The organism is Terriglobales bacterium (genome assembly GCA_035561515.1).
Classification (GTDB): Bacteria; Acidobacteriota; Terriglobia; order Terriglobales; family Acidobacteriaceae; genus DATMXP01.
In genome coordinates, this window is the sequence record DATMXP010000020.1 from 1 (window position 1) to 89,658 (window position 89,658).

The 89,658-nt window shown below is 55.9% G+C and carries 75 protein-coding genes, 1 tRNA gene and 1 riboswitch; of the genes, 36 read left to right on the forward strand and 40 right to left on the reverse strand.

Annotated elements, in window-relative coordinates; genetic code table 11:
- A partial coding sequence (locus VN577_08770) for a hypothetical protein (GenBank protein HWR14908.1) occupies positions 1–544 on the forward strand: 544 nt, incomplete at its 5' end.
- A gap of 24 nt (positions 545–568) precedes the next feature.
- On the opposite strand, the gene VN577_08775 is transcribed toward VN577_08770, so the two are convergent.
- Positions 569–1,540 (reverse strand): ATP-dependent 6-phosphofructokinase, encoded by a 972-nt coding sequence (locus VN577_08775; GenBank protein ID HWR14909.1) that lies wholly within the window; start codon positions 1,538–1,540, stop codon positions 569–571.
- Between the two features lie 253 nt (positions 1,541–1,793).
- Between VN577_08775 and VN577_08780 the strand changes: the two genes are divergently transcribed.
- Positions 1,794–2,201: a hypothetical protein gene (locus VN577_08780; GenBank protein ID HWR14910.1), complete on the forward strand. Its 408-nt coding sequence runs from the start codon at positions 1,794–1,796 to the stop codon at positions 2,199–2,201.
- Between the two features lie 64 nt (positions 2,202–2,265).
- Here VN577_08780 and VN577_08785 read toward each other — a convergent pair whose 3' ends face one another.
- A complete protein-coding gene (locus VN577_08785) occupies positions 2,266–3,591 on the reverse strand; it encodes a hypothetical protein (protein ID HWR14911.1) in 1,326 nt (441 codons plus the stop codon).
- Between the two features lie 323 nt (positions 3,592–3,914).
- On the opposite strand from VN577_08785, the gene VN577_08790 reads away from it, so the two are divergent.
- The 4 genes from VN577_08790 (at position 3,915) to rfbB (ending at position 7,040) form a co-directional block, all read left to right on the forward strand.
- Entirely contained in the window at positions 3,915–4,640 is a 726-nt protein-coding gene (locus tag VN577_08790; GenBank protein HWR14912.1) for an SDR family oxidoreductase, read from the forward strand.
- Positions 4,641–4,697: 57 nt separating this feature from the next.
- On the forward strand, positions 4,698–5,045 hold the full coding sequence (locus tag VN577_08795) for a hypothetical protein (protein ID HWR14913.1): 348 nt from the start codon (positions 4,698–4,700) through the stop codon (positions 5,043–5,045).
- Between the two features lie 113 nt (positions 5,046–5,158).
- Entirely contained in the window at positions 5,159–5,875 is a 717-nt protein-coding gene (locus VN577_08800; protein HWR14914.1) for a DUF4197 domain-containing protein, read from the forward strand.
- Between the two features lie 97 nt (positions 5,876–5,972).
- The gene (gene rfbB / locus VN577_08805; GenBank protein ID HWR14915.1) at positions 5,973–7,040 is read left to right on the forward strand and encodes a dTDP-glucose 4,6-dehydratase; all 1,068 of its coding nucleotides are present in this window, start codon (positions 5,973–5,975) and stop codon (positions 7,038–7,040) included.
- Positions 7,041–7,055: 15 nt separating this feature from the next.
- On the opposite strand, the gene VN577_08810 is transcribed toward rfbB, so the two are convergent.
- Genes VN577_08810 through VN577_08830 form a run of 5 tightly spaced genes read right to left on the reverse strand, consistent with a single transcriptional unit; the run spans position 7,056 to position 13,717 of the window.
- Positions 7,056–7,469, reverse strand: a complete 414-nt coding sequence (locus VN577_08810) for a hypothetical protein (protein HWR14916.1) — start codon at positions 7,467–7,469, stop codon at positions 7,056–7,058.
- Complete coding sequence (locus VN577_08815; GenBank protein ID HWR14917.1) at positions 7,466–8,155, reverse strand: tetratricopeptide repeat protein; 690 nt, start codon at positions 8,153–8,155, stop codon at positions 7,466–7,468. Before VN577_08815 ends, VN577_08810 begins: the two co-directional genes overlap by 4 nt.
- Positions 8,139–11,264 (reverse strand): tetratricopeptide repeat protein, encoded by a 3,126-nt coding sequence (locus tag VN577_08820; protein HWR14918.1) that lies wholly within the window; start codon positions 11,262–11,264, stop codon positions 8,139–8,141. Before VN577_08820 ends, VN577_08815 begins: the two co-directional genes overlap by 17 nt.
- Positions 11,264–13,144: a tetratricopeptide repeat protein gene (locus tag VN577_08825; protein HWR14919.1), complete on the reverse strand. Its 1,881-nt coding sequence runs from the start codon at positions 13,142–13,144 to the stop codon at positions 11,264–11,266. Before VN577_08825 ends, VN577_08820 begins: the two co-directional genes overlap by 1 nt.
- 3 nt (positions 13,145–13,147) lie before the next feature.
- On the reverse strand, positions 13,148–13,717 hold the full coding sequence (locus VN577_08830; protein ID HWR14920.1) for a hypothetical protein: 570 nt from the start codon (positions 13,715–13,717) through the stop codon (positions 13,148–13,150).
- A gap of 316 nt (positions 13,718–14,033) precedes the next feature.
- On the opposite strand from VN577_08830, the gene VN577_08835 reads away from it, so the two are divergent.
- The 7 genes from VN577_08835 to VN577_08865 all read left to right on the forward strand — a co-directional run bounded on the left by VN577_08835 (position 14,034) and on the right by VN577_08865 (position 27,865).
- Entirely contained in the window at positions 14,034–14,873 is an 840-nt protein-coding gene (locus VN577_08835) for an RDD family protein (GenBank protein HWR14921.1), read from the forward strand.
- Between the two features lie 363 nt (positions 14,874–15,236).
- On the forward strand, positions 15,237–15,944 hold the full coding sequence (locus VN577_08840) for a MotA/TolQ/ExbB proton channel family protein (protein HWR14922.1): 708 nt from the start codon (positions 15,237–15,239) through the stop codon (positions 15,942–15,944).
- Entirely contained in the window at positions 15,931–16,350 is a 420-nt protein-coding gene (locus VN577_08845) for a biopolymer transporter ExbD (protein HWR14923.1), read from the forward strand. The genes VN577_08840 and VN577_08845 overlap by 14 nt, the downstream gene beginning before the upstream one ends.
- Position 16,351: 1 nt before the next feature.
- The gene (locus tag VN577_08850) at positions 16,352–16,819 is read left to right on the forward strand and encodes a biopolymer transporter ExbD (GenBank protein ID HWR14924.1); all 468 of its coding nucleotides are present in this window, start codon (positions 16,352–16,354) and stop codon (positions 16,817–16,819) included.
- 75 nt (positions 16,820–16,894) lie between these two features.
- Positions 16,895–17,890: an AgmX/PglI C-terminal domain-containing protein gene (locus tag VN577_08855; GenBank protein ID HWR14925.1), complete on the forward strand. Its 996-nt coding sequence runs from the start codon at positions 16,895–16,897 to the stop codon at positions 17,888–17,890.
- A gap of 66 nt (positions 17,891–17,956) precedes the next feature.
- A riboswitch (cyclic di-GMP riboswitch) is annotated at positions 17,957–18,045 on the forward strand.
- A gap of 74 nt (positions 18,046–18,119) precedes the next feature.
- Positions 18,120–23,267: a hypothetical protein gene (locus VN577_08860; GenBank protein ID HWR14926.1), complete on the forward strand. Its 5,148-nt coding sequence runs from the start codon at positions 18,120–18,122 to the stop codon at positions 23,265–23,267.
- A gap of 5 nt (positions 23,268–23,272) precedes the next feature.
- Positions 23,273–27,865, forward strand: coding sequence for an OmpA family protein (locus tag VN577_08865; GenBank protein HWR14927.1), 4,593 nt, complete (start codon positions 23,273–23,275; stop codon positions 27,863–27,865).
- A gap of 56 nt (positions 27,866–27,921) precedes the next feature.
- Here the strand turns inward: VN577_08865 and VN577_08870 are convergent, their stop codons facing one another.
- From VN577_08870 to VN577_08910, 9 genes are all read right to left on the reverse strand, one after another.
- A complete protein-coding gene (locus VN577_08870; protein ID HWR14928.1) occupies positions 27,922–28,884 on the reverse strand; it encodes a hypothetical protein in 963 nt (320 codons plus the stop codon).
- A gap of 57 nt (positions 28,885–28,941) precedes the next feature.
- Positions 28,942–30,102: an alpha/beta hydrolase-fold protein gene (locus VN577_08875; GenBank protein ID HWR14929.1), complete on the reverse strand. Its 1,161-nt coding sequence runs from the start codon at positions 30,100–30,102 to the stop codon at positions 28,942–28,944.
- A gap of 34 nt (positions 30,103–30,136) precedes the next feature.
- Positions 30,137–31,699 (reverse strand): sialidase family protein, encoded by a 1,563-nt coding sequence (locus tag VN577_08880; protein HWR14930.1) that lies wholly within the window; start codon positions 31,697–31,699, stop codon positions 30,137–30,139.
- A gap of 52 nt (positions 31,700–31,751) precedes the next feature.
- Positions 31,752–33,122 (reverse strand): GDSL-type esterase/lipase family protein, encoded by a 1,371-nt coding sequence (locus VN577_08885; GenBank protein ID HWR14931.1) that lies wholly within the window; start codon positions 33,120–33,122, stop codon positions 31,752–31,754.
- Between the two features lie 49 nt (positions 33,123–33,171).
- Positions 33,172–34,434 (reverse strand): alpha/beta hydrolase-fold protein, encoded by a 1,263-nt coding sequence (locus VN577_08890; GenBank protein HWR14932.1) that lies wholly within the window; start codon positions 34,432–34,434, stop codon positions 33,172–33,174.
- 68 nt (positions 34,435–34,502) lie between these two features.
- The gene (locus tag VN577_08895) at positions 34,503–36,086 is read right to left on the reverse strand and encodes a carboxylesterase family protein (GenBank protein HWR14933.1); all 1,584 of its coding nucleotides are present in this window, start codon (positions 36,084–36,086) and stop codon (positions 34,503–34,505) included.
- Positions 36,087–36,150: 64 nt separating this feature from the next.
- Positions 36,151–37,116: a carbohydrate kinase gene (locus tag VN577_08900; GenBank protein ID HWR14934.1), complete on the reverse strand. Its 966-nt coding sequence runs from the start codon at positions 37,114–37,116 to the stop codon at positions 36,151–36,153.
- 155 nt (positions 37,117–37,271) lie between these two features.
- A complete protein-coding gene (locus VN577_08905; protein HWR14935.1) occupies positions 37,272–38,666 on the reverse strand; it encodes a neutral/alkaline non-lysosomal ceramidase N-terminal domain-containing protein in 1,395 nt (464 codons plus the stop codon).
- A gap of 134 nt (positions 38,667–38,800) precedes the next feature.
- Positions 38,801–42,343 carry a TonB-dependent receptor gene (locus tag VN577_08910; protein ID HWR14936.1) on the reverse strand — a complete coding sequence of 1,181 codons (3,543 nt, stop codon included), beginning with the start codon at positions 42,341–42,343 and terminating at the stop codon, positions 38,801–38,803.
- 535 nt (positions 42,344–42,878) lie between these two features.
- On the opposite strand from VN577_08910, the gene VN577_08915 reads away from it, so the two are divergent.
- Positions 42,879–44,414: a tannase/feruloyl esterase family alpha/beta hydrolase gene (locus VN577_08915; GenBank protein HWR14937.1), complete on the forward strand. Its 1,536-nt coding sequence runs from the start codon at positions 42,879–42,881 to the stop codon at positions 44,412–44,414.
- A 24-nt stretch (positions 44,415–44,438) separates the two neighbouring features.
- On the opposite strand, the gene VN577_08920 is transcribed toward VN577_08915, so the two are convergent.
- Positions 44,439–45,722: an SGNH/GDSL hydrolase family protein gene (locus VN577_08920; protein HWR14938.1), complete on the reverse strand. Its 1,284-nt coding sequence runs from the start codon at positions 45,720–45,722 to the stop codon at positions 44,439–44,441.
- Positions 45,723–45,997: 275 nt separating this feature from the next.
- Positions 45,998–47,101, reverse strand: a complete 1,104-nt coding sequence (locus VN577_08925; GenBank protein HWR14939.1) for a GntR family transcriptional regulator — start codon at positions 47,099–47,101, stop codon at positions 45,998–46,000.
- Between the two features lie 224 nt (positions 47,102–47,325).
- Between VN577_08925 and gtfA the strand changes: the two genes are divergently transcribed.
- From gtfA to VN577_08950, 5 genes are all read left to right on the forward strand, one after another.
- On the forward strand, positions 47,326–48,822 hold the full coding sequence (gtfA, locus tag VN577_08930; protein HWR14940.1) for a sucrose phosphorylase: 1,497 nt from the start codon (positions 47,326–47,328) through the stop codon (positions 48,820–48,822).
- A 24-nt stretch (positions 48,823–48,846) separates the two neighbouring features.
- Positions 48,847–50,097 (forward strand): MFS transporter, encoded by a 1,251-nt coding sequence (locus VN577_08935; GenBank protein ID HWR14941.1) that lies wholly within the window; start codon positions 48,847–48,849, stop codon positions 50,095–50,097.
- Positions 50,098–50,109: 12 nt separating this feature from the next.
- Positions 50,110–51,666 (forward strand): glycoside hydrolase family 32 protein, encoded by a 1,557-nt coding sequence (locus tag VN577_08940; GenBank protein ID HWR14942.1) that lies wholly within the window; start codon positions 50,110–50,112, stop codon positions 51,664–51,666.
- A gap of 81 nt (positions 51,667–51,747) precedes the next feature.
- Complete coding sequence (locus VN577_08945) at positions 51,748–53,316, forward strand: hypothetical protein (GenBank protein HWR14943.1); 1,569 nt, start codon at positions 51,748–51,750, stop codon at positions 53,314–53,316.
- Positions 53,317–53,785: 469 nt separating this feature from the next.
- Positions 53,786–54,208: a hypothetical protein gene (locus VN577_08950; protein ID HWR14944.1), complete on the forward strand. Its 423-nt coding sequence runs from the start codon at positions 53,786–53,788 to the stop codon at positions 54,206–54,208.
- 100 nt (positions 54,209–54,308) lie between these two features.
- Here the strand turns inward: VN577_08950 and VN577_08955 are convergent, their stop codons facing one another.
- The 8 genes from VN577_08955 to VN577_08990 form a co-directional block, all read right to left on the reverse strand.
- Positions 54,309–55,439, reverse strand: a complete 1,131-nt coding sequence (locus tag VN577_08955) for a hypothetical protein (GenBank protein ID HWR14945.1) — start codon at positions 55,437–55,439, stop codon at positions 54,309–54,311.
- Between the two features lie 902 nt (positions 55,440–56,341).
- The gene (locus tag VN577_08960) at positions 56,342–56,797 is read right to left on the reverse strand and encodes a hypothetical protein (protein ID HWR14946.1); all 456 of its coding nucleotides are present in this window, start codon (positions 56,795–56,797) and stop codon (positions 56,342–56,344) included.
- Positions 56,794–57,351 (reverse strand): hypothetical protein, encoded by a 558-nt coding sequence (locus VN577_08965; GenBank protein ID HWR14947.1) that lies wholly within the window; start codon positions 57,349–57,351, stop codon positions 56,794–56,796. The genes VN577_08960 and VN577_08965 overlap by 4 nt, the downstream gene beginning before the upstream one ends.
- A complete protein-coding gene (locus tag VN577_08970; protein HWR14948.1) occupies positions 57,351–58,238 on the reverse strand; it encodes a PepSY domain-containing protein in 888 nt (295 codons plus the stop codon). Before VN577_08970 ends, VN577_08965 begins: the two co-directional genes overlap by 1 nt.
- Positions 58,235–59,782 carry a hypothetical protein gene (locus tag VN577_08975; protein HWR14949.1) on the reverse strand — a complete coding sequence of 516 codons (1,548 nt, stop codon included), beginning with the start codon at positions 59,780–59,782 and terminating at the stop codon, positions 58,235–58,237. The genes VN577_08970 and VN577_08975 overlap by 4 nt, the downstream gene beginning before the upstream one ends.
- On the reverse strand, positions 59,783–61,192 hold the full coding sequence (locus VN577_08980; protein HWR14950.1) for a hypothetical protein: 1,410 nt from the start codon (positions 61,190–61,192) through the stop codon (positions 59,783–59,785).
- Positions 61,192–61,353 (reverse strand): hypothetical protein, encoded by a 162-nt coding sequence (locus VN577_08985; GenBank protein HWR14951.1) that lies wholly within the window; start codon positions 61,351–61,353, stop codon positions 61,192–61,194. The genes VN577_08980 and VN577_08985 overlap by 1 nt, the downstream gene beginning before the upstream one ends.
- 339 nt (positions 61,354–61,692) lie before the next feature.
- Positions 61,693–61,965: a hypothetical protein gene (locus tag VN577_08990; GenBank protein HWR14952.1), complete on the reverse strand. Its 273-nt coding sequence runs from the start codon at positions 61,963–61,965 to the stop codon at positions 61,693–61,695.
- A gap of 115 nt (positions 61,966–62,080) precedes the next feature.
- On the opposite strand from VN577_08990, the gene VN577_08995 reads away from it, so the two are divergent.
- Complete coding sequence (locus VN577_08995) at positions 62,081–62,224, forward strand: hypothetical protein (protein HWR14953.1); 144 nt, start codon at positions 62,081–62,083, stop codon at positions 62,222–62,224.
- 619 nt (positions 62,225–62,843) lie between these two features.
- Here the strand turns inward: VN577_08995 and VN577_09000 are convergent.
- Positions 62,844–63,461 (reverse strand): hypothetical protein, encoded by a 618-nt coding sequence (locus VN577_09000; protein HWR14954.1) that lies wholly within the window; start codon positions 63,459–63,461, stop codon positions 62,844–62,846.
- Positions 63,462–63,586: 125 nt separating this feature from the next.
- Between VN577_09000 and VN577_09005 the strand changes: the two genes are divergently transcribed.
- From VN577_09005 to VN577_09035, 7 genes are all read left to right on the forward strand, one after another.
- Positions 63,587–63,778, forward strand: a complete 192-nt coding sequence (locus VN577_09005) for a helix-turn-helix domain-containing protein (protein ID HWR14955.1) — start codon at positions 63,587–63,589, stop codon at positions 63,776–63,778.
- The gene (locus tag VN577_09010; protein HWR14956.1) at positions 63,778–64,212 is read left to right on the forward strand and encodes a DnaB-like helicase N-terminal domain-containing protein; all 435 of its coding nucleotides are present in this window, start codon (positions 63,778–63,780) and stop codon (positions 64,210–64,212) included. The genes VN577_09005 and VN577_09010 overlap by 1 nt, the downstream gene beginning before the upstream one ends.
- Before the next feature lie 2 nt (positions 64,213–64,214).
- Positions 64,215–65,336, forward strand: coding sequence for a hypothetical protein (locus VN577_09015; GenBank protein HWR14957.1), 1,122 nt, complete (start codon positions 64,215–64,217; stop codon positions 65,334–65,336).
- Positions 65,337–65,344: 8 nt separating this feature from the next.
- A complete protein-coding gene (locus tag VN577_09020; protein HWR14958.1) occupies positions 65,345–65,725 on the forward strand; it encodes a single-stranded DNA-binding protein in 381 nt (126 codons plus the stop codon).
- 20 nt (positions 65,726–65,745) lie between these two features.
- Positions 65,746–65,988, forward strand: coding sequence for a hypothetical protein (locus VN577_09025; GenBank protein ID HWR14959.1), 243 nt, complete (start codon positions 65,746–65,748; stop codon positions 65,986–65,988).
- 160 nt (positions 65,989–66,148) lie between these two features.
- Complete coding sequence (locus VN577_09030) at positions 66,149–66,451, forward strand: hypothetical protein (protein HWR14960.1); 303 nt, start codon at positions 66,149–66,151, stop codon at positions 66,449–66,451.
- 192 nt (positions 66,452–66,643) lie between these two features.
- Positions 66,644–67,864, forward strand: a complete 1,221-nt coding sequence (locus tag VN577_09035) for a site-specific integrase (GenBank protein HWR14961.1) — start codon at positions 66,644–66,646, stop codon at positions 67,862–67,864.
- A gap of 311 nt (positions 67,865–68,175) precedes the next feature.
- Here VN577_09035 and VN577_09040 read toward each other — a convergent pair.
- A tRNA-Asn gene (locus VN577_09040) sits at positions 68,176–68,250 on the reverse strand.
- Between the two features lie 325 nt (positions 68,251–68,575).
- Between VN577_09040 and VN577_09045 the strand changes: the two genes are divergently transcribed.
- Both VN577_09045 and VN577_09050 read left to right on the forward strand, forming a co-directional pair.
- On the forward strand, positions 68,576–69,697 hold the full coding sequence (locus tag VN577_09045; protein ID HWR14962.1) for an ATP-binding protein: 1,122 nt from the start codon (positions 68,576–68,578) through the stop codon (positions 69,695–69,697).
- Between the two features lie 4 nt (positions 69,698–69,701).
- Positions 69,702–71,108: a sigma-54 dependent transcriptional regulator gene (locus VN577_09050; protein HWR14963.1), complete on the forward strand. Its 1,407-nt coding sequence runs from the start codon at positions 69,702–69,704 to the stop codon at positions 71,106–71,108.
- On the opposite strand, the gene VN577_09055 is transcribed toward VN577_09050, so the two are convergent.
- Positions 71,089–71,937 carry an SDR family oxidoreductase gene (locus tag VN577_09055; GenBank protein HWR14964.1) on the reverse strand — a complete coding sequence of 283 codons (849 nt, stop codon included), beginning with the start codon at positions 71,935–71,937 and terminating at the stop codon, positions 71,089–71,091. The two genes, VN577_09050 and VN577_09055, sit on opposite strands and share 20 nt — an antisense overlap.
- A 256-nt stretch (positions 71,938–72,193) precedes the next feature.
- Between VN577_09055 and VN577_09060 the strand changes: the two genes are divergently transcribed.
- On the forward strand, positions 72,194–72,604 hold the full coding sequence (locus tag VN577_09060; protein HWR14965.1) for a response regulator: 411 nt from the start codon (positions 72,194–72,196) through the stop codon (positions 72,602–72,604).
- Positions 72,605–72,606: 2 nt separating this feature from the next.
- On the opposite strand, the gene pgl is transcribed toward VN577_09060, so the two are convergent.
- From pgl to VN577_09080, 4 genes are all read right to left on the reverse strand, one after another.
- Positions 72,607–73,353, reverse strand: coding sequence for a 6-phosphogluconolactonase (pgl, locus tag VN577_09065; GenBank protein ID HWR14966.1), 747 nt, complete (start codon positions 73,351–73,353; stop codon positions 72,607–72,609).
- An 18-nt stretch (positions 73,354–73,371) separates the two neighbouring features.
- The gene (zwf, locus tag VN577_09070) at positions 73,372–74,916 is read right to left on the reverse strand and encodes a glucose-6-phosphate dehydrogenase (GenBank protein ID HWR14967.1); all 1,545 of its coding nucleotides are present in this window, start codon (positions 74,914–74,916) and stop codon (positions 73,372–73,374) included.
- Positions 74,917–75,020: 104 nt separating this feature from the next.
- Positions 75,021–75,350 (reverse strand): redoxin domain-containing protein, encoded by a 330-nt coding sequence (locus VN577_09075; protein ID HWR14968.1) that lies wholly within the window; start codon positions 75,348–75,350, stop codon positions 75,021–75,023.
- Positions 75,351–75,359: 9 nt separating this feature from the next.
- Complete coding sequence (locus VN577_09080; protein ID HWR14969.1) at positions 75,360–75,593, reverse strand: redoxin domain-containing protein; 234 nt, start codon at positions 75,591–75,593, stop codon at positions 75,360–75,362.
- Positions 75,594–75,806: 213 nt separating this feature from the next.
- Here VN577_09080 and VN577_09085 point away from each other — a divergent pair, with 213 nt between their 5' ends.
- The 3 genes from VN577_09085 (at position 75,807) to VN577_09095 (ending at position 79,472) form a co-directional block, all read left to right on the forward strand.
- A complete protein-coding gene (locus VN577_09085; protein ID HWR14970.1) occupies positions 75,807–77,582 on the forward strand; it encodes a long-chain fatty acid--CoA ligase in 1,776 nt (591 codons plus the stop codon).
- Between the two features lie 139 nt (positions 77,583–77,721).
- Positions 77,722–78,591 (forward strand): hypothetical protein, encoded by an 870-nt coding sequence (locus VN577_09090; protein HWR14971.1) that lies wholly within the window; start codon positions 77,722–77,724, stop codon positions 78,589–78,591.
- Between the two features lie 107 nt (positions 78,592–78,698).
- The gene (locus VN577_09095) at positions 78,699–79,472 is read left to right on the forward strand and encodes a thiazole synthase (GenBank protein HWR14972.1); all 774 of its coding nucleotides are present in this window, start codon (positions 78,699–78,701) and stop codon (positions 79,470–79,472) included.
- Positions 79,473–79,531: 59 nt separating this feature from the next.
- Here VN577_09095 and VN577_09100 read toward each other — a convergent pair whose 3' ends face one another.
- Both VN577_09100 and VN577_09105 read right to left on the reverse strand, forming a co-directional pair.
- A complete protein-coding gene (locus VN577_09100) occupies positions 79,532–79,945 on the reverse strand; it encodes a septum formation initiator family protein (protein HWR14973.1) in 414 nt (137 codons plus the stop codon).
- The gene (locus VN577_09105) at positions 79,930–81,345 is read right to left on the reverse strand and encodes a phosphoglucomutase/phosphomannomutase family protein (protein ID HWR14974.1); all 1,416 of its coding nucleotides are present in this window, start codon (positions 81,343–81,345) and stop codon (positions 79,930–79,932) included. Before VN577_09105 ends, VN577_09100 begins: the two co-directional genes overlap by 16 nt.
- Positions 81,346–81,399: 54 nt before the next feature.
- Here VN577_09105 and cutA point away from each other — a divergent pair, with 54 nt between their 5' ends.
- Positions 81,400–81,723, forward strand: coding sequence for a divalent-cation tolerance protein CutA (gene cutA / locus VN577_09110; protein ID HWR14975.1), 324 nt, complete (start codon positions 81,400–81,402; stop codon positions 81,721–81,723).
- On the opposite strand, the gene VN577_09115 is transcribed toward cutA, so the two are convergent.
- From VN577_09115 to VN577_09135, 5 genes are all read right to left on the reverse strand, one after another.
- A complete protein-coding gene (locus VN577_09115) occupies positions 81,698–82,513 on the reverse strand; it encodes a methyltransferase domain-containing protein (GenBank protein ID HWR14976.1) in 816 nt (271 codons plus the stop codon). The two genes, cutA and VN577_09115, sit on opposite strands and share 26 nt — an antisense overlap.
- 6 nt (positions 82,514–82,519) lie before the next feature.
- Positions 82,520–83,692, reverse strand: coding sequence for a PLP-dependent aspartate aminotransferase family protein (locus VN577_09120; protein HWR14977.1), 1,173 nt, complete (start codon positions 83,690–83,692; stop codon positions 82,520–82,522).
- A gap of 105 nt (positions 83,693–83,797) precedes the next feature.
- Complete coding sequence (gene cysK / locus VN577_09125) at positions 83,798–84,742, reverse strand: cysteine synthase A (GenBank protein HWR14978.1); 945 nt, start codon at positions 84,740–84,742, stop codon at positions 83,798–83,800.
- Positions 84,743–84,865: 123 nt separating this feature from the next.
- A complete protein-coding gene (locus VN577_09130) occupies positions 84,866–85,948 on the reverse strand; it encodes a VWA domain-containing protein (GenBank protein HWR14979.1) in 1,083 nt (360 codons plus the stop codon).
- Between the two features lie 28 nt (positions 85,949–85,976).
- Entirely contained in the window at positions 85,977–87,068 is a 1,092-nt protein-coding gene (locus VN577_09135; GenBank protein HWR14980.1) for a VWA domain-containing protein, read from the reverse strand.
- Between the two features lie 278 nt (positions 87,069–87,346).
- On the opposite strand from VN577_09135, the gene VN577_09140 reads away from it, so the two are divergent.
- Together VN577_09140 and VN577_09145 are read left to right on the forward strand one after the other, a co-directional pair.
- Complete coding sequence (locus VN577_09140; GenBank protein ID HWR14981.1) at positions 87,347–88,720, forward strand: DUF1015 domain-containing protein; 1,374 nt, start codon at positions 87,347–87,349, stop codon at positions 88,718–88,720.
- 102 nt (positions 88,721–88,822) lie between these two features.
- The gene (locus tag VN577_09145; protein HWR14982.1) at positions 88,823–89,218 is read left to right on the forward strand and encodes a hypothetical protein; all 396 of its coding nucleotides are present in this window, start codon (positions 88,823–88,825) and stop codon (positions 89,216–89,218) included.
- Positions 89,219–89,658 lie beyond the last annotated feature (440 nt).

Here is an 89,658-nt window from a genome sequence, read left to right on the forward strand (position 1 = left end):
GCGTGTCCTCGGTGTCCGCATCGAATCCACCCCCGACGAACTAGCCGCCAGCACCGTCAACACCACCAATTCAACAGCACCTGCCGAACCGAACAGTTCCGCACGAATGACGAACACGGAGTCGCCTGAGCACACATCCGCATTAGACTCCGCCTCGTCATCCGAGTCGGCCCTCCCGACCGCCGACTCCCAACCCCTCACCGCTGACTTCACGCCATCCCGCTTCGCCCACCTCGCCACCGCCATGGGACTGCGACCGCTCCGCACACCCGCGCCGCCCAAAGGTTCCGACCCTGTCTGGATTCCTATTCAGGAAGATGAGTTCCCCGAGATCACTCGCAACATCCACGGCGACAACGAAGTCGGTACCTACGAACAGCGATACAAGCTCCGCCGCATTAAGTTGGATAGTCACTTCCGTCAGAACCCAAACCCCACCCCGCGCGAGATCGCCCACGCCATCACCGAAATCGAAAATGTGGAGAAAATCCAAGCCGAAGAACACGCGCAGGCCATGCGCCTAATGGAAACGGCGCGGCAGTAGCCGCGCCCTGGGGAAAAGCAAGAACTACCGCTCGAGTGACTTGGCGAGTTCGAACAGTTGCGGATCGATCGACTTTGTCTTGCCGACAATGTCCTTGAGCGGAGTGGTAGTGACCTTGCTCTGGTTGATGCCGACGACCACGCCGCTTTCCCCACGAGCGAGAGCATCCACTGCTCCGGCTCCGAGGCGTGTGGCAAGGAGGCGGTCGAAGGCGGTCGGCTGTCCGCCGCGCTGGACGTGTCCAAGGATGGTGGCGCGCAATTCGAAGCCAATTTCCGCGGAGTGCTTCTTGAAGTACGTGACCAGGGCTTCGGCGTCGTAGGTGGCTCCTTCGGCGACTACGGCCACGGCGTGCTGCTTGCCCCGTTTGTAGGCGTCGCCGAGGACGCGCGCAACGTCAGGAGGAGCGATTTCTATTTCCGGCACCACGACGAGTTCAGCGCCTCCCGCGATACCGGCCATGAGCGCAAGGTACCCGCAGTTGCGACCCATGACTTCGACGAGGAACCCGCGACGGTGTGAGGACGCGGTGACCTTCAGGCGATCGATGGCCTCAAGCGCGATATTGAGCGCAGTGTCGACGCCGATCGTAAGCTCGGATCCGAGTAGGTCGTTGTCGATGGTCGAGGCGACGCCAACAACCGGAAATCCCATCTCGGAGAGAGCGTTGGCCCCGGTCTGCGATCCGTTGCCGCCGATCACCACTAGACCGTCGATGCCCCATTGCGCGAGGTGAGCGAGGGCTTTCTTCCGGGTGTCAATCTCGTGAAAATCGAGACAGCGGGCGCTGCCGAGCACGGTACCGCCGCGCTGAATGATGCCGCCCACGTCGCGGGCCCGCAACTGCGCGTAATCGCCGGCAACCAGTCCACTGTATCCGCCGCGAACGCCGACCACTTCCCAACCCTTGTCGATACCGGTGCGGACCACGGCGCGGATCGCCGCGTTCATCCCTGGCGCATCGCCACCGCTCGTCAATACCGCAATTCGTTTCATTGCGCTCCTTCAACTTCTCTCAGTAGTGCTACGACTGAAATGAGTAACGTCAGTTTGTGAATCGTTTCCTGCTTAATTCCAATCACACTGGTATCCCGGAATTCTGGAATATACGCCCACACAATCAGAAAACGATTCCGGTATGAAGACAGAGTGCAAAAGCAGGATATCAATGCTGCAACAAATCGCGCCAGAGCGGGTTTGTGTAGATAAGAGAGTTTCCGCCAAGGTGGCCGAAACTGGAGGAAAAAATATGAGCCTGATCCATAAGTACTATTGCGAAATCTGCGGCGCCGAAAAGCGCGACGTGAACAATTGGTCAATGGCCGAGGTCACGTCAAACGGCGTACTGCTCTCGCACTGGCGCGAGGACCAGGCCAAGGCACCGAGCGTGCGCCACTTCTGTGGCGAAGCGCACGCGCAGGTTTTCGTGTCGCGCTATCTCTCGGCCCCGCAGTCGTTCGCTTCGCGCCACGTGCTCGACACGACTGACAAGGACCTTACGGCCGTACAGTCGCACCTCGTAAAACGAGTGTTACAGCAGCCTTCGGAAATGAGTTCCGAAGCAGAAGAAATTTTCGATGTGTTGGCCGCCGCCGAAGCCGCACTAAAGGGCCGCATCACGGTGGATCTGATTAACAGCGACCACTTCGACGCGTAACAGAGTTCCAGGCAAACAAAAAAGCAGCCGTCCGAAAACGGCTGCTTTTCTATTTATAACGCAACTACTTCTTGCGAGGTGTGCGTTTGGCTGGAGCTTTCTTCGCCGGAGTTTTCGAAGCACCTGAAGAAGCTGCGCCTTTCTGCACCACGAGCGCTCCGTCTTCCATCGTCACCATGAACGGATTCGGCGTGTAGGAAGTCGGCTTGCCCTGGAAAGCGAGCTGCTGGCCCGGCTTAGGAATGCGCGCGGTTGGAATCTCGCCAGCCATCGTCAAGGTGATGTCGGCTTTCGGTGGATTGGCGTTGATGTCGTCGTACGTGCCGGCAATCATCAACTGGGTCGCGGTGGCACTAACGACGTTGCCAACCATGGCGAGCGGCTTACCTTGGATCTGGCTCCAGACCGTTTCAGCGGCCTGCTGATTGCCGGACGTCAAAACGAACTGGATTTCGTCGAACGACATCTGCGCGACAGGCTTCTGCTGAACCATGATGGCAGCCTGCTCCGCCGGTGTCGGTGCGGGTTTAATCGTCCAGCCCTCGGCCGGAGTCGGGCTGGCAGCGGCTGCGGCGAGAACGTCCGTCCAGCCATCTTCGCCACCGTGGTACTTGATGTACTTGCGGCGGCCAAACTCGCTGATCTGAGCCTTGTACTGCGGCGTGGGAGCAAGATTGGCAGCGCGCGCCGTGTACCAGATTCCCTGGAGCCAAACCGGCTGGGGTGCGTTCAGGTATGAGAGCGCCAGTGGATAGATCAGGCTAAAGTCCGTCGGCGTTGTATTGACAGCGTCCTGAAGCGACTTTTGGGCAACCGGAAATTCATTGCCCTGTAGAGCAGCAATTCCGACCGATCCGTTGAAAATGCCTGCGAGACTGTCCTTCAACTTGGCGAAATCGAGATCAGCCATTCCTTCCGGTTTCGGCATGTTGGGCAGAGCAGCCAGACCTTTCTCGCCGAATTGGCGGGCCTGGGCAAGATTATTCTGCGGGTCCTGACCAGCCTGCGCCTGTAAGCGATGCAGGTAGCTGAGCAGAGCCATGGCGGTGACGTTGTTCGGGTTGGCCTGAAGGACACGGTTGGCCGTCTCCATGGTCTTGGGCACGTTCTGGAGCTGCTGGTAGGTACGCATGAGCAATTCCAGGGCGTCTTCCTTCATCACGCTGTTGGGGTACTTGGCGACGAAGGCGTCCAAAGCCTGAGCCTTGGCATTGGGATCCGTGGCTTGAATAGCACCCATGTAGGCGTTGTATTCAGCAGGGTCCTTGATTTCTTTTTTCTGTGCCGGCGCGCCCTGCTGTCCTCCTTGCGGCGCCGCAGGCTGTTGAGCGGTCTGGGCCGTCGCGGCCACCGCAAACATGAGCACTAGCGTTACGAGCGACTTCTTCATTCCTTTTGGCTCCTTAGCACATTGCGAAGTGACGTCGAATCTATTTTCAGTGCTGCGCCAACCCGACTCCGCGTGCGAACCCACCCACACGCTTCGGCCCGGAACGGCTTGTTCTTCCGCCGCCGTGCCCTACGTCATGACAGAAATGACCGGGAAAGGTGCGGACGCAGATTATAAAAATGTAAGTTCCCTGAATGCAAGCGTTTGGGGACACGAGCACTGATGGCGCAAAATGGTTTCCATATCTGATGCGAAAGAACGGTTTGAGTGTTGCCGAAACCGCCGGACTTGAACGCGTCATCTTAGGATACAGGAGAACGCAAGTGGAGGACTCTAAGCGAGACTGGAAGCAGAAAGTGGCTGTCGTGACCGGCGGAAACAGAGGCATAGGCGCGGCAATCGCACGGAAGCTGGCCGAACTGGAGATCTCGGTGGTGATCTGCGGACGCGACCAGACCCAGCTTGACTCGGTGGCCTCCGAGATCACGGCCAACGGCGGACGGTGCAAGGCTGTGGCGTGCGACCTCTCGAAACTGACGGCAGTGGAGAACTTAGCCGAGTTCGTGAAAACGACTTTTGGCCATGTTGACATTCTGGTTAATAACGCGGGAGTAAGAGGGTTCGGCGGGCCACTTCATTTGCTGCCGCCCGATGACTGGGACAAAGTCATCAACACCAACCTACGCGGTGTGTACTACACCATCCGCGCCTTCGCTCCCTCCATGATCGAGCACAAATCGGGCGACATCATTAATATCTCCTCCATCGCAAGCAAGAACGCACTGCCCAATGGAGCGGTGTACGCCGCATCCAAGTGGGGCCTGAACGGGCTCACTTACTCTGTTGCGGAAGAACTCCGCCAGTACAACATCAGAGTGACTGTTGTCTGTCCCGGGTCGGTGGACACCGATTTGAGCCCACATACCGGGAAAGATAAGAGTCGAATGTTGAAACCCGACGATGTAGCACATGTTGTGGCAATGCTGGTAACCCAGGCGCCTCAGTCATTTGCCAGCGAAGTGGTACTGCGGCCTACACAGAAGCCATGAGGTGCGGATCGGTTGGGAATGCGAATCGCCGGGACTGACACAGCATCCTATACAACTATGCCGATAACTCGTTGGTTCGACCAAATCCGTGCTCTGCGCCTTCCGGAACACCGGGTGGCATGGTCTCTCGCAATCGCGGCCGACGCGCTTCAGATCGGCCTTTTTCCCCTGTTCGCGGCGGGCGGACTTTCGCCCCTGAATGCGGCGCTTGACGCACTGATGGCAGCCCTGTTGACGAGAACACTGGGGTGGCACTGGGCATTCCTTCCGTCGTTCGCCAGCGAGATGCTGCCGGGCTTCGACCTTTTCCCCACCTGGACCGCAGCCGTTTGGTTTGTCACACGCGGCGAGCAGAATTCCAAGGGCCCGGAGATTCTTCCGGCGCAGCCGATCAGAACGCGGTAGTTTGAACAGAGTAGAAGAGGCGTCCCAAACTGGGACGCCTTTTTGCTCTGCGCATCGGTACGTGAACCAACGGTACTGCCTCCGGCGGCCCTACGGGCCTACAATTTCCAATCATGCATACCGCGTTACTGGCTCTCGTTCTGTCATTCTGCTGCACCGCGCAGGCACAACTGCAAGACATCCTCCAGCAAGCCACCGAAGGCATGCAGCGCAACCGAAGCGGCAGCCTGAGCGACCAGAAGATTGCTTCAGGACTGAGCGAGGCGCTGAGGGTCAGCACCGGAAAAGCTGTGGCCGCCACGGGGCGTCCCGACGGCTTCCTAAAGAACGAGGCAATCAAGATCCTGCTGCCGGAAAAACTTCGTCCGGTGGCTAAAGGGTTAAGAATGCTAGGCAGAGGAGCCCAGGTGGACGAACTGGAAATTGGCATGAACCGCGCGGCCGAGCAGGCGACGCCCCTGGCAAAACAGATATTCCTGAACGCCATCAAGCGCATGACCTTCAGCGACGCCCGGCAGATTTTCACGGGTGGCAATACCGCTGCCACTGATTACTTCAAGCGCCAGAGTACGGACGAGCTCACCGAAGCCTTCGCGCCAATCGTGAAAGAACAAATGGAGCGCGTGGGAGTGATCCAGCAGTACAACCGTATGCTGAAGAGCACGCCGGGTGGCACGGCGCTCACGGGAAACTTCGACATCAATAAATATGTTGTCGGAAAGACTCTGGACGGCCTGTTCTATATGCTTGGGGAAGAAGAAAAGAAGATTCGGACCAACCCAGCGGCGAGAACAACGGCCATCCTGCGAGAAGTTTTCGGGCGTAAATAGCGTCGCACCTGGTCCACCTTCGCGGGTAATAGCGGCCATGAGCTAGCTGCAACCTGACGCCTAGCATTCTGCAGTCCGTTCCCTTTATATTCACCGCATGCAGCCGACGATCCTAGTCACGGGCGGAGCTGGGTTTATTGGCTCGAACTTCGTCCTTCAGTGGCTTGATAAGGAAGCGCACAAGGTAGTCAACCTTGATCTGCTCACTTATGCGGGAAACCGGGACAATCTCGCCGGCGCTCTAGAGAGCCAACGTCACGAGTTCGTTCTCGGCGACATCTGCGATTCTGCACTTCTGGATACGCTCTTGAAACGTCATCGGCCGCGAGCGGTAGTACATCTAGCGGCTGAGAGTCATGTCGATCGATCCATTCACGCACCGGAAACTTTCGTCCAAACGAACATCATTGGAACATTTCGACTACTTCAAGCTTGTCTTGAGTATTGGCGTGAACTGCCGCCGGACGAGAGAATGTCGTTTCGTTTCCTTCATGGATCGACAGACGAAGTCTACGGTTCGCTGAACCCTGAAGATCCACCTGTGACGGAGTCAACAGCGTACGCACCGAACAGTCCATATGCGGCTTCAAAAGCATCGTCAGACCACCTGGTGCGGTCCTTCCATCAGACGTACGGTCTTCCGACAGTGATCGTGAACGTTTCCAATAATTACGGGCCTCGACAGTTTCCAGAGAAGCTAATTCCACTCCTTATCGTGAATGCGGTCGCGGGAAAGCCAATGCCGATCTATGGCGACGGACTCCAAACGCGGGAGTGGCTGTACGTGAAAGATTGCTGCGAGGCCCTTCGCGCGGTGTTGGCGGCGGGATCTCCGGGTGAAAGTTACAACGTAAGCGGGGGCACCGAGGTTCCGAACATTCGTATCGCACACGACATCGCAAAGATCCTTCAGGAACGCAGGCCAAGTCAAACCGGATATTACGAGTCTCTGATCACGTATGTGGCAGATCGTCCAGGACACGACCGTAGGTACGCAATCGACTCCTCCAAAATAAAGCTCGAAACTGGATGGCTACCGACGAAGAACATCGATACTGGGCTGCGGGAGACCGTGGAGTGGTACCTGACAAACCCAGAGTGGGTGCAGAATGTCACCACCGGCAAGTACTGTACATGGGTCCCCGAAAGCAAAGCTCACATGTGAGCGATGGCAAAATCATTACGGCTTGCTTTCCGAGCGGATCTCGTAATATCGCAACGACCGCATAAACACTTCTTTGTCTACCGGCTGTCGAGAGTCGTCCAGCATCGGTGATATGCCCGGTGTGTCGCCGAGTTCCGAGGTCTTCCATGGAACGATCACCAGCGATTTTGGTGCGTCCTGGTTACCCAGAATCGACATGCCGAGCGCCTTCCCTCCGGGAACTGAGACCAACTTGCTATCTTCTCCTGATTTCTGCTGCTCGCTGCCTTGTAGCGCAGTCTGTTGGGCTTCCGCGGGGGGCTGTGCCTTCGCGGTCTGGACTGCTTCCGTCGCGTCCTGTGTTTTGCCGGCGGCCTGGACCTTGCTCTTGTCCTGGGCTACAGCCATGCTGCTCGCCAGCAGTAGCAGAACTAACGAGTATCGGATCATCGCTTCTCCCCTTTTTGTGCGCGATTGCGAAGGTCAGCAATCCATTTGGCGACGTCAGTGTCGCCCGGGACCAGCCGGCTGTACGCCTCGTAGTGCTCCATAGCGCAGGAGTAGTCGCCGAGATAGAGATCGCACAGAATCGCCAGGTTCTTGTGCGCATAGTGATAATCGGCAAACTGCGTCAGGGCCGATTCGTAACTCGCGCGCGCCTTAGCAAATTCTCCCTTTCGCCGCTGCACCATACCGAGCTCGTTATAAGCGGCGGGATGTTGTGGATTCGATTCCAGCGCTTTACGCAAGCTGGCTTCCGCCTTATCCAGTTCCCCGGTACGCGCATACGCAATGCCGAGGTTAATCTGGGCAGCCGTTAACTTGGGAGCCTGTTCCGTGACCTTGAGCATGAGAGGGATGCCCTGCTCGTACTGCGCCTGCTCCAGCATGTGCTCTGCCCGGTCGTACTCCGCGCGTAGTTCTTCGGTGACGGGTACGTGTTGCGTGAACATGACACCGCCTGCATCTCGCTGTACATCGAGCGTGGCGGGCGACTCTACCAGTGGCTTTGGCATTGGCGCTACCGCCATCGGTCGTCGCGCAGAAGCAGCGCAGCCCAAGGCGATAGACAGAGCCAGGCACAACAATCCGCAGTAAAGCGCTTTTAAGGCGCGAGAGTTATTGCGGAGTTCCATGGTTCACCATTCCTTTTTCTACGGCCTGCGGCGCCGCGGGGCCTGTCTGGTCCGGCGAACCAGGCGTTGTGTCGGCGGTACCTGCTGCGGGAGCCGAAACCGGCGATAAGGGTGATCGATAAGCATAAGTATCGATGGCAGCCAGGAAACCCGTACTCATCTCGGGCTTTGCGTAGCGTCCCGGCATAAGTTCGGTCAGCCTGCCGAGACTCTTTTGCGTCCACTCATTGAAGACGCCGGCTCGCAGCATCTCCATATTCTTTTCATGCACACCGATGGCTTTTTCCTCGAACGGAAACGCTTCCTCATCAAGGGCTTGCTCGAAGTCTTTCAACTCGTCCGGCTTCAAATCGGTTGGCCGTTCCGATTGCAGGAGCGAGCGGCTGAAATCGGAGTAGGTCTCAGCTATGTAGAAAGTAGCTGCCGCCGTAACATCCGCGATCTCGTATTTGACGAGATGTCCCATCGTGTCGATGGTGGCTTCCATCCGCTGTTGCTTCTCTTTCAGGCTGACCTCAAACGGTTGCCGCAGCTTAACAACCACGAAGTCCTGATAAACCATTTCTGCCAAGACCAACGCCGACCGAGCTGCAAGTGTCCGCGTACGACCGGTTCTGTCCGAACCAGCCTCGGCGTCGATGCGTACGATTTCCTTCAGCTCCTGGTGATAACGAGCATCGTCATTCGCCGATTTGTACATCTCCGCAATTTTTGAGCGCGTTTCGAGAGCCGTGTCGATCGGCCGCGGAAACTCGGTTACGTAACGGGTGTACACATCCAATGCGCGATCACGGACATTGGATTTCTCGTAGAGGTCTCCTGCGAGCAGCAGAGCTTCGCTGCGGACAACGGGATCCGTCGACTTCGAAGCGATGCCGTCGTATTCCGCAGCAGCGTTCGCCAATTGGCCGCTCTCGCGATACGCATTCGCAATTTGCTTGTCGGCCTCCGGACGCAACTTGTGATCAGGAAAGCTATCGCGGAAGGCTTTGAGCACGTCGACTGCCGCAGTCCAGTCTTGAAGTCTGATCAAAGCGGCGCCCGCATCGTATTCGGCTGCCGCTCGAATCGTGGAAGTAGGCGCGGCCGAGCGAATCCTCAGAAAATGACCAGCCGCCGCACGGTAATCCTGTGCCTGGTTGGCAAGCTCACCCTGCTTGTAAATGGATGCTGCAAGGTTATCGACGAATGCGGCACGCGACTTGTCACTTTCTGTCGTGGCTGCCAGCACCTGCGAGTAAGCCCGCTCGGCCTGAGCATATTCGGCGAGTTCAAACGAGCCGTGCGCAACAACAATCCACGCTGAGCGCCGAAGGTCGGCAGCAGCACCCGGATAACGATCGATGAGGCGCTGAGCAGCCTCGATCGCGGGGCGGTAATCCTTCATCTCGTACATGTCATCCGCAGCTGCTCCCAGTACGTCTGCGGCGTGCGCGTGCTCAGGAAACGTATCGGCGAACTTGAGCGAGCTAGCAATGGTGCTGCGCTTCACCGATTCCTGCTGCTCCGCGCCTGCAACCTTCAACTGCTCACGGTAAGCATAAACAGCGGCATACCCGGCATCAGCCGATCGGGGATGCGCCGGATAGCCGTAAGCCGTGCGTTCGTACTGCGTTGCTGCTTCGCCAAAATCATTGTTTTCGAGTAAAAGATCAGCGAACTGATAGTTAATCGCTGGCGAATCGGGATCCTTCGGAAAAGAATCAAGATAGTCGCCGTACCACCGGCGGGCTTCCTGGTAATTTGCCAGTTTCTCGCCCGAATCCTGCGCAGCCTGATACTCGGCGTGATAGTGCATGGCGAGATCCCTCAGGTTCGACTTGAGATATGCCAGAACCTGCGGAGAGTCTTCGGGCTTGAAATGCTGCCAGTATTCGGCTTTCAGGCCGTACTTGGAAGCGAACTCGCGCTTCGACTCCAGCACGAGTTTGGGGAATCCGCCTTTTGTGAAAGTATCGATAACGCGCATGCTGAAGTGCGGTGACGCGCGATGAAACGGATAAAGCGAAACAAAGGCCTGGTATGTCTTTGCCGCATCCTGATAGCGCAATTCGCCGAGGTAATGCTCGCCAAGGTTGCTGTAGACGCGATCTTCGTATGAACGCTTCCCTGCTGCCGAATAGTATTTGCGTACGGCGTCGGGGCCGCCCAGGTTGCTGAAACTCAGACTGATGACGCGGAACGTATCGGCAACGCGGCGCTCGTCTTCTTCCTCGTGTCGTTGGTCGAAGTCGTAACCGACAGATACCTTGTAGTCGAGCAAGGCCATGTATTTGTCGAGTGCTTCGTCGTAGAGGTCCTGCTTGTAAAACGTCCAGCCCAGTTTGTAGACCGCCAGTTCGTAATACGACGACGCAGCTTTCATGCTCACAACTGCCGAATATGCATTCTCTGCGTCGCGATAACGACGGCGCGTGAAGAAGTACTCGCCTCGTCTGAACTGCACTTCGTCGTAGTGCTCGGAACTTGGATTCTCGCGAATCAGACGCTCCATCGTCTCGATGGCTTCTTCAGTCCGGCCGAGTTCATCGTAGGCACGCGCTTTTTGATAAAGAACCTTGTCTCTGTGCTCGTAGTTCGGATATTCGGTCAGCAATCGATCATAGAGAGCAATTGCCTCGAGTGGTCCCTTGGGATCCGTGCCCGCCCGCAGCGCATCTGCCGAGGCGGACTCGGCGTTGTTGCCCGCTGGAATCGTGCCTTCGGCGGTTGTGCGACGCTCGAAGTCCTGAGCGGATTCACGCGGGGCGGTATCGGCTGTGTTCGGATTGGGAGCACTAGCCTGCGTCGCCGGAATCGCCTCGGCGCGTTCCGGGGCAGCCATCTCTTTGGGCTTTGTATCGCCACCGCGTATACCGAACTGTTTCTCGATTTGCAGATCCGCGAGACGACGCATGGCCTCGGGGGTCATCGGGGTCTTCGGTGTCTCGTCTACAAATTGGCGGTAGTGCTGCAAGGCCTGATCCAGGCCGTGCTCCACCTTCACCTCTTGAATGTCCGGACGCACATCGTGCAGCTCTGCCAGCGTGCCGGGCGTCTTCTTCGCGCGTGCGGCACACCCAATCGTGAAGGCCAAAGCCAGCACCATCGGAATTGTGGGCTTATGCATTAGCGCCCTCCCGCATCGGACTGAGCACGCGCTGCGCGGTCGTAGCTGGCAGCCACGCCGTATCGAGCTTCCGTCTGCTGTGCTACAAGGCGCTTCCGTCTCGCTTCGAGCTGGTTAATAGCGACGACCTCGATCATATGTCCCTGCCGCGCCATCAATAAATCGACCCGCTGTAATGAGTCGTTCACGCGGTTCCGAAGCTGTCCAATTTGCGTGTCGTATCCGACATAGCTCTGCGTTGCAGCCTGTCTCGTCCTTACAAAACTTTCGTATTGTCGATCGAGAGCTTTCATTTGTGCATTCAATTCGTCCAGGTGCTCATAAGCTGCAGTTAGCCGGTCGTTGTACTCGGTTTCCAGCCGCCATGTCAGCAAGCCACGGAGACGGGCCGCGCGTTCGCGAAGAACGGTCGCTTCCGGAGTGTCAGAGTCGCCGATCTGCTTCTCGATCAGCGCAATGCTATCGCCGTCGCTGCGCTCATCCGCGGTGGCGAGGTAATCCGGGCGGGGTGATGTCAGAATTGTCTGCAGCCTCTCACTCAAATGCTTACGCTGGGCTCGACGAAGCCGGATCCTGGAGTCCAATTCCTGGAACTTCGCATCGACTTCCGGTAGCAGCGGCTTGTAGTTCTCTCCGCGTAGCCCGATGAGATCGACGAATGCTTCCAGGCTTGTCTGCCAACCCGTGAGCTTCGACCGCAATTCTTCAAGATCGAGATAGTTGTGCAAAGCCGTCTGGAAGTCATGAGAGGCCATGAGTTCCATCAGGTAGTAGGTTTCCGGTGCATCCGGCAGGGTGCGCAGCTTGATCACCCAGTTCTCGTCCTGTCGCGTCTCTTCGCGGATGAGGGCCTTTAGAAATCGTCCTTCTCTTATGCTGCCGATGGACGCATCAACTCTCTTGATCTGGCCGCTATACGATTCGAGCGCACTGCCGTAGGTAAGTGCGGCGCGGCCGTACAAGTTCAGGTCCGCGTACGCGTGCGGAACCGTAAGCATCGCTTCCTGGACCGCAACGTCGGTCGGTTCGCGACTCGCCAGAAGGTTCCACGGAACGAGTGCTCGATCATGATGCTGAGCCGTGGTCTCGGCCCACCCTGCCCGCAAAAGCGCTTGGTTGGAAAATGGCCCGTCGAGTCGGACCCGATCCAGTGACTGTTTTGCACCGTCGAAGTTGCCCGATTCGAACAAGATCGTGCCAAGCACCAAGTTGGCCTTGTCGCGAATGGCGAGAGCGGCCGCGCCAGTAGCTGGCAACTGCCCTGTTCTATCCAGTTGTTCAATCGCTTCTTTTTGCCGGCCATCCTGCAACAGCGCGATACCCAGGTTGTAGCCAACGAAACCGTCAACGCCCTGGCTCGTTTGCAGGCGCTGCAGCACCTTCACTGCTTCGCTCGGCCGCCCCGTTGCCATGTAGATGTTGGCACGCAGAAATTCGATATCGCTCTTGATGTTTTCGGGGATATTGCCGCTGATTCGCTCCAGCGCGTGCTGGGCATCGTCGAGCTGGCCTTTCTGAAAATGAATTCGAGCGAGCCGGAATGCCGCCTCGTTTCGCACCGATTCATCTACTGCGCCCTCTAGAACCGCCTTGATCGCTCGCCCCGCCCGGTGGTGCATGCGGTAGTTGAGTTCAAAGTCGCCAACGTCGAACTCCGCGTCGTTGACGTGGTAATGCAGAGTGTCGAGTTTGGGCTGATCAAGACCGCGATACATGGCCAATTCCGTATCGAGCCGCTGGAGTGCATCGAAGTACTGTCCCTGATAGGCGTGATAAAGCGCCTCCCCGAAATAGAGATCCTTCAGGTCGCCCGCAGTGGCTGGGCAAACCGCAATTCCCAAGGCCAGGCAGAGGCCGATGATCCAGTGTGTCTTTCGCATGGATTACCATTCCCCAAGCGTGATGGGCGAGTTGCCGGAACTCGGTCCTCCCAGCGTCAATCCCACCAGCTTTGGCTTCACTTCTTTGCGGAAGGTAAATGTTTGCGTACGGCTGAAGTCGTCCCCGCCCTGGAGTTTGCCATCCATGAGCACTTCCAGCTTGTGGTCTCCAGTAGCGACGTTGCCCACGTAGATCCTTTGCACTCCGCCCTTCCGCAGCGCCTCGAGTTCCTTCGCGCTATAGATATGGTGCGCGACCAGTTGGCCGTCGACCTGAAGCCTCACGCTATCCAGGCGCATCTGGTCACCTTTGCTTACAGCGACGAAGATCGCGACTTGTGTTCCTGACGGATAGAGCAGCTTCTCCTCAAGCCGGCTTAACTCCTGCGAAATATTGAGGACGTCTGACTTGATCTCTTGTACCTGTTCGTCGAGGCCCCTCATCTGCTGTTGATCGGAAGACGGACCTTTGTCGTCTCCCGGCATGGGGGCCGAATTCAATTCCGTCAGGAACAGAAACGGCAACGCCAGGATCAAAGCTCTCACCACCAATGAACGTGCACTATTTCTCATCTCGTGTTTTCCCCATGCTGCCGTGCAGATTGGAACGCCGGGTAGTTTTAAGCAGACTGGAGTTGGCAACAAGAGTACGCGGGGCCAGAGACCTCGCTACATCCGGGCCTTGATACCTTCGCGAGACGTACGAATTCGCAAACGTACACGGACCTCATGGGCACGACCGAAGGTAAGTAGCTGGCACGAATGATGACAGAAGTACGGTTCCTCTGGACTGGCTGGCCAGTGCGCCTTCTCGGTTGCCCTTTGGTCATGCTGCTATTTTTCCCCTCGGGCAATAACCTAACGCCGATGTCGATAGACCAGGTGATGCATGGATTGTCCTAAGTGCGGAAATCGAATCAGCACATATAGTCGTAAATGCGGTCTTTGCCTCGCGACGATTCCGCCCGCGCAGTACTTACTGGAAGAATCCGGAGTAGTGGAGCGTGCTGCTCCCGTCATTGCCGAAGAACGCCGATTCGACCGCACGGCCCCCCGGACCGCCAGATTGGGCGACCGACTGATCGCCGCTGCGCTCGACACCGTGATTGTGCTCGCCGCCATATCGTTGATCTGCGCTTGGACTTTCAGAAAGTGGGGCTTCACCAACGCGGACGGCCTTCACCTCACAGCCGCGTCACTCCTGGCTGCAGGCGCGCTAGGTATCACCTTTTCATTCGCCTATCTCTGGCTCTTTGAGGCGAGTGCCGGTGCCACTCTGGGCAAGATCATCGTCGGCATCCGTATTGCTCGCACTGCTGCTCATAGCTGCGTGGCCGCGTCTGCAATTCGTAACGCACTACGCCTCGTGGATGGAATTGGGTTCTACCTGGTAGGCGCTGTTTTCGCAGGATGTTCTCGGCTGCGTCAGCGGCTCGGGGACATTCTCGCGGGCACCATCGTTGTTGAAGCGAAATTCACTCCCATCGCCAAAGCGGCTGCCGTGGTGTTGTGGCTAAGTGCGCTTAGCGGCGCAGCCTGGGGATTGCCTCGAATTTGGTCGGCCACAGAACAATCCAGTCAGCCACCGCGTTATCTCGGCAGCACCGTGGTACAGCTCGGCTATACCGCGGATTCTGCCTACGTGAGCTCTTACAGGCTGCGAGTTGATTTCCGTCGCCAGTCTGCCACGCCGACTGATGTCACCGCTGTTGACTCCTCGCTGCGATAACAAAACTCCTCCGCATCTACTGGCTTCCCTGCACGCCACAATCCCACCAGCCACAGAGGATTCTTTTCGTGGCGATGCTTTCATCTATGCACATACGCTCCGTGTCACCAGCGTTGACATCGGCCACTTACCTTCGGTCGTGCCCATCAGGCCCGTGTACGTTTGCGAATTCGTACGTCTCGCGAAGGTATCAAGGACGTGCAGTAGTCGGGTCTCTGCACCCGCGTACTCTTGTTGACAAGGGCAGTCTGCTTAAAACTACGCCGCGTTCCAGATTGCACGGCTGCGTGGGAATTACACGGCACGGAAACACAGGCTGTTTGTCACTACGCGTCGTTCCAAACTACTGCACAGGAGTGAGCCATGACATTGAGGGAGTTACTGGGTAACGTCGGCGTATTCGGAGCCGCGGTGATGTTCTGCCTCGCAGCGCTGTCCATCTTCTCGCTGGGAGTGATCATCGACAAGCACCGGCGTTTCCGTACAGCCTGGCGCCAGTCGCAGACGTTCAAACCCGTGTTCAAGAAATTCGTTCATGAGGGAGATGTCCAGGAACTCATTGACGCGTTGCCGAAACACGAAAAGTCATACGTAGCCCAGGTAGTCTCGGCAGGCATTCTCGAATACGACGGTGTATGCAAAGCGGGCCGCGATCCCGTTGCCTCGCTCGAACTCGTTCAGAGTGCCCTTCGGGATTCCCTGTCGGAAACATTGATCCAGTTGAAATGGGGCCTCGGGTTGCTTGCCACAATCGGCTCTACGGCTCCGTTCATCGGCCTCTTCGGTACGGTCGTCGGAATCATCAATGCGTTCAAAAGCATCGCGGCTGCTGGATCCGGCGGCATGGCGGTGGTCTCGGGCGGTATCGCAGAAGCATTGGTTTCGACTGCTCTCGGTATCTTCGTCGCGATCCCGGCCGTCGTAGCGTTCAACCACTTCACCGGAAAGATCGAGAACTTCCACGTCGAGATGAACCGGGCCTCGTCACAGCTCGTGAACAGCTTGTTCAAAATGCCGGACCTGAAGATATCCGACGAAGAGACAGAGGAGGTGGAGAATGCGGCTCGGTGAAGCCACCAAGATGCAGGCGGCCATCAACATCACGCCGCTCGTCGACGTGGTGCTCGTGCTGCTGATCATCTTCATGGTCATGGCGCCGCAGATGCGCAAGGGACCTGAAGTGGAAGTGCCGAAGACGACGAAGCCAGCTGATCAGGGCGACGAGAGAGGCCGGATCCTGGTCTCCATCGACGACGCGGGCGGAATGTGGATTGACGATCAGCAAGTCACACCGCAGAACTTCGGCGAGGCACTTCGCGCTGCTGTCGGCACGCAGGAGAACCCGAGGGTGGTAGTTCGCGCCGATGCAAGGCTCAGGTTCCGTGAAGTCAGGCAAGCCATGATTGCGATCGAACAATCGGGCTTCCGCGGCGTGGGGCTGATTGCCAAGGGCAAAGAAGGCCGGGGAGGCCAATAGCATGCAGTTCAACAGAGACGATTCCGGCGCGGGTCTTCAGTCCGAGATCAACATTACTCCACTCGTGGACGTGGTGCTCGTGCTGCTGATCATCTTCATGGTTGTTGTGCCCTTGCTTATGCAGGGATATGACGTCCACATCCCGCGAACGTCCGGGGATGCCGTGGCGGCGCAAACTGCAGAATCGCGGCTGATCCTGAGCATTTTGCCCACGGACTGTCGAATTTTGACGCCTCCCGCAGGTGAGGGGCTCCCGGCGGACTGTCGCGTGACCCTTGCAGACAAGAACATCCCTGCGACCGAATTGCCAACTCGCGTTGCGGCATTCCTGGGAGGCCAGCCTCCCGAGAAGCGTGTGCTATTCCTGGCGGCTGATGATCGTCTGAACTACGAGGGAGTTTTACGAATCCTCGATCTGGCGAAATCGGGTGTCGAGGATTTGAAAATCGAATTTGTTACTACCCATTGAGGTGGTTGCTTGGTGACTAGCATGGAAAACGCAAGGAGCATGTCGAGAACATCCGGGGCGCCGTCGAGACGCAGCATGATGACGAGCCTCGCGTTCCATGTCATCGTGCTGGCCTTGCTGATGCTCGTGCCGGCGAAAGAACTGCTTCGCAGCGAGCCCTCGAACAGACAGGTCGACATCGTGTTCTATCGTCCGCCGAGTATTGAGGTCTCAACGCCGGTGGCTAAGATTCCGCTGCCAAAAGGCATGACTGCGGCCGGAGCTCCCGCGGGATCGCCTGCGCCCGCGCTTCACCCGAAACTCAACGCTCCTCCGGGACCCGATGGCCCCGGAAACCCTGAACTTCCGCCAGGTCCAGAGAAGGGCTTTACGGTTGAAGAACAGCGACAGCAGAAAGTGGGCAATGCCGGCATTCTGGCATTCAAGGACAAACTCGCGAGTCTGAGACAAGACAAGGTGGCGCCGCTCCTCGGAGCCGAAGCGCGTTATGGCGCAGCCGATGATGTAGGCAGGTCATCTTCACCTTCTGCGTTAGCGACCAATTCGCCTGGATCCAGCGGTGGTATCAACGTTGCCTCCTTGAATCGTCGTGTAGGAGGCGGTGGTGGTGGCGGTGGTGGTGGCGGCACCGGTCGTGGCGGATCCGGAGGAGGCAATGGTACGGGCCGTGGAGGCTGGGGCGGAGGCGATGGCACCGGAGGTGGTGGCCGGGTCAGCAGCCCAATCGCGTCAATCTCGGGCGGAGATCGTCCCAAGGCACGCAGTGGGCACGGACTTTCTCGCACCGACGAAGAAATCCAGATCGTGTTCGATCGCCACAAGGCGTCGTTCTACCGTCTGTACAACCGCGAACTGCGCAACAACCCCAGCTTGAAGGGCCAGATGATCCTGCGCCTCACCATCGAGCCGGACGGCAGCGTCTCTATGTGCGCTCTGCAATCCACGGATATGGATGCACCCGCGCTTGCAGACAAGGTTGTGGACCGCGTCAAGACAATCAACTTCGGCGCAAAGGAAGGCGTGCAGGCTGTGACGATCTCTTACCCGATCGACTTCCTGCCTGCCGGTTGATGACACGCAAGAGAGGTTATGGAATTGCGAAACTAACGTGATCTGATCAGTTGTTTCTTGTTGCGATTCTGAAAAAGGCAAAGCCATTCGAAAGATGGCCACGCAAAGTCACCGGTCTAACGGGCCAAGTGCCCTACGACGGCGGGACCGCCGGAATCCAGTCCACAACGTGGACTGCCCCGGTCCCTCCGTCAGCGAATTCGCCTGGTATTGGGAACGGAGGGCGTACATGAGTTCTGGCGACACAAACAATGTGAAGGTGGGCTTCGGCCGGATCGCCATCCTGCTGTTCGCCTTCGCAATGTCGCTGCTAAGCGCTACCGTGGCGCGGGCGGATGATTGCGTTAAGGATCGCGGCGGGATCATCGACGGGTTTGTCAATCCTGTTCCTCCGTCCCAGATTCAAATAGACGGCAACTGCACGATCAGAAACTTCCCTGCTTCCAACCCGCTAACCAGCAATATCAGCTTCTATACGCAACCGGGCCAGAATACTGACCGTTGGCTCATCATCTTCGATAACGTCGTCCACACCGGGCAGATGTCGTGCAACGCCGTTCAGGGTCACAAGATCTGGTTCACGAACGGCTCGTCGAGCAGCATCCATGAGAGCTGCCAGAACCTTCTCATTCCTGTCGAGAAAATCGATAAGCTGAACCCCGGACCCACCGCGACCATTGGTGTCCCCTTCACGTATACGCTGAGGATCCCCGTTTTATTCGATCCGGCCACTGGCAACGTCATCAACAACAGCGGGTCGCCCAACGACCTGCACGGCATCACGGTCACGGACGACCTGAACGCGACCGGCGTGGACCTCACTTATGTGAGCCACACGGTTACCTGGGTCGACGACGGGACAGCGGTTCCACACACCTTTACGAATGTCGGCGGTGTGCTCACGTTTGACAACTTCCCAATCGTCCCGGCTGGTCGGCAGTTTGCCATCAAAGTCACTGTCGTCCTCAACGACACGCCAACAAACGTCGTCGGAAAGACGTTTATTAACACCGCCAAGTGGGATTTCGGACGTTTGATCGATGGGGTGTTCTACGAGCCTCTGCCCGGCGAATGGGGTGTCACCCCACCCATGACCATCGCCGCGCCGCAACTCGTGGTCACGAAGTCAGGACCGGCCACGATGAATTTGGGCCAGTGGGGCGACTTCGCCATTGACGTACAAAACACCGGTCTCACCATCGCCTGGAACGCCACTATTCGCGACATCCTGCCGGACGGCACCACCGGTGGCATGTGCGCTGTGGCGCCTGAGATCGTTAGCGCTCGTGTTTTCGCCGCAGACGGCGTAACCGCTGTACCCGGAAAAGGCGCTCTCAACCAGGGCAGCGATTATCAGCTTAGTTTCAGTCCCGCACCCGCATGTCGGTTGGACATCACCACACTTACGGCTGCCGCTTCGATCGGCCCAAACGAGCGACTGATCATTCGGTATCGGACTCGACTCGACAGCGATACCCAGAATAACGTCGCTTTGACCAACGTTGCCGGAGCCATTCAATGGTTCAATGGCGATAACGGCAATCCCGACCGCGTATCCTACGTTCGGACCTTAACCGACGGCACGGTTGGCACTCTGGACTTCCAGGACGCTCACACCGTAAACGTCTCGCTCACCGGATATTTCTTTGAAAAAACGGTCGCGGACGTGACGACCAGCGTCAATCCCGCTGCAACCGCCGCTCCGGGCGACACGCTGCGTTACACCCTTCGTTTCCGAACTACCAATCAGCCGCTGAGTAATTTCAGCATCCACGACGAAATGGACGCGCTCAACTCGCTGCCGACTTTTGTGCCCGGCAGCTTGACGCTCGTCGCCTATCCTGCCGGCGCCAACATCACCGGCACCAGCGGCACGGGGGGAGTAAAAGGCACCGGCGTCCTGGATATCCGCAACTTGAACCTGCCCGCCAACAGCGAGGCAGTCATTCAGCTCGATATCAAACTCGGATCGGCACTCGCCAACAGGACGGTTGTAACCAATCAGGCTGCACTCCACCTGGCTGATAACACGGTATTCGCCTTGAGCGATGATCCTAACGTCAATGGCACGGCAAACCCAGACGTCACGGGCGACGAAGATCCCACGAGAATCACGATCGCGTCTTCGGCTCTGTTTTTGGTGAAGAAGACCTCCACTGACCTGACGAGCGATCCGAACGTGCTGCTTGCCGGTGAAACCCTGCACTACACCATCACCGTGAAGAATATCGGCAACGCGAACGCCACAAACGTGGTGTTGCGAGACCTGGTTCCGGCGAGCACAACCTATGTGGCAGGCAGTACCACGCTGAACGGAGTGGCTGTTTCGGATTCCGGTGGCCTTTCGCCACTCGTGAATGGAATGAAGATCAACTCGCCGGCCGATGCCACTCCGGGGTCCATGCCCGCTGATCCGTCGACCAGCCAGGCTAATGTCGCAACGATCACATTTAACGTCGTCGTGAATGCGAACGTGGTCAACGGCACTGTGATCTCGAACCAGGGCTTTGTCACAGCGGTTGACAACGCAATCGTGGACTTCCCTTCCGACGACCCGGACACTCCCATTGCTAACGACCCGACACGCGACATCGTCGGTAATCTGCCTCTCCTCTACGCAGAAAAGCGCGTGACTCTCGTCATCGATAACGGTTCCCCGGGTATCGTGGATCCGGGCGATGTACTGCGCTACACGATCACCGTCCAAAACTCTGCGGCGATTCCGGCTACAGGCGTTGTCCTTCGCGACGCCGTTCCGGCGAATACTACCTACGTTGCGAATTCAACATTGCTCAATGCACTGCCCGTTCGTCAGCCGGATGGCGGTGTTTCCCCGCTCGCCTCAGGCATCGACATCAGTTCCTCGAATTTAACGCCGCCTCTGCCAGGTCCGAGTGCCGGAACCATCTCGCCCGGACAAAAAGCAGTTCTCCAGTTCGATCTCCGCGTCAACGACGGTACGCCTGCAGGAACGGTAATCAGCAACCAGGCTGTGGTCGATAGCGTTGAAGTGCCCGATCTCTTAACCGATGGCGACGGGAATCCGGCGACGGGTCCCGAGCCAACCGTCGTGGTCGTAGGTGCTGGACAACAGCTTTCCATTACGAAACAGGTTGCCGTGGTTGGCGGCGGTGCTGCGCTTCCGGGTGCACAGCTTGAATACGTCGTACGGGTGACGAACATTGCCGCGGTACCCGCCGTCAACGTAGTGATTACCGACGATCTCAATGCATCGCAGCCCGGCCAGCTTACTTACGTGAACGGGTCGGCGACACTGAATGGAGCTACTGCTGGAGTTTCGTTCTCCGGATCAACCATTACGGCTGACTATGGCTCGGCCACTGGTCCACTCGCTCCCGGGGAAACAGCGGTGCTCAGGTTCCGTGCCACTCTTGCGAGTGGAGCGGTGGAAGGAGCAGTTGTCACGAACACGGGCGTCGTCACCTGGAACACCCCGGCGATGACCGCCAGTGCCAGTGCAACATTTGTCGTCGGTGGGATTCCCGGCTTCGCTGCTCTGAATGGCTCCGCATGGCGCGATTCTAACTTCGACAAGATCCACGATTCCGGTGAGCGCGCGCTTGCTGGTTGGTCAGTAGACCTGTACCGCGACGGCCGACTGCTGCACACGGCAGTAACGGAAGCAGACGGCTCCTATCGAATCGTCGGAATTGAACCAAATGATGGCGCGAGCAGTCGCTACGAGTTGCGCTTCCGCGCCCCTGGCGCCGGATCGAACTCCGCAGCACTGGGCGTACCTACTTCGCCCTTCACGAACGCACCGCAGCGGATCAGCAACATCGTGGTTTCATCCGGCGCCAATTTGCAGGGCTTAAACCTGCCAATTACTCCGAATGGAGTCGTGTACAACTCGATGTCGCGCACGCCAATCGCCGGTGTAATTCTCACCTTGCGGAATGCTGGTAGTGGCGCGTCCTTGCCTGCTGCCTGTTTCGATGATGTCGCTCAGCAGGGGCAGCTTACGCTGGCGGACGGTTTCTACAAGTTCGACGTCAACTTCAGCGATCCGGCCTGCCCCAGCGGTGGAAACTACCTCATCGAGATTACGGCGCCTGCTGGATCCACTTTTGTAAGAGGCTATTCGCAAATCATTCCGCCGAAATCTGACGCAACGACTGCGGCGTTCTCCGTGCCGGCCTGCCTGGGCAGTGCGGATGACACAATTCCTGTCACTTCTCTCTTCTGCGAAGTGCAGCCTTCCGACTCGGCCCCGAGTGCAGCGGTTGCGCCTCGTAGTGCCGGGACGGTCTACCACGTTAACGTGAAGCTGGACGGCAGCCAGATGCCCGGCACAAGCCAGATCTTCAACAACCACATACCGCTTGACCCGCAACTCACTGGGTCACTCGCACTCTCGAAGACCACACCCCTGCTCAACGTGAACCGTGGGCAGATGGTCCCATACACGATTACGTTGAATAACGTTGCCGGAATGACGCTCACGGATGTGAGCATCGTGGACCGTTTGCCCGCGGGTTTTACTTACGTTGAAGGCTCTGCTGTTCTCGATGGCGTACCAACGCAACCTTCGGTCGCGGGCCGCACGCTTAGTTGGAGCGGGGTAACGGTTGCAGCAACCCAGGTCCGAACGGTGAAGCTGTTGCTGGCCGTGGGTGCCGGTGTATCGGAAGGCGAATACGTGAATCGCGCGCAGGCGTTGAACGTCCTGACTGGCAATGCCATGTCGGGCGAAGCGACCGCCACTGTGCGTGTCGTGCCGGATCCTACATTTGATTGCACCGACGTGATCGGCAAGGTTTTCAACGACGTCAATCGCAATGGTGTGCAGGACAACGGAGAAGAAGGCTTGCCCGCTGTTCGTGTCGTTACGGCTCGCGGTCTGCAGGCGACTACCGATCGTTACGGCCGCTACCACATCACCTGTGCACTTACACCAGATGAGTACCGCGGCAGCAACTTTGTGCTCAAGCTGGACGACCGGACACTCCCGAGCGGATTCCGTATGTCGAGTGACCCGGTGCAGATTAAACACGCCACTCGCGGCAAAATCTTGAAGTTCAACTTCGCTGCGTCGCTCCATCGCGTGGTCGGTATCGACCTCTCTGACGCGGTGTTTGAGCCGGGCAAAACCGAAATTCGCGCTCAATGGCGTCCTCGACTGGACCTGCTTCTCGGTGAACTTCGCAAGTCGCCTTCGGTGCTTCGCTTGTCCTACATCGCGGATATCGAAGATGAGGCCCTTGTGGGACAGCGAGTGGAAGCGATCAAGCGCCAGTTGACCGGCGCCTGGGATTCGACGAGCAAGAGCTACGTACTCACGATCGAGCCGGAAGTCTTCTGGCGTCGGGGTGCTCCACCTAGGAAGCCCGAAATGCGTGCGCCGGAGAGCAGGTGAACACAATGACCAAGTCCCATCATCTATCGCTGATCGTCGGATTCCTGATGATGACCGCCTCTTTGGGCGCCGGTCAGGTCACCATGCTGAAGCCGGGCCAGCCGGTCGAGCGGCATCTCTCTCCAGACCAGACGCCCCGGGAGTGGTCTCAGGCCCCAAGTCCAACGGCTGACCTCAAGCGGATCAAGGTGTGTCGCGTGGAAACTGTCTGCAAGATGCAGTTCCGCGAAGGCCAAACACCACGTACGCGAGTCCGGAACCTGGTCGTGCCCCTGCGTTACGAGAACGAGAACATTTCTCTTCCCGACAATTTTACTAAGCAACTCCGCCATGCGCTCGACAACCTGAAGGATAAAAAGGGTGTCACCGCTCGTTTTATCGGCTACACCGACGACAAGCCCCTGACCGGCCGCGACGAGCAGACGTACGGAGACCATCTTTCGTTGTCCAAGGCAAGGGCGTACCGTGTTGCACTCGCTGCTCAGGAGACCCTGGGACTGTCTTCCTCGGCGGTCGAAAGCGAGGGTCGCGGTGCATCACAACCCATCGCTTCCAACGACACCCCGCAGGGACGCGCGCTGAACCGGCGCGTTGAGGTGGAATTCTGGTACGACGATCCTCTTCAGAACTTGCCGGAAGAGCCACAACTCTGTCCGGGCGATGGCACCGAGGAAATGTCGACCAAGATTTACGATCCGCCGTGGGGCAGCCTCCCGACGCTTAAGCTTGAGAACGGCCAGCCGATCATTCCGCCCGGATACGCGGCCGAACTTCATCGCGCCCTGGCTGATGTTGCAGAACGGAAGAATGCCCGGTTGCGGTTCATCGGCTACACGAAAGACGAACGACTGGATCGTCGCACAGCCTCCGTGTACGGCGACGACATAGGTCTTTCCGCGGCACGCGCGCGCCGCACCATGGAAACTGTAATGCAGGATCCCGCGCTATCGGGGGCTCGCGCCGAGCACGAGGGTCGTGGCTACGTTCAATCGGACGACGTCGTGAATATCGGCTTCACGCAGGGCGAAGATTCATTCGTCAGAGTACAGGTCGTCTATGACGAACCGCTTGCGCTGGACGATCATGAGGGCGTCGATGTAAACCGCCTGACTCGTGAGATCAGTCCCAAGAGCCCTTATGAACTCAACGTGATGCACATTACCGTCGATGGCAAACCCATTGACGATCCCGGCCGCAGTTCGTCCGACATTCAGCGTTGTACCGACGTGGCGCTCGACAAAGCCAATATCCAGCTTCGTTACGACAATCTTGAGTCACGGCCGCGACTCGGTGTCGCAGCGCATCCGGTCGCGCTCGCGGTAGCCGACATCGACGGCTCCCCTGCTGCTTCCACGGTTTATTTCCGGATGTACACCAACTACGCAGCGTTCATAAGGCGGGCCGAAATTCGAATCTTCGAGCAAGACCAGTCACTTCAGGCGAAACCGGTCGAGGTCATCGATATCGACGATACCGGCTTTGCAAAGTGGCGCGCGTCGGCAGAAATTCTCGCCGGCCCCGCACGTGAACTGAAGTATCTGTTGCGCGCTTATGATGCAAAGGGAAACTTTGATGAAACCAGCGCACGGCCACTGCTGATTTACCGTGAGTCGTCGCCTGCAAAACTCCTTGCGTCCGACGGACCTCCGCCCGTCGAGTTACTGGCGGCCTACGGCGATAACGATCTCGTCCGCCACCAGATACCTCTCGGCAGCGGCACCGTAGACGTTCAGGGTACTGGGGTACCTGCCGGGCATACCGTGTGGGTAGCTGGCCGCCCCGTCCCGGTCGACGGCAAGGGCAGCTTCATCGCCGAGGAGATCCTTCCTTCAGGAACACATACGGTGGAAGTGGCAGTGCTCGACGATGCGGGTAACGGCTCGCTCTATCTTCGTGACTTGGAGTTCAAGCGCAAAGATCTGTTCTATCTGGGTGTCGCCGACATCACGCTATCCGACAATCGGGGCAACGGCGCAATTGGGCAGTTCCAGGGTGACAATCCTCGCCAACCCTACGACTCTTCTTTCGGCGGCCGCCTGGCGTTCTTCGTAAACGGCAAGGTCACGGAGCATTGGAAGATGACCGCAAGCGCCGACACTCGGGAAGGCCCGATCAAGGATTTGTTCAGCAATTTCCTAGACAAGTCGCCCGAGTCACTGTTTCGACGCATCGATCCCGATTACTACTATCCGACCTTCGGCGACGATGGCGTCGTTAGAGAAATGGCGCCAACGCTTGGCAAGTTCTACATGAAAGCGAGTCATGGTCAGAACTACGGAATGTGGGGCAACTTCAAGGTCGGTTATACGGGCAACGAACTTGCTCACGTAGATCGCGGGCTTTACGGTGCCAACGCACACTTCGGTTCGGAAGTCACAACGAAGTTTGGCGAGCAGCGGATCGGTATCGACGGGTTTGCTGGTGCTCCTGGAACCATGCCAAGTTATGAGGAATTCCGCGGAACCGGAGGGTCGCTCTACTTTCTACGTCACCAGGACATCCTCACGGGGTCGGAGCGGGTGCGAGTTGAAATCCGCGACAAGGCTTCAGGCATTGTTACCGGTGTGGTTAACCTTCGGGAGAACATCGACTACGACTTCGACTACTTGCAGGGTCGCGTGATGCTTTCGCAACCACTGTCATCAACTGCCGATGACAACCTGCTCGTTCGTAGTACGGGTTTGAGTGGCGACGAAGCCTATCTCGTCGTCCGGTATGAATACACACCCGGTTTCGACAGTCTGGATGCGGTTGCTACCGGCGGCCAGGGCCATTTCTGGGTCAATGACCACCTGCGACTCGGTCTTACCGCGAACTCCAATCAGGGCGATGCTGACAGCAGCCTTGGGGCTGCGGATCTGACACTCCGTATGAGCACCGACACCTGGTTCAAGATGCAAACAGGCCGAAGCCAGGGTCTGCTTTCCAGCCAGTTGCGTTCCGACGATGGTGGATTTGGGTTCCGTGGCTACAACGACCTTTCCTTCGCCGACACAAATGCCATGGCCTATCGTGCAGACATTAGCGTCGGCATCGGCGATCTGCTAAAAGGCCGTAGGGGGCGGCTTACCTTCTATATGCAGAATCTTGGTGCCGGATACTCGGCTCCGGGCCAGGCAACTATCAAGGACACTGAGTATTTCGGCGGCACTTTCCGGATGCCCGTAACCAAGCGCCTGACTCTAGCGGCGAAGGGTGATCAGCGGACCGAAGATTTAGGACTCGAAACCCGGGCTATTGAGCTCAACGCTGTTTCTAAGCTGACCGACAGGTGGAGCGTCAGTGGTGGAATGCGTAACGATTTGCGCAGAGACCTCTCTTTGATCATCCCACTTACGCAGGAGCAGGGCGAGCGCACGGATGCGGTCGTACAGGTCGCCTTTGATCACAGCGCCTTGTGGCGTGCCTATGGCTTCGTTCAGAACACGATTGCCTCAACCGGCGCGCGTCAGGACAACGGACGCATCGGCGTGGGTGGCTCATATCGTCCGGCAGAACGTTTCAAGATTGACGCTGAAGTTTCTGACGGCGACCTTGGGTTCGGCGGCAGAATCGGCACGAACTATCTCTACTCCGAGCGCACCAACCTCTACCTTAATTACGCGTTAGAGAATGAGCGTACCGACAACGGCCGGGAAGTCCGTCGCGGTAACTTGGTCTCGGGCGCGAAGCGTAGGCTCTCGGATACGTCCAGCGTCTACATGGAAGAGCGCTACCAAGACCACGGCTCGCTAGCCGGCCTAACCCACGCCACGGGTATCAACCTCGTTGCGGGAGAACGCTGGAATTTCGGAGCGAATACCGAAGTCGGCAGGTTACGCGACTCCATCAGCGGTGCCGAAACCAATCGCAAGGCTACGGGAGTTCGCCTTGGCTTTGGCCAGGACACACTGCAATTCTCAAGCGCGATTGAGTACCGCCGCGACAATGCCGAGCAACTCGACCTCACTCATACCCAAAGAATCGCATGGCTGTTCCGGAATAACTTCAAGTTCGCCGTGACTCCGGACTGGCGCATCCTCGGAAAGCTGAACCACTCTCTCAGCAACAGTTCCCTCGGCGAGTATTACGATGGCGGGTACACCGAGGCGGTGGTAGGGTACGCGTATCGTCCGGTCCGGAATGACCGGTTAAGTGCCCTCGTAAAATACACGTACTTCTACAACATCCCGAGTTCTGATCAACTGACGCTTCAGAACGTGTTAGCCGACTACATCCAGAAGAGTCACGTTGCGGCTCTGGATCTTACCTTCGATGTCACCGCGAACTGGTCCGTAGGGGGCAAGTACGCCTACCGCGTGGGACAGGTGAGCCTTGACCGCAACCAGCGGAACTTCTTCGACAGCGCCGCCCAGCTCTCCGTTTTGCGCGTGGACTGGCGTTTCCGCAAGAACTGGGAAAGCATGGCCGAGGTACGGATGCTCGGTCTGCCTGACGTCAACCAACGCCGCCGCGGTGCGCTGGCCGCCGTGTATCGATATTTTGGCAAGACCATGAAGATCGGCGCCGGTTACAACTTCACCGATTTCTCTGACGACCTCACCGACATGAAATACGACCACAAGGGCGTGTTCCTCAACTTCGTGGGGACGAAGTAGCCGCCCGTATCCGACGATGGGCTCGATGAAAGAGTTTTCTTTGTTTCCTCCTTCTCTCAGTTGAAGTTCTTGCGCCTGAGAGTCCACTCGGAATCGGAACACAGTCCGCACTTCTCGCCCGTGAACACGGCGGCGGCCTTCTTGTCGTGTTTCAGTTGCCAATTGAGCCACGCAACCATCACGTCGGCGAATTTGCCCCCGTGCGGCTGAATGCTGGTTCCACCATGGCCGACGTTGATGTCGGCGCGGAAAAGCGGTATGTGGTTAATATCGGTGTAGTCCAGATCGGCGTTGTTGTAGGCAATGTCGGTAGGGCCGCCAATGATGTAAATCACCGGCGTGTGCAGCTTCTTCAGCGATTCGGTCTTTGCAGCCGGAAGAGTGATGCTGGGCGGAAGCTTGCTCGTGTCGCGAATGATGCCGGTGTTCAGCAGCAGCGCTGTCTTTACGCGCGGGTCGGCTGCGGCCTCGATTGCTTGAAGTCCACCGCAAGAGGTTCCCGATACACCAATCTCGTCTGTGGCGATCTTGTTCTTGTAGGGGCTTCCGGACGTCGAGTTTTGTTTGATGGCCCAATCAATGGCTTCATTGAGTTGACTGGATTTGGTTGGTTTGCGAGTAATCGGATTCATAGGAGGAGGCTCTCCCGCCGGCGGACCGGGTTTCTCGCCCTTCGCTTGTGCTTCCCGCATTTTGGCGAGTAAGGTCGTGAAGTTTGGATCGATCGGGCCTATCGCAACGACGAGATAACCGTGCGAAGCGATCTCCGACAGATATGGCTCGGTGGAATTGCCTGCATTCAAGCAAGCGCCATTTCCCCAAGCGAGAATCGGAAGCTTCTCTTTGACTGCAGAGACGTTTTCAGGATGGTAGACGGTGAAACCAGGAAGAGAATGGTCCTCTTCCATAACCACCTTGTAGGGTCCGGTAGTGTCGTGCGTGGTTTGGGCGTTGACGATGATGGCAGAAGCAGTAATAAGGATGACCGCAGCAGCACAGGCCCTTAGTCCTTTGTACATGACTTTCCTCTCTCCCTTACTGGGCGGCTGAAGATTGTGCGAGCCTCTAGTCGCGAACTATCGAAATAGTCTCGGCGCAAAATCGGCAAGATACTTCCGCCAGACGGTCCAATTGTGGGAGCCCCCGGTTTCTACCCAGACATGCTTGATTCCGGCTTTCTCAAATTCTTCGTGTGTCTGCTTTACAGGTTTGAGGAGGAAGTCCTCGCTCCCAATCCCAATCCAAATCAGTTTGTAGAGTTTGTTCACCTTGGCCGCGTCTGACAGGGCTCCGTCATAATCCGTCTTTGTGTTGGTTACGGCGATTGCCGGACTGAACGCACCAAGATACGCAAACAGCTCGGGATGATTGAATCCGATACGAAACGCTTCGCCGCCACCCATGGACAGTCCCGCAAGCGCCCGGTTGTCCCGGTTCGGGATCGTACGGAAAGTCGCGTCGATGAACGGTATCAGGTCCTTAGAAACGATTCTGTCAAACGCCTCGTACTTCATTTCCATGATTCCGAGTGGCCGAGAAGGAGATGTTGCTCCGGGGGCCGGCTTCGGTGGTGGGCCAATCTGGAGCGGAGCCCCGGTCATCCCGTCTTCGTTGACGATGATCATGGGCTTCGCTTTGTCGGCAGCGATCAGGTTGTCGAGGATGAAGTTCTCACGCCCCTGGAGGCTCCAACCTGCTTCGTCTTCCCCATGCCCATGCTGGAGATATAGGACGGGATAACGCGTTTTAGTTCCATCGTAGCCCGGCGGCGTGTACACAAAAATCCTTCTGTACTCGCCGGTCGAGTTGGATTTGTACCACAGCATTCGTACCTGTCCGTGCGGCACATCTTTAATGGCAACAAAGTCCGATTCCGGCCCGGGAACTTCCAGGATGTTGGTCTCTTTATTCGCGGCAATCGCGGTCTTGCTCCCTGGGTCGATGGACGTGAAACCGTCGACAGAAACGCCGTAATAATAGAGCCCAGGTGTGAGTGGCTTCGTCGTGAGTTCCCAGTAGCCGTTGTCCCCCTTAGTCATGTCAACCGGCTGGAAGCTCAGGAGCAGTTTCACTTTCTCGGCTTGCTCGGCCTTTATGCGGAAGGTGACGCTCATGTCGCTATTGATGCGTGGATATTCCGCTCCCCGAACGTTAGTGGGCGCTGGGCCCGGCTTGAATGCCTGTGCAAAGCAGGTGCTGCAGATGGTCAGTATGAAAAGAACGCGTAGGATCTTCAATCTAATCTCCTCCTGAACATGGGCCGGCGAAACTTCAGTAAGCTGACAGAGGCACTCGACCGTACCACGTACCCTGAAATCCAGAACGGTTGTCGCCCCACACGGCATGCAGATATTGCGTATCGACTTCGACGGTCGAAAGATCGTCGCCGAAGAGGAAGTTCCCTCTTTCTGTGATGTAGTCCGGCGATACTGCATGGCTGACCCGCACCGTTTTGAAAGTGTGGTCGCCATCGCGAGACGCCGCCGACCACAGGTCGAAACTCCTGTCTTCGCGCATGGCTTTCCAAATAAGCCCGAGGTCGCCTTTCGGCGAGTACTTCATTGAACGGTGGCCGAAATGTATACCCTGCGCCACTTCGGCAGCAACGACCGGCGCAAGCCAGGTTTTGCCGCCATCTTCCGTGAGAGTGATCATGATTTTCTTTCCAGCTGTGCGGGCGATCGCATAACGACCTTCTTTTGAAGGATCGGCAGAAATCATTACTCCCGCGAATGCCATGAAGGGAGAATCGTTCCTGGTCAACTCAGCCGGTAGCGGCGGCACAACAGAGTAATGAAATGTTTTTCCATCATCTGTACTCGTGCCGAAGATGGTGCATGGACAGGTTGCATTGGCGATGGCAGGCACTTTGGTCGCGGTATAAGCAACAACCAGTTTTCCGTGCGCTGCACTGAATATTTGGCCGAATCCCGAGCCTGGATACTCGTCGCTGTCGATCGGATACATGGGAATATCCCAGGTCCGGCCTTTGTCGTGCGACGCCCGCAAAAACGTACGGAATCGAACGTTTGACGGGCGGCCATTCGGATCCGTGGAAGCTGGACCCTTAGCCGAAGCGTCGGTCAATACGGCGCCGCTGCCGCTAATGTAGATCGTTCCAGTCGTTGCGTCGGCGACGAAGAATGGGCGATCCCAGGGCGAAGCGCCCTGAAATACAGGATGAACGCTTGGAGGATAGAGCTGTGGCGAGTTCGCCGGATGAACCCACACCGGATCACTCCAGGTCTTGCCCTTATCTGTTGACCAGGCGATGGCCGAACCGCCGTGATATACGTTCGCTTCACCGTTCGGTGAATGCCCCGACTCGTAGTCTGCGGCTCCGAGATTCAAGTACGCCAGACAGCCCATGTAAAGCGTTCCGTCCGGTCCGGCGCCAGAGAAAGAATCGCTACACCGATTCTTTTTGAAGAACTTGCGGAAGTTGTCTTCGCTGAAGCTCCAGGTTTTTCCGCCATCCTGCGTAACCGCGATATCGGTGCGAGAACCATCGGGAACGGAAAGTTCCTTGATGCGCAGTTCAGTGGCGGCTGGATTAATTTTCGGCGGACCGCCTGGATTAAACCGTTGAATTGGCACTTCGCCGGTAGGCAAACGATTCAACGTGGCCATCGCTGCCACGATGATGTTGTTTGGATCCTTCGGATTGACAAAGATGATAGGTTCGCCGGCACCGCGGTTTACATCTCCGAGCAGCAGATACTCGTCCGAAACGGGGGCAGCCGCCTTCGTCTCGCTTTGTGAGTACAGGAGAGTGGTTGAGGTGAAGCACACCGCTGCCAACGTCATTGCCGAAAATAAAGTGCGAATCTGCATAGCTCCCCTTTTTTGCTTTCGTTCCGATGCCTGATTTGGCTTTTGTTGTCTCTCACATCCGGAACCAGTCCAGATTAAACGCGTCCGCCATGGCTTGATTTCCAGCGTCGTTCGGATGAATGTGATCGCCCGGGTTGAACTCCTCTTTTAGCCGAACGGGGCGTTTGGGGTCTTTTGTAATCGCATCAAAATCCACGACCGCATCGAAGTTACCCTTTTCTCGGATCCATTGATTCACGGCTTGGCGAACCTGCTCGCCTCGTTCTGTATAGGTCGGAACTCCTTCTTGCGGCATGATCGTGGCGCCAATCACCTTTATATTGTGCAAGTGGCAGCGGTCGATGATCTGACGGTAACCCCAAATGAGTTGCTCGGCAGTCAGCGCCTCCGGGCCATCGCTTCTACCCCAAAGGTTGATGTCGTTGATTCCCTCAAGAAGGATTACCCATTTCACGCCGGGACGGCTTAACACGTCTCGATCAATCCGGGCGAGAGCACTCAAGCCTGCGCCGTCGCGAAGCACCTGGTTGCCGGATATTCCCTGGTTGACTACGGCGATGTTCCGCGTTCGCTTGTTCGCACTCAATCGCTTCGCGAGCAGAAACGGCCAGGCGCGGTCGGCGTCCCGAGTAGTTCCGTACCCATCGGTAATGGAATCACCCAATGCAACAACGGTGTAGGCGTCCGGTGGTGCGACCACGTCCACGCCCGAAAGCCACACATAAGCGAACATCGTGGAAGCGTTGGGCATGGAGACCGATCCCGTGACATCGCCTTTCGCGATGTAGGCGGTATGCAAGCCGAGCATGTGATTCGTCGGAGCACCTGTGTCATGTGGCAAATACAGCGACACGGCAAACTCACTCAGCGCCGGCAGGTCGAGATCCACGGGATCGCTTACAACGAGTACTCCGGGCGGGATCGTGAATGACTTGCTTCCGCCGAATGTCAGCATTCGATCTGTTCCTTGAACGATCTCGCCGCCGCCTTTGTGGATCGCAATGTGTGCGGCCCCGACTTGGAGCGGTTCAGCATTCAGCATGTTCGATAGCTCAACCCGAACCCGACGACCACCAACGGTGGTACGAGCGAGCATACGCACAGTTTCATCTTCAAACTTTTGCGGCAGATTCGATGCCATTGGGCCGCTTCGCGGCGGTGGTGGAGTGTGAGGACGTTCTGCTTTCGCATCCGGCGATGAAGTTCCGGGAGGAGGAACGGTCGAGGTCTTCTCCGACGTCTGAGGTCGTGGCATATTCGGCGGCATGCGAAAAACCATGGGCGTCAATAACTGCGAGGTAGCCCAGGTCGCGATCCAGTGATCGCCCGAACTATTTTGCTTTGGCTTGTCTGCCGATACAGCAAACAACGAGGTACAAACGATCGCGACCGCTATGATCGAGGTCCACAGTTTTCTACGCACTTTCAGTTCCTCCCACTAGCGCCCTCGCGGTGAAACCGTGCCGATGGAATTACTTTGCTCGAAACAGCATGGGAGCTGTGTAGTTGAGATCATTGCGCCACACGCTGAAGACGTGGGCACCAGGGTAGGTCTTCCAAACCGCATTGACGCCCTTCTCCTTGAAGAGCTTGACCAGACGCTGTCCGGGTTCATGCATCGCGGTCTCTTTTTCTCCAGCACCGAGAAACAACAAATGCAAATTCTTCTTCGTCTGCTGGGGATTGGCCAACAACTCCTTCCAGGGAGACTGTTCTTCAATCGTCCCCGCCGTTTGCGGCCCGATGCCACCGAATCCGCCACTGTAAGCGAGTACATAGTGGAAGAGTTCCGGATGCTTAAGCCCGATTTGTACGCTTTGGAAGGCGCCCATAGACAGGCCGCCAATGGCCCGATGATCCGCGTCGGTGTAAACGCGGAAGTCCCTCTCGATCATCGGGATGACCTGATGCAGAAGTTCGTCGGTGAAGAACGTGAAGTTCAGCATTCCGGTCCACCCTTGATTTTCTCCTGGCTGCACTACCTCTTTGTAAGGACCGACCGAACCGCTCTGTCGCGCGTGGCCGTGAGGCATTACAACAATCATCGGCACGGCTTTGCCCTCAGCGATTAGGTTGTCGAGAATGATGTTCGCGCGTCCGTTCAACACCCATCCCATTTGGGTTTCACCATTGCCGTGCAGCAGGTAGTACACCGGATACTTCTTGTTCGATTTGTCGTAGTCGGGCGGCGTGTAAACCCACATGTAGCGGTTTACACCCATCGCCTGCGATTCGTATAAAACCATCCGCACTTGTCCGTGAGGGACCGGACGCGCATCGTAGAAGGCCGGTGAATCGCCCGGAACTTCGACCAAACTCGATGTATTCGCCAGACCAGCAGCGCGCGGCATGAAGCTGATATTAGACGGATCGGGCAGGTCGACACCTTCGATGCGGAAGTTGTAGATCCAGATCTCGGGCGAAATGGGGCCGATGGTTATGCTCCAGACGCCTTCGTTGTCTTTCGTCATCGGCTGCGGAGGCTGGCCCTGCAATACCTCTCCCGTGAGTTCAACTTGTTTTACGTCCGGAGCGCGCAGGCGAAAAGTGACCGTACGGTCAGGATGAACCTCGGGCGACTTCACGGGTGGAATAAATGGAAACCGAGTGGGCGGTGTCGCCGCAGCTCGAGGCGAACTGGCTGTTGTAGCGGCATTATTCTGTGCACCCAGTGACGAAGACAACAAAATCAAGAAGGCTGCGAAACTAACGAAGATGAGGGTCAACTTTTTCATGTCGTCGCTCCAGGAGCTTGGTCAATGTTCGCCTGCCCGGCTTCCAGTTCATCAGAAGCGAAGCGGGGCTATCGACCCGATGCCGGTGTCTGGGCAGTTCGTCGCGAAGCGAAGTATTCGTCCAGAACCTTCAATCCGTTTTCGTTAACCAATGGACCTGCCTTAGTTTTGGCTGCCTCAATGTGCAAGATCTGTGGTTTTGCGTTCTCGTAGGTGGGCCATGTGGGCAGTCCGGTACCGTTGGGATCGCCTGTCTTCACGAAGTTTGCCCAGTAGGTGCGCATCATCTCCGACAGAGCTTCGTCCTTTGCAGTTGGAGCAGGACGACCGTGTTCGGTAAGCTGCCTGAAAACGTAGGGGAGTTCTGCAGCGTGTCGGGCACCGTGAACAGCTGGATCTGATCCCGCGGGCAGTTCAGCCTTCTCGTTGAAGAAATAGACGAAGACCTTCGATTTGCCGGTCTTCGTTTGTAGGCGAGCCCACGTCCAGGTGTTCCAGCCGAAAGACGAATCACGCATGAGATTTCGCGCCGTCCATTTCTCCGCTGGTGTTTCGCCTCCGGGATAAGCAGCCAGGATCTTGTCTGCGAACTGCTGATAACGATCCCGTACACCTTGGACGTAGGACTTCTGTGTTTTTGGTGAACCAAACGTGGCGCCCTCATCCGAGTTGTAGCCAACGAGAACCGCTACGTCATTGTATTGACCTGATTCGTACAGTTCGTACTGGTCACCCACAATGACCCAGCCGTCCATATTCGGCCGCCACCAGCCCATCTGACGCGGACTCATTCCCAATAACTTCTCAGCTGGAATCTTTCGCAGCTCTGCGATATTGGAGACGCCAACGGAGGAAAGCCATGCTTCCCCTGACTTTTCGGCACTACTCAATGGCACCATTTCGCCGAAGGTTGCATCGGGACGCACTGGTCCGAACGAACCTCCGCTCTGCGATATGGCACCGCGGAACAGACCTTTGGTGAGCGGCGATCCACAAAGCATACTCACCGCGGCGGCACCCGCCGATTCACCCTGGATCGTCACTTTTTTGGGATCTCCACCGAATGCGGAAATGTTCCTTTGAACCCACTGGAGACCCGCGATCATGTCCAGTAGTCCGTAGTTTCCGGAGACGTGCTTGTCGTTCTCGGCACTCAGGTCAGGGTGAGCAAGGAAGCCAAATATGCCGAGCCGATAGCTCACCGACACCACAACCATGCCCTTCTTGGCCAGCCACTCACCGTGATAGAGCTTTTCGGCCGGTGCGCCGGCGACAAAGCCGCCGCCGTGGATCCAAAACAGAACCGGCAACTTCGCATTTGCGCTTTTGGCTGGAGTCCAGACGTTCAGGTATAGGCAGTCTTCACTGGGTGCCGGCAAGTTTGTGATTGCCGGATTGGTTTGCATGCACGCTCTACCAAACTCATTCGCAACTCGCACTCCGTCCCATTTAGCCGCAGGTTGCGGAGGTCGCCAGCGGAAATCACCCATGGGCGGCGCAGCGTAAGGAATGCCCCGGTACACGGTTAGGCCATCTTCCGATGTACCCTGCAGTAGGCCGCCTTCCACTTTGATCGGGTTTACGGGAGCAGCAGTTCCCGGCTTATGATCGCGAGCGCCTGGAAGGGCCTCGCACCGAACGACAACAGTCACTAGGATCAAACACATGATCCTAAAAGCGCGGTTGTTCATAATTTTCCTCAAAACGTTTGGGAGGTTACAAAACACCTTGATCACCGTCGCGCATGCCATTCCGGCTTCTGACGATTTTCACCTCTGTCGGATTCCCGCCGATGATGCTCTGCAGTTCAGGAGAAGAAATGGAAGGTGTCGCGCCCGTCTGCGTTGCAACCCAGGAAGCAAAACGGTTGGCACGCTCACTAATTTCCACGAGCGAGTTTCCTCTTAGGAAATCGTGAACGAGACATGCGGCAAATGCATCGCCCGCTCCAATCGCATCCGCGACTTCGACTTGAAAACCTTGATGCTCCACAGTCTGATCTTCCGACACAAGCAAGCTGCCTCGTGCGCCACGGGTCAGACAGACGAGTTTTAAATCGAATTCGCGCAAGAGCCTGCGGGATACTATCTCTTCCGTTCCACTTCCAAGCTTCAACAGAACGGCAACTTCCAACAACTCCTGCTCATTGATTTTCGCGATGTCTGCATATTGGAATGAGCGACAGAGCAGTTCCTGGCTGTAAAAGGATTGACGCAGATTCGCGTCGAACACTTTCAGCGCATTCTTGCGCAACTTCAGCAGAAACTGCTCGATTGTGGCTGCGGAAATACTGGAACGTTGTGCTAGGGATCCGAAACAAACAACATCGGCACGCGTTGACAAGTCTTCCCAGGAGGAAGTCCACTCCATGAAATCCCATGCAACAGGTTTCTTGATGGTGAAGTTCGGCTGCCCCATGGGATCGATGGAAACGTTGGCACTTCCCGTTTCGTGTATCTCGTCCTGCTGTACGTACGACGTATCAAGGCCGAGCGCCTGCATTGCACTACATGCTTCACGGCCGAGTTCATCGCACCCAACGCGACTAGCGACAATGCCGCGGTCACCCAGAACGTTCGCCATGTAGGCGAAGTTAGCAGGTGCGCCTCCGAGCACGTTGCCGGAAGGCAGCATGTCCCAGAGAACTTCTCCTAACCCAACCACTAACGCTGGTTCAGCCATGGACTTTTCTCAATCGGGTGTGGCGCACCGTTTAACCGTACCCCTAAAAGATTGGTGCGCCACACCATAGAACGTGGGTTCGTGAAGCTTTGCCCAAACGCGTTTTTATGTCAGCTCTCTCCACGTTTGCCGAAAGTCTCATTACCCGACCAGGCTCAGTACGTGATCTTCGGCATCATGCCGATGATTCCTTCGACGATGCCTGTTTCCGCACATCCGGGCTTCAGACGCGACGAAAGGACCTCGAAGGTCTGATGGCCGAACGAAGCATCGTCGGGGATGTAGCCCGAGTTCGCGAATCCGTTCGTCACGGTGATCATCATCGTCTTGGAATAAGGCGATTCCCGCTTCAACCGCTGTGCGATGGCGTTGTAAACCTCGCCATTGACTGCGCCGACAGCGATGTCATTGATCATCAGCAGGTCGACGGTGATGTTAACGTCGGGACCATCGGTGTACGTTCCCTGAATTCCTCCCCGTCCTTGGTTTGTGCGATTGCGTCCAGGACAGGTAACAGTCGATTCCTTGCCGAATATACGGACGTCGCTGACCCCCGGCTTAGCCTCTCGCATAGCACGCAGGACTTCCTCACCGAGCAATTGCCCCATCGAGTTCGACATCTCCTTTTGCTCTTCCATCAACCTCGCGACTTCGGGGTTCTTGCGATCGAGGCCTTGGCCGCCGGGCGGCATTGCATTGCTGATATCTTCGCCACGCTTGGCGTATTCCTTAATGCGAATCTCGCGAAGGTCGTAGGTCTGCTGAAAGTAGATGGGATTCTGATCGCCTGCGGCGCCGCTGGTAAACAACGCCACAGCTTTATCGCCAAGGGCCCGCTCGATGTACCGTGAAGCAGCCCCGGGAAAGTCGCCGCTCACCAGATCAAGATTGCCGGTTATGACGGCGTGCATGGCGTAATTGAAGTAGACGGCGATCGGTTCATCCTTCATCGAGACGAACTTAACGACAGCTACGGTCTTGTCGGACAAGCCGCTGTAGTTCGCGCCCTCCCACCATCCGTGCGTGACCGGATCGATTTGATCGCGCTGGACGTTGAGGTAGGAGACACCCTCTCCAAAGCTCACTTTTGCCGGCTGAAGCGCTTCCTTTGCTTTGCGGATAGACGAGAATATCTTCTCTATGTAAGCGCCTGTTGTATCAGGCGTGGTATCGCGATTCGGTCCGAAAGCGAATCGGCCAATGAATGGTGCGCTATGCGTGTGAGTGCCCGAGATCAACACATTCGCGACGGGAATCCCAAACTCCTTTTGTACGCGAGCGCGGATGTCACTCGCTGTCTGCGTCGGGATGCCGCCTGCGTCAAGACTCACGAGCACCGCACCGGTCTTCCCATTGTCGATGTAAATTGCTCTCGACCACACATGGTCCAGGATTCCCAGGAAATTCTTCGGCAACTCGTTCGGAGCTGGAGTGATATCGACCTTCGCTGCGCCCACGAGCAGGGGACCCGAAGGAACAGTTTGCGAACAAACGCTCGACGTATACGCAAGGAACATCACGATTGCGAGTACTTTGAAGTGCTTCTTCATCTGAACTCCCATGGTGTTTGCTGCACAGCGTAAGAAATGGGGGAGGCGGCCGTTTCAAAAACCGAACTCCGCACTCAGGAAGGATGCTGCGGACTTGATCGGTCCGCAGCATCTTCAGGGCTGGCGAGTTCCGGTTAGAACGCCAACTTCATATTGATTTGCATCTGACGCGCACCCTGAGTCGTAGTGATCTTCCCGAACGTCGGCAAAGCTGACCCGCCTGCGACTCCGAACGTAGTGTTAGGGCTGCCCCAACGCACTATGTTGAACGGGTTCGTGGCATCCGCGCCCAACTCGAATTTCAAGCGCTCAGTCAACTGGAACGTCTTCCGTAACGAAAGACTTTCTTGCTTCAGCCACGGTGACGTTATATTGCTCCAGAAACGCGGGGCGTCTCCGAAGGCAAAGAATGGCGGTGCCGAGAATGCCGCCGGGTTGAGGTAGTTGTTCGGATCCGAGGTGTCGCCGTATGGGTTCTGGCCGTTCCAATTTACATACACACCAGGGAAATAATCTGAGTAGCCGAACGTTGCAGCGAACGGGTTAATCGCGGCAATCTGGAGCGGCGCGCCAGACTGGTACCGCAAGCTGCCGCTGAGTGTCCATCCACCCAGGACAAGATCGACCGCCTTCGGGGCATCCTTCAGGAACGTTTTCCCATGCCCGAACGGCAGATCGTAGGAATAGCTCGCTCCGAAAACAAACTTCGGTGTTCCCGGATCGACGAACGTTGAACGGTCACCCGGATACTGCAAGAAGCCTTCGGCGAAATTGGCATAGGTAGTGTTTCCACCGTTCGCATTCGTAATGCTCTTCATCCAGGTGAAGTAGAAGGTCCCGACAAGACCGCGCGAGTAACGCTGCGTGGCCTTCATTTGCAGCGAGTGGAAGCTGGCCTTGCCCTCAGGCAGTAATGCTACGTTGCTCCGCACGTTCTGGTACTGAGGGTAGGGCTTCAGTGCCTGTGCAAGTGTGTTCGTGCCATTCGGAAAATCAGTGTTGAAGTTCGCATACGGAGCCGTGTAGCCGGCGCCAACCACAGCCGGAGAAGTGATCGGCTGCAGAAGCAGGAAGCCCAACCCGAGATTGCTGGCTGGCAAATAGTTGATTTGCGATGAGCCTGAGCCCAGGGTCAGGTGCGTCGAACGTGAGCCCTGATACGCAACTTCCAGAGAGAGGTTAGGAATCAGCTCGCGCTGAATAGCGAGGTTCCAGTTCACAATCTGAGGTAGCCGGTCGGCAGTCCGCGGAATATAGCTGATCGCCTGTCCGTTTAAGAAACTCGGGTCTATGACCGGCGGCATGTTGAAATTCTGCGGAAACGACTCCGTTCCCATCAGAAATACCGGCGTGTAACCACCGTCCGGCGAATTGAATGTAGGCAGAGCTGTGTAACCATCCGCACCCGTAGTCGTGAACGGTACCTGGTTGCCACTGTTTGCGTAAACGATTCCGGAAGACGCACGGACAACCGTCTTCTCACTGAGTTGATATGCAATGCCCAGCCGAGGACCGAAACCGCGGCGCCAAGGATCCTGGAATGTACGGTTATAACCATCTTTTCCGGCGTAAGCCAAGGCTCCGAGCCGTCCACCTGCTCCCGGGTTCGGCAAATTCGGATCAAAGCTGGTCAGAAAATCGTCCACCTCGTACATTGGCGGCATGTAGTCCCACCGCAACCCATACGAGATTGTCAGACTGTTCGTAACCTTCCATTCGTCTTGTGCGAAGAGTCCGTACTTGTTGAAACGCAAGCGGGTCTCGAGCGGGATGTACGCACTGGCTTGCGTCACCCTGCCTAACAGGAAGGACGCAAATGAGCTGCCCGAATTCGGAACCGAAGGTAATCCCGTTGCATTATTGGAGAACGTAAACGTTCCCGATGCACCGCCGAAACGGCGGTCTTCGTGATTCCGTCCCCATTCTCCGCCGAACTTAAACGTGTGCTTACCGTGAATCCAGGTGATGTTCTCGCTGATGAAGAAGCGCTTTTCCCGCCAATCTTCATCGTAGGAACGGCCAAAGTTTATGGGAGCAGCAACACCGCCCGAGAAGTTAATTGCCGGGAACGAACCGTCATCTGCTGGAATACCCGTGATCCCGAGTTGGTTATCCCATCCCTGGCCCGCGGTCTTATTAGCCCCGCGATTCTTATAACTGTCCACCGAAAACACGACGTGGTTGATCAGCGTTGGGCTGATGATGTAGTCGTGATTGAAACGGAATTTCCAGTTGTTGGCTATCTGATCTGTGACGTGATCCAGTGGGTTGGTTTGATCGGCACCCCAGACAGGATGTGGTCCAAGGCCTTGTTCCCAAATGACGCGGTGTTTGATTCCGTTCTGATAGGTGACGGACACCTTCTGGGTGTTGGAAAGGCTGTGGTCCACTTTTACTACAGTCGTATAGGAGTTAAGCCATGGCCAGTTCGGCGCAACGGCGCTGTGGAAGTTGTTCACAATGCCGGGCATATCGGGCGAAGGAATGAACGGAACGATTTCTGCCGCCGCGGGGCTGATTCGATTGTGGGGGATGATGTTACCGGGGAATGGATTACCGGTAGTGGGATCGTAAATGGGAACACCCAGTTCGGAGAAATCGAAATCCCCTGCGGGATTGCTTCGCCCAAGCATGCGTGCCGTAGGAACGGTGATCAGGTTCCCGCTAGCTCCGACCCGCGAACGGAACAGGTTGAGGCTGCCGAAGAAAAACGTCTTATTTTTGCCGTTGTAGACGCGCGGAATGACGATTGGTCCGCCCAGGGTAAAGCCGCCTTCGTTCTGCTTAAACGGCGTCACACCCGTTGCAAAGTAATTCTTTGCGTTAAGGGCGTCATTGCTGAGGTGGTCCCAAACGGAACCGTGTAGCTGACTGGTCCCCGATTTAATCGTGACGTTGACGACCGAGTTTCCGAAACCGCCATACTCGGCGTTGAAGCCGTTCGACGCCACGCTGAATTCTCCGACTTGCTCGATCGCCGGCGAGACTTCGGAGAAGCCCCCGCGAGCGATTCCCCATTCACTGCCGGGTGCGCCGTCCAGGTAAACTTCAAGGTCTCCTGCCGCGCCACCGTTCAGTTTGGTAACGAAGTCTCCCGAGTTCGTCGATCCGGGCAGGTTGTTGAGCAACTGCGTGACCGAGCGCTGGTAAGCGGGGTTGATCACCGGGAGGTCGTTGACTAACTTCTCTCCTAAACCCGCCGTGTTGCTGGTGGTGGAAACGTCAAGGAGCGGAGCCTCAGAACTGACCGTGACTTCCTGCTGAACGGCACCGGGAGTCAGCGACATATCGACGCGTACTTTTACGTTCGGACGGATCTCGATCCTGTCGCGAACCAGCGCTCCAAACCCTTGTTTCTTGACGACCACCTTATAGGTTCCCAGCGGCAAGTTCGGTGCCGTGTATAACCCCTCGTTGTTCGTTGTGTAATCACGAGCCGTGTTCGTCTGGGTCTGGACAATCTGAACGGATGCGCCCGGAACGACCGCACCGCTCTGGTCGGTCACAAGCCCTTCAATGGTTCCGCGGTCCGTCTGCGCAACGCATGGCGAAGCAACGGCAATCAGTACCAGCAGGGTGACCACAAGTGACAGGTTGCGTCCGCAACACTGACGAGCAGCCCTCGTTGCGCGCGACACTGGATGTAGGTCAAGGAGGTTTGTCATAACGCTCTTCATCTAAGACTCCTTCGGACGTGGAAGGTAAAGGTGTTGGGGGTCCCGACTTCTCTTTCCAGTCAACTTGGACGTAACGCGGAAAGACACATGGCGATTGCTTCGATACTGAACTGTCGACAACCGCCCGTCGCAAGCACTTTTAGCTTTCGCATTTAGAAGTTGTCAACATAATTGCTATACCAATTAGAAAAAGTTCCCTAGACCATACAGATCTCATAAGGACTTTTCGATGGGGCACAGCGCAGCATTCTGGCTATGGCACTGCAGAGAGCGCGTTTTGTGCGGCGTTTCCAACTCCACGATTGCGTGGGGAGTTTTAGTGGAAACGCAAAGGCCCAAACGATACGTGGAATGCGCCGAACACATTTTCGAAGTGGATGAATAGACGTTTTAGACGCCATATATCGATTGCCATATACAACTTGGAGGATAGGAACTTTCTAATGTGCTTGACACACTCCTTAGGACTCCACCAGAGTGTCACTGCCTGGCCCCCTCTGTCGACAAGAAACCAGGATCTAGAATTGAGGCAAGCATGAACACACGACTGTGGTGCTTCGTACCGTTTCTGATCGCTGCAACGTTAACTGGAATAGCGCAAGAGAATAACTGCGCGGATATTCTCTCTCTTAAGATCCCTCAGGTTGAAATCACCAAAGCTGTGCGCGTTGCAGAAGGAAGTTCAGTGCCGGGTCCTTACGGCCAGGGGCCGATATCGAACCTCCCTGCGTATTGTCGTGTGGAGGGTGTGATGAACCGACGCACGGGCGTCGGGGGTGAAGAATTTGGCATCAACTTCGCCCTCGCCATGCCCGACAAGTGGAATGGTGATTTTCTGATGCAAGGCGGAGGCGGTGGAAATGGAATTGTAATGCCCCCGCTTGGCTTAGTTGCCGCCGGGAACACACCTGCGCTAATGCGCGGGTTCGCAGTAGTCAGCAACGACACTGGCCATAAAAGTCACACTGGGCCATTTGACTTCGGGTTTATGAGAGACCAGCAAGCCTCGATCGACTTCGCCTATGCCGCTAACGCTCAGGTCGCAGCACTCGCCAAGCAACTGATCGCGCGCCATTACGGAAAGCCGGCGGCTTACTCCTACTTCGCTGGCTGTTCCACAGGAGGTCGCGAGGGGATGATTTTGTCGCAGCGCTTCCCCACCGTTTTCAACGGAATCATCTCCGGGGATCCGGCTATGCGCACCGGCCTCTCCAACCTGGCGATAGGCAGATGGATACCAATCGCCTTTAATCAGATTGCACCAAAAGACGCAGCCGGCAAGCCGGTCATTGATCGATCCATCACCGATAATGACCGAAAGCTGATTGCGGATGCGCTCCTGAAGCTCTGTGACGCGAAAGACGGCATTGCGGACGGACTCATCTCCGACCCGCTTGCATGCGACTTCGATCCTGGAATGCTGGCGTGCAAGGGAGCGAAGGACGATTCCTGCATTGCTCCCGCTACAGTCGCTGCAATTAAGAAGGCCCTTGCGGGCCCAAAAACATCAGGTGGAACCCAGGTCTATCCTGCGTTTCCATATGACACCGGCATCACCGGCGGAGCGCCGTTGCGCGGACTGCTCTCGCCAGGTCCGGGCATCTTTGGGCCGGCCACGACCGATATGTCGATGGACGTCGCGAGCGAAGCCCTTTCCGCCATCCAGCCCCTAGTGGACTCGATGGCCACGAATCTGACAACGTTCTCGGGCAATGGCGGCAAGCTGATTTTCTACCACGGCGTCAGCGATCCATGGTTCTCTGCTCTCGATACGTTCGGCTATTTCAAAGAAGTGGCCTCAACGAATGGCGGGTCGGAAGCCGTCTCCAAGTGGAGTCAGTTCTACTTCGTTCCGGGCATGAGCCATTGTGGTGGCGGTCAGTCCCTCGATCAATTCGACTTGTTGGGAGCTATGGTGAGTTGGGTGGAGAAAGGCATCACACCCAACTCGGTCATTTCAACAGGCAAGGCTTTTCCGGGACGCAGTCGCCCCCTGTGCCCATATCCAAAGCACGCGCAATACAAAGGAAATGGCGACCCGAACGACGCTGACAATTTCGAGTGCCGTTAATTACGGCACTCGAGCTTCTGTCATTCACTTCTTGGCTGCCGCCGACGACGAGGCGCGGAGCATCGTCAGATCAATCGCATCAGCCATAGCTTTAAACCCGGCGGCACTTGGGTGCAGAGAATCTCCGGAGTGATATCCCTCTCGGAATCGACTCGGCTGTTTTGGATCCCTTACCGCAGCATCGAAATCGATAACCCCATCAAATGTCCCGCTCGAACGGATCCACTGATTCACCGCCTGGCGGATCTCTTCGCCATCCACGGTGTAATAATCGGCACCCTCATAGGGAGTGAGCGTAGCGCCAAAGACTCTGATTCCATGCTGATGAGCACGTTCGACAATCTGCTTCAACCCTCCGATGATCTCGTCAGCGCTCACCATTTCACGCGCGAAAGGTGGCTCTTTCAGTTGCTCGCCACCGGGCATCCGCGGTTTCATGCGAGGCCACCCGATGTCGTTAATGCCTTCCAGTACGATTAGGTTCACCACCCCGGGCTGCGAAAGAACGTCGCGATCGAGCCGCGCGAGCGCATTGACTCCAGCTCCGTCGTGCAATATCCGATTGCCACCAATGCCTTCATTGACTACGGCCATCGGCGGCTGACCTTTCTGGGCCGACAGCCGGTTTGCCAAAAGATCTGGCCAGCCGCTGTAATCGCCCTGTTTTGCCCCGACGCCGTCCGTAATCGAATCTCCCAGAGCCACCGTCGTCTCGGTCTGGTCTGAAGACCAGACTTCAACGCCAGCCAGCCAGTACCACATCGTTGAAGTCTTCGCATCCGCGATATCCACCTTGGAAGTGAAGTCGCCCGGCCCTGAAATGTAGCTTTCATGCTGGCCCCAGAAGTGGACCGAAGAAGCTGGCGTTCGTGCAGGAACAAAAATACTGATCACCAACTCGGCAAACGGAGCGAATTTCAAGTCGACAGGATCGCTCAACAACGGCGCTCCACGTGGAATCTTCACAGAGCTCTTGCCGTAGAAGGTCAGAGTACGATCGGAGTCTGCAACGATCTTTGCCCCACCCGCACTAATCGCAATGTGCGCCGGTCCGACCGTCAGGGCATCCGTACCAAACGCATTCGATAACCTGATACGGACACGGTCGCCTCCGATTGTCGGTCGCACCACCATCCGAATCGTCTGGTTTTCAAACATCGGCGGCGGTGGAGCACCCGGGAAGGAAAGCGGCGCGTGAATAGCAGTACTCCAGGCACTTACCCAGTGTGCCTGCTTAGGCACAGTTCGCGCACTTACCGGAATACTGAGTACCACGATCGCGAGTAAAAGAAGTCTTAATCTGCGCACAACTCCTCCTTAGGAAGTCAGCGACCCTCCATTGCTAGTTATCGAAGGGCTAGTGGTTCAAACAAAGGAGCACCGTGCAGATATACACGGCGCTCCAAAGTGACGCTTTGGGGAGACGAAGCACAGCTATGGAGGACTCGCATTCCCGCCCTCCACAAGTGCACTTCCGACCATTACGGAATGCACTTTTAATCTTCGCAGCGTGAAATTGCAAAAAGAATTGGTATATCGGTGCGAGAAAGTTGCCTATACCTATGCGGACATGGAGGAGCACGTTAGTGTTTCTTACCATCCCATCCGCATGACTTGCGCACCACCAGCTCACACCGGAGAAGAACGTCTCGGGGCGGCAAATCAGGGTTGGCAATCCTGTCCAGCATCACGGCCATCGCAATTCTTCCGATGTCGCGACACGGCTGATGTAGCGTAGTCAGCGGAACCGGTAGTAACCGGGAATACTTCACATCGTCGATGCCGACGATTCGGATATCATCTGGGATCCGGCGGCCCAACGCTATAAGGGTGTGCATCAGTTGTCCAGCCGTGAGATCGTTCGCACACACGAAGGCATCTGGACGCTGCTTGTTCAGCACTGATTTGATGTATTTAGCGTCAGACACATCTCCGATGTTCACCATGTCTATCCTTTGCTTCTCGCCTAACAGCAAAAGAGCTTCACGATAACCTGCAATGCGTGCATCAACCGTGGGAGCGGAATTTGGCTTCGCAACGAATGCAATGCGCTTGGCCCCGGCTTTGATCAGTTGTTCGGCAGCCAGGTATCCCGTACGCCTGTTGTCAATTCCAACCAAGTCGTAGTTGCTCCGCTGCGGATACGGCTCAATGCATCGGTCGAGAAGTACGACCGGAATTCGAGCACGGTCAAGAGCTGCAACAATCCGGTGGTTAGCCTGGAACCGGTTCGAGCTGTACTCGACCGGGGCAAAGAACACCCCGGACACCTTACTGGCGATGTAGTGTTCACAAAGTTGCTCAGCAGCTCGCTCTTTGTCTTCCTCGTGTGCTACCGCGTTCCCCCACAGCAAAGAGTGGTGCATGGCTTCCTGGGCTTCCATCATGCCTTTGCAGATGGCCTCAAAGATCTCGGTCTGTCCCAGTTCAGGAATAAGCAGCCCAAACACATGACTCCCCGAATTGGAGTTCGAGTTCAAGGACACATAGGTTCCCGAGCCGACGCGCCTGGTCACCAGGCCCAATGCCTGGAGTTCCCGCATTGCTCTGAACACCGTCATCCGTGACGCTTTGAACCGCCGTACGAGTTCGGCTTCACTCGGCAACCGCTTGCCGGGCTTGTACACTCCCGAAGAGATGTCCTTCTGCAGTTTTTCAAAAATCTGACGGTATTTCTCGTTCGCCATGTGAGCCTCGTTGCACCGGCCTACTTAATGCCTGGAACCAAGTGTACATTTCGTGGCATTACCATATACAACTTATGCCAAGTTATCTAGTAAATTTCTTGACAGTGCGTCACGGTTTCCATAACAGTGTCTTGTCTTTGGAACTGTAATATGGGCCGTTCAAAAGGTTCGCAGTCAGCTTTGAACGTCAAACAAATCGGATTTTTCTTCGGATCGGGTCTACAGTGAAGAATCAAGTTCAACTCATTACGTACGTCGACCGCCTGGCTGGCGACTTCGGCAAATTGACCTCTTTGCTGGATACTCGCTTTGCTGGTATTTTCGGTGGCGCTCATCTGCTTCCCTTTTTCACCCCTATCGATGGGGCAGACGCAGGCTTCGATCCAGTCGATCACACCAGAGTCGATGACCGGCTCGGAGACTGGGATGACGTGCGAGTTCTGGGCCAGGATGTGGAACTCGTTGCCGATCTGATCGTCAATCATGTGTCTGCTCTATCTCCGCAGTTCCAGGATTTCTCCGAAAAAGGGGACGCGTCTCGATATGCCGGCATGTTCATGACCTTCGACCGCGCTTTCCCCAACGGCGCGAACGAGGAAGAACTGCTGAAGATATATCGGCCACGCCCCGGCCTTCCCTTCACCACGATGCGGATGAAGAATGGCCAGCAGCGCCTTGTGTGGACCACTTTCACGCCGCAGCAAATTGATATTGACGTAGAAAGCGCTCAGGGCAGCGCGTACATAGATGCGATCCTTACTCGCTTCCAGGATGCCGGAGTTCGCCTGATCCGGCTGGACGCAGTCGGTTACGCGATTAAGCGGGCGGGAACCAGTTGCTTCATGATTCCTGAGACATTCCAGTACATCTCGGAGCTGACTGCACGAGCCCACGCTTTGGGGATGGAAATCCTCGTCGAAATCCACAGTTACTACCGCGATCAGGTGGAGATTGCGCGTCGGGTCGACCGTGTCTATGACTTCGCCTTGCCGCCCCTGGTGCTTCACGCCATTTTCCAGCATGACGCGCGAGCACTGAAGCAGTGGCTGGCGATTGCGCCGCGGAACGCTGTCACCGTATTGGATACACACGACGGCATCGGCGTGATCGATGTGGGAGCCGACGCTCGCGACCCAGCAAATCGGCCAGGATTACTTGAACCCTGTGCCATCGATGAACTGGTGGAAACCATTCACGAACGCAGCCAGGACCAAAGCCGCAAGGCCACCGGAGCCGCAGCCAGTAATCTCGATCTGTATCAGGTGAACTGCACCTTCTACGACGCTCTCGGAAGGCGAGACAATGAGTACCTGCTTGCCCGGGCCATCCAGTTTTTCGCTCCCGGATTACCGCAGGTCTATTACGTCGGGCTCCTCGCCGGCTCAAACGATATGGACCTTCTGTCGCGTTCTGGAGTCGGTCGCGATATCAACCGGCACTACTACGCACCCAACGAGATTGACCTCGCTCTCGAACGTCCCGTCGTTCGCTCGCTCCTGGAGCTAATCAGATTTCGAAACTCGCATGTTGCCTTTTCCGGCGAGTTCCAGCTAATCGGGAGTGCCGATCGCGAACTCATCATGGAGTGGCGCTCCGGAGCGGATTTCGCTCGCCTCCAAGTGAACCTGGAAAAACTTGAGGCCGCGATTCTCTACTCCACCGACCACGGTGAGAAGAAGTATCCGGTGACAGTTCCGGAATTGCGCGCAATTAGCTCTTGAGTACTGCAAGCGGGGAGGACGTATATGTCGACAGAGACACACCGCGACTCGCACGTAGGGGCCAGCCGTAATCTTGCCACCATCAAGGCACTCACGTTTGTCATGTTCATGATGTTCGCCATGACAACAGATTCCGTGGGCGTCATCATCCCTGAGATCATCAAGCAGTTCTCGCTGAGCATGACTGCTGCCAGTGCTTTTCAATATGCCACGATGGGCGGCATCGCAATTGCAGGCTTCTTTCTAGGTTTCCTGGCGGATCGTGCCGGACGGAAGGCAACCATCGTTTTCGGGCTAGCCGCTTTCGCGCTGGATGCGTACCTCTTCGCGGTAGGCAACTCGTTTGGCTTCTTCGTTGTTCTCCTGGCGATCTCCGGCCTATCGATTGGCATATTCAAGACCGGCGCTCTGGCCCTTATCGGTGATATCTCCCGCTCCACGACGGAACACACATCCATCATGAACCTCGTCGAAGGGTTCTTCGGAATCGGATCCATCATTGGTCCGGCCTTGCTGGCTCAGTTGCTGATCATGGGTGTGCATTGGAAGTGGCTGTACGTTATCGCGGGAACGATGTGCGTCCTGCTGGTCATATTGGCGCTCCTCGTCAAGTATCCCGAGACGATTCGTACGACGGAAGAGCCCATCAATCTGGCCCGCACCATGGGCATGATGAAAGATCCCTACGCTCTGGGGTTCTCACTCGGTGAGTTCCTTTATGTTGCGACCGAATGTGCAATCTACGTCTGGATGCCAACATTACTGTCCGGCAAGACTGGGTTCTTCGCCCTTTACAGCATCTCCATCTTTTTCGTACTTCGTGCCGCGGGGCGGTTCGTTGGCGCCTGGGTGCTGAATCGGTTCTCCTGGACAGCCGCGCTGGTCCTTCTGAGTTCAGCCATCTTCGTCTGCTTTGTTGCTAGCGTTATGGGAGGTCCTGATCTCGCAGTCTACTTGCTCCCCTTCTCGGGACTTTTCATGTCCGTGATTTATCCCACCTTCAACTCAAAAGGAATCAGCTGTTTTCCGAAAACCGAGCACGGTGCCGTATCGGGTGTGATGCTTTTCTTTACCTGCGTCTCTGCCGCCGTCGGGCCGCTTGCAATGGGTGCGGTAAGCGACGCCATGGGTGGCCCCAAGTATGGTTTCATGCTGGCAACGCTGTTTGCCGGATTGCTATTCACTGCGTGTCTGCTCAACTGGATCTTCAATCCGACGCGCGAACGTCTGAAGTTGCTCGATCAAACTCAATACGAACACGCCACTGGCTCTTAACCCGGAGCAGTTTTGGACAGACGCGAATTCATTTTCCTGACACTCAGTGCTGCCGCCGCAGCGCACAGTCTGGGAGCATCCGACATGGACGATCCAGCCCTTAGGAAAGCAATGCAAGCGGTGATCGACGCTATTCCCACCGCGTCAGCAGATCGTAACCGCCCGGTGTACCATTTCGCGCCACCCGCAAATTGGACGAACGATCCCAATGGGACGATCTACTACGGTGGCTGGCACCACCTCTTCTATCAGTTCAATCCTTTCGCCACTCGGCTTGACAATCAGCACTGGGGACACGCGCGGAGCCGCGATCTGGTGAACTGGGAGCACTTGCCGATCGCCATATGGCCGTCATTAGATCGAGGCGAGAAAGCAATCTTCTCCGGTGGAGCAGCCATCGCGGCGGACGGACGCCCACGGCTTCTCTATACCAGCATCGGTGACCGCGAACCCGAACAGTGGCTCGTCTCTCCAAAGGATGCCGAGTTGATCACCTGGGCGAAATTCCCCAGGAATCCGGTCCTCACCCAGGCTGCACATGCCTCAGGACCAATTGCCCAATGGCGTGATCCGTTCATGTTTCGCAAGGATGGCGAAACTTACATGGTTTGTGGCGGAGGCACACGGACCGGACGTGCACAGGTTCAACTCTATCGCGCTACCAAGGACGACCTCACGCAGTGGAAGCATTTGGGCCCGATTTTTCAGACGCTTGACCGCGACGTACGTAACTTCGAATGTCCCAATCTGTTTCCGCTCGACGGCAAGTGGGTCATGATTGTGTCTCCGAACGGCGTTTGCGAATACTGGATTGGTGACCTCGATATCGCTTGCATGCGTTTCGAACCTTCGGCGCATGCTGTGCTTGATTCCGGCGACGCTTACGCCAGCAACATTTCCGTCGATGAGAAGGGCCGTACGCTCCTGTGGCTTTGGGGCCGGACCGATCCTCACGACACGTGGTTCAATCCCAGCCCTGAAGTTTCCAGCCGGCGTTGGGCCGGAGTCATCACCATGCCTCGAGTTCTCTCGATAGGTTCCGACGGGTATCTTCAGCAACGACCTGCTCAGGAGTTTGAAACGCTTCGTGGCGCGCCGGAATCGTTTGCTGGGTTGGTGCTTGAAAGAACCACTGTACTGAAAGGACTGAGCGCCGATTGCGCCGAATTTGAAGCCGAGTTCAGCGGCGCCGGAACTTTTGGATTAGAACTGCGCCGATCGGCTCAAGGCAAATCGGGCATCGTGGTAGCGATAGAAACATCATTCCGTGGCACACACCTCACGGTCGGTAACGCGCGCGCGTATGTGGGCAATGCCGACCGGTATAACGTCCGCGTGTTCCTCGATAAGCGATGCGTAGAAGTGTTCGTTAACGACGGAACTACCGCTCTGTATAACTGGTTCGAAGCCGCGCCGAATGACCTCGAAGTTGCTGTCTTCGGACAGCCCGCCAAACTCCCGCCATTCCTGGCATCGAAAAGGCCCCTGCCGCCTGCACCGCGTTTGGAGTCACTGACAGTATGGCCGATGAAGCCAGCAAAGTTCAGCCTCGATAGGTTCGTTTACTAAGTTGCACAGTCGGTTAACCGTAACGTGCATCGGTGATTCTTATCACATAGATTTGTTTGCATCTTTCGCTACCGTTAACATGTGGAACACAAAGCGCCGCAGGAATCGGGGCCACTCGATGCTGCTACCGAATCTCCTAACAAACGCACAGCATTACTCGCCCCGACGAGCGCCGTCGGGTCCTTTGACTGGACCATACGTCGCCTGGGCGCTTCGGTAGTGTTGCTGATCATCTTGAGGATGCTGGTAATCACCCACAATTACGACATGTGGGGAATCTTCCATTACTATCTCGGGGCTAAGTACTTTCCTCAGGTTGGATACACTTCACTTTACTCATGTGCTTTAGAGGCGGATGATGAAGCCGGTGGTGCGAATCGATACTGGGTACATCAGGTTAGGGATCTTAGTTCTTACCGAATCATCCCAAGAGCGAACGTTTCACCGTGTCCCCGGTCGAATTTCAATACGCAAGAGTGGCAAACATTCACCACGGACTTCGAACAGACCGCCGAACTCTCCAACCCCGCAGTACTAGGGACTGCTTTTACCGATAAGGGCTTTAATCCTCCGCCATCGTGGGTTTTGGTCGCTAAACCTTTTGTTACGGCAGTTGGGGCACTCCACGGCCGTGCAAACACTGTGATCTTCAATCTTGATTTGATCGCCTTCGCGATCGGGATCTTCCTGGTGTGGCATAGTGCCGGTACCTTCTCCGCACTGCTGTCTGCTTCTTTAGCTGTCTTCTACTTCGGCAATTTCGGGCATATCGGTGGCAACTTCCTCCAGTATCTTTGGTTCCCGTTTCTGGTTGCTGCCGTCGTTTTATGGAGAGTCCAAAAGCCGCTCCTCTCCGGAACCGCTCTGGGCGTTGCAGTTGGACTCCAAGCATTTCCCATATTCTTTGCTTTACCGCTGCTGGCACAGGGTGCGATTAGGATTCTCCGGGGTTTCCCCAGGGAAAAGTGGTCCCAACACCGTATGTTTGCAATTGGCTTGGCAATAGTTCTGCTCGCCAGTTTTGGCGCCGGTTGCTGTGCTGGAAGAGGGGTAGCCGGATGGCGAGAATGGAAGGACAAGATTTCCGTTCATAGGCACTACCTTGATGGGGAGATCTTCAACGTCGGACTGCCGAACCTTACGGCTACACTTCTGAAAGGAAACGAGTCATCCGCGACAAACTACGTAACAGACTACCCAAACACTGTAGCGCGTCTAAACGCTCTGAAGTCGAGTGGATGGATCTATGGTTTAGCAGGTCTAAGTTTGCTCGCTGTGATCGTGTGGAGAGTTGGCACGTCAGAAACTTCCGACGTTTTTGCATACGGCTTCCTCGTCATGTACGCAGTCACGAGTTCCTCGCCGTACTATTACTTCTCTCTCGTTCTTATTCCGTTCATGTTCTGGAACTCGCCGGTATTGAGGAACTACGCCACTATCGGAGCAACAGTGCTGGTTGCCGGCCACGCCCTGTTCTTCCCTATTTATGTCTCCTTTAGCTATGTGCCACATTTGCTGAGCGAACTGTCCATCGCTCTATTCCTGATTGGCGCACTTGTGTTTCCGGCGGTCGAAGCAAGTTCCTCGAAGGAATCCGCCATCCCACCGAAGACTGGACCGGAGTTGCAGCCGGAAGAGGCTTTCGACTGAACAACTCTAATTTGACTGTTTCCTAATCGAGGAAGACTGGACTCCTTTGAAGAGTCCACAGAGGCGGAATCGATACCACTTGCAGCTGTTTCTTCGCCTGCTTGTAAGTGACACAAAAGAAATGGCTCCTCAGGTAGGACTCGAACCTACAACCCTCCGGTTAACAGGGGGATTCGGCCAGCGGCGGGAAGCGACGGGATATCGAAGGATACCGGAGGATCAATGATTTACCGATTCCCTTTTGTTCCGTTTTGGTTGGTTTTGTTTCCAGTTCTCGCACATTCTCACGGACACTTTTCAGGGTTGACGGACAGTCAGATTTTGCTAGATTTTCGCTCTTTAAACTAAACGGCCCCGTCCGGTGTTACTAGCATCGAACGAGGCCTGAGCGGTTACGTGGATATGCACGCAACGCGCCTCCGCTCATTCTCTCACCTTGCGTGCCTCCGGCCAAAGGAGGCCGAACACGATGGCAAAGACGAGAGCAGCAAAGAAAGAAGTTGTGAATGCCGATGGGAAGTGGATTTGTTCGTTTCTCTTCTCGACGTACGGCAGAGAATACTCAGCAAAGCGAACCGATGAATCGCTCCGCAGCAACGTTGAATTCACCGTTTACGGGCTAGACATGAAAGCGCCGGTTGATTGCCGTCCCACCGATCAGCAGTTATTTGATCGCTTGCAGGAGTTGGGACGCATCTCTCAAGACGAATTCTCGAACCGGACAAACTATCCAGGGATGGTTGCGATTACCGGCATTGAGTACGACCCTGAATATAAAGAAATAACCCTTAGGTTTTCCGATGCTGGAGAAGACTCTCGCCCTCCGGTTCTAAAGGGAGTTGTCAGCGAAAAACAGCTGATTCAGGTTCTCTTGGGCCTACAGAAGAAGTAAAAAGCTGGGATAGCGAACCTTCGGGGTGAGTCTAGACCAATTTGGTCACATGACTCACAAACAGGCGGGCGATTATGCCCGCCTTTCATTGTTTGGTACATCAATCGCCAAGTTCGTGGAGCTTCATAGCCTCGCGCTTCGGTTGCTTGCGCTCAACGAGCAGGGTCATCAAACTATTAATTGTCGCTTCAAACGTCTGATTCACGGGGCGGAAACATTCGGGTGCCAACGCTGCTCCCCCCAAAATCTTCTTAAACCGCCTCGCAACTTCCAGTTCCGGGTCAATGACCCAAACGTTTCTTGGAACCACCGGACCGATACTTCCCAATGCATAGAAATACCGAAAGAACTCGTCGGTCGGCGGAAGCGAATAGCCGATTATAAAAATGTTTTCGGCCTCCGAGAGGTGGCGCGCAGCTCGCTGCCACACCGTTTCCAATTCCAGATGATATTTGCCCTTGTTCCAAGTTGGCGGAGCAATGACTGGCCTGCTTTGAATTGGAGTTTCACAGTGTTGCAATTTGCACAAAAGTTTGCTCGTTTCTATCGGTATGTAGTCGAGGTTGAGGAAGTAGTCCCACGCCAACTGATTCATCGTGAACGGTACAATCTCTTGGCACTTTTCGGTGTTTGAGCACCTTCCCCAATTCAATGACCCGTGTAATTTGAGAAGTTCAAGTCTGTCGTCTCCGCTCTTGATCCGCGACAAACCGTAGTCGATTGGTATCTTTTTGAAGTGACACGCATAGTCAAGAGCTACATCGTAATTGAACGTCAGAACGCTTACGTGCTGCCATGAGTTGTTATTACTCTGCCAGATCGCGATGAGCAGTTCCGCGAATCTCTTGTATGTTGCAGGGGGCGTGGGGTATCGGCTGCTCTCAACGCGATAGCGAATACTCTTCTCGATAGCCGTAGAGATTAGAATCTCCATCGCTTCCCGAAGTGTTGATATGTGTTTTGCATCTAGCGGGCCGAGCGATCCGAGTAGTTGCGCCATCTCAAATATTCCAAAGAGTGACTCTACGTTGTGAATATCGACATGCGCTTTTGGATAAACGGAAAGCAGTTCGGCTCTCGCCTTCAAAACCAACCGAATTGCCTCTTTGCTCTCAGGTTCAAGATCGGGCTTACGCAAGAGGTCTTCCGCCCTTGGGACGAAATCCTTCATCAGGGGTGCGCCACAATCCATCGATGCACCCGCACCTAGCACGAAAACCGTTTTGCTCATATCGCTGGGTAGGCATTATATGAAGTGCGCGTTAGAAGCTAAACCGAAAAGGATGCGCCGAACCTTCGTCACCAATCCCGCCAGTTAGCTACCACCCCCATTGCGGTTGCGACGTGTCCCCGTCTGAACTGAAGGGAAACGCGAACGATTGGCCAATTCTGCCATGTTCCGTTTTCGTAACAGACACTTGAAATCGCAGCTATCTCCGTCGTTGAGGTGTATCGTGGTGCGGCTACTTACAATTCCCTCGGAGCAAACGACGATATGCCCTGGAATGGTTCAACTGGTTTTCAATACACTCAGCCCAGCGTGCTAACGAATGCGCCCGCCGCGTCTGGTATATATGTCCTCTACAATGCTGGTGACAACATCTATGTTGGAGAATCCGGCAACCATCCGTGATCGGCTGTTACAACACCTAGCGAACGAAACAAACGCCTGCGTGCAAGGGGCTAATCCTCAGTGGTTCGCTTACGAATTGGCAGCGGCGAATGCGCGGGTGCAACGACAGAATCAGTTGATTCTGGAACTTGGGGCGCGCTGCAACCAGAGGCTAGGCTAGCGCCAACGCCGTCAATCTTCCCGCTGAATCGATTGAAGTACACATCAACGCCGTTAACGGTCACGAGCGTGTACATCTCCAATCGTTTGACGGTAACGTGTGCTCCGATGGCATGTGATCTATAGTCACACTCCCTAACGAAACATGGCACTCCTGCTAGGTTCGCCAGTTTGCCTAGGTACAGTTTTACCAGAGATAGGTTGGCCCACCACACCTGCATTATGATGCCCGTTTCCCCTGCAAAGGTGCGCTCATTACGATCACAGCCAAAACATAGTCATGGTGGCATTTTGCAGACTAGGTGTTGCGAACGTCAAAGCAGAGGCTATGATGTTGCGTTTCATTTCTGTTCCATGCCTTCCATGTAATCGGTTATGGCCGGAATGCTCTTCGGTGCTTCGATAATCACAACACCGTTCGGCCCATCTGGTTGCCACATACATAGGTCCCTGCGGGAACCAAGTAACTTCGCAGACTGCACCGCCCTGTCCTGGCCATCAATGATGTTCTGATGGAGACGCTTGTTGATGATTTCCTGTTCCTGCTGTTGCGTTAGATTTGGGGCGTTAAGAAGTTTCTTGGCTTCCTGGTCCTTAGCAGCCGCAAGAGCACCACTGAGGGAGCCTCGCTGTGATACCAAGGCCCAACCCTTACGCGACTGCAACTCCGAAATCCCGAGTTCTACGAGGGCTGTTTTCAGTGGAATCTCACCGCGATCTGCCCGCCCCAGAAGTTCTATTGCACGCGGGTCAATGGGATTTTCGGGTTTAAGCTGCGGTTCGCGCTTTTTCTTCATATTCCTTCCTTCGGATTCAACCCTCCGGATTCGTCTGACCGAAACAGCGACACAGACACCGGACTCTGTTCGTTGCCGGGAACCGGCGCTCCGTCTTTTAGGTGACGCAGGTCCTCCATCGGCATTGAATACTCTTCATAGGATTCGGAACGCTGTGGCCGCCCCTCAACAAGGTTTTTTAACTCATGCATTGGCATGTCCTTTAAATCATCGTGCTCGGCAACCTGCGGACGGCCTTCTGCGACGTTCTTCAATTGTTCAAGTGGCATGGTGTTCGGGTTGGTATCAAGTACAGGCGCGTTAGGCGTGTAGCGGTTCTGGTATCTCGCCAGCGCATGAGCCGTGATCAACTCATCTACAGTCGGCGTTTCGCGCGTGAGGTAGTTAGCGAGTGCCCGTGCGTTCTCCGGGGTATCGGCATAATCGGGACACAACTGCCGAAACTCCGCAAACGTCTGCTTAAGTTGCTGCTGAACTGGCGACATCTGCGGGGGTTCTTGTGCCTGCTGCATCGCTTTTTTTAACTCGGCTAGCGGCATTCTGTGCGGGTCCATTAGTAGCCTCCCCGCTGTACTGCCTGACGGAGTTCATTTATGGGCATCTTCCATGCATCCGGTTCGCTCGCAGTCGGCGACATGTTGCTAGGCATAACCGGCGGTGCGGGCCGAGGTGGAAGAGGATCGACTCGCGGTGCGGGTTGTGCTTCTCCGGTGTAAACAGCTAACGCCCATGCATTCAGCAAGTCTTGCGAAGTAGGCAAACTGTTCGGCTGCGGATTCAGGTACTTGAGAACCGCCTGCATGTTCTGCGGTGTTTCCATGTAGTCCTGACATGAGCGCTGAAAGTCCAGATAGGTCGTCTCGAGTTGAAAATTGCGCGTGACCGTTTGAATGTCGTTAATGACGTTGGGTAGCGCATCAACAGGAACGTTAAGTACCTGCGCTAATGCCTGCTCCCCGACGTTCTTTGCAACTTCCGGCGTGAACTGCGACGAGAAGAAATCCTGAGAGAATTCCTGTGCGAGCTGGTGTTCCTGCTCTGGCGTAAGTTCGGGCGCGAAAACGGGCTGCTGTGGCATTGACGGAGAGGGTAGGTTGATGTCGCCCTTCTTCCATGCCTCATACTTATTCTTGAATTCGTTCAGTTGTCGAATGTATCGCGACTGATGCGCCTTGCTTTCCGCAAGCCGCCCCCATGCTTCGGATTCGGATTTTCCCTTGTAGACCTCTCCTGTTTCGAGATGGATCTGAACTCCATCCGGGCCGTTCTTTACTTCGTAAACTGGCTTCGCCTCTTGTGGAGTTTCCGGCGCCTCAAGGACGGCCCGATTTGCGGCAAACGCTGCGCTCTTCAGTTCGTCCATCGGCATCGCGAATGCTGCCGTGTGTTCTTCTTGCGTTACAGAATTCTGAATCTCGGGAGTCGTTGGCGTTGTACTCACTGGTTGTCCTCGCTGTTTGCAGCCGCCCCGAGCGAATTCACATAGAACTGGACGCGGGCTGCTGCCTGCTTTCTGTTAAGCGCCCCTTTCGAGGCAAGGTGTAGGTTGATTGCGATCTTCGATTTGATGGACGGATGATCAAGAACGGCCTTCATTACGCCAGCAACCGCAGCGGCCTTGTTGCTTCCGGTGATTGCCTTTCCGGCTGTCGCGGACATCGCGGTTCCGAGGCTTACTTTCTGGTGATTTGTCACGCGCTGAACCGCCCGCTCTAACTCAGGTTCGAGGTTGAGCAGTGCCGATTCCCGCGCATTCAGTGGGTCTATCTCGGGAAATGCCTGCGAAAGTTCTTCGCGGATTCCTCGAGCTATGGCTTTCTGCGATTCTTTGGCTGCTGTGCTTAGATCGCCGTATTCATCGGCAAGCTTGCGATAGGTTCCCTGCTTGATGCGCTGTGCTTCCATTGCTGGCATGTTCTGCACGGTACGAACTTCGCCAGGTCCTGCGGGTGCAAAGCCTCCACCTTCGTCGGCAAGCCGAATTTTTGTGTAAGGCTGAACTTGTGTGTGCTGGTTGAGAAATTCCCGTTTCGATGATGCAAGCGCATTTAAGTCTGCCTCTGGGTTCGCCTGTTCACGGAATCGGGGGTTCAGATCGTCCACTCGGGAAGCGACTCTCTTCGTGTTGACTTCAACGCCTGCGGTATTTCCTTCCTGAAGCCGAGCAGTCACTTTGCTGTTCAGGTCATCCACTAAACTCCACAAGCGTTCGACGCCAGCCGCCGAAATTGGAATCTCGTTAGTTAGCCCGGTGCGCACCATCGCCTGTGTCTCTGGAATCGACAGCGACGTTGAAGGTTTCAGAGAACTTTTGTAGAGGTTCTCCGCAGCCGGTTGGAGCCGGTTCGAAATCACTTTGGGTAAGTCAATCCCTACCTGTGTTCTCGGACTGGCTCCACCAGCCACCGCACCAGCCACCGCCGAACCTGCTAGTAACGCATTCTGGATGTTCTCGGCGCTCGGTTCGTTGATGGCCCGCCGAATCAAGCCGGGGCCTTCCGTACCGATGCCGGTTAAATCTGCCGTTCCTTGTGTGGCGAAATAAGCTGCTGGAATCGTTGGGTTAATCGCACCAGCCGCAACCGCAGCCGCCGTCTTAGGGTCCATGAGCGCCAGCGCTGCCTTATCAACCGCAGCCGCCGTTTCCGGCACAGCCGACAAAACGCCATGACCGAAGCGCTTGAGATACGTTGCGCCCTTCGCTAATGCTCCCTGCGCTTTGGCCGTCATCTGCTCGCCTTCCGGCCCGCGATACAGGTTCTGTTGACGTTGCGCTTCGCCCTGTAGGTCAGTGATGCGCTTTTGGAGGTATCCTGTCGGGTCACCGAGTAGAGACGGCCCCTCGCCTGCGTTCTCCCGCTCAAACTCAGTTGGTTGACTGTTCAAGAGCAGGCTGATTTTCCGCAAACGAGGGTCGCTCGCCGGCAGACTCTGCGCGATCTGTTGAAGATCCTGAATGTCCTGTGCCGACAATGCCTCTGGCATTTACTTAACTCCTATAATCCGGTTCGTCTTGGGGTCACGGATGATCTCCACACCGCCCGCCGGAGATTCGTTCCAGAGGCCGTCATACAGTTGGGAGTAATCCGTCAAATACTCCGCGCCGTCCGAGTTGCCGGTAATCTTGTTAATGCGTCGTGCGAAATCGGAGTGCATCCTTTTCGCCTGACTGCGGGAAATGGATAGCTTCTGGTCAAGAATGCGGAGAAAGTCCTGCTTTACATTGTCGGGAAGGAAACCGCCTTCCGGCCTCAGATAGCCATTGAACTTCGCCAGAGCACCGGCAAAAATGTTGCCCGACTTGGATGCCGTATCGTACTCGGACTCACGCACTACCGAAGTCGGGTCCAGGCCCTTCATAAACTCGTACACAACCGCCAGATCGCCGGGGCCGCCTACCTTACCCGTGACAACCTGCCTAACGGTCTGTGCCTTGTTAACCTGCTCGTTGTACGCCTTGATTACAGGGTTCGAGTCGAACTGTGTGGCGAGCGTGTTGACCTTCGCAAGTTGCGTCGGAGTGAGTCCTTCGTTGTTTGCGGACTGTCTGAGGTTGAACGATGTGGCTACATTGAGCGTTTTCTGCTTCTCATAAGCCTTCATCCATGACTCTTCGGCCTTACTGACACCTTCACCCCGAAGTTTCTTGGCATACAAATCGAGATACTGCTGGTCAAGCTGGCCCGCTGTCGGCGCTTTATCTTTCACCGCATTGCGGACGGAGATGAGTTGCTGAACCGATTCGTCCTGATTTGGATCACGGCCCGCCTTCATCGCGACTTTCGCTAAACGGGTAATCTCCTGGTCAAGGGTTTCACCACGGTCCTGAGAATTGATAAGCGCTGTCAGAGAATTAGCCGAAATGTTTCGACCCGCCAATTCGGGGTAGCCAACCGAATGCGCAAGCGCAACGGGAATCGGTATAAAACCGCCAGTCACCCTGTATTGGTCGTTTAGCTCTTTCTGGTGAGCAAGTGTGCCGAGCATGATATTTCCGTCGTTGTCATACATCGGCTTTCCGTTGGCGGGATCAATCAGCATCGTCGGCTTGCTCTGCTGACGTTCCGCCTCGCTTTGTGCGTTGTAATACTCGGTTCGCGCCTTGCGTTCGGCTTGCTGGGTTTCGTTCTCGATTCCAGCATGGGCCATCATCGCTTGCCCTGCACCGACTCTGAAGCTATTGAAGATGTCACGGAGAGCGGTGCGGAGGGTTTGTTTGGTTGGCGGGTCGGGAACAATCTGACCCGTAGCCGAGGAGATATCGGAACCGGGAGTGTAGGTCGGCGCTAAACCATTACGTCCGATGTACTCCGCTGATTCGTCTATCGACTGAAAGCGAGTCGGGTCCTCTGTGTCCTGTGCAACAAGGCTGGCAATCGTCGGAATTGCGCTCATTACGCCTCTCTCTCTTGCAGAACCTTCAGAAGTTCATTTTCTTTAAGGATCAACGCGATGGTCTCACCGATAGAACGGGATTCTGTTTCCGCACGTTCCTTTATCCGCTGATGGTCTTGCGGCGAGAGCTTTGCGATCAACTGTACCCGTGGGGTGCTCATACTTTCGCCTTCCTTTCGCCATTAATACTAAGCGAATAGAATGCGAAAGTCAACTTATATTAACTAAATTTCATTAACTATGGTTAACTAACGGGAAGGGGCGTTTTTACTGATCTTGGCGAGCGTGGAGCCGTACACATTCACGGAGATAGGCGGGGGGTGACCCTGCCCCGCCCCTCGAATGGGTCCCATCCCGGATCTTTGGCCCCAGGACCATTCGTCCGGCGGTTCCGATGCCTCACAGGGCCAATGCTACCCCAGGGGGCATCTGTTAGCGGCAGGGGTGAGGCCCGCGCGTTTGGTTGTCAACCGGAAGTGCGGCTATAAGTGTCGCCTTATCTACGGCCCGTTGCGAGCTGTCCGCACAATGTACGCTAGTTCGATGTGCTCCAGCACAATGGCCGCTAAGAGCTTGGACGCAAACCCCGTTTCTTTGTCGATACGGTCTTGTAGGTGAACTCGGCAAAGGTGCAGGTTGTTACCCGCACCAGTCGCATCGATGCCGATAACTGATTCAGCGCCACAGTCATCGCAGTTATGACGCTCGAAGTATCCAAACAGATCGGTGTTCCCCTTGCGCAGTCGAGTGATGTCACGCTCTAGAGGTTTCATGGCCGGAGAACTGTATCCCGAGCGCTAATCGTGTCGCAAGGTGGCTTGAACTATCGACGGGCGGGGCGCACAATAGGCCATAATGGTGGATGAGGTTTCGTGGTGGGGCTGGCTAGTGACAACCGTTATAGCTTGGTTCGTCACGGTCATCATTGATTCCGACAAGAGTTTCTTTACGAAGGTTGGCGCAGGACTAGCGACCATCGTTCTCTTCGTAATCACCGTCGTGCGGCTTGTACGTTGGGCGTGGGAAGGCTAAGGGGCCGCTATGCGTCGTAAGCACAACTCTCCCCCTGTCGAGCCGGTTACCTACTCATGCCCGAAGTGTGGGTATGCTATGCCGCCCTCCGAATTGGTTAGGAATAGCAACGGTGAGCCGATCTGTTGCGCGTGTGGGCAAGCATTCACCCCGAAGAGGCTTGTAACCGGCGAGGACCATACGTCGTGATACCATACCGCCTTCACGCAAACACAGATGCGTGACAGCGAATTGCCCCGCAGCTAAAAGCGGGGCGTTTTTCTTGTTTGTGGGGTGATTTCCCCTTTATAGCGCTGTCGTGCGCTCGCGAGCCGACACTTCCCTATTTCTCACCCCATCTAACAGCCAAACGCAACCTAATATTGCAATGGGCCTATTCTCTTCCGTCGATAGTCACGATCACCCGTCAGAATCACCCCCTCTGATGTAGACCTGATGATAGGTGATGACAACTGCCCTGTTGGAACTGTCATCACCGCGCGCGCGAACAGTGAACTTAAAGGAAACCCCGTGTGTATGAATAACTTACGGTTCAATTGTCATCACTTAGCATCACTCCATCATCAAGGCATCGTTTGTGATGTTCTCTCCCCCACGCGAGAGCGTGATGACAGCAGTTTTAGTGCTTCTTCTTCCGTCCGCGTTGCGGCTTCCGTCGCCGTGCGTTCACTTCGTCGCGATGGTCTTCCACCCATTGACTCTGTTTTCGCGATCGCATCTCTTCGCCACAAGGTACGGAGCAATACTTGTCTCTGCTGAATGACTTCACGAAGTACCGGGCACACTCTGGTTTCTCGCAACGGTGAAGCATCTTCCGTTTGTTCACGATGGTCAGTGCCATTACATCTAGCAGGTGTCGCGGTACCGGCTCCCACCTACCACGCTCGAAGTTTGTGCGAATAGTCGGCCTGTCGATTGGACCGCGTGACTCGAATATCTGATCCAGCGACTCGTTCACCGCCTCAACTTGTGACGGCGTGAGTCTTCCCCACGCATTTCGAAGCACAGTTGCCCAGGTTAAAACGTCTGCGATCTCGGTTTCAGGCTCCAAAGCGGCTGGCCTGGGTAACAGAGGGCCGTAGCGGGCAATGAATTGTTGCGCTTCCTTAAGAGCGGGCCACTGTTCCAGTGGCTTAATCGCGTTGAATGTTCCCGATTGCACTGGGAGGTTCACAAGGTCGGAGAGTATCTTCTCCCTTCCCCATCGGCTAATTGCTTTCGCGGTCTGCTGGTCCATAGTCCTCTGCATGACAGTAGCGACATTGCTTAGTGACTAACCATGTACATTGGTTGCGACATTAGCTATTGTCGTACTGTTGGTTATTTATATAGCACAACCGACGGGTGAATGGAAGGAGCAACATGCAGGAGACAGTCAGCACAGCCGAAGCCGCAACTATTCGCGGTGTTTCGCTGGTCGTGATCTACCGAGAAATCGCAACGAAAAAGCTCACCGCCATTCGAGCTGATGGGAAGTGGCGCATTCCGATGGAAGCGCTAAACCGCCGTATCGAGCAGGTAGCCGAATGGAAGAGGCTAGCGGGCAACCGGTAATGGAACTCCCTGTCAATATCGAAGCGGAACGCACGGTGTTAGGCGCGAATCTTTTGCGCAACGAACTCACGGGCCTCTGCGCTGAGTCGGGCCTGCGCCCCGATCACTTCAGCCTAAGCACGAACGGGGAGATATATGGGGTTCAACTTCGCCTGCACAACGAAGGACGGCCATTTGATACCTGTCTGCTGCTGGAAGAGATGGATGTCGCGAAAGCCGGGGGCTTTGACTATCTGTCCGACTTAACACGCGATGTAGTGCTACTTGAATCACACGTCCTGCAACGTTGCCGAGTGCTGATTCTCAAATCGAAGCTGCGGAAGGTTGTGGCAGTTACCGCAGAACTCCAAGCCGCAGCATGTGAGCTAGGTGCGAAGCCTGAAGTGATCATCAAGGAAACAATAGAGAAGCTGAACGCGATTCTTGAGGACTAATAGTGAATACAGAGGACTGCGCCTTCAAAAAGGAAGGCGACAACAAGGCAGAGGAAAAACAAACGGCAAGGCCCGATATGCCAGATGACGTGCTGGACGGCAGACTAGGCCAATTATGCGCAACCCGCTTGCGCCACTTTCCCCGCGCTTACTCGTTCGGTGCGGTAGTGACCACAATCGGCGCTCTGGTACCGCGTATTGATAATCCGCCGATCCGCCCGAACTTGTTTTGGTGCGCAGTGGGCGACAAAGGGTCTGGCAAAAGCCAAAGCCTTGATACGACATTTCGCCTTGTTGAGATGCAGCCGCCAACGTTGCTTGAGGCAAAGTTCGGAAGCGCAGAGGGAATGGCTGAACAGTTGAAGGATACGGGTTCTGATTCCGTTCGCCTTCTGTCTGTCGATGAACTCGGTCACATGCTTGCGAAGTGTGCGATTCAGAGTTCGAGCTTCCCCTATGTGCTGAACAGCGCCTTTTATAAAGACGAGCAAATAGGCGGTTCAAAGAAACAACAGTTCTCAGTTAATTGCCGCATCTCTCTTGTTGGAGGGTTGGTTGAAGAACTTTTCGGTGATGCCTTTGGACTAGCGACAACGGGTGGGCTGTATGACCGTTTTCTATTCGGCCTATGTCCCTCGCCCTATCAGTACCTCTATCGCCCGTTCGAAGGTCCAACCGTCAAACTATCGCCTGCGGTGCCGCGTATCGCTTCGAATGTCTGGGATGAACGTGACCAGTGGGTTAAGGAAGGGATACCCGCCCGTATTGCTGAACTCGCGTTGCGAGTCGCTTACATCTGCGCAGCAACAGACAGGCGCGAGGTAGTGCAGGCGTCCGACCTAAAACCGGCGATGGCATTCGCTCAGTACCAGGTGCGCGTTCGAAGCGTTCTCGCACCGAACGTTGGCGAGAACCCAGACGCGAAATGCGCAATCAAGATCCGCTCATGGTTGCTAGAGAACGCACGTGGCGGGGCATGGGTCCGCCGTCACGATCTGGACAGAGGCATCAATAGTTACCGTCTTGGCCCCGGAGTGTTCAACCGTTGCTTAAACAATCTCTGGTTCAACGGAGAAATCGAACTAGACGGGAAGGCCAAAGCCGTTCGGCTTATCACGCAGTAGGAGAAGAGATGGCATTCAGGAACGAAGTTATATTGTCGGGAAAAGTACAGGCCGATGTGCAGAAGCGCAGCGAACGAGCGCCCTACAAGTTCGTATTGTGCCAGAGCGGAGGAAAAAAACGGGATTCGGAAGAACGTTGGCCGTCTCATTTCTTCGACATCGTTTGTTGGCCCGAACATTGCGAGGGTCCGCTTACCGAAATCAAGAAGAGTGATTTTGTTGAGGTATGCGGCCGGTTGGCACAACGACAGTTTGAAGACAGCAAGGGTAATAAACGAACCATTATTGAGGTGATCGCCAGCAAGATTGAAGTCGCCGGCGACAATCGAAAGACGCTTACACCGGATTACAACCTAGATATTTCCGATACCGATATTGAGGTCAGCTAATGGAGAACTTAAGGAAAGCCTTGGCGCGAAAACGACTGGAGAACTTAGGGCAAGCGCTGACACGAAAACGCGGAATTCATGCACCCAAACCAATCATTGATCGTATTCGTGAATACGTCAGCAACCCGGCGGTTGTAGAAGGTTCCAACGTTGATGATGCGGTGACGATGTACTTCGGGCTGCCGGAAGTGCTGGCCGATGATCACAAAGTTGAGTGCGCATTCGTTTATTTACAGCGGGGCGGCGAATTCACAGAGGAATAGCGATGGTGGACGAGGACGTTGCAGAAGAACAGAGTTTCGCTACCGATGATGTGCTTCTGACTGAGTTTCTGAGCGAACCGATATCAGAGCGCGTTCTCACTTGTGACCTTTTGGAGTTCTTTCAAAGTTACGTGAATAGCAACTGGCAGGCATAGAAGCAATGCGGACTGAATTGCAGCAAGTTCTAAATGCGGTGCGAGAGATGCAACCGGACCAGGTACCGGAATTGCTTGGTGAACTAGAGGTGATCCGGGCGACGGCAACGATGAAGTTGACAGTGCCCGCCATTGCACCCCACCACGACGAACTACTGAGCGTTGAAGCTGCTGCCGAACGTCTGTCTATGAGCACTGATTACCTGTACCGCAATTCACACAAACTTCCCTTCACCCGTCGCATGGGCCGCAAACTACTCTTCTCTTCTCTCGGTATTAACCAATACATAAACCGGAACAGGCGGTAAAAATGCCTTACTTGCTACTTGCCAACTATATCCATTAATGGATACCATTACTGACATGGCGAAAGAGATCAAAGAACAGACCTGCCAGCGATGCGGATTCAGGTGGTATCCAAGAACACCGGAACCGCCCGCCCGCTGCGCTAATCCGAAATGTCGATCACCTTACTGGAACAAACCAAAGCGAGGTGCGAAATGAGCAGAGGTAATGGCCGCGTATTCACGCGCAAGGGTTCTTCCTATTTTTGGATTGGCTACTATGCGCACGGGAAGGAACAGCGCGAGGTAGCACGTCACGTTCGTACCGGGGATAAGTTGGAAGCGATGGATGACAACCGCCAACAGGCAGAGCGATTCCTTAAGCACCGCTTGGGCGAAGTAGTTGCCGAGAAGCACGGCGGGTATAGCTTCGTCGGACCATCGCAGATGCGAGTGACGGTCGGCGATCTTCTCGATAGCCTCAAATCCGACTTGGAACTTCGCGGCAAGTGGAATGACCGCGTGGATTCCACGGTGAAGAAAGTTCGCGAGAAATTCGGGACGTGGAAGGCTGTCGAGGCTACCAGCGAAGTTGTTGCCGATTGGCAATTGGCGTTACGTGAGGACGAATACCGAGATGCAACCATCAACCGCTTCTGCCAGATCCTCGGGCAAGCCTTCAAACTGGGAATCGAGCGGAAACGAGTTTCAACCGTTCCGATTATCAAGCACCTCAGCGAAGTGGGAAACGAACGCAAGGGGTTCTTCTCTGAATCGGAAATCCGCTCTGTGATTACGCACCTTCCCGATTACCTGAAAGACTTCATCCTGTTCGCGTACATCACTGGAATGCGCCGGGGTGAGATTAAAAGCCTTCGGTGGTCGGATGTACATGAAGACGCGATCACCCTTCGCCCTGAGAACAGCAAGAACGGCGAAGCTCGGACGATCCCGCTAGAGGGTGAGCTAGAGGAACTAATTGAGCGGTGCAAGGAAGCCCGGAAGATCAAACAGAAAGACGGTTCCGTTCTCGTCTCCGAGTACATCTTCCATGACAAAGGACAGGTGATCGGCGAATTTCGCAAGGCATGGGCCACGGCTTGCTGCATGGCCGGAGTTGGCACGCTTGTTTGCCCGTCCTGCGGTGGACAGATTGACGCGAATTACAAGTGCGAGCCATGTGGGAAGGAATACAAGCGCGAACAATTGCGCTACACCGGGCGCATCGTGCATGACCTTCGCCGCTGTGCAGCAAGGAACCTGCTAGCTGCCGGCGTTCCTCAGGCCGTCGCGATGAAGATCACGGGGCACAAAACGGATAGCATGTTCCGCCGGTATGCCATCGTAAGCGTCGATCAACAGCGTGAGGCTTTAAGGGCCGCACAAGTCTATCGGCAACAGCAACAGGAACGCAGTAAAGTTACGCGCATCAACTAGGAGACGGAAGCTAATGCTTTCACATCGAATCCGCCGCGTGCTCAGGATCTATTTTGGATTCCTATTCGCCATCACGGGCGCAACATGGATTTACGTGTGGGCCGCAGACACCTTCAAAGAAATGCGGGGGGATGCAGGCTTTTTCGGGATGGTCGGCTGTTTATTGTTGCCCCTCGGACTAACAATGCTGGTTACGCTATTTCGACCATTCAAGATTAGCGCTTAGGAAGAAGGGCAGTCGTGATACGTACATTTCACGGACAATCCTGTTTTAGAGGTGGAAGGAAAATGCTGCAAGCTACTGAAAAGAATGGCTCCTCAGGTAGGACTCGAACCTACAACCCTCCGGTTAACAGCCGGATGCTCTGCCATTGAGCTACTGAGGAGTGTCGTACAACGCGCCCGAAATGCGCGAGGTCTGATTGTCTGAGCGGACAGGAACTCCTTCCGCTCCCTACTTTTATAAAGCATTATGCCTCGAACGTCAAAGGTTCATAAGCGTCTCCATCGGGTCCACTTATGGAACTTTAGAATCGATTCAATCGCTTTTTTGGATATCGTGCACGAGCACATCCACCCTACTTCACTAAAATCACGCACCCGAAAGCCGACGAACTGCTGTAACCACCGAAATAACCACGTGCGCTACCCCGTGACCGTCGTTCTCTCGCCCCCCATTCAGGTCACTTTCCGAGGTGCCGATGCTCACTGATGCTCCGTTCGTCCAGGCTCATGCTGTATACGGGCATGGAGCAGACCGGACTAAAACGCGATCCTCGTTATTACCGGCGAGTCTGGTTCGGCACCACATTATTTGTGGCTGCCATCTTCGGTGCTCCTTTTGCGTTTTTCTTTCTCATCTTCGATGGCCCACCCGATCTGAAGTACATGATCTTCATCAAAGCCACGCCCAGCATGGTCATTGGCGTCATATTGGCGATCCTTGCTGGACACCGTGCCGTCTGGTTCCTGCACCGGTCCACCGAGCGCATTGCCCGCGCACATGAACTGGCGCAGGTACGCGAGCGCGAACGCGACCTCGCCCAGCAGGAACTGATCAAAAAGCTCCAAGAAGAACGCCAACTCGCACAGATGAAGGTTCAATTCGAAGCGCAGCTCGCGGAGTACGAGAAATACGCCGCATTGGCTCAACTTGCCCTCGGTGCGGCTCATGAAATCAACAATCCCTTGCTGGGAATCCTTTCGCATCTCGAACTCTCGTTGCGCGACGCAAAGACCGAGGAAGACCGCATCGAGATCGAGCAATGCATTGAAGGCACCAAGAGAATCTCGAAGACTATTCGCGGCCTGCTGAACTACACTCGTCCCGATCCCCTGCTGCTAACGCGCATCAACCTGCAACGGCTCGTCGACGATGCATTCAGTTTCCTGGTGCATCAACCTCTATTCCGCGGCATCTCTCTTGAAAAGCAGCTCGCGCGGGATTTGCCCGAAGTCACTGCCGACGCTAACCAGCTTTCTCAAATCCTCATGAACCTGCTGATTAATGCCGCCCAAGCAAGCCCGGATGGCGGCGTCATAACCGTCACAGCGCAAAAGGTGAAGTTCGCGGATTCCATCGAAATCGTCGTGTCGGATACCGGATCCGGCATCGGTGCCGATGTTCTGCCTCACATCTTTGAGCCCTTTTTCACCACCAAGCGCGGTAAAGGTACCGGGCTGGGTCTCAGCATCAGCCAGGCGTACGTTCGCAGTCACGGCGGAGACATCAAGGTCGACAGCTTACCCAATCGGGGAACGAACGTGCGCATTACTCTGCCGCTGCGTCAGGAAGGACGCATCGTAGCGGAACCGGAAGAAGTGATCGTATAGAGATATGGCCTACAGCATTCTTGTCATCGACGATGAAGCTCTAACACTCAGGACCATCAGCCGTGCCCTGCGCGAAGAGGGATTCGATGTCTTCGTGGCCATGAGCGGCGAAGAAGGCTTGAAGGTCCTTGCCGAAGAGCGTCCTGACCTCGCACTGCTTGACGTGGTGCTTCCCGGCATCGACGGAATCGAAGTTCTGCGTCAGATCAAGAAACAGGCGCCGAACACCATCGTCGTCATGATGAGCGCCTATCGCATGGTGGATCGCGCGGTCGAGTCTATGAAGCTTGGCGCGTACGATTACCTGATCAAGCCGTTCCACCTCGCGGATATGGTCAACACCATTCAGCGTGCGAGCGAAATGCTTTCGCTCCGCGTTCGTTTGCGCCAGACCGTTGAAACCAACAAAGGACGTTACGATTTCGGACGTATCGTTACGCGCAACCCACAAATGGCCGCCATGCTGGAAGTCGCTCGTAAAACGGCGGAAATGGATCGCACAACCATTCTGATTCAGGGAGAAAGCGGTACGGGCAAAAGCGTGCTGGCTCGAGCAATCCACTACAACAGCCCGCGCGAGTCCCAGGAACTGCTGGAACTCAACTGCGCTTCCCTGCCGGAAACCTTGCTGGAAAGTGAAATGTTCGGCTACGAGCCGGGCGCCTTCACCGACGCCCGTCGCCGCAAGGAAGGTCTGATCGAGCGGGCCAACGCTGGCACGTTATTCCTCGACGAGATCGGGAACATGTCCGCCAATGTGCAGGCGAAACTGCTTCGCGTGCTCGAGGAAGGATCTTTTATGCGTCTGGGCGGCACAAGGCCGATTAAGGTTGATATCCGCATCATCGCAGCCACGAACGCAAACTTGAAGGAAGATGTTACCAACGAGAAGTTCCGGGAAGACCTTTACTATCGGTTGAACGTCGTTCCGCTTTATATCCCGCCGTTGCGCGATCGCCAGGAAGATATCATGCCTTTGGCGGTGACTATGGTCGAGCGCTACAACAAAGAGCTGAACAAAGCGTTCACGGGATTTACGCCCGCCGCGGCCGAGGTGATGACCAACTACTCGTGGCCCGGAAACATCCGCGAACTGAAGAATGTCATAGAACGGACGATGATTTTGGCGCCCGGAACAATTCTCGCCGCGGAGTACTTGCCCGAGGAAATCCGCGATTACCAACCACCCGCAACGGCGGAACTGCCGTCCTACACGGATTCCCTTCCCGCCGGACAGCAGTTCATGTCACTACGCGATCTCGAGGACCGTTACATTCACGAGGTCCTGGTCGCCACCGGAAATAATAAAGCGCAGGCTGCGCGTATCCTCGGGATTCATCCGACCTCCCTGATGCGGCGCCTCAAGAAGGAGCAGGAGGTAGAGCCTCAGCCTACTTCTTCTTCGGCCTGAACATCTCCCATTCTGCGTCAGTCATCATTTGGCCAACTTGCGTGAATTCTCCCGCGCCTTGAAGCCATTCACCGCCGTCGATTGTCACCACCTCACCGTTCACGTAACCAGATCCGTCCGCAACCAGGTACGCCGCCAGGTTGGCAATCTCCTCCGGAGTGCCGAATCTTCTCAGCGGCACACGGTTCACCGCTAGTCGTTCCAGCTCAGGTTTTGGCAACAGCCGTGAGAAAGCACCTTCTGTCGGCACAGGACCCGGCGCAATGGCATTCATGCGAATTCCACGCGGTCCCCATTCAACTGCCAGGCTGCGCGTCAAAGCCAATACACCCGCTTTTGCTATAGCGGAAGGCACAACATAGGCCGACCCCGATCCGCTCGAGGCATAGCTGGTGACGATATTCACAACTGTCCCGCCAACCTTGTCAGCAAGCCAACGACGGCCACATGCCAGCGTCATATTGATGGTGCCGTTCAGAACAATGCCGATGACAGCATCAAAGGCACGCGGCGAGAGGTCTTCCGTTCGGGCAAGGATATTACCTGCGGCGTTATTGACCAGAATATCGAGCTTACCCAACTTCCAAATCGTCTCTATGACCGACTCGACAGCCTCGCGGTCGCGGACGTCACAAACGTAGTAATCGATCCTGCCTTTCGTCTCTGCCGAGAGTTCCGCCTGCGTCGCCCGGAGCACGTCCTCGCGGCGCCCGCAGATGGAAACTTGCGCCCCCAGTTCCAGATATCGTTTCGCCATCGCTCGGCCAAGGCCGGTACCTCCGCCCGTGATCAGAGCCCTTTTCCCGTGCAACAGATCAGCCTTGAACATGTCTTCTCCTCTTAGCGACACCGCAGGGTAGCAGGCGCAGGTACATTCTCCAAATCGCCTCCACCAAGGCTCGGAGCGCGATATAAGTACACTTAGTGTCTCTTTCGCGCAATTTTTGTGCGCATCCAGCGTGCAACCTTCTTCCGTTGGAATTAGTCACAGGTTTTGACGTTGGTAACGTTGCAAAGCGCACAATCGTTAAACTAGACTTCCCACGTTCTGCTCCAGCCTACCCGCCGGTGTGGATAGTTTCGCAATGTCTGAGCCGAAACCCAGGATTCTCGTCGTTGAAGATGAAGCGGTTGTCCTCCATACGCTGCAACTGATTCTTCGCCAGCACGGCTATGAGGTGAAGGGAGCCCGCGACGGCGCCGAAGCCATGATGCTCGGGCCATCGTTCGATCCACAAATCCTGCTCTGCGACATAAACCTTCCCGACATCGATGGCATCCGCGTTGCCCTTGGATTGACCGAACGAATCCCGAACCTGCGAGTGGTGCTTCTTTCGGGAGAAATTAGCTCGGCTGAGTTGCTCGACGAAGCAGAACGCCATGGCCATTACTTCGAGGTGCTTGCCAAACCGACCGAGCCGCAGCAACTCCTTCGCGTGTTGAGTTCAAAGGCGACAACGCATCGGGATACTGGCGGTATCCATCGGGTGAAGTAGGCCTACCTTTTCCGTAAATCGGAAGCAGCCGCGGCATCAAGCATCCAGATGAGTTTTCCCGAAGTTGGTTGGATCAACTGCGCCGGAAGACGCTCTGGATCACGCTCTCCCTGCACCACTTCTCTCACGACGCCGGCTTTATCGTGGCCCAGCACGAAGATCATAATCGTACGTGACGCATTGATGAGCGGTACCGTCATGGTAATCCGCATCATGTGCACCTCTTCCACGTAGTCGGCGACCACAAGGCGATCATTCTCGCGCAGAGCGGCCTGATGTGGAAACAAAGACGCCGTATGTCCGTTGCTTCCCAACCCTAGGAAGTTGAGGTCGAACTCAGGTAAGCCCGCGTTTCCAACCGGAATTACACGACGGATCTCCTGCTCGTATAGCGTCGCAGCTTCCTGCGCAGGCTTTTCCGTCAGCAAGCGGTGCACTTTGTTCCTGTCCACGGGAACACGGGATAGCATCGCCACATCTGCCATGTGGAAGTTGCTCGCGGCATCCGTTGGTGGAACATATCTCTCATCGCCCCAGAAGAATTCAATCTTCGACCACGCGATCTGGTTTGCCCATTCCGGCGATGCCAGCATCTCGAAAAGCGGTTTCGGCGTGGATCCTCCGGAGAGAGCCACGGTGAACACGCCACGTTCAGCAACCGCAGCCTTCGCCAGATCGACGAATAGCTGCGCCGTATCTTTGTACGCGGCCTGCTTGTCGGAACTGATATGGATCTCTGTTTTCGGCACGGTTCGGTCCTGTCCGATTTATCTCATTAGCGTGTGCCAGTGGCGATGATCACCGCTGATCAGCAGGTGCGACTGCGCGGGGCCCTCGCTGCCTGAGGAGTAATTCGGGAAACCAGGCGCTGGCAACTCAGCCCACGCTTCCTCAATGGGTGTAATGATCTTCCACTCCGCTTCCACTTCGTCCCGGCGCGTGAAGAGCGTTGCGTCACCACGCATCGCATCGAGCAGCAGCGTCTCGTAGGCAACCGGCGTATCCGCCCCGAAGGCTTCACGGTACAGGAAGTCCATTTGCACTGGGATCGTCTTCATCTGCGTGCCTGGGCGCTTCGCTGCAAATCGCATCGCAATTCCCTCATCCGGTTGGATGCGCATCGTGACCACGTTGTGCTCGATCTGCTCATCAGAGGTACTCGCGAACAACGCCTGGGGGGTTCGCTTAAAGTGCACCCGGATTTCCGTCACATGCCGTGGAAGCCGCTTCCCTGTACGGATAAAGAACGGCACTCCGGCCCAGCGCCAGTTGTTTACGTAGAACTCCACGGCCGCGAATGTCTCTGTCAACGACTGAGGGTCCACACCCGGTTCATCGCGATAACCCACCACCGGTTGACCATTAATCGCACCTGCGCCATATTGTCCGCGAACTGTGCGTCGCGCTACCTGCTCGATTGTCATCGGATGAATCGATCGCAGCACCGATACCTTCTGTTCCCGAACGGAATCCGCGTCGAACGCAACCGGCGGCTCCATGGCCGTAAGGGTCAGTAACTGGAGCAGGTGGTTGGCCATCATGTCCCGCAACGCACCGGTCTCTTCGTAGAAAGAAGCGCGGTTCTCCACCCCGAGAGGTTCTGCCGCGGTGATCTCCACGTAGTTGATATAGTTGCGATTCCACACCGGCTCGAAGATCGAGTTGCCGAAGCGAAAGACCAACATGTTCTGAACGGTCTCTTTGCCCAGGTAATGGTCGATGCGGTAAACGTCCTTCTCCTGGAACACCTTCGACACCGTGCAATTCAGCTCTCGAGCACTCGCCAGGTCCCGGCCGAAAGGCTTCTCGAGTACGATGCGCGACCAACCTTTTTCTCGATAATTCAGATGTACGGACCCGAGGCCCTCGACGATCGGTCCAGCCAGCGAAGCGGGAGTCGAAACATAGAACAGGTAATTTGCACTCGACCCGTTCTTTGTCATCTCGTCGAGCTTCTGCTTCAGTTTCGAATAGAACCCACGATCGTTGATGTCGCCGGGCATGTAGTGCAGACGGTTCGCAAACTCACCCCAGCATGTGTCGGTGAAAGCGCGAGTGTCTTTCGCCTTCATCGCCGACTCGTGCATTGCCGTCCGAAACGCGTCGGAGGTCATTTGTGTTCGGGACACGCCAAGAACTTCGAAGTCCGGAGCCATGCAGCCCGCGCAGGCGAGATCGTAGAGCGCCGGCACCAACTTGCGTTTCGTTAAGTCTCCGGAAGCCCCAAAGATAATGAGCAAGCAGGAGTCGGCTTGCGGCAGCGGCGGAACAGTAGCTTTTCCGATTACCGATGGCTGGACAATCGTACTCATCGCTCCCCCCTTTTTGCCAATTTACACGAATCGCACCTCGTTGTGCAGGAACGCAAAAGTAAAAGGGCACCGGCTGCGGGTGCCCTGTCGACAGAGAATTGAATCTAACTTGCCTTCTTTTTCCTCTCGCAAACCGTCACGATGTTGTTGGGATCAAGCGCCTGGCTGTCCACGTGAACCTCTTCCACCTTGCCTTGCTTATTGATGAGGAACGTAGCTCGCCTTGCTGAGTCCACTTTTACGCCTTTGATGTTCATGGTGTTCAGCAGCCCGTAGGCGCGGGTCGTCTCTCCGGACATGTCACCAAGCAGTGGAAACGTAACGCCATTCTGTTGCCCGAATGCGAAGTTTGCGAAGGGGCTGTCCATGCTCACACCCAGGACCTGGGTGTCCGCTGCTTCCAGTTTTGCAATGTTCTCCTGGAAGCCGCGCATCTCCTTCGTTCAACCGCCGGTGAACGCGAAAACATAGAACGCAAGCACCACGTTCTTCTTTCCCTTGTAGTCGTGCAACGAAATTGGCTTCACATCTTTGCCGTCAAACGCCAGCAACGTGAAATCGGGTGCCGTATCGCCAACTTTGATCTTCGGCGGCGCCTTCGCCGCAGGAGCCTGCGCGAGTGCTCCCGTAACCAATCCGAGCAGAAGAGCCAGAATCAGACTTTTTCTCAATTTCACCCCCACTCTTGAAACCCGCCCATCGTACGTGTCTCTCGTATTTTTTTCAATTTTCAACCGTGATTCCGCAGTAGTGCCACTTCCCCCGGTTCTTCTTTTCATCCCACATCCCATGTGGTTACATGGTGGACAGGTGTAGGGGAACATTTTTTCTTTTGCGAAGCAGCAGCACCGGACAGGGTGCAGCTCGTCTAAGCAAGTACGGCCGGACTCATGAGCGCCAGAACACTCAACGACGTTTTCTTTTCGGTTATCGAACGCGACCACCAGCGGGTCATGCTTTACCAGCACGACGGCCAGTGGGTCCCCATCTCCAGCCGCGAGTTGTACCGGGAAGTCATTAGCACGGCTAAGACCCTGATTTCCTGGGGCATCGGGAAGGGCGATCGTGTCGCAATCCTTGCCGAGAATCGCCCGGAATGGGCCATCGCCGACTACGCCACCATGCTGATCGGCGCAGTCGTCGTCCCCATCTACCCCACGCTGACCGGCGAACAGATCGCATGGCTTCTGCGAGATGCCGGAGTACGAATCCTGTTCCTATCGACGGCCGAGCAGTTCAAAAAGCTGGAAGCAGTCCGTGCAAACACGCCGGTCGAGCAGATCGTCATCATGGACACCATACAGTCCACCGGCGCTGTGCCAATGCAACAACTCCGCAAGGCTGCCTGCAGTGATCGCGACCCGTACTTCGATGCCGCTGCCCGCGCGATTGAGCCAGACGATCTCGCCACCATTATTTACACCTCGGGAACCACTGGCCAGCAGAAGGGAGCCATGCTCAGCCATGGAAACCTGACTTCCAACGTCCTCGTGTCCCTGGCCCAATTCCCGGTGGAGCCCGGCAAGGAGATGTACGTCTCTTTTCTTCCGCTGTCGCACGTGACGGCTCGCCACGTGGATTACTCCATGTTCTACCGCGGCATCACGCTCGCTTATCTGCCGGACATTACAAAGCTTACGGAAGCCCTCCTTCAGGTCAGGCCTACATTATTTGTGGGAATTCCTCGCGTATACGAGAAGATCCGCGTCAACGTTGAAAGTAAAGCTTCAGTCGGGTTTAAACGCACCATCTTCGAATGGGCACTGGGTGTCGGACGCGAAAACCGCGACATCATCTTGCGCGGCGAAACTCCCTCATCTCCAAGTTGGAAAGTCGCCAACAAGCTGCTCTTCAGCAAGGTTCGTGAAGGAGTCGGCGGGCGCGTGAAGTGCTTTATTTCTGGCGGTGCACCGCTGGGCCGGGAACTGGCCGAGTGGTACGCCGACATCGGAATCCGCATCCACGAAGGATACGGGTTAACCGAAACCTCCCCCGTGATCGCCGTCAATACTCCACAGGAACACCGACTCGGCTCTGTCGGCAAGCCCCTCCCCAACGTGGAGGTCCGTATCGCCGACGACGGCGAGATCCTCGTACGTGGTCCGTCGGTGTTTAAAGGCTATTGGAACCGGCCCGAAGAAACTGCTGCCGCCTTTGAGGGCACTTGGTTCAAGACCGGTGACATCGGCAATCTCGACCAGGACGGATTCCTTTCGGTCACCGACCGCAAGAAGGACCTCATTAAAACGTCGGGCGGCAAGTTCATCGCCCCGCAACCGATCGAGAGCGTCCTGAAGAATCACGAATTGGTCTCAGAGGCGGCTGTCCTTGGCGATCGCCGGAAATTCCCTGCCGTCGTGATTCGCCCCGAATTTGAAGCGTTGGAACTCTGGGCCCGGAGCAACGGCGTCAGCTTCCAGACTCGCGATGACCTCATCCGTCATCCGCAGGTGCTCGCACTCTACGAGAAGATCCTTCACGACGTGAACGACAAACTCGCTCAGTTCGAGAAGATGAAGAAATTCCTCCTCATACCTGACGACTTCACCATTGCCAATGGGTTCCTGACGCCTACGATGAAACTGCGCCGCCGCGCCATCGAGGAGAAATACAAGCGCGAGATCGAAGCGCTCTACTCGGAGCCGATGCCAATCGCCGCGCACTAGCCTGTCATTCCCGATTTGAACCTGTCGCCGGAAAAACACTGCAAGTACAGCGCTCGGACGCTCCCGCTAGGACGATAATGTGGAGCGACAGTTTCCCTATCCTACGGCCCTTTCGAAACTCTTCCTAAAAGGAGCCTCTATGCGGAAATCAATCATTGTTCTTCTGGTCGTGTTGTGCGCTCTTTCAGTGATGGCAGGAGACAAAGACAATCTCACGTCGTACCTGCTCGTGCAGAAAGTCACAGTCAACAACATGAAGGCGGAAACCTATCCGGCGCTCATTCGCGAGTTCAAGAGCATCGCAACATCTGTGAACTCCGAGGATTACTGGCTTGCGGGAACCGGCATCACCGGCAACTCATACGACGTCTTTTTCGTTTCTAATTTCGCCAATTTCGCTGATCTGGATAAAACCATGCAGGGAATGGAGAAGATATATCAGGTAATCCAGACCAAGAATCCTGCATTGGTGACAAAGTTCGGCGAATCCGAGCAGATGGCACAGTCCACCATGTGGCACCTATCCCCCGCTCTTTCCTACCTGCCGGAGAAGGTCGACACCGCTCACGCTACCTATTGGATGGTCTACACCTTCCACATCAAGCCAGGGACGATGAGCGCCTTCAGCGAGTTAGTTCGCGAGCGCATCGACATTGTGAAGAAAGCCAACCTGAATGACCACTGGATCGCCTACAACTCCATTGCCGGTACCGACACGGCGATGATGTTCGTCATGCCTATCGCCTCGCTCAGCGATCTCGACCGCGACGACTCCGAAGCCATGAAGACGGCGTTCACACCGCTGGTTCGCGAGCACCTGGAAGCTGCCGTACAGAAGACCGTCGCCAAAATTGAAACTCAATTGATCAGGGTAAAGCCCGAATTCAGCCGCCCCGGCCCGAATCTCGTCGCCGCCAATCCTGATTTCTGGACCGTGAAAGAGCCCGTTGTTACAGCCGATAAAAAGGTGAAGAAGACAAAAAAGGCCGAGATGGAAGTTGGCAAATAACCGCTTGCGGCGGGGCTACGGCCTCGCCGCTTCTCCCTTCCTTCCGAGTAGCTCAAAATCCGCGCCCTCACTGCACATCCAGAGCTAAACCTTTTACAATATCTGCCATGCCCGAATCCTTTGTCATTGCAGGACGCACTTTTACCTCCCGTTTGATCGTCGGCACCGGCAAGTACAAGTCCGGGCCGGAAACCGCCGCCGCCATCGAAGCCTCCGGCGCCGAGATGGTTACCGTCGCCGTACGCCGCGTAAACCTCGACCGCACCAAGGAATCCCTGCTCGACTTTATCGATCCCAAGCGCTACTTCCTGCTACCGAACACTGCGGCCTGCTACACGGCCGAGGAAGCCATTCGCACTGCCCGTCTGGGACGTGAAGTCGGCCTTTCCGATTGGGTCAAAATCGAGGTCATCGGCGACCAGAAGACCCTCTACCCCGACGTCCAGGCCACCATCGAAGCCACTCGTGTATTAGTAAAGGAAGGCTTTACTGTTCTTCCGTATACATCTGATGACATTGTAGTTGCGAAACGACTGCTTGATGTGGGTGCCTCTGCGATTATGCCCCTCGGGGCTCCGATCGGGAGCGGAATGGGCATTCAGAACATCGCCAACATACGCATCTTCCGCGAGATGCTCGAAGGCGTGCCGCTCATCGTCGACGCCGGTGTCGGTACCGCATCCGATGCCGCCATAGCCATGGAACTTGGTGCCGATGGCGTCCTTATGAATACCGGCATTGCTCACGCCGGCGACCCCATCCTCATGGCACAGGCAATGAAGCACGCTGTGATCGCAGGTCGCTCTGCCTACCTCGCCGGACGCATGCCGAAGAAGCTTTACGCTACCGCTAGCTCCCCGCTGGAAGGCGTTGTTCGCTAAGAGTCTGCAGAAAGTGAAAGGGCGGCCGTCTGGCCGCCCCTTTTCTTTTTCCACCGTTGCTATCGTTTGGCGGTAGCATCCGGCGATGGGTTCTCCACTCTCCGCTGCTCAGGCAGCAGGTACACCCGCTCTCCCGGCTTTGTATAGTGCAGTTGTTCCCGGGCTTCGCGTTCGATCGCTTTTGGATCGTTCTTCAGCTCATCCACTTGCTTGGTTAGCCGCTGGTTCTCTTGTTCCAGCTGCTTCAATTCCACCTGTAGCTTTTTGTATTCAGCGCGTTTGTTCTGGTAAACCACCATCCCGTTTGCGCCGAAAATTACGTGGAACCCGAGCCACAACACCAATACCCCTACGGCACCGGTCGCCAGCTTCCGCCGAGCACGGTAAAACGTATCGCAGACGTACTGACACATCTGCCCCAAATCGAAATTCTCGTTCGTCTGCTCGTCCTGCAAATCTACTCCGTCATCCATTTCTTGGCTGCTTCGCTCAGCTTGTGCAGGTCGCTCTCGCTTCGCGATTCTGTGTACACCCTCGCTACCGGTTCGGTACCGGAAAGCCGGTAGCATACCCATGACCCATCATCGAAAACTGCTTTGAATCCATCAGTTCGGACAATTTCCTTCACCTTCCGTCCGAACATTTCTTTCGGATGTGACTCCAACTTGCTAGTGAACTTCGCCTTCATCTCCGGCGTCAAGCGGAAGTTCTCTCGAAGTGGGAAATACGAACCAACTTTAGCAAATATGTCGCGCAGCAGCGCTCCCATCGGCTTCCCTTTTACCGCCACCATTTCGCAACACAGCAATCCCGCCAGCACTCCGTCTTTCTCCGGCACGTGGTAGCGGATTGACATCCCCGCGCTCTCTTCGCCGCCGATCGCGATGGCATCCTTATTGATCAACTCTCCGATGTACTTGAATCCCACCGGTGTCTCATACAACTGCACCTTGTGATGTTCCGCAATCCCGTTGATCAAGTTCGTCGTCGCGACCGACTTCGCCACACCGTTATTCCATCCGCGGCTCTCCACCAGGTACTCGAATAGAAGCGCAATCACGTAGTTCGGTTGGATGAACGTCCCATCTTCGTCCACGATACCAAAGCGGTCCGCGTCACCATCGGTCGCGATCACCAGTTTTGCACCCGTCTCGCGCATCTTCGCTTTCGCGTCCCCGAGCAGGTGATCGTCCGGCTCCGGCGCGTGATTGCCAAACATCACATCGCGATAGTCGTGCACCGTGGCGCAATCGATTCCCGCGCTTCGCAAAAGTTCGTCGGAATATCCGCGAGCGGCGCCCCAGAACGGGTCGAACACGATCTTCATCCCCGACTTCTTGATCGCCTTCAGATCTACGATCTCGCCCAGTCGCTTCATGTATTCCGGCTTGGGATCGCACGCCTGCACTTTGTCCGTTTTGGGTTTCGGACCAGGCGCGGGAGCATTTGGCGACGGATCTTCAGCCGGAACGCTTGCTTCAATATGCTTGGTTACCTCGGGCAGCGCGGGCGCTCCGTCTGGCGTCGAGAACTTGATCCCGCTGTATTCCGGAGGGTTATGAGACGCGGTAATGTTGATCGCGCCATCCGCCTTTGTGCGGATTACCTCGTAGGAAATGGCCGGGGTGGGTGCGGGATCAGCATTCAACATCGGAACAATCCCCTGTTCCGCCAGCACGTCCGAAGCCACCGCCGTGAACTGTTCACCTAAAAACCTCGGGTCACGGCCCACTACAACCCGTGCTCCTTCGGGCCTTACCGAAATGACATATTTAGCAATGCCGGTGACAGCCCGGCGCACGTTTGCGTATGTGAAATCTTCGGCAATAAGACTGCGCCATCCCGATGTACCGAATTTAATAGTGGCAGCCATTTCAAGTTCCTCTTATCTTCTTACCAACAACTATTAAGACGAGAATTCTAACTGATGACAGACGCTCGCATAGTGTTGACTACGACGGATTCGAGAGAAGAAGCCGAAAAAATCGCCAATGCCCTCGTCCATCGTCAACTGGCCGCGTGTGTCAATATCGTTGGGCCGATCACTTCTATTTACAGTTGGAAAGGCAAGGTAGAAAACGCGCAGGAATTCTTGCTTCTGATCAAGACCACCGAGGACGCCTTCGAGCCGCTTCGTGACGCGGTCCGTGAACTGCACTCATATGAACTGCCGGAATTTATCGAGCTGGGAATCAGCCGCGGAGAAGGTAAGTATCTGGCTTGGATTACACAGTCGGTCCACTACGAGTAGCGCTGTCCGCTTTGCGTCCCCGCAAGTTCAGTCTCCAGTAATCCAGTTGAAAAGCAGGGTCCTCAACGGCTTGCCGCACCATATCTTCGACAAACTCGTTCCGCAGCCTTTCATCGGTGATCGCCTGTAGAAACGGCCGCAGGATTACCGTCGGAAGAAACTCGCGATATTCCTCCGCCGACCCGAGCCGAAACGCGGCCGGTTCCAGCCAGGTTTCGATATTCACAAATCCGGCGCGCGTCATTCGTTTTGCGGTCGTTTCTGCCGAGGCGAACTCCCACGGGTATTTCCAGTTCCCAAAGAAGCGCGAATACCGCTCCGAGTGCATCAGGTTCATGATGCGCCGATGCACATCGTGCAGGTTGGCCCCACCGCCACACTGTGCCTCGATTCGCCCGCCCGACTTCAAAGCCATCGCAAGAGAACCAAAAAGAGCGTCATGATCCGGGACCCAATGAAACGAAGCGGTACTGAACACAACGTCGAACTCGGCGGCAAATGGAAGGTTGGCCAGGTCAGCCCGCACAAAGCTCACACGATTTCCGTAGCCGGTTAGGTTGGCTGCAGCCTCGGTAAGCATGTTCTGCGACAGGTCGACGCCCACCACCTCGCCTCGCGGCAACCGATCCAGCAGCTTTGCCGTGAGTCGTCCTGAGCCGCAGCCTGCATCCATCACGCGCTCGTCGCCTGCAAGTTGCAGGCGATCGAGCACCTTCAAGCCCCATTCAAATTGCGGATTGGAGACCTTGTGATAGACCTGCGAGTTCCATTCATGCGCCGATTCGGTCATCTGGTACTAGATTGCGGATAACGCCTCGTCGAGTTCCTTCACGATGTCCGCCACATCCTCAATTCCCACCGAAATTCGCACCATGCCGTCCGTAATACCGATCGCCTTCCGGCCCGCGGCACCCACCGCCGCATGCGTCATTGTCGCCGGATGTGAAATCAACGTCTCCACTCCGCCCAGCGATTCGCCCAGCGAGCACACAGGTCCAACCCGCTTCAGCAGCTTTTTCGCATTTCCAAGCGAACCCGTCTCGAACGTCACCATTCCGCCGAATCCACCCATCTGGCGTTTCGCCAGTTCATGCTGTGGATGTTCCGGCAGTCCCGGGTAGAACACCTTTTTCACCTTCTTGTGATCGTTCAGGAACTCCGCCACGATCTGCCCGTTCTCGTTATGCCGTTCCATGCGGACACCCAGAGTCTTCGCGCCACGCAGAATCAGGAAGCACTCAAACGGCGACAGGATGGCTCCGGAAGCTTTCTGCAGAAATGCCAGCTGCTCCGCTTGCTGCGCCGTCGTGCAGACGATCACGCCGCCCAGGCCGTCGCTATGGCCGTTCAGGAATTTGGTCGTCGAGTGCATCACCATGTCCGCCCCCAGCTCGATCGGGCGCTGGAAGAACGGCGACATAAACGTGTTGTCCACAATCAGTTCGGCTCCGCGCTTATGCGCGATCTTCGCGACGGCTTCGATATCGCTGATCGTCATCAGCGGATTCGTCGGTGTCTCCAGCCAAACGTACTTTGTGTTTTTGCGCATCGCGCGCTCGGTGGCCCGCAGGTCCGACGTATCGACGTACGAGAACTCCAGGCCGAAGTTCGTCATCACCTGGTTGAACAGGCGCGGCGTGCCGCCGTAGACGTTGTCCCCGCAAAGCAGGTGATCCCCCTTCTTCATCATCAGGCAGACAGCGGTAATCGCAGCCATGCCACTGGAAAACACGCGCGCGGCAATTCCGCCTTCCAAAGCAGCAAGGTTCTCCTGCAAACGATCGCGCGTCGGATTCGTTACTCGCGCGTACTCGTAGCCCTTCTTCGGCTTCCCAAGTTCTTCCTGGACGTAAGTGGAGGTAGCGTAGATGGGAGCGCTGACGGCGCCGGTTTCGATGTCAGGCTCTCCGCCAGCGTGAATCGTCTTGGTAGAAAAACCGTATTTGGATATCTCTTTCTTCTTAGCCATGATTGCCTCTGATCTTTCTGATGTGAACTGCTTCTTCCTCACCCACAAAAAATGCGGCACGAAGCCGCATTTAGATTACCCAATCCCAATTACCCGTCTACCCGATCAGTACGTCTCAAAGATGTTCTTCGACAAATACCTCTCCGCCGAATCTGGCACAATCGTCGCCACGCGCTTGCCGGGACCGAGTTTTTTCGCCACCTGCATCGCGGCCCACACATTTGCACCGGCGCTTGATCCGGCCATCACGCCTTCCTGCCGCGCCAACTGACGCACCATCTCGAACGCGTCCGGATCCTTCACCATGATGATCTCGTTTGCAAGGTCCCCGTGAAATGTCGACGGAATGAAGCTTGCTCCGATGCCTTCGATCTTGTGATCGCCCGGAGGCCCACCGCCCAGCACCGATCCCTGCGTTTCCACCGCTACCGCAATCGCTCCCGGACAATGCTCCTTCACATATCGCGCCACGCCGCTGAATGTTCCGCCGGTGCCTGCGCCAATCACCACGGCATCCACCCGGCCACCCATCTGCTCCACGATCTCGCGACCCGTGGTGTGATAGTGATACTCCGGGTTTGCCTGGTTCTCGAACTGCAACGGTAGATACGAATTCGGAATCTTCGCAGCCAGATCGCGCGCACGCTTGATCGCTCCGGCCATGCCCTCATCGTCAGGCGTACGGATTACTTCCGCACCCAGCGCCTGCATGATCATGACCTTCTCTTTCGAAAATTTCTGCGGGACGCAAAAGATCACCCGGTATCCTTTGTTCACTCCGATCAGCGCCAGCCCGACACCAGTGTTGCCGGCCGTGGCTTCAATGATCGTTGCTCCGTCCTTAAGTACACCCTTTTCCTCGGCATCCTTGATCATGCCGATGGCGGCGCGATCCTTGATGCTTCCGCCCGGGTTCAGGTACTCAAGCTTGACGTAGATGTCGGCACTGTCGCTCGGCACCAGCCGCCGTAAATGAAGGAGTGGGGTTTCGCCTACGAGCTCGGTGATGCTCTCGGCAACTCGGAGCCGCGTCGCTTCCTGCGTTTTCATGGGCACTGTACAGGTTACGAGAGGATTTCTTACGAGTCAACGAACGCTCGTACGAACTTATTTCGTTCACCGCCCAAACAAAAACGGCGCCAAAACTGGCGCCGCTCTCAACCTACTCGAATACTATTGTCCGCCCGCAGAAGCGCTTTCCTGCCCGGCGTAATAGCCCGTCCTCGTGCGCACGAACAGCTTGCCGTGACCCGGAGCCTTCGCTTCCACCTTCACCGTACGATAGCCGCCCTCGGCTTTGCTGGTCGCAGGCTTGTAGCCGATGATGTACTGGTTGCGGATATCGTGCGCCACTGCACGCGTAATCGAATCCACTTCGCTGATGTCTCTCGGGAAGAACGAAATGCCGCCGGTTCTCTCGGCCAGCGTCGAGAGCGCACGTCGTGCGCGCTTCTGCCGCTCTTCACCTAGAATGCCGATCGAATACACCGTCGGCCCGTCTTCAGCTTCCAGCTTCCGGATCGCCTGCTCCAGCGATTCCCGGCTCGCATTATCCTCGCCGTCAGTCACGACGAGAATCACTCGCTTATCCAGCTTTGCGTTCTTCTTGAGGTGCTCGGCCGATGCAACCACCGCATCGTACAGAGCAGTCCCGCCGCGCGAGTCAATCTTCTCCAGCCCTTCCTTGAGCAGCGTAAGGTTCGACGTGAAATCCTGATCGAGGTAGTACTCATCGTTGAAGTTCACGATGAACACTTCGTCATTCGGATTGCTCGCCTTCACCAGGTTGATCGCCGCCTGGTTCACCGCCGGACGCTTGTCTCGCATCGACCCTGAGTTATCAATCACAATGCCCAGTGCCACAGGCACATCGCGACGATCGAAAGACGATATCTTCTGCGGCTGGCCATTCTCGTAAACCACGAAATCCTGCCGTGCCAGATCCGTCACCAGACGCTTCTTGTCATCCACCACCGTTGCGTGCAACTGGACTTCTTCCACGTCCTTCTTGAAGACGAACACTCCATCGTCTTCTCGGCTCGGCGCCTGACCTTGTTGGGCTGGAACCTGTACGGTGTCGCCCGGTTGATTGGGCGCGTCGCCTTGCTGGTTCGTGGGAGCCTGATTCACAGGCTGCTGGTTTGTGGGAGGCTGGTTCGCTGGAGTCTGGGTTGCCGGCGGAGGAACCTGTGCCAGCAATCCGGTGGCAAGAAACAACACAAGTGCCGCCGAAGCGGCACCCTTCATGTCGAACATAGAAATAAGAGAACTTAGCTTTGGGAATTTAGTCCGAAGGTGCATAGTAGCCCGTTTTTGCATAAACGTGGAGCGGCGGCAGCCCCTTGGGCGGATTCAGCTTTACCTTGATCTTCCGCCACTTCCCATCGCGCGCTGGTTTGTTTGGACGATACCCGAGTACATATTGGTTGCGCAGCTCTATTCCAATCTTTGTAGCCACGTCCGCCAACTCGTTGGGATTATCTATCGTAAATGCCCTGCCACCAGTAACATCGCAGACTTCCGAAAGCACAACTGGACCCATCTTTTCTTCCGGCGTCGTCGGCGAAGAATCGTAAATTCCGATGCCGTAGATCTGGACGTCCGCTTCCTTTACCAGTGACTTGATTTCCTTTTCAGTATACCGGCTGTGATTGTCACCACCGTCGCTGATGATCAACAGCGCCTTCTTCTGCCGGTCTGCCTTCTTCATCTGATGCAGACCCATGTAGATCGCGTCCATCAACGCTGTGCGCTTCTCCGGCTTCGCGAAAATAATCTTCGACTGGATGTCTTCCACTGACTCGGTGAAATCCGATAGCAGCACCGGACGATCGTTGAACGTCACCATGAAGAACTCATCCTGCGGGTTCGCTGTCCGGAAGAACTCCACCACGGCTTCGCGTGCCTTTTCGATCTTGTTCGCCATGCTGCCCGAAACATCGAAAATCACGCCCAGCGAAATCGGCACATCTTCACTCGAAAAGTGCCTGATCTCCTGCTTGTCCGATCCTTCAAACAGCTCGAAGTTGTCCTGCTCCAACCCGGTTACCAGGCGGTTCATCGGATCTGTAATCGTCACCGGCACCAGCACCAGGTCCACATCCACTTTCATGGGACGTGTGTGTGTCTTTAATGTCGGATCCACGCCCCCTTTCGGCATCTGCTGTGCCGATGAGTTCGTTCGCGGCTGAATATGTACTTCGTCGTTGGTTTGTGCGATGGCCAGGGATAACCCAAAGAATAGGAGCGTGCAGGCGGCGAGGTAGCGTAGCACTCGTGTCTCCCGATACTCTCGTCCAGTCCTCACGTCCGGCGAGAGCCTCTGAAGCAACCAGCAGCGGTATCGTCCGCCGACTTTTCCCGTCTTCCGGGTCATAGGTTCCTCAGATTCGCTGTCTCGAATGGTATCACTCCACGAGACTCTTCGTTGTCACTTTTTTGTCAATCCAGAGCTTGTAGAAACGTTCTCTACCCCTCCTGAGATGACGCTGCTCGTAACAAAGTTTCCCGAATTAAGGTCCACATTAATAAGCATTTCAACTCGCCTCCTCTGCCGTTCATATCCGCCCTTTCCCTTTTGACTGTCCGTCCTGCATTACCCTCCCGTTTTTCATGTACGTTTTTCAGTACAATCGGTACTCTCAATCTAGGCCCATGGCAGATATCAAACCATTCCGCGCCCTCCGTTACGACACCAACCGCGTTGCGCCCTCCGACGTCGTTACTCAGCCCTACGACAAAATCTCTCCTGCCATGCAGGACAAGTACTACGCCGCCAGCCCTTATAACCTTGTCCGAATCATCCTCGGCAAATCTGAACCGGGCGACTCCGACTCCGGCAACGTCTATACCCGTGCCGCCGACTCTTTCCAGTCGTGGCGCAAGGAAGGCGTCCTCCGCCCTGAAGCCCGCGAGTCCTTTTACTACTACACTCAGCGCTTCACCGTTCCTGGCACAGCGGTTGGCGCCGCCGGCCCGGTCGAGTTTGAGCGCCGTGGCTTCATCGCCCTGGGTCGCATCCACGACTACACCGATGGCGACGTCTTCCGTCATGAGCAAACCCTCGCCAAGCCCAAGTCCGATCGCCTGAACCTCCTCCGCGCCACTCGCGCCCACTTTGGCCAGATCTTCATGCTTTACAGCGATCCAGCCGGAGATGTTGATCTATTACTTGAGAATTTCACCCTGGCGGTTTCACCCGGAGGCACCCGTCAGTCTGAGGCTGACGCCGCCATGGCCGTCGAGCCCGATATCGCCCTCACCGACGAATACGGTGTGTTGCACCGGGTTTGGTGCATTTCTGATCCGCACGTAATCAAGGCCGTTCAGGACCGCATGGCCGGCAAGAAACTCATCATCGCCGATGGCCACCACCGCTACGAAACCGCCCTCAACTACCGGAACGAATCTCGCCTGGCTGGTCAATCGGCCGGAAAGGGTGCGAATGCGCCCCACGAGTTCGTCATGATGACCTTCGTCAACATGGATTCGAAGGGTCTGGTGATCCTCCCCACCCATCGTGTCGTTCACGGCCTTGCGAATTTTGACCGCGAGAAATTCCTCGAGAGCGCGCGCAAGTACTTCGAAGTCGTCCCCGCCTCCGGCTCCTGCGACCAGCTCGCCAACCGTCTGCACGAAGCCGGACGCCACGGCACCACCCTGCTCGCCAACTCCGGAGACGCCTGCTTCCTCCTCCACGCCCGCCCCGGCGCGGCAGACTCGATCCTGAAAGACGTTCCTGCGCTTCAGCGTCAGCTCGACGTCGTCCACCTCCACAAGGTCCTGCTCGAGCACGTCCTCGGACTCTCCGAAGAATCCATCCGCAACCAGGAGAACATCTCCTATCATCGCGACGCCTCCGAAGCCCTCGCCCGTGTCCGCGAAGGCGCCAATGTCGCCTTCCTCATGAACCCCGTCAAAATGGACCAGCTCCGTGAGATCACCTTCGCCGGAGGCGTGCTCCCGCAGAAGTCCACCGACTTCTACCCCAAGCTGCTCAGCGGGCTCACCATCTACCCGCTCGAATAACCGAAAACTCAACCTTCAGGGCGTCACCAGCGACAGTATCTTTTGTCACTGATTTCGCCCGTCCATTGGGCTATATCTCGCCTAAGATCAGGGGGTATAGCCATGCTCAGCACCGTTGGAATCGTCGCCTTCATGATTGGCGCTGTCTGTTTCGTCGCCGCCGCGATCGTCTGGTACAAGATGGCCGAATGGGAATTCCGCAGCCCCTTCTACATCCTCTGCCCTGAAACTGAAAAACCGGCCGAGATTACCGTCGATGCCAAACTCGCTGCCCATACTCGTTTCGCTGGACACGAAGAGATTCGTATCACCTCATGCTCACGCTGGCCCGACAGACGCGCCTGCAACCAGGACTGCTCGCCACAAGTACAGTTCGTCGGTGACACCCGAAGCGAAACCAAAATTGCCCCCTTCGGGCTCCAACCCGACCAGCTAAGGATTAACAATCCCGTTCACATGACCCGCGAGCTCTACAAACGCATCCAGCAACACCACTGAAGTCTTTCGTCTCTGTCGCCCCCTCGCCAGATCGCCCGCCTACGCCTGCCATCCTGAGCGGAGGGCGCATGCCCGGGACGAAGAATCCCGACGGTGTCCAAATAGCCACAGATGCTCGGAGGCTTCTCCACCGCAAGCGTGTAAAAAGGGCGGGTCACCACGGACCGTCCGATGGTCCAGTGTCGTTTGTAATCTAGCGGCCATTCCCGTTTAGGGACTAAAGTAACCTCGGGAGTTAATTTTTTCTTGTGGAAACTTTGGAGTTATTGTGAGCTCTCAATGAAAATCGTCTTACGTCTCAGACGAGAGCCTTCGCTCCAGCGGAGTGGGAGGATTGTAATGCGGAATAGCAGTTTTCTTAAGGCCCATGTAGCTTTCGTTGTTCTAGCGTTGTTACTTCTCATCATGGTGGGTTGTGGCGGAACCTCATCCTCTTCTCC

What these genes read in the sequence shown, in the direction of transcription:
- VN577_08775 (HWR14909.1), bottom strand. Translation starts at nt 1,540, where the DNA reads ATGAAACGAATTGCGGTATTGACGAGCGGTGGCGATGCGCCAGGGATG.
- VN577_08780 (HWR14910.1), top strand. Translation starts at nt 1,794, where the DNA reads ATGAGCCTGATCCATAAGTACTATTGCGAAATCTGCGGCGCCGAAAAG.
- VN577_08785 (HWR14911.1), bottom strand. Translation starts at nt 3,591, where the DNA reads ATGAAGAAGTCGCTCGTAACGCTAGTGCTCATGTTTGCGGTGGCCGCG.
- VN577_08795 (HWR14913.1), top strand. Translation starts at nt 4,698, where the DNA reads ATGCCGATAACTCGTTGGTTCGACCAAATCCGTGCTCTGCGCCTTCCG.
- VN577_08800 (HWR14914.1), top strand. Translation starts at nt 5,159, where the DNA reads ATGCATACCGCGTTACTGGCTCTCGTTCTGTCATTCTGCTGCACCGCG.
- rfbB (HWR14915.1), top strand. Translation starts at nt 5,973, where the DNA reads ATGCAGCCGACGATCCTAGTCACGGGCGGAGCTGGGTTTATTGGCTCG.
- VN577_08810 (HWR14916.1), bottom strand. Translation starts at nt 7,469, where the DNA reads ATGATCCGATACTCGTTAGTTCTGCTACTGCTGGCGAGCAGCATGGCT.
- VN577_08815 (HWR14917.1), bottom strand. Translation starts at nt 8,155, where the DNA reads ATGGAACTCCGCAATAACTCTCGCGCCTTAAAAGCGCTTTACTGCGGA.
- VN577_08820 (HWR14918.1), bottom strand. Translation starts at nt 11,264, where the DNA reads ATGCATAAGCCCACAATTCCGATGGTGCTGGCTTTGGCCTTCACGATT.
- VN577_08825 (HWR14919.1), bottom strand. Translation starts at nt 13,144, where the DNA reads ATGCGAAAGACACACTGGATCATCGGCCTCTGCCTGGCCTTGGGAATT.
- VN577_08830 (HWR14920.1), bottom strand. Translation starts at nt 13,717, where the DNA reads ATGAGAAATAGTGCACGTTCATTGGTGGTGAGAGCTTTGATCCTGGCG.
- VN577_08835 (HWR14921.1), top strand. Translation starts at nt 14,034, where the DNA reads ATGGATTGTCCTAAGTGCGGAAATCGAATCAGCACATATAGTCGTAAA.
- VN577_08840 (HWR14922.1), top strand. Translation starts at nt 15,237, where the DNA reads ATGACATTGAGGGAGTTACTGGGTAACGTCGGCGTATTCGGAGCCGCG.
- VN577_08845 (HWR14923.1), top strand. Translation starts at nt 15,931, where the DNA reads ATGCGGCTCGGTGAAGCCACCAAGATGCAGGCGGCCATCAACATCACG.
- VN577_08850 (HWR14924.1), top strand. Translation starts at nt 16,352, where the DNA reads ATGCAGTTCAACAGAGACGATTCCGGCGCGGGTCTTCAGTCCGAGATC.
- VN577_08855 (HWR14925.1), top strand. Translation starts at nt 16,895, where the DNA reads ATGATGACGAGCCTCGCGTTCCATGTCATCGTGCTGGCCTTGCTGATG.
- VN577_08860 (HWR14926.1), top strand. Translation starts at nt 18,120, where the DNA reads ATGAGTTCTGGCGACACAAACAATGTGAAGGTGGGCTTCGGCCGGATC.
- VN577_08865 (HWR14927.1), top strand. Translation starts at nt 23,273, where the DNA reads ATGACCAAGTCCCATCATCTATCGCTGATCGTCGGATTCCTGATGATG.
- VN577_08870 (HWR14928.1), bottom strand. Translation starts at nt 28,884, where the DNA reads ATGTACAAAGGACTAAGGGCCTGTGCTGCTGCGGTCATCCTTATTACT.
- VN577_08880 (HWR14930.1), bottom strand. Translation starts at nt 31,699, where the DNA reads ATGCAGATTCGCACTTTATTTTCGGCAATGACGTTGGCAGCGGTGTGC.
- VN577_08890 (HWR14932.1), bottom strand. Translation starts at nt 34,434, where the DNA reads ATGAAAAAGTTGACCCTCATCTTCGTTAGTTTCGCAGCCTTCTTGATT.
- VN577_08900 (HWR14934.1), bottom strand. Translation starts at nt 37,116, where the DNA reads ATGGCTGAACCAGCGTTAGTGGTTGGGTTAGGAGAAGTTCTCTGGGAC.
- VN577_08905 (HWR14935.1), bottom strand. Translation starts at nt 38,666, where the DNA reads ATGAAGAAGCACTTCAAAGTACTCGCAATCGTGATGTTCCTTGCGTAT.
- VN577_08910 (HWR14936.1), bottom strand. Translation starts at nt 42,343, where the DNA reads ATGAAGAGCGTTATGACAAACCTCCTTGACCTACATCCAGTGTCGCGC.
- VN577_08915 (HWR14937.1), top strand. Translation starts at nt 42,879, where the DNA reads ATGAACACACGACTGTGGTGCTTCGTACCGTTTCTGATCGCTGCAACG.
- VN577_08925 (HWR14939.1), bottom strand. Translation starts at nt 47,101, where the DNA reads ATGGCGAACGAGAAATACCGTCAGATTTTTGAAAAACTGCAGAAGGAC.
- VN577_08935 (HWR14941.1), top strand. Translation starts at nt 48,847, where the DNA reads ATGTCGACAGAGACACACCGCGACTCGCACGTAGGGGCCAGCCGTAAT.
- VN577_08950 (HWR14944.1), top strand. Translation starts at nt 53,786, where the DNA reads ATGGCAAAGACGAGAGCAGCAAAGAAAGAAGTTGTGAATGCCGATGGG.
- VN577_08955 (HWR14945.1), bottom strand. Translation starts at nt 55,439, where the DNA reads ATGAGCAAAACGGTTTTCGTGCTAGGTGCGGGTGCATCGATGGATTGT.
- VN577_08960 (HWR14946.1), bottom strand. Translation starts at nt 56,797, where the DNA reads ATGAAGAAAAAGCGCGAACCGCAGCTTAAACCCGAAAATCCCATTGAC.
- VN577_08965 (HWR14947.1), bottom strand. Translation starts at nt 57,351, where the DNA reads ATGGACCCGCACAGAATGCCGCTAGCCGAGTTAAAAAAAGCGATGCAG.
- VN577_08975 (HWR14949.1), bottom strand. Translation starts at nt 59,782, where the DNA reads ATGCCAGAGGCATTGTCGGCACAGGACATTCAGGATCTTCAACAGATC.
- VN577_08980 (HWR14950.1), bottom strand. Translation starts at nt 61,192, where the DNA reads ATGAGCGCAATTCCGACGATTGCCAGCCTTGTTGCACAGGACACAGAG.
- VN577_08985 (HWR14951.1), bottom strand. Translation starts at nt 61,353, where the DNA reads ATGAGCACCCCACGGGTACAGTTGATCGCAAAGCTCTCGCCGCAAGAC.
- VN577_08990 (HWR14952.1), bottom strand. Translation starts at nt 61,965, where the DNA reads ATGAAACCTCTAGAGCGTGACATCACTCGACTGCGCAAGGGGAACACC.
- VN577_09000 (HWR14954.1), bottom strand. Translation starts at nt 63,461, where the DNA reads ATGGACCAGCAGACCGCGAAAGCAATTAGCCGATGGGGAAGGGAGAAG.
- VN577_09005 (HWR14955.1), top strand. Translation starts at nt 63,587, where the DNA reads ATGCAGGAGACAGTCAGCACAGCCGAAGCCGCAACTATTCGCGGTGTT.
- VN577_09010 (HWR14956.1), top strand. Translation starts at nt 63,778, where the DNA reads ATGGAACTCCCTGTCAATATCGAAGCGGAACGCACGGTGTTAGGCGCG.
- VN577_09020 (HWR14958.1), top strand. Translation starts at nt 65,345, where the DNA reads ATGGCATTCAGGAACGAAGTTATATTGTCGGGAAAAGTACAGGCCGAT.
- VN577_09030 (HWR14960.1), top strand. Translation starts at nt 66,149, where the DNA reads ATGCGGACTGAATTGCAGCAAGTTCTAAATGCGGTGCGAGAGATGCAA.
- VN577_09035 (HWR14961.1), top strand. Translation starts at nt 66,644, where the DNA reads ATGAGCAGAGGTAATGGCCGCGTATTCACGCGCAAGGGTTCTTCCTAT.
- VN577_09045 (HWR14962.1), top strand. Translation starts at nt 68,576, where the DNA reads ATGCTCCGTTCGTCCAGGCTCATGCTGTATACGGGCATGGAGCAGACC.
- VN577_09050 (HWR14963.1), top strand. Translation starts at nt 69,702, where the DNA reads ATGGCCTACAGCATTCTTGTCATCGACGATGAAGCTCTAACACTCAGG.
- VN577_09055 (HWR14964.1), bottom strand. Translation starts at nt 71,937, where the DNA reads ATGTTCAAGGCTGATCTGTTGCACGGGAAAAGGGCTCTGATCACGGGC.
- VN577_09060 (HWR14965.1), top strand. Translation starts at nt 72,194, where the DNA reads ATGTCTGAGCCGAAACCCAGGATTCTCGTCGTTGAAGATGAAGCGGTT.
- zwf (HWR14967.1), bottom strand. Translation starts at nt 74,916, where the DNA reads ATGAGTACGATTGTCCAGCCATCGGTAATCGGAAAAGCTACTGTTCCG.
- VN577_09075 (HWR14968.1), bottom strand. Translation starts at nt 75,350, where the DNA reads ATGCGCGGCTTCCAGGAGAACATTGCAAAACTGGAAGCAGCGGACACC.
- VN577_09085 (HWR14970.1), top strand. Translation starts at nt 75,807, where the DNA reads ATGAGCGCCAGAACACTCAACGACGTTTTCTTTTCGGTTATCGAACGC.
- VN577_09090 (HWR14971.1), top strand. Translation starts at nt 77,722, where the DNA reads ATGCGGAAATCAATCATTGTTCTTCTGGTCGTGTTGTGCGCTCTTTCA.
- VN577_09095 (HWR14972.1), top strand. Translation starts at nt 78,699, where the DNA reads ATGCCCGAATCCTTTGTCATTGCAGGACGCACTTTTACCTCCCGTTTG.
- VN577_09100 (HWR14973.1), bottom strand. Translation starts at nt 79,945, where the DNA reads ATGGATGACGGAGTAGATTTGCAGGACGAGCAGACGAACGAGAATTTC.
- VN577_09105 (HWR14974.1), bottom strand. Translation starts at nt 81,345, where the DNA reads ATGGCTGCCACTATTAAATTCGGTACATCGGGATGGCGCAGTCTTATT.
- cutA (HWR14975.1), top strand. Translation starts at nt 81,400, where the DNA reads ATGACAGACGCTCGCATAGTGTTGACTACGACGGATTCGAGAGAAGAA.
- VN577_09115 (HWR14976.1), bottom strand. Translation starts at nt 82,513, where the DNA reads ATGACCGAATCGGCGCATGAATGGAACTCGCAGGTCTATCACAAGGTC.
- VN577_09120 (HWR14977.1), bottom strand. Translation starts at nt 83,692, where the DNA reads ATGGCTAAGAAGAAAGAGATATCCAAATACGGTTTTTCTACCAAGACG.
- cysK (HWR14978.1), bottom strand. Translation starts at nt 84,742, where the DNA reads ATGAAAACGCAGGAAGCGACGCGGCTCCGAGTTGCCGAGAGCATCACC.
- VN577_09130 (HWR14979.1), bottom strand. Translation starts at nt 85,948, where the DNA reads ATGTTCGACATGAAGGGTGCCGCTTCGGCGGCACTTGTGTTGTTTCTT.
- VN577_09135 (HWR14980.1), bottom strand. Translation starts at nt 87,068, where the DNA reads ATGACCCGGAAGACGGGAAAAGTCGGCGGACGATACCGCTGCTGGTTG.
- VN577_09140 (HWR14981.1), top strand. Translation starts at nt 87,347, where the DNA reads ATGGCAGATATCAAACCATTCCGCGCCCTCCGTTACGACACCAACCGC.
- VN577_09145 (HWR14982.1), top strand. Translation starts at nt 88,823, where the DNA reads ATGCTCAGCACCGTTGGAATCGTCGCCTTCATGATTGGCGCTGTCTGT.